The organism is Thermoactinomyces daqus (genome assembly GCF_000763315.1).
GTDB classification, from domain to species: domain Bacteria; phylum Bacillota; class Bacilli; order Thermoactinomycetales; family Thermoactinomycetaceae; genus Thermoactinomyces_A; species Thermoactinomyces_A daqus.
Map to the genome: position 1 here is coordinate 1 of NZ_JPST01000014.1, position 115,343 is coordinate 115,343.

119 protein-coding genes, 2 pseudogenes and 1 riboswitch (1 of these 122 running past the window's edge) are annotated in these 115,343 nt (G+C 50.2%); of the genes and pseudogenes, 19 read left to right on the forward strand and 102 right to left on the reverse strand.

Annotation, left to right across the window (positions count from 1 at the left end; translation table 11 throughout):
* Window positions 1-231 precede the first annotated feature (231 nt).
* The 5 genes from JG50_RS0106555 to JG50_RS0106575 form a co-directional block, all read right to left on the reverse strand.
* Window positions 232-852 (reverse strand): hypothetical protein, encoded by a 621-nt coding sequence (locus JG50_RS0106555; RefSeq protein WP_033100325.1) that lies wholly within the window; start codon window positions 850-852, stop codon window positions 232-234.
* Window positions 849-1,508, reverse strand: coding sequence for a hypothetical protein (locus tag JG50_RS0106560; RefSeq protein ID WP_033100326.1), 660 nt, complete (start codon window positions 1,506-1,508; stop codon window positions 849-851). Before JG50_RS0106560 ends, JG50_RS0106555 begins: the two co-directional genes overlap by 4 nt.
* A complete protein-coding gene (pilM, locus tag JG50_RS0106565; protein ID WP_033100327.1) occupies window positions 1,505-2,503 on the reverse strand; it encodes a type IV pilus biogenesis protein PilM in 999 nt (332 codons plus the stop codon). Before pilM ends, JG50_RS0106560 begins: the two co-directional genes overlap by 4 nt.
* A 630-nt stretch (window positions 2,504-3,133) precedes the next feature.
* Window positions 3,134-3,709, reverse strand: coding sequence for a GerAB/ArcD/ProY family transporter (locus tag JG50_RS0106570; protein ID WP_052154076.1), 576 nt, complete (start codon window positions 3,707-3,709; stop codon window positions 3,134-3,136).
* A gap of 350 nt (window positions 3,710-4,059) precedes the next feature.
* Window positions 4,060-5,403 (reverse strand): cytochrome P450, encoded by a 1,344-nt coding sequence (locus tag JG50_RS0106575; protein WP_033100328.1) that lies wholly within the window; start codon window positions 5,401-5,403, stop codon window positions 4,060-4,062.
* A 334-nt stretch (window positions 5,404-5,737) separates the two neighbouring features.
* Here JG50_RS0106575 and JG50_RS0106580 point away from each other — a divergent pair, with 334 nt between their 5' ends.
* Window positions 5,738-6,202: a GNAT family N-acetyltransferase gene (locus JG50_RS0106580; protein WP_033100329.1), complete on the forward strand. Its 465-nt coding sequence runs from the start codon at window positions 5,738-5,740 to the stop codon at window positions 6,200-6,202.
* Between the two features lie 1,216 nt (window positions 6,203-7,418).
* Window positions 7,419-7,748 (forward strand): hypothetical protein, encoded by a 330-nt coding sequence (locus JG50_RS19685; RefSeq protein WP_152568504.1) that lies wholly within the window; start codon window positions 7,419-7,421, stop codon window positions 7,746-7,748.
* A gap of 1,012 nt (window positions 7,749-8,760) precedes the next feature.
* Here the strand turns inward: JG50_RS19685 and JG50_RS0106605 are convergent.
* From JG50_RS0106605 to JG50_RS18730, 5 genes are all read right to left on the reverse strand, one after another.
* Window positions 8,761-9,126, reverse strand: a complete 366-nt coding sequence (locus JG50_RS0106605; RefSeq protein WP_033100333.1) for a hypothetical protein — start codon at window positions 9,124-9,126, stop codon at window positions 8,761-8,763.
* The gene (locus tag JG50_RS0106610) at window positions 9,098-9,982 is read right to left on the reverse strand and encodes an ATP-dependent DNA ligase (protein ID WP_033100334.1); all 885 of its coding nucleotides are present in this window, start codon (window positions 9,980-9,982) and stop codon (window positions 9,098-9,100) included. Before JG50_RS0106610 ends, JG50_RS0106605 begins: the two co-directional genes overlap by 29 nt.
* Before the next feature lie 65 nt (window positions 9,983-10,047).
* Window positions 10,048-10,197 carry a hypothetical protein gene (locus JG50_RS20005; RefSeq protein WP_160173822.1) on the reverse strand — a complete coding sequence of 50 codons (150 nt, stop codon included), beginning with the start codon at window positions 10,195-10,197 and terminating at the stop codon, window positions 10,048-10,050.
* Window positions 10,198-10,526: 329 nt separating this feature from the next.
* Window positions 10,527-10,745 carry a hypothetical protein gene (locus tag JG50_RS19690; protein WP_152568505.1) on the reverse strand — a complete coding sequence of 73 codons (219 nt, stop codon included), beginning with the start codon at window positions 10,743-10,745 and terminating at the stop codon, window positions 10,527-10,529.
* The gene (locus JG50_RS18730) at window positions 10,702-11,199 is read right to left on the reverse strand and encodes an ArpU family phage packaging/lysis transcriptional regulator (protein WP_052154078.1); all 498 of its coding nucleotides are present in this window, start codon (window positions 11,197-11,199) and stop codon (window positions 10,702-10,704) included. Before JG50_RS18730 ends, JG50_RS19690 begins: the two co-directional genes overlap by 44 nt.
* A gap of 202 nt (window positions 11,200-11,401) precedes the next feature.
* Between JG50_RS18730 and JG50_RS19255 the strand changes: the two genes are divergently transcribed.
* The 10 genes and pseudogenes from JG50_RS19255 to JG50_RS0106655 all read left to right on the forward strand — a co-directional run bounded on the left by JG50_RS19255 (window position 11,402) and on the right by JG50_RS0106655 (window position 18,970).
* Window positions 11,402-11,770, forward strand: coding sequence for a helix-turn-helix transcriptional regulator (locus tag JG50_RS19255; protein WP_033100335.1), 369 nt, complete (start codon window positions 11,402-11,404; stop codon window positions 11,768-11,770).
* Window positions 11,767-11,949 carry a hypothetical protein gene (locus JG50_RS0106625; protein WP_033100336.1) on the forward strand — a complete coding sequence of 61 codons (183 nt, stop codon included), beginning with the start codon at window positions 11,767-11,769 and terminating at the stop codon, window positions 11,947-11,949. The genes JG50_RS19255 and JG50_RS0106625 overlap by 4 nt, the downstream gene beginning before the upstream one ends.
* 273 nt (window positions 11,950-12,222) lie before the next feature.
* Complete coding sequence (locus tag JG50_RS0106630; protein WP_033100337.1) at window positions 12,223-12,720, forward strand: sodium:solute symporter family transporter; 498 nt, start codon at window positions 12,223-12,225, stop codon at window positions 12,718-12,720.
* A gap of 214 nt (window positions 12,721-12,934) precedes the next feature.
* Window positions 12,935-13,234 carry a hypothetical protein gene (locus tag JG50_RS0106635; RefSeq protein WP_033100338.1) on the forward strand — a complete coding sequence of 100 codons (300 nt, stop codon included), beginning with the start codon at window positions 12,935-12,937 and terminating at the stop codon, window positions 13,232-13,234.
* Window positions 13,235-13,348: 114 nt separating this feature from the next.
* Window positions 13,349-13,531: pseudogene (locus JG50_RS20640) on the forward strand (single-stranded DNA-binding protein); the annotation flags it as partial.
* A 192-nt stretch (window positions 13,532-13,723) separates the two neighbouring features.
* Window positions 13,724-13,897: an AbrB/MazE/SpoVT family DNA-binding domain-containing protein gene (locus tag JG50_RS19265; RefSeq protein ID WP_160173823.1), complete on the forward strand. Its 174-nt coding sequence runs from the start codon at window positions 13,724-13,726 to the stop codon at window positions 13,895-13,897.
* A 427-nt stretch (window positions 13,898-14,324) separates the two neighbouring features.
* Window positions 14,325-14,795, forward strand: a complete 471-nt coding sequence (locus JG50_RS0106640) for a hypothetical protein (protein ID WP_152568506.1) — start codon at window positions 14,325-14,327, stop codon at window positions 14,793-14,795.
* Window positions 14,770-16,086 carry an HNH endonuclease gene (locus JG50_RS18740; RefSeq protein ID WP_052154079.1) on the forward strand — a complete coding sequence of 439 codons (1,317 nt, stop codon included), beginning with the start codon at window positions 14,770-14,772 and terminating at the stop codon, window positions 16,084-16,086. Before JG50_RS0106640 ends, JG50_RS18740 begins: the two co-directional genes overlap by 26 nt.
* A 10-nt stretch (window positions 16,087-16,096) precedes the next feature.
* Window positions 16,097-16,555, forward strand: a complete 459-nt coding sequence (locus JG50_RS0106650; RefSeq protein WP_033100340.1) for a hypothetical protein — start codon at window positions 16,097-16,099, stop codon at window positions 16,553-16,555.
* Between the two features lie 213 nt (window positions 16,556-16,768).
* The gene (locus tag JG50_RS0106655) at window positions 16,769-18,970 is read left to right on the forward strand and encodes a cell wall-binding repeat-containing protein (RefSeq protein WP_033100341.1); all 2,202 of its coding nucleotides are present in this window, start codon (window positions 16,769-16,771) and stop codon (window positions 18,968-18,970) included.
* A gap of 52 nt (window positions 18,971-19,022) precedes the next feature.
* On the opposite strand, the gene argF is transcribed toward JG50_RS0106655, so the two are convergent.
* From argF to JG50_RS18745, 24 genes are all read right to left on the reverse strand, one after another.
* Window positions 19,023-19,988, reverse strand: coding sequence for an ornithine carbamoyltransferase (argF, locus tag JG50_RS0106660; protein ID WP_033100342.1), 966 nt, complete (start codon window positions 19,986-19,988; stop codon window positions 19,023-19,025).
* A 55-nt stretch (window positions 19,989-20,043) separates the two neighbouring features.
* The gene (locus JG50_RS0106665; protein ID WP_033100343.1) at window positions 20,044-21,225 is read right to left on the reverse strand and encodes an acetylornithine transaminase; all 1,182 of its coding nucleotides are present in this window, start codon (window positions 21,223-21,225) and stop codon (window positions 20,044-20,046) included.
* On the reverse strand, window positions 21,194-21,994 hold the full coding sequence (gene argB / locus JG50_RS0106670) for an acetylglutamate kinase (RefSeq protein ID WP_033100344.1): 801 nt from the start codon (window positions 21,992-21,994) through the stop codon (window positions 21,194-21,196). The genes JG50_RS0106665 and argB overlap by 32 nt, the downstream gene beginning before the upstream one ends.
* A gap of 27 nt (window positions 21,995-22,021) precedes the next feature.
* Entirely contained in the window at window positions 22,022-23,227 is a 1,206-nt protein-coding gene (argJ, locus tag JG50_RS0106675; protein WP_033100537.1) for a bifunctional ornithine acetyltransferase/N-acetylglutamate synthase, read from the reverse strand.
* A 67-nt stretch (window positions 23,228-23,294) separates the two neighbouring features.
* Window positions 23,295-24,326, reverse strand: coding sequence for an N-acetyl-gamma-glutamyl-phosphate reductase (gene argC / locus JG50_RS0106680; protein WP_033100345.1), 1,032 nt, complete (start codon window positions 24,324-24,326; stop codon window positions 23,295-23,297).
* 333 nt (window positions 24,327-24,659) lie between these two features.
* Window positions 24,660-24,983 (reverse strand): c-type cytochrome, encoded by a 324-nt coding sequence (locus JG50_RS0106685; protein WP_033100346.1) that lies wholly within the window; start codon window positions 24,981-24,983, stop codon window positions 24,660-24,662.
* Between the two features lie 12 nt (window positions 24,984-24,995).
* A complete protein-coding gene (locus tag JG50_RS0106690) occupies window positions 24,996-25,796 on the reverse strand; it encodes a hypothetical protein (RefSeq protein ID WP_033100347.1) in 801 nt (266 codons plus the stop codon).
* Window positions 25,797-25,861: 65 nt separating this feature from the next.
* On the reverse strand, window positions 25,862-26,650 hold the full coding sequence (locus tag JG50_RS0106695) for an enoyl-CoA hydratase-related protein (RefSeq protein ID WP_033100348.1): 789 nt from the start codon (window positions 26,648-26,650) through the stop codon (window positions 25,862-25,864).
* Window positions 26,651-26,686: 36 nt separating this feature from the next.
* Window positions 26,687-27,797, reverse strand: a protein-coding gene (gene prfB, locus JG50_RS0106700; RefSeq protein WP_181735394.1) for a peptide chain release factor 2 whose coding sequence is annotated in 2 segments (ribosomal slippage) — window positions 26,687-27,724 and window positions 27,726-27,797 — 1,110 coding nt in all. Because the reading frame shifts where the segments join, the coding sequence is not laid out codon by codon here.
* Between the two features lie 100 nt (window positions 27,798-27,897).
* Window positions 27,898-30,441: a preprotein translocase subunit SecA gene (gene secA / locus JG50_RS0106705; RefSeq protein ID WP_033100349.1), complete on the reverse strand. Its 2,544-nt coding sequence runs from the start codon at window positions 30,439-30,441 to the stop codon at window positions 27,898-27,900.
* 135 nt (window positions 30,442-30,576) lie between these two features.
* The gene (locus JG50_RS0106710) at window positions 30,577-31,797 is read right to left on the reverse strand and encodes a glycosyltransferase family 4 protein (RefSeq protein WP_033100350.1); all 1,221 of its coding nucleotides are present in this window, start codon (window positions 31,795-31,797) and stop codon (window positions 30,577-30,579) included.
* Window positions 31,798-32,043: 246 nt separating this feature from the next.
* A complete protein-coding gene (wecB, locus tag JG50_RS0106715; protein ID WP_033100351.1) occupies window positions 32,044-33,111 on the reverse strand; it encodes a non-hydrolyzing UDP-N-acetylglucosamine 2-epimerase in 1,068 nt (355 codons plus the stop codon).
* 190 nt (window positions 33,112-33,301) lie between these two features.
* On the reverse strand, window positions 33,302-33,865 hold the full coding sequence (gene hpf, locus JG50_RS0106720) for a ribosome hibernation-promoting factor, HPF/YfiA family (RefSeq protein WP_033100352.1): 564 nt from the start codon (window positions 33,863-33,865) through the stop codon (window positions 33,302-33,304).
* A 250-nt stretch (window positions 33,866-34,115) separates the two neighbouring features.
* Complete coding sequence (locus JG50_RS0106725; RefSeq protein WP_033100539.1) at window positions 34,116-34,313, reverse strand: cold shock domain-containing protein; 198 nt, start codon at window positions 34,311-34,313, stop codon at window positions 34,116-34,118.
* Between the two features lie 215 nt (window positions 34,314-34,528).
* The gene (locus JG50_RS0106730; protein ID WP_033100353.1) at window positions 34,529-35,251 is read right to left on the reverse strand and encodes an amino acid ABC transporter ATP-binding protein; all 723 of its coding nucleotides are present in this window, start codon (window positions 35,249-35,251) and stop codon (window positions 34,529-34,531) included.
* Between the two features lie 7 nt (window positions 35,252-35,258).
* Window positions 35,259-35,960 (reverse strand): amino acid ABC transporter permease, encoded by a 702-nt coding sequence (locus tag JG50_RS0106735; protein WP_033100354.1) that lies wholly within the window; start codon window positions 35,958-35,960, stop codon window positions 35,259-35,261.
* Window positions 35,961-36,270: 310 nt separating this feature from the next.
* On the reverse strand, window positions 36,271-37,044 hold the full coding sequence (locus tag JG50_RS0106740) for a basic amino acid ABC transporter substrate-binding protein (protein WP_033100355.1): 774 nt from the start codon (window positions 37,042-37,044) through the stop codon (window positions 36,271-36,273).
* Between the two features lie 486 nt (window positions 37,045-37,530).
* Window positions 37,531-37,806 carry an HU family DNA-binding protein gene (locus tag JG50_RS0106745; RefSeq protein ID WP_033100356.1) on the reverse strand — a complete coding sequence of 92 codons (276 nt, stop codon included), beginning with the start codon at window positions 37,804-37,806 and terminating at the stop codon, window positions 37,531-37,533.
* A gap of 82 nt (window positions 37,807-37,888) precedes the next feature.
* Complete coding sequence (locus tag JG50_RS0106750; protein ID WP_052154081.1) at window positions 37,889-38,632, reverse strand: ComF family protein; 744 nt, start codon at window positions 38,630-38,632, stop codon at window positions 37,889-37,891.
* Complete coding sequence (locus JG50_RS0106755; protein WP_052154082.1) at window positions 38,613-40,175, reverse strand: DEAD/DEAH box helicase; 1,563 nt, start codon at window positions 40,173-40,175, stop codon at window positions 38,613-38,615. The genes JG50_RS0106750 and JG50_RS0106755 overlap by 20 nt, the downstream gene beginning before the upstream one ends.
* Window positions 40,176-40,360: 185 nt before the next feature.
* Window positions 40,361-40,789, reverse strand: coding sequence for a hypothetical protein (locus JG50_RS0106760; RefSeq protein WP_033100357.1), 429 nt, complete (start codon window positions 40,787-40,789; stop codon window positions 40,361-40,363).
* A gap of 80 nt (window positions 40,790-40,869) precedes the next feature.
* A complete protein-coding gene (locus JG50_RS0106765; RefSeq protein WP_052154083.1) occupies window positions 40,870-41,610 on the reverse strand; it encodes a response regulator transcription factor in 741 nt (246 codons plus the stop codon).
* A gap of 183 nt (window positions 41,611-41,793) precedes the next feature.
* Window positions 41,794-42,993: a methionine adenosyltransferase gene (gene metK, locus JG50_RS0106775; RefSeq protein WP_033100359.1), complete on the reverse strand. Its 1,200-nt coding sequence runs from the start codon at window positions 42,991-42,993 to the stop codon at window positions 41,794-41,796.
* 206 nt (window positions 42,994-43,199) lie between these two features.
* Complete coding sequence (locus tag JG50_RS18745) at window positions 43,200-45,323, reverse strand: S8 family peptidase (RefSeq protein ID WP_160173824.1); 2,124 nt, start codon at window positions 45,321-45,323, stop codon at window positions 43,200-43,202.
* Window positions 45,324-45,715: 392 nt separating this feature from the next.
* Here JG50_RS18745 and JG50_RS0106785 point away from each other — a divergent pair, with 392 nt between their 5' ends.
* From JG50_RS0106785 to JG50_RS0106795, 3 genes are all read left to right on the forward strand, one after another.
* A complete protein-coding gene (locus tag JG50_RS0106785; protein ID WP_052154085.1) occupies window positions 45,716-46,786 on the forward strand; it encodes an LCP family protein in 1,071 nt (356 codons plus the stop codon).
* Between the two features lie 269 nt (window positions 46,787-47,055).
* Window positions 47,056-48,105 carry an LCP family protein gene (locus tag JG50_RS0106790; RefSeq protein WP_033100360.1) on the forward strand — a complete coding sequence of 350 codons (1,050 nt, stop codon included), beginning with the start codon at window positions 47,056-47,058 and terminating at the stop codon, window positions 48,103-48,105.
* A 65-nt stretch (window positions 48,106-48,170) separates the two neighbouring features.
* A complete protein-coding gene (locus tag JG50_RS0106795; protein WP_033100361.1) occupies window positions 48,171-48,815 on the forward strand; it encodes a YigZ family protein in 645 nt (214 codons plus the stop codon).
* Window positions 48,816-48,842: 27 nt separating this feature from the next.
* Here the strand turns inward: JG50_RS0106795 and JG50_RS0106800 are convergent, their stop codons facing one another.
* The 7 genes and pseudogenes from JG50_RS0106800 to JG50_RS0106835 form a co-directional block, all read right to left on the reverse strand.
* Window positions 48,843-49,640: a MetQ/NlpA family ABC transporter substrate-binding protein gene (locus JG50_RS0106800; RefSeq protein ID WP_152568508.1), complete on the reverse strand. Its 798-nt coding sequence runs from the start codon at window positions 49,638-49,640 to the stop codon at window positions 48,843-48,845.
* A 15-nt stretch (window positions 49,641-49,655) separates the two neighbouring features.
* Entirely contained in the window at window positions 49,656-50,309 is a 654-nt protein-coding gene (locus tag JG50_RS0106805) for a methionine ABC transporter permease (protein ID WP_033100363.1), read from the reverse strand.
* A gap of 6 nt (window positions 50,310-50,315) precedes the next feature.
* A complete protein-coding gene (locus JG50_RS0106810; RefSeq protein ID WP_033100364.1) occupies window positions 50,316-51,266 on the reverse strand; it encodes a methionine ABC transporter ATP-binding protein in 951 nt (316 codons plus the stop codon).
* Window positions 51,267-51,344: 78 nt separating this feature from the next.
* Window positions 51,345-51,454: riboswitch (SAM riboswitch) on the reverse strand.
* Window positions 51,455-51,988: 534 nt separating this feature from the next.
* Entirely contained in the window at window positions 51,989-52,633 is a 645-nt protein-coding gene (locus JG50_RS0106815; protein WP_033100365.1) for a sugar transferase, read from the reverse strand.
* A gap of 221 nt (window positions 52,634-52,854) precedes the next feature.
* Window positions 52,855-53,793, reverse strand: a complete 939-nt coding sequence (locus tag JG50_RS0106820; RefSeq protein ID WP_033100366.1) for an SDR family oxidoreductase — start codon at window positions 53,791-53,793, stop codon at window positions 52,855-52,857.
* Between the two features lie 295 nt (window positions 53,794-54,088).
* Window positions 54,089-54,414, reverse strand: a pseudogene (locus tag JG50_RS20970) (aldehyde dehydrogenase family protein); the annotation flags it as partial.
* Entirely contained in the window at window positions 54,411-56,051 is a 1,641-nt protein-coding gene (locus JG50_RS0106835) for an acetolactate synthase large subunit (RefSeq protein ID WP_033100369.1), read from the reverse strand. The pseudogene JG50_RS20970 and the gene JG50_RS0106835, both read right to left, overlap by 4 nt.
* A 295-nt stretch (window positions 56,052-56,346) precedes the next feature.
* Here JG50_RS0106835 and JG50_RS0106840 point away from each other — a divergent pair, with 295 nt between their 5' ends.
* Window positions 56,347-57,246 carry an LCP family protein gene (locus JG50_RS0106840; protein ID WP_033100370.1) on the forward strand — a complete coding sequence of 300 codons (900 nt, stop codon included), beginning with the start codon at window positions 56,347-56,349 and terminating at the stop codon, window positions 57,244-57,246.
* A gap of 404 nt (window positions 57,247-57,650) precedes the next feature.
* Here JG50_RS0106840 and JG50_RS0106850 read toward each other — a convergent pair whose 3' ends face one another.
* The 50 genes from JG50_RS0106850 to prfA all read right to left on the reverse strand — a co-directional run bounded on the left by JG50_RS0106850 (window position 57,651) and on the right by prfA (window position 104,639).
* On the reverse strand, window positions 57,651-58,757 hold the full coding sequence (locus tag JG50_RS0106850) for a glycosyltransferase family 4 protein (RefSeq protein WP_160173825.1): 1,107 nt from the start codon (window positions 58,755-58,757) through the stop codon (window positions 57,651-57,653).
* 151 nt (window positions 58,758-58,908) lie between these two features.
* Complete coding sequence (locus JG50_RS0106855) at window positions 58,909-60,294, reverse strand: O-antigen ligase family protein (RefSeq protein ID WP_152568510.1); 1,386 nt, start codon at window positions 60,292-60,294, stop codon at window positions 58,909-58,911.
* Window positions 60,295-60,300: 6 nt separating this feature from the next.
* A complete protein-coding gene (locus tag JG50_RS0106860) occupies window positions 60,301-61,767 on the reverse strand; it encodes a lipopolysaccharide biosynthesis protein (RefSeq protein ID WP_033100373.1) in 1,467 nt (488 codons plus the stop codon).
* A 34-nt stretch (window positions 61,768-61,801) separates the two neighbouring features.
* Entirely contained in the window at window positions 61,802-62,548 is a 747-nt protein-coding gene (locus JG50_RS0106865; protein ID WP_033100374.1) for an acyltransferase, read from the reverse strand.
* Window positions 62,549-62,562: 14 nt separating this feature from the next.
* A complete protein-coding gene (locus JG50_RS0106870) occupies window positions 62,563-63,876 on the reverse strand; it encodes a nucleotide sugar dehydrogenase (RefSeq protein ID WP_033100375.1) in 1,314 nt (437 codons plus the stop codon).
* A 21-nt stretch (window positions 63,877-63,897) separates the two neighbouring features.
* Window positions 63,898-65,004 carry a DegT/DnrJ/EryC1/StrS family aminotransferase gene (locus tag JG50_RS0106875; RefSeq protein WP_033100376.1) on the reverse strand — a complete coding sequence of 369 codons (1,107 nt, stop codon included), beginning with the start codon at window positions 65,002-65,004 and terminating at the stop codon, window positions 63,898-63,900.
* A gap of 16 nt (window positions 65,005-65,020) precedes the next feature.
* Window positions 65,021-66,046 carry a Gfo/Idh/MocA family protein gene (locus JG50_RS0106880; RefSeq protein ID WP_033100377.1) on the reverse strand — a complete coding sequence of 342 codons (1,026 nt, stop codon included), beginning with the start codon at window positions 66,044-66,046 and terminating at the stop codon, window positions 65,021-65,023.
* Between the two features lie 341 nt (window positions 66,047-66,387).
* Window positions 66,388-67,587, reverse strand: a complete 1,200-nt coding sequence (locus tag JG50_RS0106885; RefSeq protein ID WP_033100378.1) for a glycosyltransferase family 4 protein — start codon at window positions 67,585-67,587, stop codon at window positions 66,388-66,390.
* Between the two features lie 321 nt (window positions 67,588-67,908).
* Window positions 67,909-68,334 (reverse strand): 3-hydroxyacyl-ACP dehydratase FabZ, encoded by a 426-nt coding sequence (gene fabZ, locus JG50_RS0106890; protein WP_033100379.1) that lies wholly within the window; start codon window positions 68,332-68,334, stop codon window positions 67,909-67,911.
* Between the two features lie 200 nt (window positions 68,335-68,534).
* On the reverse strand, window positions 68,535-69,851 hold the full coding sequence (locus JG50_RS0106895; protein ID WP_033100380.1) for an NAD-dependent malic enzyme: 1,317 nt from the start codon (window positions 69,849-69,851) through the stop codon (window positions 68,535-68,537).
* 76 nt (window positions 69,852-69,927) lie between these two features.
* Window positions 69,928-70,452 carry a CDP-alcohol phosphatidyltransferase family protein gene (locus JG50_RS0106900; protein WP_033100381.1) on the reverse strand — a complete coding sequence of 175 codons (525 nt, stop codon included), beginning with the start codon at window positions 70,450-70,452 and terminating at the stop codon, window positions 69,928-69,930.
* Window positions 70,453-70,536: 84 nt separating this feature from the next.
* Window positions 70,537-71,400, reverse strand: coding sequence for a DNA-directed RNA polymerase subunit beta (locus tag JG50_RS0106905; RefSeq protein WP_033100382.1), 864 nt, complete (start codon window positions 71,398-71,400; stop codon window positions 70,537-70,539).
* Window positions 71,401-71,676: 276 nt separating this feature from the next.
* A complete protein-coding gene (gene spoIIID, locus JG50_RS0106910) occupies window positions 71,677-71,961 on the reverse strand; it encodes a sporulation transcriptional regulator SpoIIID (protein ID WP_033100383.1) in 285 nt (94 codons plus the stop codon).
* A 212-nt stretch (window positions 71,962-72,173) separates the two neighbouring features.
* The gene (locus JG50_RS0106915) at window positions 72,174-72,863 is read right to left on the reverse strand and encodes a M23 family metallopeptidase (RefSeq protein ID WP_033100384.1); all 690 of its coding nucleotides are present in this window, start codon (window positions 72,861-72,863) and stop codon (window positions 72,174-72,176) included.
* Window positions 72,864-72,952: 89 nt separating this feature from the next.
* Entirely contained in the window at window positions 72,953-73,978 is a 1,026-nt protein-coding gene (gene spoIID / locus JG50_RS0106920) for a stage II sporulation protein D (protein ID WP_033100385.1), read from the reverse strand.
* A 265-nt stretch (window positions 73,979-74,243) separates the two neighbouring features.
* Window positions 74,244-75,539 carry a UDP-N-acetylglucosamine 1-carboxyvinyltransferase gene (gene murA / locus JG50_RS0106925; RefSeq protein ID WP_033100386.1) on the reverse strand — a complete coding sequence of 432 codons (1,296 nt, stop codon included), beginning with the start codon at window positions 75,537-75,539 and terminating at the stop codon, window positions 74,244-74,246.
* 21 nt (window positions 75,540-75,560) lie between these two features.
* Complete coding sequence (locus tag JG50_RS0106930; protein WP_033100387.1) at window positions 75,561-76,289, reverse strand: YwmB family TATA-box binding protein; 729 nt, start codon at window positions 76,287-76,289, stop codon at window positions 75,561-75,563.
* 72 nt (window positions 76,290-76,361) lie between these two features.
* On the reverse strand, window positions 76,362-76,601 hold the full coding sequence (locus tag JG50_RS0106935; RefSeq protein ID WP_081943767.1) for a DUF1146 family protein: 240 nt from the start codon (window positions 76,599-76,601) through the stop codon (window positions 76,362-76,364).
* Between the two features lie 228 nt (window positions 76,602-76,829).
* Window positions 76,830-78,350 carry an NADH-quinone oxidoreductase subunit N gene (locus JG50_RS0106940; protein ID WP_052154086.1) on the reverse strand — a complete coding sequence of 507 codons (1,521 nt, stop codon included), beginning with the start codon at window positions 78,348-78,350 and terminating at the stop codon, window positions 76,830-76,832.
* A 4-nt stretch (window positions 78,351-78,354) separates the two neighbouring features.
* Window positions 78,355-79,878, reverse strand: coding sequence for a complex I subunit 4 family protein (locus JG50_RS0106945; protein ID WP_033100389.1), 1,524 nt, complete (start codon window positions 79,876-79,878; stop codon window positions 78,355-78,357).
* Entirely contained in the window at window positions 79,875-81,740 is a 1,866-nt protein-coding gene (gene nuoL, locus JG50_RS0106950) for an NADH-quinone oxidoreductase subunit L (RefSeq protein WP_033100390.1), read from the reverse strand. The genes JG50_RS0106945 and nuoL overlap by 4 nt, the downstream gene beginning before the upstream one ends.
* Window positions 81,741-81,773: 33 nt before the next feature.
* On the reverse strand, window positions 81,774-82,079 hold the full coding sequence (gene nuoK / locus JG50_RS0106955; RefSeq protein WP_033100391.1) for an NADH-quinone oxidoreductase subunit NuoK: 306 nt from the start codon (window positions 82,077-82,079) through the stop codon (window positions 81,774-81,776).
* Window positions 82,070-82,576, reverse strand: coding sequence for an NADH-quinone oxidoreductase subunit J (locus tag JG50_RS0106960; protein ID WP_033100547.1), 507 nt, complete (start codon window positions 82,574-82,576; stop codon window positions 82,070-82,072). Before JG50_RS0106960 ends, nuoK begins: the two co-directional genes overlap by 10 nt.
* 2 nt (window positions 82,577-82,578) lie before the next feature.
* A complete protein-coding gene (gene nuoI / locus JG50_RS0106965) occupies window positions 82,579-83,031 on the reverse strand; it encodes an NADH-quinone oxidoreductase subunit NuoI (protein WP_033100392.1) in 453 nt (150 codons plus the stop codon).
* 24 nt (window positions 83,032-83,055) lie between these two features.
* Entirely contained in the window at window positions 83,056-84,030 is a 975-nt protein-coding gene (gene nuoH / locus JG50_RS0106970) for an NADH-quinone oxidoreductase subunit NuoH (protein ID WP_052154088.1), read from the reverse strand.
* A complete protein-coding gene (locus JG50_RS0106975; protein ID WP_033100393.1) occupies window positions 84,030-85,130 on the reverse strand; it encodes an NADH-quinone oxidoreductase subunit D in 1,101 nt (366 codons plus the stop codon). Before JG50_RS0106975 ends, nuoH begins: the two co-directional genes overlap by 1 nt.
* Before the next feature lie 3 nt (window positions 85,131-85,133).
* Window positions 85,134-85,901 carry an NADH-quinone oxidoreductase subunit C gene (locus tag JG50_RS0106980; protein WP_052154089.1) on the reverse strand — a complete coding sequence of 256 codons (768 nt, stop codon included), beginning with the start codon at window positions 85,899-85,901 and terminating at the stop codon, window positions 85,134-85,136.
* The gene (locus JG50_RS0106985; RefSeq protein WP_033100394.1) at window positions 85,898-86,416 is read right to left on the reverse strand and encodes a NuoB/complex I 20 kDa subunit family protein; all 519 of its coding nucleotides are present in this window, start codon (window positions 86,414-86,416) and stop codon (window positions 85,898-85,900) included. Before JG50_RS0106985 ends, JG50_RS0106980 begins: the two co-directional genes overlap by 4 nt.
* Complete coding sequence (locus JG50_RS0106990) at window positions 86,407-86,757, reverse strand: NADH-quinone oxidoreductase subunit A (protein ID WP_033100550.1); 351 nt, start codon at window positions 86,755-86,757, stop codon at window positions 86,407-86,409. The genes JG50_RS0106985 and JG50_RS0106990 overlap by 10 nt, the downstream gene beginning before the upstream one ends.
* An 838-nt stretch (window positions 86,758-87,595) precedes the next feature.
* Window positions 87,596-87,868, reverse strand: coding sequence for an ATP synthase F1 subunit epsilon (atpC, locus tag JG50_RS0107000; RefSeq protein WP_081943768.1), 273 nt, complete (start codon window positions 87,866-87,868; stop codon window positions 87,596-87,598).
* A gap of 198 nt (window positions 87,869-88,066) precedes the next feature.
* Window positions 88,067-89,473, reverse strand: coding sequence for a F0F1 ATP synthase subunit beta (gene atpD / locus JG50_RS0107005; RefSeq protein WP_033100396.1), 1,407 nt, complete (start codon window positions 89,471-89,473; stop codon window positions 88,067-88,069).
* 85 nt (window positions 89,474-89,558) lie between these two features.
* Window positions 89,559-90,440, reverse strand: a complete 882-nt coding sequence (atpG, locus tag JG50_RS0107010) for an ATP synthase F1 subunit gamma (protein ID WP_033100397.1) — start codon at window positions 90,438-90,440, stop codon at window positions 89,559-89,561.
* Between the two features lie 81 nt (window positions 90,441-90,521).
* Entirely contained in the window at window positions 90,522-92,039 is a 1,518-nt protein-coding gene (atpA, locus tag JG50_RS0107015; protein ID WP_033100398.1) for a F0F1 ATP synthase subunit alpha, read from the reverse strand.
* Window positions 92,040-92,070: 31 nt separating this feature from the next.
* Entirely contained in the window at window positions 92,071-92,613 is a 543-nt protein-coding gene (locus JG50_RS0107020; RefSeq protein ID WP_033100399.1) for a F0F1 ATP synthase subunit delta, read from the reverse strand.
* Window positions 92,610-93,113 carry a F0F1 ATP synthase subunit B gene (gene atpF / locus JG50_RS0107025; protein ID WP_033100400.1) on the reverse strand — a complete coding sequence of 168 codons (504 nt, stop codon included), beginning with the start codon at window positions 93,111-93,113 and terminating at the stop codon, window positions 92,610-92,612. Before atpF ends, JG50_RS0107020 begins: the two co-directional genes overlap by 4 nt.
* A gap of 125 nt (window positions 93,114-93,238) precedes the next feature.
* Window positions 93,239-93,463, reverse strand: a complete 225-nt coding sequence (gene atpE, locus JG50_RS0107030; protein ID WP_033100401.1) for a F0F1 ATP synthase subunit C — start codon at window positions 93,461-93,463, stop codon at window positions 93,239-93,241.
* 47 nt (window positions 93,464-93,510) lie between these two features.
* Window positions 93,511-94,218, reverse strand: a complete 708-nt coding sequence (gene atpB / locus JG50_RS0107035; RefSeq protein WP_033100402.1) for a F0F1 ATP synthase subunit A — start codon at window positions 94,216-94,218, stop codon at window positions 93,511-93,513.
* 11 nt (window positions 94,219-94,229) lie between these two features.
* A complete protein-coding gene (locus tag JG50_RS0107040; RefSeq protein ID WP_081943769.1) occupies window positions 94,230-94,625 on the reverse strand; it encodes an ATP synthase subunit I in 396 nt (131 codons plus the stop codon).
* Between the two features lie 6 nt (window positions 94,626-94,631).
* Window positions 94,632-94,922 carry an AtpZ/AtpI family protein gene (locus JG50_RS0107045; protein WP_033100404.1) on the reverse strand — a complete coding sequence of 97 codons (291 nt, stop codon included), beginning with the start codon at window positions 94,920-94,922 and terminating at the stop codon, window positions 94,632-94,634.
* Window positions 94,923-95,161: 239 nt separating this feature from the next.
* Window positions 95,162-95,791: a uracil phosphoribosyltransferase gene (gene upp, locus JG50_RS0107050; protein WP_033100405.1), complete on the reverse strand. Its 630-nt coding sequence runs from the start codon at window positions 95,789-95,791 to the stop codon at window positions 95,162-95,164.
* A gap of 346 nt (window positions 95,792-96,137) precedes the next feature.
* On the reverse strand, window positions 96,138-97,385 hold the full coding sequence (locus JG50_RS0107060; protein WP_033100407.1) for a serine hydroxymethyltransferase: 1,248 nt from the start codon (window positions 97,383-97,385) through the stop codon (window positions 96,138-96,140).
* Between the two features lie 49 nt (window positions 97,386-97,434).
* Window positions 97,435-98,007, reverse strand: coding sequence for a TIGR01440 family protein (locus JG50_RS0107065; RefSeq protein ID WP_033100408.1), 573 nt, complete (start codon window positions 98,005-98,007; stop codon window positions 97,435-97,437).
* The gene (gene rpiB / locus JG50_RS0107070) at window positions 98,007-98,453 is read right to left on the reverse strand and encodes a ribose 5-phosphate isomerase B (RefSeq protein ID WP_033100409.1); all 447 of its coding nucleotides are present in this window, start codon (window positions 98,451-98,453) and stop codon (window positions 98,007-98,009) included. Before rpiB ends, JG50_RS0107065 begins: the two co-directional genes overlap by 1 nt.
* 135 nt (window positions 98,454-98,588) lie before the next feature.
* On the reverse strand, window positions 98,589-99,251 hold the full coding sequence (locus JG50_RS0107075) for a low molecular weight protein arginine phosphatase (protein WP_033100410.1): 663 nt from the start codon (window positions 99,249-99,251) through the stop codon (window positions 98,589-98,591).
* A gap of 212 nt (window positions 99,252-99,463) precedes the next feature.
* Complete coding sequence (locus JG50_RS0107080) at window positions 99,464-100,024, reverse strand: manganese efflux pump MntP (RefSeq protein ID WP_033100411.1); 561 nt, start codon at window positions 100,022-100,024, stop codon at window positions 99,464-99,466.
* 154 nt (window positions 100,025-100,178) lie between these two features.
* Entirely contained in the window at window positions 100,179-101,279 is a 1,101-nt protein-coding gene (locus JG50_RS0107085) for an L-threonylcarbamoyladenylate synthase (protein ID WP_370589382.1), read from the reverse strand.
* A 79-nt stretch (window positions 101,280-101,358) separates the two neighbouring features.
* The gene (locus JG50_RS0107090) at window positions 101,359-101,823 is read right to left on the reverse strand and encodes a GNAT family N-acetyltransferase (RefSeq protein WP_033100413.1); all 465 of its coding nucleotides are present in this window, start codon (window positions 101,821-101,823) and stop codon (window positions 101,359-101,361) included.
* Window positions 101,824-101,908: 85 nt separating this feature from the next.
* Window positions 101,909-102,580, reverse strand: a complete 672-nt coding sequence (spoIIR, locus tag JG50_RS19270) for a stage II sporulation protein R (RefSeq protein ID WP_081943770.1) — start codon at window positions 102,578-102,580, stop codon at window positions 101,909-101,911.
* Between the two features lie 78 nt (window positions 102,581-102,658).
* A complete protein-coding gene (gene prmC, locus JG50_RS0107100; protein ID WP_033100414.1) occupies window positions 102,659-103,528 on the reverse strand; it encodes a peptide chain release factor N(5)-glutamine methyltransferase in 870 nt (289 codons plus the stop codon).
* 37 nt (window positions 103,529-103,565) lie between these two features.
* On the reverse strand, window positions 103,566-104,639 hold the full coding sequence (gene prfA, locus JG50_RS0107105; protein WP_033100415.1) for a peptide chain release factor 1: 1,074 nt from the start codon (window positions 104,637-104,639) through the stop codon (window positions 103,566-103,568).
* A gap of 214 nt (window positions 104,640-104,853) precedes the next feature.
* Here prfA and JG50_RS0107110 point away from each other — a divergent pair, with 214 nt between their 5' ends.
* On the forward strand, window positions 104,854-105,882 hold the full coding sequence (locus JG50_RS0107110) for a CPBP family intramembrane glutamic endopeptidase (RefSeq protein ID WP_033100416.1): 1,029 nt from the start codon (window positions 104,854-104,856) through the stop codon (window positions 105,880-105,882).
* A 163-nt stretch (window positions 105,883-106,045) separates the two neighbouring features.
* Here JG50_RS0107110 and JG50_RS0107115 read toward each other — a convergent pair whose 3' ends face one another.
* Both JG50_RS0107115 and rpmE read right to left on the reverse strand, forming a co-directional pair.
* Window positions 106,046-106,639 carry a thymidine kinase gene (locus JG50_RS0107115; RefSeq protein WP_033100417.1) on the reverse strand — a complete coding sequence of 198 codons (594 nt, stop codon included), beginning with the start codon at window positions 106,637-106,639 and terminating at the stop codon, window positions 106,046-106,048.
* A 221-nt stretch (window positions 106,640-106,860) separates the two neighbouring features.
* Complete coding sequence (gene rpmE / locus JG50_RS0107120) at window positions 106,861-107,061, reverse strand: 50S ribosomal protein L31 (RefSeq protein WP_033100418.1); 201 nt, start codon at window positions 107,059-107,061, stop codon at window positions 106,861-106,863.
* A gap of 69 nt (window positions 107,062-107,130) precedes the next feature.
* Between rpmE and JG50_RS20010 the strand changes: the two genes are divergently transcribed.
* Window positions 107,131-107,295, forward strand: coding sequence for a hypothetical protein (locus JG50_RS20010; protein ID WP_160173826.1), 165 nt, complete (start codon window positions 107,131-107,133; stop codon window positions 107,293-107,295).
* 38 nt (window positions 107,296-107,333) lie between these two features.
* Here JG50_RS20010 and JG50_RS18750 read toward each other — a convergent pair whose 3' ends face one another.
* The 8 genes from JG50_RS18750 to JG50_RS0107160 all read right to left on the reverse strand — a co-directional run bounded on the left by JG50_RS18750 (window position 107,334) and on the right by JG50_RS0107160 (window position 114,358).
* Window positions 107,334-108,320, reverse strand: coding sequence for a M23 family metallopeptidase (locus JG50_RS18750; RefSeq protein WP_052154091.1), 987 nt, complete (start codon window positions 108,318-108,320; stop codon window positions 107,334-107,336).
* A gap of 79 nt (window positions 108,321-108,399) precedes the next feature.
* Window positions 108,400-109,674, reverse strand: a complete 1,275-nt coding sequence (rho, locus tag JG50_RS0107130; protein WP_033100554.1) for a transcription termination factor Rho — start codon at window positions 109,672-109,674, stop codon at window positions 108,400-108,402.
* A 62-nt stretch (window positions 109,675-109,736) separates the two neighbouring features.
* Complete coding sequence (gene glpX / locus JG50_RS0107135; protein ID WP_033100419.1) at window positions 109,737-110,699, reverse strand: class II fructose-bisphosphatase; 963 nt, start codon at window positions 110,697-110,699, stop codon at window positions 109,737-109,739.
* Between the two features lie 365 nt (window positions 110,700-111,064).
* Complete coding sequence (gene fsa, locus JG50_RS0107140; protein ID WP_033100420.1) at window positions 111,065-111,712, reverse strand: fructose-6-phosphate aldolase; 648 nt, start codon at window positions 111,710-111,712, stop codon at window positions 111,065-111,067.
* Between the two features lie 79 nt (window positions 111,713-111,791).
* Window positions 111,792-112,646 carry a class II fructose-1,6-bisphosphate aldolase gene (fba, locus tag JG50_RS0107145; protein ID WP_033100421.1) on the reverse strand — a complete coding sequence of 285 codons (855 nt, stop codon included), beginning with the start codon at window positions 112,644-112,646 and terminating at the stop codon, window positions 111,792-111,794.
* Window positions 112,647-112,732: 86 nt separating this feature from the next.
* Entirely contained in the window at window positions 112,733-113,557 is an 825-nt protein-coding gene (gene kce / locus JG50_RS0107150) for a 3-keto-5-aminohexanoate cleavage enzyme (RefSeq protein ID WP_033100422.1), read from the reverse strand.
* Between the two features lie 31 nt (window positions 113,558-113,588).
* Entirely contained in the window at window positions 113,589-113,927 is a 339-nt protein-coding gene (locus tag JG50_RS18155) for a hotdog domain-containing protein (RefSeq protein ID WP_235281637.1), read from the reverse strand.
* Window positions 113,928-113,989: 62 nt separating this feature from the next.
* Window positions 113,990-114,358: a response regulator gene (locus tag JG50_RS0107160; protein ID WP_033100423.1), complete on the reverse strand. Its 369-nt coding sequence runs from the start codon at window positions 114,356-114,358 to the stop codon at window positions 113,990-113,992.
* A gap of 167 nt (window positions 114,359-114,525) precedes the next feature.
* On the opposite strand from JG50_RS0107160, the gene JG50_RS0107165 reads away from it, so the two are divergent.
* Window positions 114,526-115,050 (forward strand): GrpB family protein, encoded by a 525-nt coding sequence (locus JG50_RS0107165; protein ID WP_033100424.1) that lies wholly within the window; start codon window positions 114,526-114,528, stop codon window positions 115,048-115,050.
* Between the two features lie 21 nt (window positions 115,051-115,071).
* Here JG50_RS0107165 and kapD read toward each other — a convergent pair whose 3' ends face one another.
* Window positions 115,072-115,343, reverse strand: the final stretch of a protein-coding gene (gene kapD, locus JG50_RS0107170; protein ID WP_033100425.1) for a 3'-5' exonuclease KapD. The gene runs 331 nt beyond the window's last position; 272 of the gene's 603 nt are visible here — the last part of the coding sequence; the start codon falls outside the window, past its right edge; the stop codon is at window positions 115,072-115,074.

A 115,343-nucleotide genomic window follows, 5' to 3' on the forward strand; every position in this document is an offset into this window, starting at 1 on the left:
TTCTTTGTCAACAACCTCAAAGACCCCAAAGGGTCTTGAGTTTTTTGGAAAATTTTTTACACATAGAGGTGGAAGTTTTTCTGCAGCGGCCTTTGTGACGTAGAAACCGGGAGCAAAGAAAAGCATCCATCCCCGTCGTCCACCGTGAAGTCTGAAGCACCGCAATCGGATCTTTTCTGATGCCGTCCAAGGCAATTTCTTTGCTCTTGATGCAGGCCGTTTTCTTCTTGTTTATTCCGGTTGATCCTGTGCCTGCACCTTGCCGGTATAGTAATAGACACCGGCATAAATCGTTCCCGTTTCCGGCTTGGTCTCATCTGTATAGCGATAATCCCAGCTGACGACAGTGACGAGGCGTTCATTGTTGTAAAGGTTCTGCAATAGATCGGTAAACTGGCTTCTCGTTGCCTTTACCTCCAGTTTCACCCAAATCGGCTTGAGATCGGGAGACTGAACCAGGTTCAGTTCCTTCGCCAGCTGCTCCGTACTGTACGAATCGTCTGTTATGGTGTCAGCCCCGCTCTTCTGTACCCGGAGCGCTTCACTTATGTCGCCGACCAGCTCCAGATGCAGGGGGACGGCCCCGGCCTTGGTGATGTCCTGCCCCAATTGCACCATGAATTCGGGGTGGTTCTCACCTGCCGGCACTTGTTTGCCCAGTTGCTCCCGTTCAAAATCGGAAAGTCCGAGCGGCAGAGACCAGGTGATGCTCATATATTTTTCATAGCGCTTCAGATTGGCATTCAGCGCCGTTTCTTCCTGCCGCAGCATCTCAAACTTCAGATAAACCGGCCTGATCTCAAAATAATAGAGGATAAGCCACAGAATAAGTCCGATCGCGACCGCACTCAAAAGAGTTGTCCCTGACTTCCATCTCCTTGGGGAAACAGGCTTTCGAATGGCAGTTCCCCCCTTTGTTTCGCATTTTGCTCGTCTTCAGCTTCATCGGGATCTGTCTCTTTCAGATCAAAATGAAAGCGGACGATCACCCCATTTTTATTGTCATTGGTCTTCACCGACAGATCCGTACAGGAATCGCCGATGCAATCAATCCATCCCTGTTGAACCTTGTCACGGTTCCCGTTTACCGTTTTATTGACAAAATCGGATGCAACGGCTGCATCGGAAAACAAGCCCCAGCCATACAGCCGGTTGCCCACGCCGCTCAGTTCAAACAGTTTCGTCTGTGGCGGCAACGAGCCCATCAGCGCCTCGACTCCCTGCTGCCACTCAATGCGCTGCTGATCCGCTTTCCTTACCGTATCCCGGTAGGCAAACTCAGCGCCGTGTTCCTTGAAAAACTTCTTTTCGGCCCGTTCCTTTTCCATCGCATCGTTTACCGTTTTCCGCTTGGACTCCACCCGCTGCTCCATTTGTTCCACTCTTTCCTTCAACTTGTCATTCACCAGTTCGATGCCCGCCACTCCTGACACGAAAATGACAAGAATCAAAGAGAGCCATAGATAAAACCAGCGTTTAACCAGCGGTTGCCTTGGCAGAAAATTCATGGTTGCAGCACCTCCCCCTCGCGCAAAACCAAGCCCAGCGGAACGGAAAGGGAGGTGCCGACCCAACGGGAGGCCTTTTCTCTCAAGCGTTCGGTCATGACCAATTCCGCGGGCGGGGCAACACTGACGGCTGCTTCAGTCTGTTGGTTCAGCCAATGTTCCAGCAGATACAGATCCAATCCTTCTCCTGTGAGAATCCACTGTGCTCCCGGCTTAAGAAAACGTCTTTTCCCTGTTTGATCCATCCACTCTGTCAACCGCGAAAAAAGCGCCCTCCCATAGCGCGCCACCTCCGATTCCTCCTGCAGAACCGGCTTTAACGGATCCGGATACGGACGGTCTGCCCCGTCGAGAAAGAAGGTAAGCGGCAAGTGAAACGGACGGATATCGGTGAATTTTCCATCGACAAAAAAACTGACTTCCACTTCCGTCTTGGAAATTTGCACAATCACCGTATGAGCCGAAGCGATCTCTCTGCTGGCATTGATCCAACGAAATAGCGAAAAAGGAGACAGATCGATATGAGTCGGATCCAGACCGCAATAGCGAAGCACCCTGGTCAAGGTGTCGATATACGACTTGGAAATCAGGGCCAGCAAGATTTTCTGCTCGTCCCCATCGGCCCAGACATGATCGACCAGCTGGTAGTCAAACGCCGGATCGGGAAAAGGCAAATCCAACACAGAAAGCAGGTGCTCCTCAATCCACCTGCGGTATTTCCGCTTGGGCATCTCCGGGACGGTCACGTGTTTGAACACCACTTCATGACAACTGATCCCGACATGAACCCGCTCCGTATGCAATTCACGCCCCAGCAGCGCCTCCTGAATCGTCTGAACCAGCTCTTCCCGCTCCAAAAATGCCGCATCCTTGGACCAGATCCCCGGAAAGGGATGGACGACATACTGCTGAAGCGTGATTCCCCGACGATTCCTTTTCACTTCCGCCAGCTTGAAATAAGAGGGCGATAACTCTATGCCAATATGATAGGCCATACAAAAATCTCCTTTATTCCCTTTCGATCTTTTCCCGGATCGGAGAAAGCAACGCAAATCCTCTCTATTTATTTCACAACTTTATTCGTTCATCCCTCTATTTTTATATCATTATCACAGAAGTTTCCCATTTGTCCATGAGTTCACTGCATTTGAATAGTTGCTTCCGAAACTAACCGAATTCATTCCCGTTTTCGCAAACAATGGAATACATCCATGTCTTTTTGGCGCAACTGACCGGCCAGGAACGGGAATCAAAGGGGGCGCCCCCCCACCGAGCGGGCCTGTGAGTTTTTGCAAGAGCATGGGTTTAAAGTGAAAAACATGGTTGGTGGGATGCTCGCGCTGCCCTTCTTAAATGCCTGGGTAAGATCGGTGTTAATAAAGAAATTTCAATTTATTGTCTTTAACAAATCTTAACATTCATTGTATAACATGTGATCGGGTGTTGCTCTACAAGGAATCTTCCTTTTCACACGAATCTTTGGAATTTGGAGGCCACCTGATATAATCAATGTTAATTCAGATATTCAAAGAGAGGCTAGCATGTCTGAACGTCGTTTTGATCCAGCCAAGATAGATAAATTGGACAATCCCGAACGCAGAAAGGCACTCCCCCTACAAGTACCTCTACAAATCCTGAGCTGCATAAATCATCCCTTTCAGCAATGGTTCCAAGCCATTTTGTAAAATGGGAAATAAGAAGGCGTAATCTTTTCGCGGCATATTCCCCAACATCACTAAATGACCCAAAAGAACCACCACCGGAAGTAAAATGCCGTTTGTAATGGCAATGGCTTCTATTCCGGCATAGGCTCCAAAAAAACAAAGAGCGATGATCGACAGTGCAATGACAAAATTGGGGGTGCTGATTAAATAGGATGCATTTGTCCAATTAGACGTATCCTTCAGCGTGACGAAAACGCCAATAAACAAATCCGCACAAATGAGTAGGATCACAACCACGGCAGGGAGTTTACCAACGTGTTTCGATATCCAAAATACAAGATTGGCCTGCTTGGTTCGTTTCATAATGACCAACCAAATGAGAACAACTGCACCTGCCAGTAGGACAGCAACCCAGGAATCACGCCCCGCGGATTCCAATAAAGCAGGGGTAATGATCACATGGGTCTGGATTCCCACGGCTGTTATGATTAACATGGTTAGTTGCAAAACATTGATCGAGGCAGATGTTGTTTTCATCATAAACCTCCTTTCTATTTAAGATGCTAAAAAGTATATTTGTATATGCATGTAGCGAAGCAGCGAAGGTGAAACAGATCCATGTAAAAAGCCATGAGTTACCATCCCACGGCCCCAAGGATTTTTCCTGCGGTTATGAAAAATGTTGGTTTACTTCGGATGGTTTTCAAAAAAGCCCCACATGATCGAACTGGCTTTAAAGTCCTTTGGGATCGGTGTAAGAACCTGCTGTGCTGCCAGCCGACCACACCTCATTCCGTCTACCATTACTGCCATGACAGCATTTCCACTTTAATCCTTAAAGGGGTCTCGACATTGGCGTTTTTTTGTATTGGAGCAGCATTTTCTCCTTATCGCTGTTTGACCACCATGCGAATGCCTTTTTTCGGACGGAGCGTGACCAGAGGCTCCGGCTCGACGGACGGATGGTTCGGAGCGAGCTCCAACTTGTAGCGCTGCCCGATCGTCGCCAAAAGTAGCACCGCTTCCATCAGCGCGAAGTTGTTGCCGATGCAGATACGGGGCCCGCCGCCGAAAGGAAAGTAGGCGAACTGCGGTATGCGTTTTAAGATGTCGCCTTCAAAACGCTCGGGGAAAAATCGGTCCGGATTCTCAAAGTACTCTTCCTTGCGGTGCATGACGTACTGGCTCATCATCAGCGTCTCACCTGGTTCGAAGCAGTATTCTCCAATCTGCACTGGCTCCACCGCCTCGCGGCTAATTGACCAGGCGGGCGGATAGAGACGCATCGCCTCCCAGAGAATGTTGTTTGTGTAGGTCAGACTCGGGATGTCATCAACGGTCGGAAGTCGACCCTCGAGCACGTTGTCCAGTTCGTCCCAAAAGCGCCGCTCCACTTCCGGATGCTGCGACAGCAGATACCAAGTCCACGACAGAGTGTTAGCCGTCGTCTCGTGTCCAGCGATAAAGATTGTCATCACCTGGTCCCGCACCTCCTGATCAGTCATGCCGGTTCCGTTCATCTCGTCGCGAGCGGCAAGGAGCATTGATAGCAGATCGCCCCGTTCCGGTTCGCTCTGACTGCGACGTTCTTCGATGATGTGGTAAATTGTCTTGTCAAGCACCTCGATCGCATGTTGAAATTCCCGGTTGCTCTTGGTCGGTACAGCCAGTGGAATGTCGATGAATGAACTGGCCCTGCGGCTGACGTAATGCATACCGACGTCGATAGCGTGACCGATGTCGTGAACGTCTTGTCGAACATCGATGCCAAACATTGTATCCGTGATGATCGCCAGCGTCAGTTCCATCATGTCCTGGGTGATCAGTCTCTCCTCGCGGTCCTGCCACCCATCGATCAGGTTTTTGGCGAACTCCACCATCCTGTCGCCGTAGGCGGCAATGCGCTGCTTGTGAAACACTGGCTGGATAAGCCGGCGTTGGCGCAAGTGCTTCTTGCCTTCGCTGGTCAGCAGCCCTTCTCCAATCACGGCTTTGGCTGTTCTTAAGCCCTTTGCTTTGTGGAAGCTGGATTGTTTCGTCACCAGCACTTCCTTTATATATTCGGGATTGCTGATCAGATAGATGTGACGCTGCGGTCCGAAGCGGATGTGAACCACGTCTCCATGTTCTTTCGCCGCCTTTTGCAAAAATCCGAGCGGATCCTTACGGAAAGCGAATAGATTGCCTGAGATCGGCAACCCTCTCGGACCTGTAGTGATATTGTTTGTCATCGTTTCACCTCGTCGCGTAGTGTTTTGTTTGTAGTATTACCGTTTTTCGCAGTTTCATACAATAAGAAAGGCTTCTTGAGGCCCGATCTTGCTGATAAACCTAGTGCTGAACATCGATTTAGCACTAGAAGTCGGGAATTCTTGAAAAAGTCGAATGCTGATGAACAGGATGAAAATCATGAATACACCCTGGGGGTAGAGATACAGAGCGGCGATTTTGGTTTGGCTGTAGTAGCATGTGGACTTGGATAAACGGTTAGCGATATAGGAGTAAGAGTTCTTTTAATTATAGGCTGGGAGTACTCAAAAAATTAAGTCAAGGATGGGAAATGTAATGAAAATTCGTCCTTTGCACAACTATGAAAATCCTCCTTTGGATTTGCTCTTACTTGCTGATCCTTCTTTAGAAGTTGTAAATAGCTATATTAGTCGAGGGCATTGTTTCGTCGCAGAAAGAGACAGACAAATCATCGGAGTATATGTGTTAATAGACACTCGACCTCAAACTGTGGAGCTTGTTAATATTGCTGTTTTAGCGCAGGAGCAAGGAAAGGGTATTGGAAAAAAGTTAGTTTTACATGCTATTGAAACAGCTCAATCAATGGGATATAAAACGATAGAAATCGGGACTGGTAATTCTAGTATTTCTCAATTAGCCCTATATCAGAAATGTGGCTTTCGTATTATTGGTATAGATAGAGACTTTTTCATCAATCATTACCAAGATGCGATTTATGAAAATGGAATTCAGTGTCGAGATATGATCCGTCTCTCAAAGAATCTGTCTGAAGAAGGATAAACATTAAAAGGGTGGGAGGGAATATGATAATACAACGGACACCACCTAAAAAGAAGGCCCGGGAGCTGGCTAAGTACCTTCGCGAAGAGCGGCCAGATTACAATTACCTAAAGAGTGTATTCCGTCACTTACGTGCCGAGTTGGAAGTTGAAATGCCAAAAACAAATAAGAAATTGCCATATGTGCCTACAGAGGATGAAATTAAGCGCTTTTATGAAGCCGTTTGGAAGGCAAAGAATTTCCAAGACATGATGATCATAAAGACTCTACTTTATACGGGTGTTCGCGAGTTAAGTCCGTATAATTGTCACATAATTTTGGACTTGATCTGTTCGCGTGAGCGAACTTACTAATATCAAGTTAAGCGATGTTGATTTCCACCGTTGCCAGATCCGAGTGAATCAGGGTAAAGGCAAGAAGGACCGAATTCCAGCGAAATCGATGCAGCCATGATCAATTCATTGGTGTCCATCTGCGTAACTGTGCCGATTACGCTGTTAACGGGAGCCGGCACGATCTTGGTTACGGTTTATTTCAATTTGCAGACGCAGAAGATTGCGGTGCAATCTCAGCGATCAGCGCTAAGGGATAAGATATTGGAGAAAAGGTTGGAATATATCCTGAAATTCAAAGAAAGTTATGGGAAATTATAGAATGCAGGAGGAATTACGGTTTAATATCTGATGAAGCTATCGCTCTTCGGGCTAAAGAATTAGTTATTAAAGTTGACGATTATAGAGAAAAACACGAGGTATTTCTTTCGTCAGAGCTAAATAAGCAAATATTCGGTCTTAATTTACATATTTCGTTTATTTCATTAGGAAACTATGAGATTATGGATCTATTTAATCATTGCCTCCGAATCATCAATTTAATCAAACAAGAGTTAAACTTAGAAGCAGTTGATGAGGAGGCCTTTGCGGTCTTTTTTTATTCAATTCCCAATTTGGTCAAATGGCTTAGTTCGAAATCAGTTGGACGGTCATACGATATCATCGTGCAACCGTACTTAAAAAAGGAGTGAATTGTATGGAACACGTAAGGCCTCCGATGTATCCGATGCCAATGTACCCAATGCCTCCCATGTATCCGATGCCTCACTATCCCAGACATCATCATCACCATCACTATCATAAATTGTACAAAGCGTACTGTCACAGCAAAAAAGCCACGAAGATACTAAAACATATTCTTTGTCATAGATGGCATCACTGGCATGATTCCTCCAGCAGTTCTCATTGGCACGATAGCAGTTCCTCCTCCAGTTCTCATTGGCGGGACAGTAGTTCCTCTAGTAGTTCCTGATCGAAAGCATCGAATGGAAAATGGCAAAAAGGAAGTGAGAAAAATGGATTTTGGTTATCCCTATGATTATCCGTACACGATTTCAGTTCGTCGGGAAGAACAAAGACATCCTGGAGCTATGCAGGAGATCATAACCAAACATATGAGCATAGCAGAAGACATCCAACGAAGGATATCCAGTATTGACGACAGGTTTGAACGAATCGAAAAAATGATCCAAGAAAGAATGAGACGAGGTTAGCTTTGATTCGTCAAGGTATCCGCGTCCGCCGGTGCTACGAGAATGGCGGATGCGGACTTTAACGGTGCTTACATGCATGTTAAAACAAGTTTGCCAATGAGGCTCCAGTAAAGTTGGTTGTTTCTAATTCTTCACGGTAAGGTGACTCATTCCTCCATTTCCATTTAGAACCCAAATCCTCCGCCGACAAAGACGAAGATGGTAGCAATCACAAGAAGGAAAATCAAAAGTCTTCTCCACCCGAAGCCAAAACCGAAACAGCTACCTCCGAAACCGCCGAAACCACCAAAACAACTAAATCCCATTTATCTGCCTCCCTGTTTCAAATTCGGTATATCGTATTCGCGGATGAAGAAAGGGAAAGTGCTTTTATCCTATATCCATTGATTTTTGGACCAATATCTTCTTAGACCGCCTTTCCATCCCACGAATAACGTCTGCTCTCCGGGTGATTCTTTTGTTTATTGACAACAAAAAAGCCATCCTTTTGGACGGCTGATGGGCTGGCTATCATGGGGTTCCATTAAAGATACGTCGTATCACCGTATACGGTCTCTTTCCCCTGTATACTGATAATCTAGTTCATCATATGATGATTTCCCTTTGGGTGTGACAGAATGCTGACACCCAGTACCAATCGTTAACCAAAAACATATAATATTAGAAAGAGTTTTACTTTCATCTACTTCCCCGCTTTTACTCCATCCTTTTTCATTTCTTCCCCTACCCTATGAGCTTCCTTTTGTTTTCCATTGAAAGGAGGCGATTGGTATGAGTTTTAGAAGAGATCACGATCATTGCCGCCATCACCGCCGTCGCCATCATCGCCGTCGTTGTCACCGTCGCCGTTGTCATCGCCGTCGTTGCCATTGCCGGAATTAATCACTAAGATAAAGAGTGTTACTAACCCTTTAAAGCAAACACTGTCTTTTCATTTTGTTTCGTTTTGTTCTTACCATATGGTTAGTAACCCTCTTTTACATAATAGATTTGGTTCTTGTTTCGGGGTAACCTAAGCAGTCAGATACTCCTTCAAGATTTCGCCGCATTCGACCTTGATCCACTCATTCAGGAACTTCATTTCCTGCCGGTATCCTTTGTACTTGTAGGCTACATGGCGATACTCCGGTTCCTGTTTGATCTCGATGATCTCTCCCGGTGATCTTCTGAAATATCCCCGCAGCTCCGTCATGTCCTTTAAGATGCGGTCCATCACTTGATCAATCATCCATCCGTAAACATCGGCCATTTTCAAATGGGAAAGTTGCTTTCGATCGCGAGACAAGGCTGATAGCAGTACTTCCAGATGAACATATCGCTTCAGTTTCAGCATGAATTCTTGATGGCCATCATCCAGCAGCATGATGATCACCTTCAAACAAGAACTCCTGAAACACCGGCAGCCGTATCATTCCCCGTTTCGTCCAGCCACGGGACTTCACTTTCATCCGGATCTGTGGGTCAAGGTAGATAAAATCTTTATCCTCGCGGATCTTCCCTTGCTCGGCAATGGACCACACTGCCTTCCGAACATCTGGCGGCGGTGGAAACTCGATCAACCCTGCCGATCGTATTCTCCCGCTTTCCTCGATGCCGATCAGCCAGCCGAATTCACCTTTCCTCAGCCCGGTCAACCGGACATCATGATAATGATAGTTGATGACTTTGAGCCAATCATGCGATCGCTTACCAATTTGATATATGGATTCTTTGCGCTTCATGACGATTCCCTCGAGGCCCTGCTCACTGATCAGGTTAAAGAAAATCCTTCCCTGTTCCCCAGGTATCCACCTCACCAGGGCAAGGTGGTCTTGATCTTGGATATGTTCCTCTAACAAGACTTTCCTTTCCATAAGTGGCAGCCGCGTCAAGTCCTCTCCCTTTAACCACAGAAGATCGAACACACAGTATTCCACCGGGTACGAATCGACCAACGATTCCATTTTTCGTGGGTTCGTCGTCTGAAACCGTTTCATAATTGCTTCAAAGTCCGGATGGCCTTTTTCATCGGTAACAATCAACTCACCGTCGAGTATGGTATCTGGCGGAAGATGAAGCCTGGACAATTCGGGAAATCGATCCAGACAAGGGGTTCCATGTCGGGTCCAGCACTGAAGCTTGCCATCGACGTTGGACAAAATCAAGCGAATCCCATCCAGCTTTAACTCACAAATATAGGAATCATCGCTCATGGCGTTGTCTGCTTTGTGCAAGAGCATGGGAGATAGAAACATGGGATATCACCAATTTCTATCATATCATTTCCACTTTTTCTGAATGGTTGGTAATGAATGGGGATCTATTCAAAGACCGCTTTCACTTTGTTTACCTGCCGTTTGATTTTGGTTGGCCATCCATACCAATCATGATGGAACGTCTGACTCATCTGATAAAAATACGGGTCACCCGTCATCTGGTACAAGGTCTCCAACTGTTCAATATGAACCATGTGGATTTGTCAGAAATGGGGGCAACACAGAAGAGACAAAGAAAATCAGAGATTTAACTTTCATCCTTAATATCATTGATCAGATCATATTTCATATGATTCATAATGTGATCGATCATATAAAAAAGAGCTACCTATCGCAGGTAGCTTGTTTGTTTCCGGGAAACAGATTTGGTTCTGGCGTCATCATTCATTTATTCGTAAGGAGTAGCGAATTTGTGTCCTTTTGAGTGTTATAGTAGATGGATAAAAAGGTGTCTCAAAATGGTGTCCAAATAAGCAGTTTTTCATCTTCGCATGAAGGCAGGAGCCTCTAATCGCTTGAAATCTTACGGACTCCGTAAGGGTTCCACCTTTGGTTTGGGTGTGCCTTGAAGATGCGAACGTCCCAGTAGCCACCAAACGCTTCTCCTCGCTTCTTGGATTCGGATGATAGCCTTGTCCATGACATAATCAAAAACGGGCATCTCTTCACGCAACGCGAGAAGTTCTCCAATCGCTTCTTCATACAGTTCGCAAATCCGATGGATTCTCTCTTGTTTGGTCATGGTGTCCTCCTTGTATCGCCCATTTCTTCATCATGATCTCCGTCAGGCATTCCTCGGCTTTCGGGATATTCAGGGCGGTGGCTACTTTCAAAATCGCCGGCGTTTTCAGACGAGTGATCGTTCTTCTGGAAATCCCCAACTCTTCGCATACTTCATAATCCGATGGATGCCGGGGATTAAAGTATTTTTCCTCGATATATTGTCGTTCCCATTCCGTTAAAATCTCCAGTGATTTTTCGATCTGTTGAATCTTGATTTCCTTGGTCACTTTCTCGATGGCCATCCGTTCGGTTGTGGATGGGTATCCGGTATAAGCGGGACTTGTTCTTTCCTTGTATAGGGGAATATTGGCTGCGATTTTCTGATTCTCAATGGAGATCTTCCATACCGGGTATTGATACAAGGTCAATTCCGTTTCTCTCATGACATCTTTGACGGTTTCCTTCCAAACCATGGATGCCTCCTGATTCTGAAGAGATCCCTATTTATGATCAAGTTGATTATCATTATACCATATCTTTGCCATTCTGTTGAAATTAAGGTAACGATTTAAACGATTTGTTCATTGAAAAAGGAATTGTTTCACCTTTTGTTTTACATCGGATATTCCCGTGATATAATGGGGGGAGTAGAAGCGTTGGATAGGAGTGAAAGGGATGTTAAAGCCAAATCTGGAGTTGATTTTAAGTCAAAAGAAACAGGAAGGGTTGATGCTGAACCTGAACGACCAAAAAGTGAAGCTGACCAAAACGAATCTGGCCATTGCCTTAGGCGTTGTCAAACAACAAATCACCATGTGGTGTACCGGAGCCGCTTATCCCCGACCGGAAACGATGTTCAAACTGGCGAAGATTTTGGGTGTCAAAGTGGATGATCTCTATACCTTGGAAGAAACCGAGGAAGAATTGCAGCAAGAACGGGAAGAAATCGAGAAACGATTGAAAGAGAAAGAAGAGGAAGCCAAACGCCGGAAACAAGCCTATCGACTGGCGAAACAAATCCAAGAGGGAGAAGAAAATGAATGAAGCCCAAAGTCTACTTCTGCCAAGTTTGTGGAGAACGCTTTAGTTACCCGGATATCGTTTGCGCCAAGCATCAACTGGAACGGGATCGGATTCAGAAAAAATGGAGAGAAGACCCGGGGTATCAAAAGATTCAGGAAGAGGCACGGAAACGAATCGAGAAGTACTTCCCAAAGAAATAAAAAATCTCCCGTTTCAGGGAGAGCATTTGATTCAAGGAGTTCAGGTTCATGATCAACTTCTTATAGTATAGCGTTATTGGACGCAAGTTGTGAAGTTTTCTCACAGAAAAAAGATGGCGCAAAGTTGACGCAAAATCTGGCGCGCACCGGAATCCATCCTTTCTTATAATGAAGACAATGGCATAGGAACGCATTTCCGCTCTCCCCTTTCGCACCTTCGGGTGCGTTTTTTTCTTGGCCCAATTCGACGCAAAAGAGAAAGAGGAGAAACGCATGGACTCATTGATCGTACTGGCGGTTTACCTGGGATTCATTGCAGGCATTCCCTTCTTCCTGAGAAGAGAAAACACGAAAGAAGATTATCTGGCAGGGAATCGGAAGTTCGGCACATGGAGCATGGCGCTGTCCGTTGCTTCGACATGGATTTGGGCGCCGGCTCTTTTTGTTTCTGCCGAAAAGGCGTATTCCAACGGAATTCCGGGACTGTTCTGGTTCCTGGTGCCGAATGTCCTTTGCCTGCTGATCTTCATCCCGATTGCCAAGCGGATTCGGGAGCAAATGTCAAATGGCTTTACGCTGTCGGAATATATGGAGCATCGCTATTCCCCTCAACGGTGTATCTGTTTCAGTTGTCGGCATTGTCCCTGTTCTCCACCGTGGTTCACCGCGGGCATCCTACTGCACGCCGCCAACGGGGTTTCCTTCAACGTCAGCCGCGGCACAGGATGGCTTCTTGATCGGATCGGGCCAAACATGCTTTTTTATGCATAGATCTATCACCTCTAATGTCCGATAAGGCTTATTATTTATAAATAGCCCAAATTGAAATAAAGCCGATTCCTAGTATAGGAACGGCTTTTTTCTGGTTTTTTCTATCCGAAACTGTATATTTTACACGTATCTCGGACTTACCCCAACCAACGGCGCAGCCAATGGCTCCAAACTTCCAAATGAACGGCATCTGCCAAGGGAAGAAGTGAGGCGGATGCTGGATGAACAAATGGCCAGCAAGGAAGAGCGTCGGATGCTGTATGAACTGGAGCAGATCGAGAATTACCCGGTTCAGTACGTGAAGGATTTGCAGTATCTCCGGAAGCTGATGGTGGAGTATCCATCAGTAGACATGTTGGAGGAGATCAAGAAATTCGCCGCACACAAGCTGGACAAGCCCTTGAAGAAGAAATCAAATCCCCGGCTGGCCCTTCGACGAAAAGGGGTACATCGGAACGTATCAAGTCCGGTGGAAAAACGTGAAGACGACTCGACTCGATGCCAAAGCCTTTGAAATGGAGCATCCGGACTTGGCCCAAAAATACAAAAGAGAATCGACTTATCGCCGATTCTCCTTATCCCGAGGTTGAGATTGATTGGACAGAGAGGAATGGCGGTTCCCCTCTGTGTGGATGGCCGTTTACAGACCGGGAAATACGAGAATCAGTAAGGGCGTACGGTCTATACGACGGATGTCGTGGCCGAGAGTGTTCAGTTCCTGGAGCCGAAGGGTTCTCGTGAGGGAACAGGTTCCAAAGATCCTTTTGCGGAAAACCCCATTGATATCTCTGATGCAGATTTGCCTTTTTGACAGACTGACGGGTCCCTCAGTACCCGGGGGACTCTTTTTAACCATAAAGGAGAGAACAACATGAACGCACAGAAAGCCATTCAAGCCGGAGCGTTGACTTTTTATCACCAGATGGCCAAGCAAGTGGCAGAGGAAGTGATGGAATGGGCTATTTTTTGAAGAAGAGATCAAAGGATGACAGGAGGAATTACAATGACCATGAAAATCAGAAAAGTGACGGGAATCGGAAATGTCATGATTCCAAAAGAGTATCGGGATCAGATGGGGTTACAAGCGGGGGATCAGGTGCTGATCACCTGCCAAGACAACAAACTCATCATCACCAAAGTGGATGAAAGGAAATTGGCCAAGCTGATCAATGAATGAGGTGAAGGGCAGCCGAAAAAAGGGGCTGCCTTTTCGTTTTCCTTCCTATCCCTTATCCTCACATTTTCATGTGTCTCAAAATGGTGTCCAATTAGTTTAGACGATTAGCGAAAAAAGTTCACGGATTGCGTCCAAAAACTTCAGATTTCCTAACATACTGGGTTGATATTATAATCTTAAAAATTACTTCTTTAGACAAAAATAAAATGAATCATATTACAAATAAACTGGTATATTTATTATTTTAAATGAATCAATTTTCGCGATAATTGGTTTCAAATGCTTAAAAGCCAAGTCACTGTTTCAACATTTTTATTGGACAGAGTTGACCCAAGGTCGAGTCTGTCTTTTTTGCTCCTATATCCAATCCTTTTTGGTAGAGAGGGGTGAATCCATTACGGATCATGAATATTCCGTAATGGGAGAGATGAATCAATATTTTTATCGATTCGTAATCGTCTTTCTTTTGACCTTGGTTGGCTTTGGTATGTTGGGAGGTGGTCAAGTTTTTGCCAGTGGGGGCAGCTTTGATGTTCCTCATGTGAATGATCATTTTGAAAAAGTTCAACAAGGGCCGGAGCCACAGAAAGTAGATGGCTCATGGGACTGGGTTCCCGAGCCGATCGCGAAAGCAGTGAATTGGACAAAGGAAAAGGTCTCCAGCGGCTGGAATTGGCTGAAACAAACAGCCGACCGTGAATGGGAAAAAGCCAAGCAGGGGGATTGGCTGGACGGGATCTTGGCATTAATCCTCACGACTTTGATTGTAAGAATAAGTTTTAAAGTCGGGATATTGAGAGGCCTGTGGGATACAGTCAAGGGGATTGGCTACATGATCGTTCATCCCATCGAAACGATAAAAGGGATTGTCAGTGCGATCTATCTTGCACCCTGTTGAAACTGGAAAGGCCATCTGGCGAACTATTTCTGAGTCGTTTAAACGAGATGTCATCCATGGAGACGCCAGCAGCAGGGCGGAATGGCAAGGTTATGTGGTGGGTTCCCTTGTCGGAGCAAAAGGGGTAGATAAACTAGGCAAACTGAGCAAAGCAGCCATGCTGAGCAAAGTTTCCAAGGCGAGCAAAGCATCCAAAATAGGGCAAATGGGTCGTGTCGGTCAAGGGATCAGCCGACTCCAAGAAGGATTGCAAAAACTCCGCTTCCCGCAGGCTGTTTCCAAAGTGAAAGGCACTTTTTCCTCAGTGTGGAAAGGGATTCTCAGCCACAAAGTCGCTGCTTCGGTTATCACCGTAGCAAGCATCACTACTGGTTTTCTTGCCCTTGATCCGGAAGCTGTAGTCCAAGCGTTTAACAAAATCACGGTATCCGCTGAGAAATTTGAAGTCAAATCGGCTTTTAAAAGTGCGGAAAAATGTTTTTCTTACAAGCAGCCAACTCGCGGTTATTTTGCTGCTATACAGTTTCCCAACTGTTTTCATTCTCCAGATACAGGTGTAGGCAGTGCGAAAAAGTCAAGAAAGAGAATGCCACCCGATACCATTAGCCCCAACTTTAAAGAGATAGTTGAAGAAAATGGACAAAAGTATATTTATGAAATTGAAGGAAATAAAAAAGAATTTGTTTCTGTTGATCCGAAATATTATGGAAAAGAATTTCCTGATAAGCCTGTCATGATTAACGGAAAACCTGTTCAAATCCCGATATCAAAAGATGGTTTTCCGGATTTTAGAAAGTGGACTGTGTATGATGGTAAATTAGAAAAAGCTGATTGGTATAAGGGAGATAGAGTTCAATTTAGGAAGTTGAATAAAGAAGTGTATAACAAGATTCAGGTGGATCCCAAACTTAAACAAAATATCAATGACGGAATGATCAATGCAATAAAATATGGGAACGGGAATGGACCTGGTAAACAAAAGTTGAACGCTTTTTTTAATCACTTTCCTGCATTAAAAAAGGAGCTTACTGAAAACGACATTGAAGAACTAAAAGATGCAAAAGGGTTGCCAGACCTTACGAAAAAAATTGAAAGTGATCCTGCCTTGAAGCAAAAGTTCCTTGATGCTAATATTCAAGATATTAAAGAAGGAGTAACCCCAATTGGCTTTGTTTGGCATCATACAGAGACTCCTGGTGAAATACAACTAGTTGATCAAAAGGTTCATCAGTTAGGACAACCCCATACGGGTGGAAGATCATTATGGGGTGGTGGAAAGGACAATCGTTAGGAGGGAAGAAATGAGTCAAGAATGGAAACAAGCAATTGAAAAGAGTTATAACGAAGAAAAAGATGGAACAATTGAACGTTTGCATGAAGTACTTCAATTCCCTTATCATCCTGATACACAATGGATCTTATTTCTTGTAGAAGGATATGAGGGATTCTATGGAATACGTCCAATACCCATGAAAGGGTCCCACTCGATTTCCATCGATTCATCGAATCATCCAATTTATGAGACCAAGTTACAAGATCTAGAGTTTAGCTTCTCTTCCGTTCGTTACTTCGATCCAAATGAACTTGATGATGATGAAATCGAAGAATTTGACGAATACGCTGAAAAATATTTGTACGAGTGGTTTTCGGATCGGTTTTTAGAAGCAGGGGGAGATTCATTTCCTGTTCCCTGCTACCTGCAATTCCATGATGGTGGGAAGCGTTTTAACATGAAAACGAAACAATGGGTAGAAGAATAAGAAGGATTTTAGACACTTAATGAACCCCAAAAGTCCGAAGCGTATGGGGTCATTATACGCTGATTCTCTTTTAAGTTTTTCGAATAATATTTTGCAATGGAAAATTTCCATTTCTGCAGATAGAGGACAGTTCGGGTTTGCAACTGGTGTTATTCCAGCTCGGCTATTCCATCTATTTGTACAACATCCTTTTTTTCTCTGAGGAGGAACGCTATGGCCGGATTGAAAAACAGACGGGGCATCCTTTTGGCTTCAGGTGTAGCCGCAGCAATTGCCTTTTCCCTTCCAGTCTGTCCTTCCACTTGGGCTAATCCGCCGGTGGTCAAAGTGATGGCGAGCGATGTACGGGATCAATTGCAGAGCGATTTCAACGGGAAAAAGCAAAACATCAAGATGGAAACGGAAGGAAAGCAGGCGGTACTTACAGTTGGACAAGCTGATGACACAGCCGTCTATACTTCGCCCGTGATCAAGTCGAAGATTGTGTTTACCGATGTAGGCATCCACTGGAAAAACCGGTCGAAAAACAAGGATCTTGGCGCCCGGAATACAAAGGTGGAGGTTCGCTTCTCTGCGGACGGGCAAAAATGGTCCGACTGGCAAGTGGCCGAAGTATCGGATGATGTAGGTCCTCATCCAAATCAGGAGGAAACATTCAGCGACTTGATTTATGCCGGAAACGGACGTTACCTGCAATACCGAGTCCATCTTACCGGAAACAAAAAAGTTTTGCCACGGATCAAGGATATCAAAGTAACCTTTATTAACTCGCGCGACGGCAAAAAAATCGTATCCAAAAAGCCGTTCTGGGAAATCCTCTTCGATAAAGTCGATGCCGCAGTGAACAAGCCTGATGTCGTCTCCCGGGCAGAGTGGGGGGCTGACGAATCGCTGCGCTTTAAAGACGGAGTTGAGACCTGGCCGCGTGAATATCATCCGGTGACGCACCTGTTCGTTCACCATACGGATACGCCAAACGATGATCCTGATCCGGCGGCACGTATTCGCTCCATTTACTATTACCACACTGTCACGCGCGGTTGGGGCGATATCGGTTATAACGCCATCATCGGCAGTGATGGACGGATCTATGAAGGGCGTAAAGGAAAAGACGATGAAGTGCTGAGCAACGGCGTTGTCGGAGCAGGAACCTATGCCTTTAACTACGGAGGTTTCTCCGTTTCTTTGATGGGTAACTACCAGGACGCACCGCTTCCGAAAAACATTCGCGACTCGCTGGTGAAACTGCTTGCCTATGAAGCATCAATCAACAACATCAATCCGGTGGGCAAATCGGATTTTGTGCGGGATTATCCCTACAACGACCCCAGTGTGCCAAAAGTGGACTACAATATGCCAAACATCGCCGGCCACCGCGATTCCAAATACACACCTGGCACTGAATGTCCAGGGGACTATGTTTATAACGATCTTCCCAACATTCGCAAGGATGTGAAAGCAGCGATCGATGCCGCCAGTGTCAACCCGAACTTAAAACGGCTGTCCGGGGCAAACCGTTATGAAGTGTCGTCCAATGTCAGCCAAGAATTGTCAGCTCTCAACATTTCATCGGATACGGTGCTTTTGGCCCGCGGCGATCTTTATACCGATGCGCTTTCCGGAGGTCCGTTGGCTGCCAAAAACAAATCGCCGATCTTGCTGACCACAACCGATTCTCTGCCAACCCAGGTTCAATTGGAATTACAAAGGCGCAAACCGGGCAAGGTGATCATCCTGGGTGGAACGGGCTCCGTTTCGGCCAATGTGGAAACACAGCTCCACAATCTTGGAATCACTGATGTTGAACGGATTGCCGGTCCAAACCGCTTCGCAGTTTCCGCTTCCGTGGCTGATCAGGTGGTCGACGGCGGAACGCAAACAAAAGCGTTTATCGCCAGCGGTCTCACTTTCCCTGATGCGCTGTCGGCATCGGGAATCGCCGGGCAAAACGGCATGCCGATTTTGCAAGTATTGACCGATTCGATCCCCGACGAGACAAAAGCGTTTATTTCCGAACATCCGGAGATCAATGAATATATAATCGTCGGCGGTCCTGGAACGGTTTCGGATAATGTAAAAGCGCAATTGGAGCAAATGGGCAAACAGGTTGTGCGCATCGGCGGAGCCAACCGCTTTGAGGTGGGAGTCAACCTGGCCGACTATTTCAATGTCAAACCGTCCTCGATCGTCTTTGCCCGCGGCGATTCATTCCCTGACGCCCTGTCCGGAGGGCCACTTGCAGGACTGACCCAGTCACCGATCTTGTTGACCATGCCAAATTCATTGCCGACCCCGGTAGACAACTATCTGTCTGCTCATCAAACGGTGTTCCAAAAAGGATATATTCTCGGCGGAACGGCATCCGTTTCCACCGCCGTTGAGCAAAAAATCTCCAGCTATATGGTCAACCAGTAAACGTTCATGAAAAAAGCCGGTCTCTATCTTCGAGAGCGGCTTTTTTCTTGTCCTATGCGTTTCCCAACAAGGCGATGAGCAAAGCCTTTTGGGCGTGCAAACGGTTTTCCGCCTGCCGGAAGACTACGGATGCCGGACCGTCGATCACCGCTTCCGTCACTTCCAGACCACGATAGGCGGGGAGGCAGTGCATAAAGACTGCATCGTTTTTCGCCTGGGCCATCAGCTGTTCATTCACTTGATAGCCGGCAAATACTTCCGCGCGCAACTCTTTTTCTTCCTCCTGCCCCATGCTGGCCCAGACGTCGGTATAAACGGCATCGGCCTCTTTGACGGCGGACGCCGGATCGGAATGGAATGAAAGGGTTCCTCCTGTGGATCGGGCGATCTCCTCTGCTTTTTGCCAAATGGCAGTGTCAGGCTCATATCCGGCCGGTGTGGAGACGGACAGGTGCATGCCTGTTAACGCGGACACCATCATGAGGGAATGAAGAACGTTGTTTCCGTCTCCAATATAGGCCAGTTTCACCCCAGAACACTTCCCTTTTTGTTCAAACAGCGTAAAGGCATCGGCCACTGCCTGGCAGGGATGGAACCGATCCGTCAATGCATTGATCACCGGGATGGATGCGGCTTCGGCCAATTGCTCCACCATCTCGTGGGAAAACGTGCGAATGACGACGGCATCCACATATCCGGATAAAATGCGGGCGGTATCCTCGACGGATTCCCCACGGCCGAGCTGCAATTCATCCTGGCGCAGTTGCAATGTGAATCCGCCCAAGCCGTGAACGGCCGCTTCAAAGGAGACGCGGGTGCGGGTCGACGGTTTGTCAAAGATCATCGCGATTCCTTTCCCCTTCAGCGGCGCCTGTTCCAGCCATGCTTCCTTGTTTTTCTTCACATTCTGCGTAAGCTTCAGCAGTTCGGAAACCTCGTCCGGAGACCAGTCCAGCAGACTGAGAAAATCCTGCCCCTTCAGCCGTGCCAATGGGTCTTTTTTCAAAGCAAATGACATGATCTGTTTCCTCCTCGTTCCGTTGGCTTCTCACACTCTCTTCCGGTGATCTTGCTTATCGACCGCTGCCTGCGGGCTCAAACCTCTCCAGGCAGGTTTGTTTTATAAGATGAACCGCTCTTCTGATCTGATCCTCCGTAACGATCAGCGGGGGCAACAGGCGCAGCACCTTTTCTCCGGCGGGAAGTGTGACCAGCCCCTTTCCAAGAAGCGCTGTGATGATCGGGGCCACCGGCTGGTCAAACTCCACCCCGGCCATCAATCCTTTCACCCGCACGGAAACCATCCCCGGCAACCCCGACAGTTCATCGGTCAAAAGCCGGGCAAAGAGTTCACCCTTGGCTTTTGTCTCTTCCAGGATCGGGGTCTCCTCCAGCTCAGCCAGCACGGCAGCGGCCACCGCAGTCGCCAGAGGGTTGCCTCCAAATGTGGTACCGTGTGTTCCCGGGCCCAGCACCGGTTTCAATTCTTCCCTAGCGATCATCGCTCCGATCGGGAAGCCGTTGCCCAATCCCTTGGCAGCCGTGATCACGTCAGGTTTCAGACCGTACGTCTGAAAAGCAAATGCCGCTCCCGTTCTGCCGATTCCGGTCTGTACCTCATCCACCATCAGCAAGATCTCTTTCTCCTTGCACCACGCGGACAGCCCCTCGATAAAATCGGGATTAGCCGGGCGCACTCCACCTTCTCCCTGAACCAGTTCCAGCAGAACGGCAGCGGTCGTCGCTCCTGTCGCCTGCTTCACCGCCTCCAGATCGCCGAAGGGAACAGTGCGAAATCCGCGCGGGAGCGGGGAAAACCCATGTTTCACCTTGTCCTGGCCGGTCGCCGTCAAGGTGGCAAGGGTACGGCCATGAAAAGACCCCTGGAAAGTGATAATCTCCGGTTCACTGATCACTTTGGCTTCTTGCGCCCATTTCCGGGCTAGTTTGATTGCCGCTTCGTTTGCTTCCGCTCCGCTGTTGCAGAAAAAAACCGCTCCCAGACCGGTCAGGCGGGTCAGACGCTGCGCTGCTTTTTCCTGTGCCGGCACTTGAAACAGATTGGAAGTGTGCCAAACTGCTTCGGCCTGGTCGAGCAAGGCCTGCTTGATCCGCGGATGATTATGACCGAGATTGGTAACCCCGATTCCGGAAGCGAAATCGAGATACGTTTTTCCCTGATCATCTTCCAAAACCGCCCCGTTTCCTTTTACAAAACGGACATTATGGCGTACGTATGTGGGAAAGAGCGACACGTTCGTCCACCCCCTCTTTCAAAATTCGCGTTCCCGAAACGGGGTCAAATATGCCGGCTTTTTTGCCGCTGACAATCCTCACTTCCCTGACACTCCCCTCCAGAGAGCGAACGGCCGAGCGCACTTTGGGGATCATGCCCCCCGTAATCGCACCTTGGGCAATATAAGTTTCGATCATCGCCGGATTCATATGGGAAAGCAAAGTGTCTTCGATGTAGACGCCATCCACATCGCTGACCATGACCAGTTGTTCCGCCCCAAGCGCCCGGGCGATTGCCCCTGCCGCCTCATCCGCATTCACATTCAAAACCTTTCCTTGCCCGTCGATTCCGAGAGAGGCGATGACCGGCAACCATCCTTGCTGCAAAATCGTTTGCAGCCGTTCCGCATGGACAGCGGTCACCTTACCAACATACCCCAGCTTCGGATCTTCCGGTTCAACCTGTAACAGGTTTAAATCGACTCCGCTCAATCCCAGCACCGCCACTCCCTCACGGGCAAATCGCGAAACCAGTTCCTTGTTCACCTGTCCGGCCAGGGCCATTTCAGCAATGTTCAGCGTTTCCCCATCCGTAACGCGGCGTCCGTCAACAAAGGCGGGTTTTTTGCCGATTCGCTCCATCCATCGGGAAATAAACGGGCCCCCTCCATGAACGATCACGAGCGAGAGCCCCTCTGTTTTCTGCATTCGGGCACAGCCGGCAAAAAATCCGGGATCGAGATTTTCCAGAACACTTCCGCCAACCTTGACGACGATCACTTTTCCCATTGATACTCTCCTTCCGTTCCCTGCGGACTACGTGCGATAACTGGCGTTGATCCGGACATATTCATAGGTCAAATCGCATCCCCAGGCGGTCGCGCACCCATTTCCCTGATGCAGATCGAGGGTGATCCTCACCGTCTCTTTTTTGAGCTCCTTCTCCGCTTCCAACTCATCGAAGGGAAGAGGAAGTCCCTCACGCACAACCGGAATCTCTCCCAGACGCACTTCCACCGCGTCTGCATTCAGATCGGGCGCACCGTAACCGGCTGCACAAACGATCCGTCCCCAGTTGGCATCCGCGCCGTAGATGGCCGCTTTTACCAGATTGGAACCGACGACCGCCTTGGCCACTTTCCGCGCAGTCTCATCGGACCCGGCTCCCGCCACCTTCACTTCGATCAGCCGGGTCGCCCCTTCTCCGTCGCGCGCGATCATTTTGGCCAGCTCTTCACACACATAGGCAAATGCGGCACGAAACTGGTTCCACTCCGGATGATTGCGGCCGAGGGGCTGATTGCCGGCCAAATTGCTGGCCATCGTAATCACCATGTCATTGGTGCTGGTGTCACCGTCGACGGTGATCATATTAAAAGAGAGATCGGTCTCTTTCCACAAAAGGGATTGCAACACATCGGAGTCGATGACGGCATCGGTGGTGATAAAAGCGAGCATCGTGGCCATGTTCGGCTTGATCATCCCGGACCCTTTGGCCACACCGGCAATCCTGACGCACTTTCCGTCGATCTGAAGTTCTACCGCCACTTGTTTGGTGCACGTATCGGTTGTCAAGATCGCCTGGGCAAATTTGTCGTCCCCTTTTTGCAACCGGGGAACCAATTGATCCAGTCCCTGTTCCACCCGCTCCATCGGCAGGTATTCACCAATCACTCCGGTCGAGGCGACAGCAACGAAATGCTCGGGAATCCCCAGCAAATCGGCCGTCTTTTTCCTCATTTGATAAGCATCTTCCAACCCTTTTCGTCCCGTGCAGGCATTGGCGATCCCGCTGTTGACCACAATTGCCTGAATGCGCCGCCCGGCCCCGAGACTCTCCTGTGTCACTTTCAGCGGAGCTGCCTGAAAAGCGTTGGTCGTATAAACAGCGGCCACGGAGGCGGGCACTTCGCAAACAAGCAATCCCAAATCCGGGCGTTTCCGCTTGATGCCGGCATGCATTCCCGCAGCGACAAACCCGTTTGGAAATGTGATTTTTGCATCGGAAGCCACGGAAAACATCTGCTTCTGCACGCGCTCTTTGATTGTCTCCACTTCTCTTCTCCTCCTTTTCTCCTGGTCTTCTCTCTTACGGATACAGCGGAATCCCGGTCAGCCCGCTCTCCTCCGGCCAGCCGCAACGAAGATTGGCGTTTTGCACTGCCTGGCCGGCCGCCCCCTTCATCAGATTGTCAATGGCCGCCATCACAACAATGCTTCCCGTTCGCTCATCCACATGGAAGCCGATGTCACAGAAGTTGCTCCCCTGCACCGCCTTGGTCTCCGGCCAACCTTCTTTCAACACACGGACAAAAGGCCGGTTTTGGTAGGTCTCACAATACAAATCAAACAGATCCCGGTTTGTATAATTATTCAAGTTGGTTGCATAAAGGGTGATCAGAATTCCGCGATTCATCGGCACCAAATGGGGAACAAACCGGATGCGCACCGGTGAATCGGCACAGATTTCCGCGAAACGCTCCATTTCCGGCGTATGCTGATGACGGTCCGCTTTATACGGCCGAACATTTTCATTCACTTCGCAAAACAATGTCGCCAGCCCCGGCTTTCTCCCTGCCCCGGATACGCCGGATTTGCCGTCGATGATGACCATGGCCGGATCAATCACTTTTTCCTTCAGCAAAGGCAGAAGCGCCAACAGCGAAGCCGTGGGGTAACAACCCGGATTGGCGATCAACTGTGCTTCCGGCAGCCGGTCGCCAAACCACTCGCTCAGACCGTACACCGTTTTCTCCATCCAGGTACGGGGCGGGGCTTCTTTCCCATACCACGCTTCGTAAACCTCCGGCTCGCCCAGACGAAAATCCCCGGACAGGTCGACCACGATCACGTTCCGTTCCGCAAGGGCGGGAGCGTATTTGCCGCTGACGCCGGCGGGAGTGGCAAAAAAGACAAGATCGACTTGTTCCGCCAATTCATCCACATTCAATCCGGAAAAGGCATATCCCAAATGCCGCAAATGCGGAAACGCCTGATCCAGCGCTTCGCCCGTTTTTGAAGTTGAAATCAGCTTCGTCAGTTCAAAATGGGGGTGTGCCGCCAGCAGGCGGATCAACTCAACTCCTCCGTAGCCGGTGGAGCCAATCACTGCTGTTTTCAATTGATTGCACCTCTTTTTTTGGAACGACCTTTGCAAGTTATGTATCATTATACAATCATATTAATATTTATTCAACCATTCCATAAAAAAAGACCACCGTTTTTAGGTGGTACAACATGTATAAAGTCCGGTTGGTATTCTCTTTGCTCCCGGCTCCTTGATCGCAAAGGTCGGTGCAGAATATCACCGATCCCCTTCGACTGAAAAGCCGGCGTTCGGCCCCTGCCAGCCATCCCCGATCTCTTTCTTCTGTTTGCCGTCAGATTCGAAATTCAAAATACGATTGTGTATTTCAGGCAGATGGCCGACCCGGGTCCCTCTTATGTGAAATCCTCATTTTTTCTGCGACAGCCATTCGGCCAGCTTTTCCCGTGCTTCCTTGGGCACTTGCGTTTGCGGCGGCATCTGCCCTTGCCCGTTTTCGATCACGTGCATAATCTGCTCTTTGCTTAATTTGCTGCCGATTTTCTGGAGGCTCGGGCCATATCCCCCTTGCAGGTTGCCGCCATGGCAGGCAGAACAGTTATTGGCGAACACTTCCTGCGGTGTATCCGCCGCACTGCTGCTTTGCTGTTGCTGTTCCTGTCCGGCGGTGCTGCATCCTGCCAGCAAGAGGGCTGCAGCTGCCCCTGTCGCCAAAAGGAATTTATATTTCACCCGACTCACCCTTTACTTGGAGAACCATTTTTTACCTGATTCCTGTTTGGAACGTGAGGAGCTTTTTTCTTTTTCATCCATCGCCGCAGCGATTTCGTCTGTCGTAAACATCTGTGTATCAATCAAGGTCGCTTTGCCGAGATCTTTGCTTTCCCGCCCGCGATCGGGTTTTAACAGGCTCCGCTTGTATAAACGGCGGTTTTCCAAAGAATCGCCCTTCTGTTCGGAATCGGCTTTCTGCGGCGCCATTGTTTTTTTCTTCTTGGGCGATTCCAGTTTTTCCGTTTCTTCTTCATGGTTCGCCTTGCGTGTTTTCGTCCGGATGGCAAAAGACTTTTCTTTGTCTTCAACCTGTTCGTAGAGCTTGTCCAGCTTCGGCTGTTCTTCGCTTTTTTCTTTTGACGCTGATTTTGACACAGAAGACAGACGGGAAGACCGGCTTCGTTCCACTTTCTCTTTCTCCGCTCTGTCTTCCCGTTTCCGATCCGGTTTGCTCTGCTTGCTCAGGACTTGGCTGTCACGCACAATGATTTCTTTATCTTCATCCGGCAGCGGCTCGGTTGGCCGTTCGCGCGGAATATACTGCTGCTTCTTCATCATCTTCTCCCGTCTCAACGTGGAACGGCGCACTTGTTCAACGGAGATTTTCATATCTTCACTGCCCAAACTTCCTTCCGGAAACATCTGTTCCAGTTCTGCCACTTCCCGCTTTCGCTTTTTGCTGACAATCAAGCTGATCACGACAATCAGAATCAGGACGATTACCAGGGCGGCTACACCCGCAATCTGCGGATTTTCCATAATAAAATCCATCGACTTTTACCTCCTTTTCCCATTCTCCCCGACCAATGACGAGCAGGGAAACCAACTGCCGAACTCTATTTGCCCGTAAAGCGGGGAGGTCTTTTTTCCAAAAAAGCATCCATTCCTTCTGCCCGGTCATCGGTGTTGAAGGTCAACCCGAAATAAGAAGCCTCCAAATGAAGTCCGGCAGAAAGATCGGTTTCTGTTCCGATATCAATGGCTTTCTTTATATACCGAAGAGCAATCGGCGCTTTTTGCGCCAACTGTTTTGCCAATCGCTTCGCCTCGTCCAGAAGCTGATCGGCCGCAACCACTTTTTGCACCAAACCGAGGCGCGCGGCCTCCTGCGCATCGATCATCTCACCCGTCATGCACAGGTATTTCGCCGTTCCTGTGCCAACACGGCGGGCGAGACGCTGTGTCCCTCCATATCCGGGAATAACGCCCAAGTTGATTTCCGGCTGGCCAAAGCGAGCACGATCAGAAGCGAGGATGATATCACCGGCCATCGCCAATTCACATCCTCCACCCAAAGCATAGCCATTCACTGCCATAATCACCGGAATCGGCAAGCTTTCAATCCGGCTGAACAACCGTTGCCCGAATGCGGCCAGGCGCTCCGCTTCCGTAGCGGACGGGATCCGGCGCAGCTCCGTGATATCTGCTCCGGCGACAAATGCTTTCTCACCGCTGCCTGTCATAATTAAAACACGAATCTCCTCGTCCTGCTCAATCCAAGAAATGACAGCGTCCAGTTCCTCCAGCAATTCCCGGTTGAGCGCATTTAACACTTTCGGACGGTTAAATGTGACAAGTGCCCAGGCATCCCCTTTTTCCACTTGGACGTTTTTCCAATCGGACATGAACCGGTCACCCCTCTATTCTTTTTCAGGCTCTTTTTATCCTTTGTTCATCAACTTACGCAGATAAGCCTCAATAAACGGATCAAGTTCTCCATCCATCACCGCTTGCACATTTCCCGTTTCCGTCTGGGTGCGGTGATCCTTCACCATGCTGTACGGATGGAAAACATAGGAGCGAATCTGGTTGCCCCAGCCGATTTCGGTCTGCTCCCCTTTCAGGGCTTGCAGTTCCTTCTGCTGTTCTTCCATCTGGCGTTCATAAAGACGTGCCTTAAGGATTTTCATCGCACGCTCACGGTTCTTGATCTGCGAGCGTTCTGACTGGCAGGTCACGACGATCCCGGTTGGAATGTGGGTAATCCTTACCGCCGAATCGGTCGTGTTGACGTGCTGGCCGCCTGCCCCGCTCGAGCGATAGGTATCGATTTTCAGCTCATCGGGACGGATTTCGATTTCCACATCATTGTCAATCTCCGGCATCACATTGACAGAAACAAAGGAAGTATGCCGGCGGCCGGACGCATCGAACGGCGAGATGCGGACAAGCCGGTGCACCCCTTTTTCTGCCTTCAGATAGCCGTAAGCATTGATTCCCTTGATGAGCAGCGTGACACTTTTGATTCCCGCCTCTTCACCGGGCAGATAGTCCAGTGTTTCCACTTTGTACCCGCTTTTTTCCGCCCAGCGGACGTACATCCGGTGCAACATCTCCGCCCAATCCTGCGATTCCGTTCCCCCGGCCCCCGGATGCAGTTCCAGGATGGCCGAATTGCGATCATAAGGCCCGCTCAGCATCAGGGTGAGCTCAAAGGCGTCGATCTCCTTTTTCAGCTCACGCAATTCCCGCTCCAACTCTTCGCCCATCGCCTCATCTTCCCCTTCTTCGGCCAAGAGTTCGAGCATCAACTGCGCCTCTTCCTGCTTTTCCTCCAGTTTCTGCATCGTTTCTGTCAGCTCTTTGAGCTGTTTCATTTCATCAATCACTTTTTGGGCTTCTTCCTGATCATCCCAAAACGAAGGGGAAGCCATTTTCTCTTCCAGTGCAGTCAATCGTTCCTTTTTCTGATCGAGGTCAAAGAGACCCCCTGATATCCGCCAATTGCTTGGCTGTATTGGACAAATGCTGTTTCACTTCGCTCATTTCCACATCAATCACCTCATGCTCAAGTCTGTTCCTGAAACATTTTTATTATATATGAAAAAGAAAAAAACACTATCACCGAAAGAGGCAGGGTAAAGCCCCTGCCTCACCGGTTTGCTGGAACTGCTTTTTCGTTTTTTAAACAGCAGTTTTTATATTTCTTTCCACTTCCGCACGGACAGGGTTCATTGCGGCCCACTTTATCATTTCGGCGAATCGGCTGCTTTTTGGGCGCCACTCCCTCTTCCGATCCCCCGGAATGCGCGACGGCATTGATGGCCACTTCTTCCCGCTCCAGCTCTTCTTCTTCACGGATCACGGACTTCATGACATACTTGATAACCTCTTCCTGAATCTCCTTCACCATTTCCTCAAACATGGCAAAGCCTTCGAATTGATAAGCCCGAAGCGGATTATCCTGGCCATAGGCCCGCAGGTGAATCCCCTGACGCAACTGCTCCATCGCATCGATGTGATCCATCCATTTGCGGTCGACAGTACGCAGGATAACAACTTTGGAGAATTCCTGCAACCGCTCGTTGCCCATTTCCTCTTTCTTCTCTTCATAATGGCGGACAACCTCGTCATAGATGAGTTCGATGATTTCCTTGGGCTCTTTGTTTTCCAGGTCTTCCTCATCAATGCGTCCTTCCGGAAGCAGATTTGATTCAACGTAATCGACGATCGCTTCCAGATCCCAATCTTCTTCCAGCTCTTCCGCGGTATGAATGCCCACGACATTTTCAATCGTCGATTTTGCCATGCCGAGAACGACATCTTTCAAATCATCGCTGGTCAGCACTTCCCGCCGTTGTTTATAAATAATTTCCCGCTGCTGATTCAAGACGTCGTCATATTGCAATACCCAGCGTCGGGCATCAAAGTTGTTGGCTTCCACCTTGCGCTGTGCGTTGGCCACCGCCTTGCTGAACATTTTTCCTTCAATCGGCTGATCATCCGGCAGTCCCAGACGCTCCAGCATGTTTTCCAAGTTCTCCGCCCCAAACCGGCGCATCAAATCATCGGACAAAGAGAGGAAGAACTGGGATGAACCGGGGTCTCCCTGCCGGCCGGAACGCCCGCGCAACTGGTTATCGATGCGGCGGCTTTCATGGCGTTCCGTTCCCAACACGTGCAACCCGCCAAGCTCGGCCACTCCTTCGCCGAGAACAATGTCCGTTCCCCGACCGGCCATGTTGGTGGCGATCGTCACCGCTCCCCGCTGTCCGGCCCGGGCAATGATTTCGGCTTCACGCGCATGGTTTTTCGCATTTAACACTTCGTGCGGAATTCCCCGTTTTTTGAGCGCTCGGGAAAGCCGTTCCGATTTTTCAATCGATACCGTCCCGACCAAAACGGGTTGCCCTTTTTCATGGCGTCGGGCGATTTCCTCGACGACTGCATTAAATTTGGCCTCTTCCGTCTTATACAGAACATCGGACAAATCCTTGCGGGCCATCGGGCGATTGGTGGGAATCGGATAAACGTCCATATTGTAGATTTTGCGGAATTCTTCTTCCTCTGTCTTGGCTGTCCCGGTCATCCCGGACAGTTTTTTGTACAGGCGGAAATAGTTTTGCAGCGTAATGGTGGCCAGAGTCATGCTCTCCCGCTGCACCTGCAAACCTTCCTTTGCCTCAATCGCCTGGTGCAAGCCGTCGCTGTACCGGCGTCCGTACATCAGGCGGCCGGTGAACTCGTCCACGATGACAACCCCGTCCTCATTGACCACATAATCTTCATCCCTTTTCATGAGGACATGGGCTTTCAGCGCCTGCTGCACATGATGGTTCAGCGTGATGTTGCGCATATCGTAGAGGTTATCCACACCGAGGAAACCCTCCACCTTTTTCACGCCGTCTTCGGTAAGCGCAACCTGTTTTGTCTTGATATCCACCGTATAATCTTCGTCTCTTTTCAAACGGCGAACCACTTTGTCGGCCGTATAATACAGATCTGTCGCTTTGTTGGCCTGACCGCTGATAATCAGTGGCGTCCGCGCTTCATCGATCAGGATGCTGTCCACTTCATCGATGATCGCATAGTTCAGTTCGCGCTGTGTCAATTGTTCGGGATAGAGCACCATGTTGTCACGCAGATAGTCAAAGCCGAACTCATTGTTCGTTCCAAACGTAATATCCGCTTGGTACGCGGCCCGTTTCTCATCCGGGCTCATCTGCGGCAGATTGAGTCCGACCGTAAGACCCAGGAATTCAAAAACCTGTCCCATCCATTCACGGTCCCGTTTGGCCAGGTAATCGTTGACGGTCACAATGTGCACGCCTTTGCCGGTGAGCGCATTGAGGTATGCCGGCAGGGTCGATACCAGCGTTTTCCCTTCCCCGGTTTTCATCTCGGCGATATCGCCTTGGTGCAGCACCATTCCCCCAACCAGTTGCACGCGGAAATGGCGCATGCCAAGCACCCGTTTCGCCGCCTCACGCACAACGGCAAACGCCTCCGGCAACAAATCGTCCAAGCTCTCTCCATTTTCCAGCCTATTCTTAAATTCATCCGTCTTTGCCCGGAGTTCTTCGTCGGAAAGAACCTGCATCGACGGCTCCAACGAATCGATCGTATCAGCAAGGGCAAAAAACTTCTTCAATTGCCTCTCTTGCGGATCAAGCAATTTTCGAAGGGCTTGCAACACCTTCATCATCTCCTACCTAAGCTGGATTTATATGAAACAAGAGATTCTTGTATGATCTCGATGAATATAAAAGCCCACATTAATTAGTTTATCAAATTTCGTCCGTTTTTTCACTTTTTACGCCTGGAAAAGCGTTTAGCGGCGCACCAGCTTTTGCAGGATCGTATAAAAACGGTGTGCTAATTTCTTGCGATCCCCTTCGCGATCGATATAATCGCGTCCGTTCTTTTTAATCTCTTCGCGCTCCTCCTGTGAATACGAACGCACGGTTTTAATGGCTTCAGCCAATCCTTCCGGATTCTCCGCCCCGGCGAAGAGCCCGACCCGGTTTTTCTCGACGATTTCACGCACTTCTCCGTCAACCGTGGTCACAATCGGCAATCCGATAAAGGTGTAATCAAACAGTTTGTTGGGCCGGGCACCGCGGAACACTTCATTGTCAGCCAGGGAGATAATCCCCACGTCGGCGGCTTGCGTATAATCGAAAATCTCTGCTTTTGGAACAGGATCGAGCAGATAAACATTATCCAGCCCTTTTTCGCGCTTCAGCCTGATCAGCTTCTCCTTTTCCGGGCCGTCACCGATCAGTACGATGGAAATGCCCGGATCGAGATAGCGGCCCGCTTCCACCACGTATTGCAAGGCATTTGCCGGCCCGTGCGCCCCCGTATAAATGGCCACAAAATCGTCTTCAGGCACTCCCATTTTCCGGCGGAACTCTGCCCGCTTGGACGGGTCCGGCTTCCAGGAGCTGACGACGATCCCATTGGGAATCAGCTCGATTTTATCCGGATCAATGCCCTTATCAGCAATAAATTTGCGCTGATGTTCGGTCAGCACGATGATTTTATCCGCTTTCCGGTAGAGAAACAATTCCATCCAAGTGAGCAGTTTGATGACGTGTTTGTTGTTCAGGCCGCCCATTTTAATGAGCGAATCAGGCCACAGATCCCGAACCTCGAGAACGAACGGACACCGCTTTAACGCTGCCAGCATCCATCCGGAAAATGCGGTAAACAGATGAGGCGAAGAAGCGATTAACACATCGGGTCTCCGTTTGAACAATCCGGCCAGAAAAAAGATGGCGGCAAAGCTCCCCATATTGATGATCCGTTTGAAATCGTTGGTTTTATGGGGATAGGACCAAAGCCAGTTCAGATTCAGTCCCGGAACCTTGTCGAGGGCGTTTTTTTCCTCTGCGGTGACGAAGGTGCGGCGAGGATGGACAAATTTGGAGAGAAACAGCGTGACATCCGCTTTTTCTTCCGTCGCCCACTCCCGCGCCAATTCATAGTGGCGGGTAATCCCGGCGATATTGGGAGGAACCGCATAATGATTCGCTAACCAAATTCTCAACTTCTTCACTTCCTTACTTCTGGACAATCCATTTAGATTCATTTTATGAGATCGCTATAAACTTCAGCCGTGTTGACTTCTTCTATTCCTGCAAATACAGCACTTGCTTGTAACATTCCGGTTACTATATTACATTAACATGAAACAAAAAAACGGTCAATGTAATATTAGTGAAATCTTTCGGATATTCTTTTTCCAAAAAAAGGCCGGCGGCCCGGTCAAAAATGGGGCCCCGGCCTGCTCCGGTCAGCCAAGGTCTTTCAGAAGTTGATCTGTGATTTTCTCCGATGCCCGCCCGTCGCCGAACACGTCTTTCATCCTGGTAAAATCAACGGTGAAATTGTCCACTGCATCAAGAATCTTCGACTGATCCGCCCCGACAAGGAGGTTGGCACCCAGCTCAACCGTTTCTGTCCACTCCGTTTCGTCACGCATGGTAATGCACGGAACTTTGGCAAAAAACGCTTCCTTCTGCACTCCGCCGGAATCGGTCAGTATTTTTTTGGCATTGACCTCCAGCTGCAGCATATCCAGATAGCCGACAGGTTCGATCAATTTGACGTTCGGATTGGTAATGGCAAGGCCCATTTGTGCCATTTTGCCCTTCGTCCTGGGATGAAGTGGAAGGACTGCCGGCAGCGGAAGTTCGTTGAGCGCTGAAATGATTTGCGACAAACGGGCCGGATCGTCGGTATTTTCCGCTCGGTGAAGGGTGATCAGGATATATTCCCCGGTCTTTATGTTCAGTTCTTTCAATATGCCGGACTTTTCATTCGCCAATCTGCTGTTGTACTGCACCGCATCCATCATCACATCGCCAACCAGGTGAACTCCCCGGCGGATGCCTTCGGTGGCAAGATGGTTGACTGCCGTTTGCGTCGGGCAGAAGAGCCACTCAGATACATGGTCGGTGAGAATCCGGTTGATCTCTTCCGGCATCCGTTTGTTGAAACTGCGCAGACCCGCTTCGACGTGTGCGACGGGAACATGAAGCTTGCTGGCCGCGAGCGCTCCCGCCAAAGTCGAGTTGGTATCCCCGTAGACGAGCAAACAATCCGGTTTTTCTTTCAGAATCACTTCCTCGATCCGGGACAGCATCTCCCCTGTCTGCGCGCCATGGGATTTTGAACCGACATGCAGATGATAATCGGGAACCGGAATATGGAGTTCGGAAAAAAAGACATCCGACATTGATTTATCGTAATGTTGACCCGTATGTACCAATATCTCATCCGCTTGTTTGCGAATCGCGCGGGAAACCGGAGCCGCTTTGATAAATTGCGGTCTTGCTCCAACCACTGTCAATATTTTCATCTTGTTAAACCCCCTGCACCTTTCCTGTTCACCAGGAGACCTGATCTATATACGAAGTTATCATACCACAGGCAAGCCTCCCTGCAATAAAAATCACCGATTCTTCACGGGAACTCCATCAAAAAAGAGTTGGGGGCTTTTCCCCAACTCCCTTCTTAGACCCTGACAGGGTGAATTTTCCGTATTTGAATCACTCCGGTTCAATCAAACCATATTTGCCGTCCTCGCGGCGATAGATCACGTTGATCAGGTTTGTGTCAGCATTGGTAAATACGAAGAAGTTATGACCCAGCATGTCCATTTGCAAAATCGCTTCTTCCGTCCCCATCGGTTTCAGGTTAAACCGTTTGGTCCGGACCACTTTCAGGTCATTTTCTTCCTCGGTCACTGCCGTGACAGCCGTTTCATTGTATGCGCTTTCTTTCCAGTTGTTGCGGAAGCTTGCATCCTGGCGAGATTTACGATTCACTCGGGTTTTATACTTGCGAATCTGTCTCTCCAATTTTTCAACTACCAAGTCGACCGATGCGTACATGTCCTCGCTCGATTCCTCCGCGCGGCAAAGCAAGCCCGGATACGGAATCGTCACTTCGACTTTGTGCTGATCCTTGATTACACTCATGGCAACGTGAGCTTCTGCTTCCTGATTCGGAGAGGAATCGAAATACTTTTCGAGCCGCCCGAGTTTTCGTGCAGCAAAGTCTTTGAGCGCATCAGTCACTTGGAAATTGTTCCCACGGATGACATATCTCATAGAGAATCCTCCTTCCGCTTTGTACTCTATCTATTCCCTCATTTAAAAAAAATTCCTCCTCTTTTTTTTACAAACTTCGATAAAAAATTACACCAAAAATTACCATAATTTTTACCAGGATAATCCGGATTAAAAACCCGGCAATCTGAGAGGGTGACACGATCCGGACCGCATGCATTTTCACACTTTCAGCAAAAATGAAAGCTCCCCAGGTCCAAGATCCGGGGAGCGTTTTTTTCGGTTTGGAATGTTACTTTTTCACAACGTTCGCAGCCTGTGGTCCACGCGAACCTTCCACGATTTCAAATTCAACCTCTTGTCCTTCTTCCAATGTTTTGAAACCTTCCATTTGAATCGCAGAGTAGTGAACGAAAACGTCTTCTCCGCCTTCGCGCTCAATAAACCCGTAACCTTTTTCCGCGTTGAACCACTTGACTTTGCCTTGCATGCAAACACAGTCCCTTCTTAAATTCAGATAATGGTCGGCATAAGAAACGCTCATGCCGGGAAAAATAGAACAGCATTGCCGCTGAAACAGCAACAAGCTTCCTGAAAGGAAATACCGTCCAAACCTTCTGTTTAACGAGTTTTCACTCGTATCACAGTTTTAAGTGTTTTCACACTCTGTGAGAATTATACCAAAAACCCGGCCAAAAGTCATCCCTACAACACCTTGCTTAAAAATGATTTGAGCCGTTCATGGCGAGGCTGTTCAAAAATTTGCTCCGGTGTTCCCTCTTCCAGAATTTTTCCGTCATCCATAAACAGAACGCGATCACCCGCCTCCCGAGCAAATCCCATCTCATGCGTGACGACGACCATGGTCATCCCTTCCCCCGCCAACTGTTTCATGACATCCAGCACTTCCTTGACCATCTCCGGATCAAGGGCGGAAGTCGGCTCGTCAAACAGCATCAGTTTCGGATCCATCGCCAATGCCCGCGCGATGGCCACTCTCTGCTTCTGGCCGCCGGAAAGCTCTCCGGGATAAGCGTCCGCCTTCTCCTCTAACCCCACTTTCTCCAGCAGAGCCAGGGCCTTTTTCTCCGCCTCGGCTTTCTCCATCTTGCGAACGTGAATCGGCGCCAATGTGATATTATCCAGTACCTTTTTGTGAGGAAACAGTTCAAACTGCTGAAAAACCATTCCCACATCCGTGCGAACCCGATTGATATCCGTCTTTGGATCGGTCAAATCGAACCCGTTGACCACGATCCGCCCCGAACTGACCCGTTCCAGCAGATTCAGGCATCGCAAAAACGTGCTTTTCCCCGAACCGCTGGGCCCGATCACACAGACCACTTCTCTCTCCTGAATTTGTACATTGATCTCTTTTAACACATGATGGTCGCCAAAATATTTATTCAGATTTTCTACTGTGATCACTGGACAATCATCCCTTCTTGCTGCTCGTATTAAACCGTTTTTCCAAGTGGAAGACAATGCGGGAGAGAATCAGGGTCAGGACGAGATACATCACACCGGCCGCGATATACGGCGACCAGCGCACAAATGTGTTTTTCGCTGTGACAAATGCTGCATAGGTAATATCATTGACCGCGATGACCGTAACCAGGGACGTATCCTTTAACAGTGCAATAAACTCGTTTCCGAGCGGTGGCAGCATCCGTTTGACCGCCTGAGGCAGGATCACCAGGCGCATCGCCTGGGCATAGGTCATCCCCAGTGAACGCGCTGCTTCCATTTGCCCTTTTTCGATGGAAAGAATTCCGCCGCGAAAAATTTCCGAGATGTAAGCCCCGGCATTCATCGACAAGGCAACGAAAGCGGAAACCATGGCATCCGGCGTCTCCAAGCCGAGAATATCTTCAAACAACGTCGGCAACACGGCAAAATGAATGGTAAGAATCTGCAGGAAAAGAGGTGTTCCCCGAAACAAATCGACATAAAGCTTCGCTGGTATGACCAGCCACTTTTTTCCCGAAATCTGCATAAAACCCAAAATGAGTCCGATCAAAAGCCCGATGCATATGGCAACCACAGTCAATTCGATTGTGGTCACAACACCTCGGATAAACAAATCTTTGTACTGGACAATGACTGACCAATCGAGTTCGTTCAAAAGTTGATCCATTGTTATCCACAAACCCCTTTATCTGCAAATCATTGTTTTTCGAGTTATTCACAAAGTTATCCACATTATCCACAACATCCACAACCCAGGGATATACACAATTTGTCCACTATTTATCCACAAGTTATCCACAGAAAATGGATAAGGGGTGTGTTAATGCATTCATATTTAATGAATTCTTTATTTTGCACTTGTTTCCATTTTTATATAAAAATTTGTTGCCAGGTAAGATCGCTGGTTCCCCTGACCTTCCCGAGCCCTGACGGTCGGCCAGGAGTTCCCAACCGACAAAAGATGCGAGCGTTTCGAATCATTGTTGCGGTTCCGTCCCGAAATATTTTTGATAAATCTTGTCATACGTTCCGTTCGCTTTTACTTTTTTCAATCCGTCGTTCAGCTTTTGCAGCAGGGCCTGGTTGCCTTTGTGCACGGCAATCCCGTACTGTTCCGTCTTGATTGAAGGATCTTCAACAATCTTGTATTTGCCTTGGCCCAGCTTTTTGATATATTCCATGATCACGGCGTTATCGACGACCACCGCATCCAGTCGCCCGAGCTCCAGATCATGAACGGCAGACGGAATATCATCATATCCCTTGAGCCCGGAATAGGTTTTGCCGAACATCTCCTGCACAACCTGTTCTCCGGTTGTGGCCGTTTGCACTCCGATCCGTTTTCCGTTCAACTGTTTCAGCGATGATACATGGGAAGAGGTCGGTACCAGAATCAATTGTTTGGCATCGAAATAAGGAATGCTGAAATCATATTTTTTCTTGCGGTCAGGCGTAATGGTGATCGCCGCCATCCCGGCATCGAGCTTCCCGCGGGAAACGCCGTCAAGCATCTGGTCCCAGCCGTAATGTTTAAAATTGATCTTCAGGTTTTCTTCCTTGGCGATGGCCTGAATCAGATCGGCATCAAACCCGGTAATCTTCCCGTCCCCCTCCAATTTTTCAAATGGCGGAAACTCCGCATTCGTCCCGATCTGAATCACACTGTTATCCGTATTTTTATTCGTGCACCCGGTCAGGACAAAGGAAACGGCGACCACGGACGCGAGCAACATGCCAAGCCACTTCTTCATGTTTTTTCTCTCCTTTCAACTTTTCACCATTACCGGAATAAAAATCATCATTTCTCATTATGATGTAATTATTATAAGTATAAATGTATATTTATTCAATTCGTTTTTATTTACCAGATTTCAGGAGATCCCATCCTCATCCGTCAGATCCAGGCAAAATTACTTTGCCAAAGGAGAATAACCGGAATATTTTTAGAAAATTTTGTCATTAGTGCCGTTAAATTTGATCTCTTTCGGCAATTGTATGCTCCCTTTTTTACAATCCCGTAATATCGCATCTTAAAGGAAGGGAATGATCCCGATTTGTACACATAACCTCTCTCTTATTACCTTAAATTTCAAAAAATATGAGTACAAACTATTATTAAGTTTTAGATTTATTATAAAACAATGTCAGTATTAAATGCAATTCATCAAACAGTCACAAATAAAAACCGCCGTCTCCGGTTTTCTTCCGAAAACGGCGGCCTCAGCAAATGATGAATCTTACTGGTTCACCAAGTCTTTCAACTGTTTACCGGCTTTAAAAGCGGGCACTTTGCTGGCTTTGATCTCAATCTCCTCGCCGGTCTGCGGGTTGCGGCCGGTTCTTGCAGCACGTTCGCGCACTTCAAAGTTTCCAAAGCCAATCAGGGTTACTTTTTCCCCTTTGCTAAGCGCTTCCGAGATCGTCTGCAATACCGAATCGACGATAATTCCCGCTTCCTTTTTCGTTTTGCCCGTGCTCTCGGCAACGCGTTCTATCAATTCCGTTTTATTCATTTTCAACTCTCCTTCAAACCGATAGTCTTAAAAGGGATGCTATCTATTGGTGTTGACGAGTTTTTCCTTTTCTATACTCTTTTTATCTAGCAAACGTGACCGAGTAAACTCGGCTTGCTCCTGATACCAGCAGCGGTTTGGCACACTCCCTCAGCGTTGTGCCTGTCGTATACACATCATCAACAATAAGAACTGTTCGGTCCCGTATGCATTTCTCACAACCTTCACCTTCAATTTGAAATGCTCCTTTCAGAGCGAGCAGGCGTTCCTGCCGATTGCGCCTGCTTTGTGAAGCAAGATCTTTCTCTCTTCCCAGCAGAGGCAAAACCGGCAACCCAAGCCTTGCACCGATCACGCGGGCCAGAAGTTCCGACTGGTTGAATCCGCGTTCCGCTTTCTTCTCCTTATGTAATGGAACAAAGGTGATCACCGATATTCCCGTATGAGCAAAATGGGTTTGAACCACCTCTGCCATCCACCGGCCCATCGGTGTCGCCAAACTTTCTTTACCCCGATATTTGAACAACGACACCCATTCTTTTGCCTTTCCGCTGTAAACCACAGGACTGCGGTTTACAATCCGCTCTTCTTCGGCAAGACACAGGCAATCGGGACAAAGATGATCAGCACCAGCCTCCTGCTTCCGCCCGCAAACGGGGCAAAACGGCCCGGAAATCAGTTCAACTCCCGCCAGACAGGTGGAACAGATTCTCTCCCGCACCGGAGCAAACGGAGACGGGCGGCGAACGAATGCCGTACAAAACTCGCAAGTGGGAGGCTGGGAAAAGAGAGACGACCATACTCCTTCAAAGATTATACGCCCCATCTTTGAGAAATCCTTCTTTCTTCGCACAATCATTTAACCATTTAATCTCCCTTTTTGCCCGCAATTGGGCATCCGTCTTTTCATCGGTCAAAAACCATACTTCTCCCTCCTGGTAGGAAGATGATCTTCCTGCTCTGCCCGCCATCTGAACGAGCGCCGCCGCCGTAAACACCGGATGATCTGCACCGATGACGGCAACATGGATCGCGGGAACCGTCACTCCCCTCTCCAAAATCGTCGTCGTCACCAGAAACCGCCATTTGCCCTCCCGAAAATGGCGCACCGTCTGTTCCCGCTGCAAATCGCCGGCGAAAACACCCCGGGCCTCTCGGTAAAAGTCCGGCTCACAGCATTTCATCCAGCGCAACACCCGGCTGACGTCTTCCACCCGCGGCACGAAGAGAAAGGCTTGTCCTTTCCGCTCCACCACCTGACGCAAAAAGGCGGAAAGCGGACGGATCGGTTTCCTCTTGCTTATCTTCTGCCAAAGCCGCCACTCCCGCTTCAAGGCCGGTTCAGGCATAGGATAACCGTGGTAGCGAACCGGCAGCAAAACTGTCGGTAAAATCTCTCTGCGCCCGAGCGCCTTCCATTCCGGCGGGGGAGTGGCAGTCAGCAAAATTTTCTTTGCCCCGGGTGAAAGCGCCCGTCCGATTCCCTCCTCCAACGCCCTGTTGCCATAGAGGGGGAATGCGTCAACTTCATCGACCACCGCAAGCTCAAACGACCGATAAAAGCGCAGGGCTTGGTGTGCCGTGGCAATCACCAACTCACCCGTTTCCAGCGTTTGGGCTGATCCGCCGTAGAGAGCGATCACCCTTCTGCCGGCAAATCCCTTTTCCAGACGGGGCTTTAATTCCAACACCACATCTTTGCGCGGAGTAACCCATAACACTTTTTTTCCCCGATTCAGCCAGTCCGCCACGATCGTCATCATCATCTCCGTCTTGCCGCTGCCGGTGGCCGCCCAGACCAGAACCTGCCTGTGTTGGCTAAGGTTCGCCCTGATTCTCTCCACTGTTTTGGCCTGGGCTTCTGTCAGCGGAGCAGTCCGGCAAGCGATTTCAGAACCGGCAAACGTGCGATTGTCCGGAGGAGAAAAGATAAACAGCGGAAAGCAGGTTCTCGCCCGACCGAGCAACAGGCAATGCTCGCAAACGACGCATCTTTCCCCACAGATCGCACAAGGAGTTTGCCTGAGAAGCGGCCCCCGGTATCCGCACCGTTCACACTTCCAGGTGACCGGCGGGCCCGCAGAGCGAACAGCCGGTCTGATGTCCGCCATTCCCGACAGGCTGAGCCATTGCAAGGCCCGGCGCATAAGGAAGGAGCCAGGCCACTTTTCGTATTTGCGAAGAAGGCGCTCCACTTCTTCCCACAGCAGCACTCTTCCGGCCAGCAGCGGGTGAATCTCTGCCGCCAGTTCGCGCACCGCGGTCATTTCTTCTCCCATCATGGGCGCTTCCCGCAGTGCCGGACCGAAAGCGTTCTTTCTTCCCCGGTTCCCGGCAAATGCTTGTCCAATCGATGACGATTCAATCATTTCCGCGATTTGCTTTCCTTGCTCTTGCCAATGGAAAAAGTCGACTTACGGCGCGATACTCATCCTTCCATCGGCTTCTCCTTCCAATCGGTAAAAACAGAACCTCATCAAAAATCCCTCTTTTTTCCAGTGGACATCAAGAAAAAAACCCAAGGGACGGCTGATCACATCCCCGGGGCTTTTTTTCAGGCAAGACTCCGTTCCGTATCCTGTGAGGAATCCGAATCCCGCAGGTCGAGCACAAGCCATTTTTCCGTACTGTTCCTCTTCGACTCAAGCCATTCCTTGATTCGCTCTTCCGCTCCTTCACCAGGGGTGATGCGAACGATCTCCAGATTGGGATAGCGCTGTTTTAACCGCTCGAGGATCAACAGCGTATCATCGGTCGAGCCCACGTCGATGCAGGTAATTTTGCCTGCTTTTTTCCTTTTTGACTTGTTGGAAACATGGTAAGAGCGAATCATCCACTCGACGGAATGCTGGCTGTTTTTGGTGATCATGACCAAGTGCACGGCTTTGTTGTGATAATAATTACCGAAATAATGGGACAACTTTTTTGCCAGATAAAACATGACAATATAAAGGGCTACACTCCACAGAACCCAAAGTTCCATCGTATTGCCCCTCCTTCTTTATATCTTATGCCAAAAAGGTAGGGACTGTGACACAGACCTCGACTGATAACAGGCTCTTTTCAAATCAATTGAACCCATCCACACTTCATCGCGAGCAAAACCGCCTGCGTCCGATCTTGAACATTCAGTTTATAAAGAATATTACTGACATGGTTCTTAACAGTTTTTTCGCTGATAAATAAATGTTCACTGATACTTCGATTATTTTTACCCTGTGACATTAATCGTAAAACTTCCATTTCCCGATAGGTGAGAACCTCTTGCCACGGGATGGAAGGAGTCAAAGCGTAATGATAACAAATACTCCCTTCCATTCGGCTCAATCTTCGAAATTCGTTCACCAGTCTTCCCATCATGATCGGGTGAATATACACGCCCCCGTGTGCAATCACGCGAATCGCTTCAATGATGGGCTCTACTTTCATATCTTTTAACATATACCCGGCAGCGCCGGAACGAATCGTTTCAATAACATAAGGGTCAGCATGCTCAGAAAGGATTAACACCTTGGTTTGAGGAGCCATTTGACAAAGACGGTTCGTTACTTCCACTCCGTCGATCCGCGGAAGGTACAGATTGATGACGGCAACATGCGGTTTGGTCGATCCGCAAAGAAGCGGGACATCAATTCCGTCCGTACACTCCCCCACCATCACCATATTCTTTGTCCTCTTGATGGCTGTTTTAATTTGCTCCCGGTATTCGGTGTCGGGGTCTGCCAGTAAAACCCGGATCAGCGGTTGGATGTCCGTACCTGAAAATTCACTTCCTTCGAGGTGGCCTGTCTCCGGCTTCCTCATGGGCAAAGGGGTCACTCCTTTCTCGCAATATTCACCCTTATTCAAATTTTACCACGAACAAAACAGTTATGAAACAAAAAAGAAGGCGAGAAGAAAGGAAAAAGAGAGAATGAACGGGGAATTTGGCAGAAAAAGTCATCAAAAAAGAAAAAGGGCTGAGATTTCGTTTCTCAGCCCTAAAATTTAAAGCCCCGCTTCTTTTTTCAAGGTGTCGGCAAGATCCGTGCGTTCCCACGGCAAATCGACATCCGTGCGGCCAAAGTGACCATAGGCAGCCGTTTGACGGTAGATCGGGCGGCGCAAATCCAATTGGCGGATAATGCCGGCCGGGCGCAGATCAAAGAATTTCTCTGTCAATTCGACCAATTTGTCTTCACTTACTTTCCCGGTGCCAAACGTATCAATGCGGATGGAAACGGGACGGGCTACCCCGATGGCGTAAGCAAGCTGCACTTCGCACTTGTCAGCGAGTCCGGCAGCAACGATGTTTTTCGCTACATAGCGGGCGGCATAGGCTCCTGAGCGGTCAACCTTGGTCGGGTCTTTGCCGGAGAAGGCACCGCCTCCATGACGGGCATAACCTCCGTAAGTATCAACGATGATCTTACGTCCGGTCAAACCGGCATCTCCCTGCGGACCGCCAATGACGAATCGTCCGGTCGGATTGATGAAGTACTTGGTATTATCATCGAGCATCTCTTTGGGAACAATCGGCAAAATCACATGTTCCATGAGATCTTTCTTGATTTGCTCCAAAGCGACATGTTCGGAGTGTTGGGTGGAAACAACCACCGTATCGATGCGTACAGGTTGATCTCCTTCATATTCAACGGTTACCTGCGTTTTTCCGTCCGGACGCAGGTATTCCAGCGTACCGTCGACACGCACTTCATGGAGACGGCGTGCCAGTTTATGGGCCAATGAGATCGGGAGCGGCATCAATTCCGGTGTCTCATTGCAAGCAAACCCGAACATGAGTCCCTGGTCCCCGGCGCCGATCGCTTCAATCTCATCTTCCGTCATCGAACCTTCGCGTTTTTCCAATGCAACATCTACACCCATTGCAATATCGGGCGATTGTTCGTCAATAGAGGTCAAAACGGCGCAGGTTTCGGAGTCGAAACCGTATTTTGCCCGGGTATAGCCAATATCCTTAATCGTTTGGCGCACAATCTTCGGAATATCAACATAGCATTGGGTGGAAATTTCCCCCGACACAAGCACCAAACCGGTAGTGACCGAAGTTTCGCAAGCGACGCGAGCATTCGGATCTTTTTCCAAAATGGCGTCGAGAATGGCATCGGAAATCTGGTCGCAGATTTTATCCGGATGACCAACCGTAACCGATTCTGAAGTGAACAGGCTGCGTTTTTGTTCTCCCATTCATTCTCCTCCTTGCTAGCAAAATGACGCAATAAAAAACCCTTCCCATCGAGGAAAGGTTTTTGATTATCAGTTCATCCTCGAAACTCCCCGCCAGACCGTCAACCAGCCTGGAATAAAGCTTTATCCAAGTGAAGGGAACCTGTCTCTACATCATCAATAGAATAACCTAAAGAATAGGGAATTACAACTGTTGCTTTGGGGATTCACCTTCTGTTTTTCTTCCACTTTTTGTTTTTGAGTTGGATCTGGTAGAGAACCGGGCCACCCTCTTCCGTTCGCACCCGGATATAATGCCGCCCGGAGGGGAGGGACAGCGTTTGGCTGAATCGCTCTCCTTTCGCCAGCGTCACGGTCCCGCCGGACAGAGCGTAGAAATGGTGATCATAAACAGCCCATTCCAATCTTTTTACCGGCTGATCCGCCTGATAGAGAAAGGTGACTGTCTCTTCTCTGGTGCTGCTTATAACATACCAGTCCGGGATTCCGCCACCTGCCAATGCCCCTTTCACCCACTTGGCCGAAGATAGTAAAGCCGCTTTGTCCGGAGTGGAGTGATCTTTTCCATCCCCGATTGCCGGCCGGACCGTTATCACCAGATGATAAGGTTCACTGATGATATTCCCCCCGTAGTCGGAAACGGAAAACAGCAGATCTCCTTTCCCTCCGGGAACCCGCAGGCTCTCCGCTTCACCGGCTCCATGTTGATCTATTTTCCAATTGTGCCAATCGTCTTGCGGCATTTGCAGCAATACGGGGTCAAACCTCGGAGTCAACGGTTCCACTTTCACTTCCGCTTCACCGGAACGGGGCAGGGGTAGCCGGTACCAATCCTGATCCCCCTGCTTGTGAAGAGTTGCCTCGATGACTTCCTGCTTCCCCGGAAGCGCCAACTGTGCCGCCTGGGCCAATCGGTCATTTGGTTCATAACGATCCGCCCGCGGAATGAAATTTACCTGAAAGCTGTACGAGACAGGGACATCGCCGGCCGGGGAGGAAAATCCCAGAAAGACGTCATTTCTCTCAACCGGTACCCGCAACTGGTTCATCCCTTGCAACTGATAGGAGCGGACATCCTTTTCTTGCGGATTTTCAACAAACAACCTTGTTTTTTGAAAATGCCCGCGATTCTGCCTGAGATGAATCACCAGCGTTCCGGGACAGGGCAACTCCAGGCGGAACCAGTCCCGGTCACCCGGACGCAGAACGGCATCCATCTCCTGATCCAGGGACAGGGACATCGCCTGATGACGCTCATCATTCGGTTCATAGGGATCCCGTTTCAGCTTGCCGGAAAGAGCCCGGGCAGCATCCAAAATCCCGAACCCTTTTTGCCGGTCCCATCGCGGTTCCCCCGGTTTCTTTTGTGCCGTTTGCTTAAGGAGTTGCCGGATCTGCCCGGGAGTGTAATCCCGATGCCGCTGCCAGAGAAGAGCGGCCACTCCCGCTGCTTGCGGAGCCGCAAATGACGTGCCGGAATCCGTGGTAAAGCCCCCGCCCAACCGGGTAGTGGCAATCCGGTTTCCGGGAGCAGTCAAATCGAGACCATCCCCCTGGTTGGAGGTCGGTTCATGCAACCCGTTATTTTTGACCGAACCGACTGCCAGAACAGTGGGAAATGCCGCCGGATAATAAAGAGGCGAATCGTAGACGGTGTTGCCATTAAGATCGGATTCTGCATTTCCGGCAGCAGCAACGACCAACACTCCTTTTTTCTCCGCATCCTGCACCGCCTCTTCCATCAGCTTGGAATAGGTCCAGCTGCCCTGTGCCAGAACGATGATATCCGCCTTCCGCTTAATGGCCGCTTCCATCCCCTCAACTGTATAATATACTTCTCCGTCGCTCCCGTTCTCCATCACCTTGATCGGCATGATTTTCCCCGCTCCGACCGCTCCCTCCCGGCGCAGTCCGCCCCACGTCGCCGCTACCACCCCGGCCACTTCTGTCCCGTGCCCAAAGTGATCCTGAGGCGCTTCCTGCCGGTTGAGAATATTGACTCCCGGCACGAGCAAAGGAGAAAGGTCGGGGTGATGCAAATCGACGCCGGTATCGATGACCGCCACGATCACCGGACGGTCTGAAGGGGAGGAGGGTGGAACTTTGCTCCAGGCTTCTGACGCCCGAATTTGCTCCAGGTAACTGAAAGACAAGGACGATTCCCGTTCTCTTCCTTCCAATCCTCCTTCATTCAGCTGATAAGATCGGTCGCGCTGCATGTACCGTACGTCGGCGGCAGCGCTCCAACTATTGTGCCAGCTGTTCACATCCACGCCTTTTTTGGGACGAACCAAGTCGATTTCACTGCCTGCCAACACAAATTTCCGCAATAAAACCGCCTGATGCCAAAATGCGGGATCTGCCTTCTGCTGCCAGGCAACAATCCAGTTTTCCTGCCAAACTTTTTCAGTTTGGCTTCTCCCAAAATCCGGGTAACGGGTGACAGGGAGGAAAAAGCACCCTGCCATCAGAAGGATGCTTAGGAGAGCACGTATAAAAGGCATATCATCTCACCAATTGTTCTATTATTTTCGAAAACAATACGCAGAAATGTATAGATACTTACGAATTTATTATATAAAATAAAAAAACGTAGACCTCTGTTTTACTACAAGCCTTACAAGCATTTCTTCCAATCTTTTTCCCTCTGTGAACTTTGTCTTTATCATTTCCATTGTGAAATGTGTTCGTATGAAAAAATTTCGGCAAGTGAGGAATTAAAATGGAAAGAGTAGAAAGAAGCCGCATTCATCGCGTGCGGAAAAAGCGAAAAAAGAAGTGGACTTTTCGTATTCTTACAGTCTTTATTCTTCTTATTTTAGGTGTCGGTGCATACTTCGGCACGCAGATTTGGGGCGCGTTTGCCAACAGCGGCAAAAAATTGAGCAAATCGGACTTGCGGAAGTCCCAAGTTGAGTTTCAAAAAGCCCCGTTTACCGTGTTGCTGATCGGGACAGACCAGAGAGGACACACAGCAAACTGGCGCTCCGATGTCCTGATTCTCGCCGCGGTCAATCCCAAAACGAAGTCGATCAAACTGGTCAGCATCCCCCGGGATGTCTATACTGAGATTCCCAATTCCGGCGGAGTCAAAACCAAAATCAATGCTGCTCCTTACTATGGTTACAAATCGGGCGTCGGTCAGGTGCAAAATATCCGCCTGGCGATCGAGCACGTTCTCCACATTCCCGTCGACTACTATGCCAGAATCAATTTCCAGGGATTTGAGGATATCGTCGATGCTCTCAACGGGGTTGACGTCAATGTGAAGTTTCCGTTTCACCAGGCAGCCATTGGCGGGAAAATGGTTTACTTTGAACCTGGAGAACACCATTTAAACGGCTCCGAAGCGCTCGCGTACGTCCGGATGCGCCATCAGGACCCCAAAGGCGATCTGGGACGAAATGAACGGCAGCGGGAAGTTATTTCCGCACTGATCAACAAGATGGCCAGTGCAGAAGGCGTGTTCAATTTCGGCGATGTGATGAAGGCAGTCGGCAATAACTTTGAAATGAGTTTCCAGGCCACCGATATCCCTGCCCTGATCGAACTGTACCGTAGCATTCCCCAACAAAACATTGAAACGCTGCAGGCAAATGTAACGTTTGAAAAAATCCCCGGTGTCGGTGATGTGGATATCCTGAACCAGGCCGAACGGGATCGCATCAATAAAATAATGTCTGAGCAACTGGGAATCAAACCGCAACCCGGCGGTACCACCGGAGCCGGAGTTGGCACCGATGATTCCAATCAGTCAAACGGTCAATCAACCGGTGAAAGCGATAGCTATTGAGCTGTCGCTTTTTGCTTGTAAATTTGTGTTTTCGTGAACGTATGTTGTAGGCCGGATTCCTGATGACCGGTCAGCGAAGCCCCCTCCCATCCTGATTTCGCTCCCCCCCACGCAGACGGATCATTTCCGGATTACAAGCTTTTATCGAACTGAAACATTTTATTTTGAAAAAAGTTATATAAAATCCGGCCACCTTTCGAATAAATAATATAGAATGATCTATATTATGCGGATTCATACTTCGCTTCTCAGACAGGGTGGGAAAAGAAATGGCTGACCAGATAAAGTCTCCTGTCAAAAAAAAGAAAGGGAAACGTATTTTTCTTACACTTCTCTCTATTGTCATACTTGTCTGCGTCGCTTTGGGATTCAGTGTTGCCTGGCAGATGTGGGGGGCACTGGCGGCCAACAGCGGAAAAAAGTTGCCCAAATCCGATATGCGGACAAAACAGGTGGAGATGAAAAAAGATCCGTTCACCGTTCTGCTGATCGGCACCGACCAGCGGGGGCACTCCAAGGACTGGCGCACCGATGTGCTCATCCTGGCCGCCGTCAATCCCGAGAATAAGTCCGTAAAGGTGGTAAGCATCCCACGGGATTTGTACGTTACCATCCCCAACACCAATGGCATGAAAGGCAAAATCAACTGGTCTGCAGCCTACGGCACAAAAGTGGGGCCGGTCGAAAACACGAGAGAAGCAATCGAAAACCTGTTGCAGGTTCCGGTCGATTCCTATGCCAAGATCAATTTTCAAGGGTTTGAAAACATTGTTGATGCCCTCGGCGGGGTGGACGTGAATGTGAAATTTCCTTTTCACCAGCGGGCCATCGGCGGAAAGATGGTTTACTTTGAACCAGGGAAACATCATTTAAACGGCGCGGAGGCTCTTGCCTACGTCCGTATGCGGCATCAGGACCCGCGGGGCGATTTGGGGCGTAATGAACGGCAGCGGGAAGTGATCGCAACCTTGATCGATCAAATTGCCAGCACCAATGGTTTATTAAATTTTGGTGATGTGATGAAGGCGGTCGGGAACAATTTTGAAATGAGTTTCAATCTGTCGGACATCCCGGGCCTGATCAACCTGTATCGGACAATCCCCAAGGAGAACATCGAAACGGTTGAAATGAAAGTCACTTTTGACCGGATTCCCGGTGTGGGGGATGTCGACATTTTGCATTCATCCGAACGGCAACGCGTGATCACGATCTTGCAAGACCAATTGAATTTTCATCCCGAACCGGACGGAAATGCGGCAATTGACTCTGAAGGCTCCCATACAGGGGTGAACGGTACGGAAGAAAGTGGCGGCAAATAAAACCCGCCACTCTTTTTTATGGCCATTTTTCTCTTTATAATAAATTATGGAAGGTAGTGAACAAAATGAACCAAAAATATCGCACCATTGGATCTTTTGGCGAAACGGAAATCATCATTCAAAAATCACGCTTTATCTGCCGGGCGAAAAGGGTGGAATCGGAAGAAGAAGCAGTTCAATTCATTCATGACATATCCAAACAGCACTGGGATGCCACCCATAATTGCTACGCTTATCTGGTCACTGAGCTTCAACAAAAATCGTCCGATGACGGAGAACCGGCGGGAACGGCAGGACGGCCCATATTGGAAGTGATCCATGCCAAAGACCTCCTCTACACGGCCATTGTCGTCACCCGATATTTTGGCGGCATCAAGCTGGGGGCCGGCGGACTGATTCGCGCCTACAGCCAGGGAGCGGCCGCGGCGATCGAGGCGGCAGGAATCATCGAACGCATCATGCACCAGGAAGTTCTGCTCACCTTTGATTACTCCTTTATGGGAAAGATGGAACACGAACTGCACAAAACGGGATATCTGCTGGAAACGCCGCAATTTACCGACGTGGTCACCTGGCCCGTCTGGACACCTGCAGGCGAAGAACAGCAGTTGATTGCAAAAGTGACCGATTGGACACACGGCCAGGCAAAGATCGTCCTGGGAAAACAAGAATTTAAAGAACGCGAAGAAAGACGCCCCCACGAGAAGTGAGAGCGTCTTTCTTCTGTTACTCAGACTTTAAAATGCCGGGATGATGGCACCTTTATATTTTTGCTCAATAAACTTTTTGGTGTCAGGCGAAGTGAGGGCTTTCGCCAGCTTTTGAATGCGCGGGTCGTTTTCTTTCCCTTTCTTCACAGCCAGCACATTCACATACGGGGAATCCTTGCCTTCAATGATCAAGGCGTCTTTCGTCGGATTCAGATGGGCTTGCAAGGCATAGTTCGTATTGATTACATCCAAGTCGACATCATCGATCACGCGGGGCAGCATTGCCGGTTCCAACGGTTTGAATTGCAGCTTTTTGGGGTTGGAAACAATATTGTTTACTGTTTTTACCCCTTTGTCATTGTCCAATTTGATCAGGCCGTTTTTCTCCAACAGGAGCAGTGCGCGGGTAACTTCGCTGGTTCCGTTCGGAATGGCGACGGTGGCTCCGTCTTTCAGCTCTTTAATATTTTTAATCTTATGGGAATATGCCCCCATCGGCTCAATGTGAACCCCGACGACTTTGACCAGATGATAACCCTTCTCTTGGTTGGTCGTGTCCATCCAGACGATGTGCTGGAAATAGTTGGCGTCCAAATCGCCTTCTTCCACTGCTTTATTTGGCAGGACATAATCCTGGAACACTTTGATGTTCAAATTTACGCCTTCCTTGGCCAAAATCGGTTTTACGTGCTCCAGAATCTCCGCATGGGGAACGGCGCTGGCACCAACGGTTAACGTATTGGACGATTCTTGCTGCTGCGAGCAGGCTGTCAGCCCGACCAGAGAAAGGACAGCCGCAAGAAACACCGAAAACAATCTTTTCATCAACTAGCACACCCCTTATCTTTTATCCAGATAACGCGCAATCGCATCGCCAATCACTTGAATGATTTGCACCATGACAACAAGAATGAGACCGCAAGAATACAACATGCCGTTATTGAATCCCTGAAAACCGTAACGGTAAGCGGCATCTCCCAGTCCGCCGCCGCCAACGATCCCGGCCATTGCCGAAAAACTGACCAAAGAGACACAGGTAACGGTCAAGCCGGAAACAATGGCTGGCAGACTTTCAGGAAGCAACACTTTGCAAATGATCGTCAAACGGCTGGCTCCCATCGCTTGCGCCGCTTCGATCACGCCTTTGTCAATTTCGCGAATCGCAGTTTCGACCATGCGTGCATAAAAAGGAGCAGCTCCTGCAATCAGCGGGATGGTGGCCGCGGTAGGTCCCAAAGTGGTTCCGATCAAAAATTGTGCAACCGGGAATAAGAAAAGAACGAGGACGATAAAGGGAACCGCGCGAAAAATGTTTACCACGAGCCCCAGCACTCGTTGCACAAAGCGATTCTCACAAAAATAACCGCGATCGGTCACCACCAGAAGCACACCCAGCGGAATTCCCAGCAAAAAAGTGAACAAGGTAGAGATCCCGACCATGTACAACGTCTCATTTGTAGCTTGCCAAACTTGATCCCAGGCTATTTGTTCCATAAATTGTCACCTCCGGTTAAGCAAATTTACCGCTTCTTCCACCTCTTTGTTCTCCCCGGACAGTGTGACCTGAATGCTCTCTTCCGCTTCGCTGACTTCACCGGTCACCTGGCAGGTAAGACCGCGGTCTTTGGCGATTTGCGCCAGTTGCGGCAACTTGTCCAAGGAAACGAACAGGGTTCTGCCGCCTTCTTTGACTGCCTGCTCTTCGCTTGTGCCCACACCGTAAATAAATTGCCGGGTCAATGGATGGGACGGCGACTGAAAAATTTGCTCCACCGCTCCGGTCTCCACCACTCTGCCACTTTCCATGACGGCCATTTTGTTGCAGATTGCACGGACCACACTCATCTCATGGGTAATCAGAACAAGGGTAATCCCGGTATCCTTGTGAATCTCCTTGAGCAACTGCAAAATCGAAGCCGTGGTCTCAGGGTCAAGAGCCGATGTTGCCTCATCACATAACAGGACATCCGGATCATTGGCCAGCGCACGCGCGATCCCCACCCGTTGCTTCTGTCCCCCGCTCAATTGGGACGGATAGGCATTCGCCCGGTCAGCCAAACCCACCCGTTCAAGCAGGTGATTTACCTTCTCATCGATCTTCTGCTTGGGCACTCCGGCGATTTCAAGCGGAAAGGCGACATTATCCCTTACCGTACGCGACCAGAGCAAATGGAAGTGCTGAAAAATCATGCCGATCTTTTGGCGCGCCTGACGCAGCTCTTTTGTTTTCAACGCGGAAATATTCTTGCCATCGACGATGACTTCTCCGCTCGTCGGGGTTTCCAGACCGTTGATCAGGCGCAGCAATGTACTCTTCCCGGCTCCGCTGTAACCGACAATCCCAAAAATATCGCCCCGTTCGATTTTGAGGGAAACTCCCTGAAGAGCGGTTACGGCCGCCCCTTTGCCACGTGCCGGATATTCTTTTATCACATTATTGATCTCGATCATTTTTTCACCACCTTTAATCACACTAAAAAACCCCTTTCCACGCAGATGCAGAAAGGGGATAAACGCCGTTATCGCCTTCTCTCATCTGCCAGGGCAATTGCCCTGCAGGAATTGGCACCTTTCTGTCCGGGGACAGATGGTTGCCGAGGGGTCATCGGGCCTGTTCCCTAACCCTCTCTCGATAAGAGAAATTCGCGTTGATTTCATTGTATCATCAAACTGAAATATAAATTATCACACAGAACATTATTAGTCAATAAATAAAATTATTTTATCTTTACCTAAAATCAGGAAAACAACGGACAAGCGGGTGCAATGGACCTGATCCATAAAACAGAATAATGAATTTGATCCGCGCATGGTAATCGAATCAACATAACTGTTTTCATTCATATCTCAACTGTTACTCTGACATTACATTTCGTTAACAAAACGCCATTTTCTCACTAGCCCTCATGTTCGTGGCGTATAATATAGATACATCCTTCCGTTAAATGGAGGTGCCCGACATGGAAACAACTCTGGTTGTCGGCAAAGCCTTTTGGATCGGAATATTGAATGCTTCCTGTTTGAGCATCCCGTTATGGCTGTTGATTTATTACTGCTTGCGGCTCTGTTTTTAAACGCCGCTGGTGCACCTGATGCTTAAAATAGAGACAATTATCATTCATGTTCAATATAAACGCAAAACGGGTTGCCCCTGACTGGCACCCGTTTTTGGCCTAACGCGCTCCGTTACCGGAAAGTACAACCCAGACGGTACGCAACAGGATTTGCATATCGATTTTGAAAGACTGATGTTGAATGTAATACATATCCATCTCAAACTTTTCAGCAGGGGTAGCCTCATATCCACCGTTTACCTGCGCCCATCCCGTCAAACCGGGCTTCACCAGCAAACGCTTTTTAAATCCGGGAATTTCCTCGGCAAACTGCTCGGTAAAGACAGGGCGCTCCGGACGCGGACCAATCAAGCTCATATCGCCGCGCAAAATATTGATCAACTGAGGAATCTCGTCGATCCGCGTCTTGCGGATAAATTTGCCTACCCGGGTTACGCGCGGGTCATTTTTGGCTGCCCATTGCGGCCCGTTTTTCTCCGCATCCGTCCGCATCGAACGCAGCTTGATAATGTAAAACGTCTTTCCATTAAGCCCTACACGCTCTTGTTTATAAAAAACCGGGCCCGGCGATTCCAGCTTGATCGCGATCATGGTCAAAAGCAATACGGGTAACGTGAAAATCAACAGGGCAATCGAAAAGAAAACCTCAAAACCGCGCTTAAAAGCGGGGTACAGTGAAGAAGAGGTGGAAACTTTGCCCGAAAACGCGCGCGAATTGCTCTCATAGGCCATTTTTGAACGCATCCGCTATCCACTCCTGCTGTGTATAGTGATCAAAGGTCAGTTCCCTTATGTCCGTAAGTTAAGTTTACAAAAATGACAGTAACATTACAGTAATGTTTCAACGATTACTGTAACCAAGTATACTGTAGATGGCCCTGAAAAACAATAGCCGATTTGTTAAAAAAGAATGGATTTCGGGCCGCTTGTTGCGAAATTGTGTCCTCCGGATTCCTCTTTAGTTTCTACATTTCTTTGTCCATTTTACGGTAGATATCCTGGTAATATTCGTAGGTTTTACGCAATCCTTCCTCAAGTGTCACTTCCGGCTGCCAGCCGAGTACCCGGCGAATTTTTCCATTGTTGAAATAGCTGTGCTTGATATCCCCCTCCCGTTCGGGGCCGTATTCCACCTTGTTTTCATACCCAGCGATCTCATTAAAGCGCTTTACCACTTCATTAAGCGATGTGCTGACACCCGTGCCCACATTGAACACTTCACCATCTCCTTGTGACAGGGCCATAATATTGGCTCGAGCCACATCTCCCACGTAAATGTAATCGCGGGTCTGCTCCCCGTCACCAAAAACAGTGAACGATTCACGGCGCAGATATTTATCCACCAGGATGGAGATAACGCCGCCTTCCCCGCGCGGGTCCTGTCGCAAGCCGTACACGTTGGCGTAGCGCAAAATCGTGTAATTCAATCCGTAAAGTTGACGGTAAATCGCGAAGTAGTGCTCGGGTGTATATTTCGACACGCCGTAGCCGGACAACGGAGCGACCGGGTGCTTTTCATCGATGGGCAGGTATTCGGGATTTCCGTAAATCGCTGCCGAGGAAGCATAAACCACTTTTTTGACACCGGTTTTGCGGCAGGCTTCAAGCAGATTAATGGTTCCCAAAATGTTCACGGTTGCATCAAACATCGGCTCTTTCACCGAGGTATGAACATGGATTTGCGCCGCCTGATGGATGACCGCTTCGGGCCGTTCGCGCTCAAACACATTCAACAGATCGGAATCGGTGATATCTATTTGGTAAAAGCGGGCTTTTTCATTTATATTTTCTTTTCTTCCGGAGGAGATGTTGTCAACAATAACCACTTGATCCCCTTTTTCCACTAACTGATCAACAATATGCGAACCGATAAAACCGGCACCGCCGGTCACTAACACCTTCATCGACAATAAACCCCTCTCCAATTAGGTTGGTTTTTCTCCCTCGACAAAGCGGAAAACACTCCCTTTGTCTGTAAATAATCTTACCAACTGGACAAATAATAAGCAAAGGGAGCTTATAAATAGAAGCTTTACAATTCTGTCAACAGCCATTCGCCCGGACGCAAAAAAGACCAACCGCCGGCAAACGGTCAGTCTTTTGCTCCCCTTTTCCGATATTCAAGTTCATAATCTCAAATTCCCCCGACGGAGATGTATTTCGTTCCCAAATGCTCCTCAAGGCCCTGCCGGCCTCCTTCAGCGCCGGGCCAAGCTTGCAAGTGATCATCGCCGCCGGGAAATTCCACGGGGTGATTGCCACGACAACTCCGACCGGGTGCTTGATCACAAACAGGCGCTTGCGGGGATGGGAGGCCAAAATGGTTTCTCCATAAATGCGTTTTGCTTCTTCGCTATACCACAGAAGAAAATTAGCCGCGTCATTGTCGCTTTTTTCACATCCTCGGGAGCGGCATCCACCACCCGGCCCGCCACCTCCCCCGTCGCCGGACCGGTCAGATCAAACAAAGCGTTGGACTTCGCGGACACCCATTTGCCTTCGATAAATAATCCGAATTCCCTCATCTTGTCTCATCTCCGCAACCGAATCTGATTTTCTCTTCCAACTTAAGATTCTCCCTGTAATCGACCGGACAATCAATCAGAACGGGCCCTTCCGCATGAAGAGCTTTCTCCAGCAGGGGACGCAACTCTTCCCCTTTCTCCACCCGACAGCCCTCTATTCCGAAGGAACGCGCCAAATGGACAAAATCGGGATTGCCAAACGTCACATGGTGAGAATGGCGGAACTTTTCCAACTGCTTCCACTCGATCAAGCCGTAACCTCCGTCTCTCCACAGCAGAATCACCAGCGGCAGTTTTAGCCGGGCGGCGGTCTCCAGCTCTTGCACATTCATCAGGAATCCGCCGTCGCCGCAAACGGCCACCACCCGGCGCTCCGGCTTCACCAATTTGGCTGCGATCGCCCCGGGAAGCGCAACCCCCATCGTTGCCAGTCCGTTGGATATGAAACACGTATCAGGGGCAAACACGGGAAACATCCGCCCGAGCCAGACCTTGTGCGCCCCGACGTCGCATACAACGAGATCATCGTCATTCATCGCGGCGCGCAGGTCATATAATATTTTGGACGGTTTTAGCGGAAAAGCCGTGTCCTGTCCGGCCTCTTCCCACTCTTGGCGAATTTTCCTCCGCAACTCGGCAAACGGAGCCGGTAAGGCCGTTCGCTCCCTTACCAGCTCCGTCAAGCGTGCCAAATTGCATGACAGATCTCCGATCAGGCTGGCAACAACCGGATAATGGGCATCCACTTCCGCTTCTTGCCAGTTGATATGAACCACCTGTTTGCGTTCCTTATTCCAGCGAACAGGCGAATATTCGATATAATCATAGCCGATGGCCAGCACGAGATCAGCTTTGTCAATCGCTTCATCGGCCCAATCGCGCCCCCATGTCCCGGCGGCGGCCAGATGCGTGTCCAGCCTCCATGACACCGCTCCTTTTCCCATAAACGTTTCCAGGACAGAAGCACACAGCTTCTCCGATAAAGCCGCTACTTCCCGGCTCGCCTTTCCGCGAAGAGTGCCCGCTCCGGCTAAAATGAGCGGCATCTCAGCCGCATTGATTTGCTCTGCCGCCCGTTTCATGTCAATTTCCGCGGCTTCCACCCTGCCCAGGGCACTTGCAATCCCGGTAACGCTGTCACCTTCTTTTACGGCCAGATCTTCCGGCAGTTCAATAAACACGGCACCCGGCCTCTCGCTCATGGCCAGGTTGAATGCTTTCTCAATGGTTTCCCGCGGCGCGGACGAGTGGCGAATCGTCGTGCTCCACTTCGTAATCGGGCGGAAAAACTCAGGCAAATCCACCATTTGGTGGGAAGGATGATGCAGTCGGTTCGTCTCCGCCTGCCCGGCAATCGCGATCAAAGGGAGACCGTCAGCATTGGCAGTCGCCACCCCTGTCGCCAGGTTGGCCGCCCCCGGCCCCAATGTGGACAGGCAAACACCGGGAATCCCCGTTAACCGGCCAACCATCGCTGCCATCATCGCTGCGGTTTGTTCATGTCTGGTCAAGATAAATTGAATGGAGGAGTTCCGTACCGCTTCCAGAAAATCAATATTTTCTTCCCCGGGAACGCCAAACAGATAGCGAACCCCTTTTTCCTCCAGAGACTGAACCATTTCCTCCGCAATATTCATTGCCAACACCTCTTTGGGATGTCTTTCTTACTAGTTGTTTCCGAAGCCGCTTTCCGGAAAACACAGGATCGGATTCAATGCAGGTTCCAAAAATCATCCTCGATCATTGGCTGAATATTTGTTATAATGCAAAAAGCCATCTGTAAATAAATTCAATTTATTGAAAATAACGATAAGAGAGGCGCCATAAAACGCCATCGGCACAGAACCAATCAGCCGGTGGGATCGTGGGGTTATGGAAAATGAGCGCGGTCTTCGTTGCCGCCACAATCTGGACAAGTGAGGGGAAAACACATTGAAAAGACGATTTTTGCGCATTCTTTCCGTCCTGATTTTCGCCATGGTCATCGCTTTTGCCTATTATGCCTATCAGATCTGGCTGGCGATGGGACGAGCCTATGATCCTTCGACGCGCATCAAATCGAATAAAAGGCAAGAAGCCGTCTCCTTGACAAATGATCCGGTTTCGATCTTGCTTCTGGGCGTCGATGAACGGAAAGGAGACATCGGAAGATCGGACACGATTATGATCGCTGCCATTAATCCCCAAACGAAAACAGCGATTCTGACCAATATCCCGCGCGATACTTTGGTAAAAATCCCGGGAAGGGAAGAAAAAACGAAAATCAACCACAGTTATGCCTACGGAGGTGCCCGGCTGACCCGGCTCACCGTGGAAAATTTTCTCGATTTACCGATTGACGCGTATGTCAAAATCAATATGCAGGGATTAAAGGAAATTGTCGATGAACTGGGCGGGGTGGATGTAGAAGTGCCCTTTGACTTTACATATGAAGGAGTTCATTTCACCAAAGGGCCGATGCACCTGAACGGCAATCAGGCGCTGACCTTTGTGCGCATGCGAAAAGCGGACCCGAACGGGGATTTTGGACGTATCAAAAGGCAGCAGGAATTGATCCGGGCCATCCTTCAAAAAGGAACCAATTGGGGTTCACTGACCAAGCTGGATAACGTCATGGAAAAATTGGGCGACAATATCAAAACGGACATCCCTCCCATCGAGTGGATCAAGCTGCAAAACCTGTATGCGGGAATCTCCGGAAACCGGATCAAGACCGTCACTTTCCGGGGAGAAGACGCAATGATCAACGGGGTATATTACTTTAAGATCAGCCAGCAGGAAGTGCGGCGCGTTCACGATATTTTGGCCAAACAATTGGAATACACCGAGTGACACAAAATGCAAAAAGGATGCTTTGGTCCGAAAGCATCCTTTTTGAAAACTCCGGATAATTCTCTCATAAAAGAAAGGCTCGCCAAACGGATTGGTTTCATCCGTTATGTAAGCGAAATATTTACACACGGAGTGGCACAACTTATGTCCGCAATCAAACAGGTAAAGGCCGCCTTGCGGTTCATCTTGGAGATTTGCGCGCTGGCCGATTCTGTTACTGGGGCTTCAAAACAGGTAAAGGCCCCGTCATGAAAGCAGTGCTCGGCATCGGCGCACCGCTGGTCACCACCATTGTCCGGAGGGACTTTCGTCGCTCCGGCCGCACAAACCTGGCAATCAGTTTTTTTATCTGCAGCGCACAACAAAAAAGCCCCAGCCATCGACCGATGATGACCGGGGTTTCTTCAGCTCAATAATTGTTTGTACAGCGCAAGGAGTTTCTTTTCTTCCACATGCCAGTTATAAATCTCTTCGTGCGCCCGTCTTCCGTCAGCCCCCATCTGTTGGCGCAACGAATCATCCGTCAGGAGCTTGGTGACTTTCTCAGCAATATCCTTGGGATCGAGAGCGTCAGCGATAAAGCCGCAGTGACTGGTTTCGACAATTTCGCGCCACAGGGGAAAATCGGTTGCGACGAGGGGCAAGCCGGCCGCCATATACTCAAACATCTTGATCGGCAAGGATTCACGGTAATTTTCAACCGGGTGGAGGCAAACCAGCCCCACTTTCCCCCTGGCCAGCCACTCCTGAACTTCAGCAAATGAAATCCGTCCATGCAAATAGATTCGCTTTTGCGCCAATTCCTCCTGATTCTGGTCTTCCGGAGCAATATGCTGCAGAGGGCCGATCAGATGGAGTTCTGCCTGCAGCTCTTCAGGCAGATGATCCATCATCTGAATCATCTCCTTATAGCCGCGTAAATAGGAGATTCCCCCCACATACAAAATCCGGTTGACCTCATCTTCCCGCTTGTCGAGCTTCGGCATGGGCAAAGGATAGTTTTTAATGACTGTCACGTTTTTTGCCGTTTTGAATTGATCGCGAATCGAATCGGTTGCCGTGACGACAGCGGCCAGTTTTTTGGCCAGGCCTTTTTCGACCTTATGCACCAGACGGGATAAAGGACCGCGGATTTTTTGCGGAATCCATGGTTTGGTGTGAATCTGTTTGGGCAGGTCCTCATGCGAATCGTAGATCACGGGGCAACCGGTGATCCAGGTGAGCAGCACTCCCCACGGAAGCAATTCGGGATCATGAAAGTGAAACAGATCCGCTCCGCTTTTGAGTGCCCTTCGAAACAGAGTAAAACCGCACGTCAGCCGTTTCCATTTTTTATTCACCCGTTTGACGCCGAAGATCCGTACACCATCGATCACCTTTTCCGCAAAATCAGCGACGGCATGAAGTTCTACCTGATATCCTTCTTTCGCCAATGATTTCGCCTGTTTGTGAAAAATGCGCGAATCATCGTAGGGATGAACCGAACTGAAAATCATGACTTTTGCCGCCACAAACGCTTCTCCTTTCACTGTGACAAAACGACCTAAAAGTATCTGTCTCCATATTACAAAATAATAATCCCGCCCAACATAGCAATCTTGATATTTTCTTAAGTTTGTCAATAAAAAACGGCTATTCTTGATAGCCGTATCCATTAAACATTTATTGGGTTTTCGCGGCCTTTTGATTCTCCCCGACAACAATCACCGCCAAACTTAATCCATAAATCACCCACATCGGAGTGAAACCGATACATGTGCTCGGCGCCATTGCCCCGAAGAAAAAACCGGTCAACGAAGCCAGACAGGAGTACGCGCCCCAGCGCATTACCGGGCTTAATGACGGTGAGTGTTTCAGGCTGGCCAATTTCCACAAACGCCACAACATCCAGACATAGAGCGCCATATAGAGAACAAACACGATTACGCCGAAATTGACGAGGATTTCCGCCCACCAGTTGTGAATGTTGACTTTGTTTACTTTTACGCCGTATTTATCCATCCAAGCCTCGACGTTACCGGCACCGACACCCATATAATGGGACTCTTGCAGGAATCTCAACCCGTTCAGGATAAGATATTTGCGGACAGTGGCACTTTCACCCGTTTCCCCTTTGACCACATCATCGCTCCCGTCGTCCAGGCTCCAGTCCGAATGCTGGACGTCCATGATGAAGCCAAACGTGCTGGACAGTTTCGTCTTCGCCTGCTCCCGTGCCTCTGGGCTTAAAAACAACTGGCTCAGCACATTGACCGTAATCACCGCGGCGATGATGGCAATCAATGCCGTGGCCAGGTTCTTTTTGGTGATACGCTTGCGTTCCATGACAAAGGTGAGGCCCACCACCAGGACAAGGGATGCGAGCGGCAGGGCAAAGGAAGTGTTGCTGCGCGATCCCGTAGCCATCAAATCGTACAAGGCCAGGATCCCGGTGATATAGATAAACCATTTGTGCTTTCGTTTCAAGTTCAGCATATAGAGTGCCGAGATCAAAAACGGAAGGGCAATCGTAATGCAGCTGGCAAAATCATTTTGATTCCTGAACACCGTAGTCACACTTGCCGAGGCTTTGCCAAACACAGCCGAGGTCGGAAGATGGAGCAGCGTGATCGATTCAAATACCCCGAAGAAAACGATCGAAGCAAAGACCCAAAACAGGATGCGGCTCGTCTTCCAGAATTTCTGCTCCGTATCGATAAAATAAGGAAAGGCAAGGGACAGCGGCATCATAAACACCAAATAACTGAGATAACGGACAGCATAGCCATAATTCATCACCCATGCCAGGCTGACAACACCGTAAAGAAACCAAAACGCGAAAAATGTCACATACCAGCGAACCGGCATCATATGTGAAGCCGCCAGTTGTTTTTGTCCCACCAGGCGCAAAACGAAGCCAGCCGCCAGCAGAACAAAGGCAACGCGGAAAAATGTCAAACGAAAGTCCGCCACCGGGACGCCAAAGGAGGGTCCCAGCAGCGCAAAAACAATCATGAGATAAAACAATGTTTCTAAACGCTTCTGTCTAGGAAACAACAGCTCACTCACCAACTCTCACCCTTTTCCACCTAGTTTAGGCAATGCCCGACCGATTCGATTCAGTGAACGAATGGAAAACAGCCCGGTTGCAAACACAGTGCCCATCGTCACTCCCAGTGCCAGCAAATAATAGAGCCATGCGTTTTCCAGATGGTTGGCTTGCACATAAGTAATGCCGATCATGGAGATAAAGAAGACTGCGAGATAGATGGCAATCGAGCGAAACCGGAAGTTGATAGGATATACCTTTTGGTTTTGATAGTACACCCAAACGATGACGATCAAGTAAGCCAATACGGTCATGGAAACCGAACCCCAGATATTGAAGATCGGCACCAGGATCAGATTACCCACCAAATAAACAACAGCTGCAATCATAAAACCATAGGAAATCACTTTGGTTTTCTTTTTGATCATCAAACCGACACCGAACACGTTTTGCAAGACGTTGAAAAAAGTGCCGAGTGAAACAGCCCAAACATAAATATATCCCATACCATAACCGTGTTTTCCGACGGTGTAAAGGCCGTAGATCCATTGGATAAAAAAGGTTAAGATCATGACCGCGAGCGTTCCGACCACAAGCAGAGCCCGGCCGACCAGGGCGAACAGCTCCGGAGCATCTTCACGATCTTTGATCGACATGGAAAAAGGCCGCCATGCCAGCTGAAACGGAGAGGTGATCAACACAATAATGCTGGCGAGCCGCATCACCGCTTCATAAATGGCGGCGTGTTCCGGCGAAGCCAAATGGTAGATGATCGGTCTGGAAACGGAACTCATCGCCCAAAACGCCAGCAAGGTCGGAAGGAGCGGGGCTCCGTAACGAATCAGATCCGATAAGTGCCGGCGTGAGATTTTCAGGTGAAATTCCCCTCGGAACAGATAGAGCAAAATGAGAGCCACACCTACTTGACCGATCAACTGTCCGTAAAAGATCCCCATGACCCCGTCGTGAAAATAGGCCAAAAATAAAATGCTCAGGAGATTAGAACCGATCACATAGGCCATACTAAAGATGTTAAAGGTCCAGACCCGGCGGCTGTACCGGGCATACCCCAAAATATGCTGAATCACAATAGCGCCAACTGTCGCAAGGAAAGCAACCGGCAGCAAATAGGTATAATTTTCACTATTCGCATAAAGTGCGTCTGTCAAAGGCCCGCCAAACAAGTAAACGAGCAGGGTGAAAACGATACAGGTTCCGGCACTGAAAAGAAGTGCATTGGTAAAATAGATTCGGCGGTCTTCTACCGTCTTGGCATCATAAAAATAAAAAGCCATCGCGGCATCTGTACCCAGAATGCAGACGTACTGGAGCACCATGGTCACGACATTGGTCTGTCCCCAGTCAGCGTATTTCCCCATGCTCAGGTAGGCGATAAAGACGGGGCCAAGCATGGCCGAAACCAGCTTGTTCCCCATGGTTGCGATGGCAAAAGCGGCAGAATCGGAGAATAATCTCTTTATATATTGTTTCATACGCTACACCTTTTCCGTATATGAGGTGTGGTGGTTAATCCTGATTTTCCAATTTTTCGCGATCCGGCACTTCACGCAAAACACGTGCAGGCACCCCGACATAAACTTTGGCCGTTTCCGTATCGCGGTGAACCAAAGCACCGGCAGCAATAAAACTTTCCTCCGCCACGGTTACACCCGGCAACAGAATGGAACCGCCTCCCACGCGGGCTCCCCGTTTCACCAGCGGGCCCTTAACGAATTTAAACCGCTCTTTGGTCCGTCCCATAAAGTTATCGTTGGTTGTGGTCACGGTTGGCGCGATGAAGACGCGCTCTTCCAGGGTCGTATAGGCAGTGATGTAAGCATTCGTCTGAATTTTGGTGAAAGAACCGATTTCCACTTGATTTTCCACGGCCACTCCACGCCCGATAACCACACGGTCACCGATTGTGCATTTTTCACGGACAGAGGCCTGATCGCCGATCATAACCTCTTTGCCAAACGTGCTCCCCCGGTAAAGGACGGTATTGGCCCCGATCGTCGTTCCGTCGCCGATGGTGAGCGGCGGCAGATCGGCATCCACTTTTACCGTGGAACTCTTGGCCGGACGAGGCCAGCGCCCCAACACGCAGTTATCTGAAATATATACGTTTGATCCGATCACAGTTCCTGCATGAATGGTTACATTATTGCCAATGGTCACGTTATCGCCCAACACGACTCCTTCTTCTACGACGGAAAAGAAGCCGATGGAGACACCTGTCCCCATCTTGACTGACTCATGCACAAAGTTTTTCATGGAAAAACCCGCCTTTATAGTTTTTCGTAATCCGCTTCGATTTTTTGTACATCTTTCAGCGCATTCCGCGTATCAAAGATGACTTTCGCTTTTTTGGCAATCAATTCGTAATCAAATGCGCTGTGATCGGTCGTGATCAGGACAAGATCGGCAGACTCGAGCAATTCTTCGGTCAACGGCACGGTTTCATACTCTTTGTCTCCAGCACGGAAGGTGGAGATATGCGGGTCAACCGTCACAAAATCAGCGCGATATTTTTCAAGGAGTTGCACGATCTCCATCACCGGCGATTCGCGATAGTCGTCAATATCTTTTTTGTAGGCGACGCCGAGCACGGCCACTTTCGCTCCGTTCAACGCTTTGCCGTAGCGATTGAGCACTTTCATGATGCGGTCGACCACGAATTCCGGCATTTCATTGTTGATTTCCCCGGCCACTTCGATCAGGCGGGTGTGGTAGTTGTATTCACGCGCTTTCCAGGTGAGGTAGAACGGATCGATCGGAATGCAGTGACCGCCCAGCCCCGGTCCCGGATAAAACGCCATATAGCCATAAGGTTTTGTTTTTGCCGCATCGATCACCTCCCAGATATCGATGCCCATTTTATTGCACAAAATCGCCATTTCATTGACCAGGGCGATATTGATATTGCGGAAGGTGTTTTCCAAAATCTTCTCCATCTCCGCCACTCTGGGGCTGGAGACGACGTGAACTTCCCCTTCGAGCACCGAGCGGTAAAGCGCAGCGGCAATCTCCGTACATTCCGGCGTTACCCCGCCAACCACTTTGGGCGTGTTTTTGGTGTTAAATACTTTGTTGCCCGGGTCTACCCGTTCCGGCGAATAAGCGAGGAAGAACTCTTCTCCCACTTTCAGGCCGGTTTCCTCCAGAATCGGTTTGACCACTTCTTCCGTCGTTCCCGGATACGTCGTGCTTTCCAGAACAACCAGCATGCCGGGATGAAGGTATTTGGCGATGCTTTTCGCCGAATTCTCCACATAGGAGACATTGGGTTGCTGATATTGATCAAGGGGGGTGGGAACGCAAATAGCCACCGCATCTACATCGGAGATGAGGGAATAATCAGTGGTTGCACGAAGCAAACCTTCCGAAACCAGTTCTTTCAGCTCTTCATCCACAACGTCCCCGATATAGTTGATTCCTTTGTTCACCATGTCGACGCGGTTTGGCAGGATATCAAAGCCGATCACTTTAAAGCCCGCTTTTGCTTTTTCGACGGCGAGCGGCAAACCGACATATCCCAATCCGACAACGCCGATCACGGCTGATTTATCGTTAATTTTTTGCAGCAATGTTTTTCCGCTCATGGATCATTCCATCCTTTGCCCTTATTTGTTGTAATACGTTTTAATCGTATCGACAATCGCGTGAATGGTTTCATCGGAGAGCTCTGCATAAAGAGGCAGCGCAAACGTGCGTTTGGCCATGTACTCCGCATTGGGAATGCTTCCTTCTCCGTAACCGAGCGATTCATACACTTTCTGGCGATGCAATGGCACCGGATAGTAAACGCCGGTGGAAATTCCTTTTTCCTTCAGGTATGCCATCAGATCGTCGCGGTCTTCCGCCTGCACGATGTAAAGATGATAAATGTGCTTGCGATCTTCTGCGGCATATGGCGTAACCAGCGGAGTATCCTTGAGCAATTCATTATAAAGTGCCGCTTTTTGCCGGCGGGCATTGTTCCAGTCATCCAAATGGCGCAATTTGATGCGCAGGATGGCGGCTTGAATCGCATCGAGGCGGCTGTTGTACCCGAGCACGCTGTGATAATATTTCGGATTGCTTCCGTGGACGCGCAGGATGCGAATCTTGCTCGCCAATTCATCATCATTGGTAACGACCATCCCGCCGTCTCCATATCCGCCCAGGTTTTTGGTCGGGAAAAAGGAATAGGTTGCTGCATGTCCGAGTGAACCGATCTTGCGTCCTTTATATTCCGAACCCATCGCTTGTGCGGCGTCTTCCAGCACAAACAGGTTATGCTTTTCAGCCAGTTCCATAATTTCATCCATGTTGGCCGGCTGCCCGAAAATGTGAACCGGAATGATCGCTTTCGTTTTTTCATTGATTTTTGCCTTGATCTGATCAACATCGATATTGTAGGTTTTGGGATCAATATCGACGAAAACGGGGGTTGCTCCCAGTCTGGACACGACCTCGGAAGTGGCGAAAAACGTAAACGGCGTGGTGATCACTTCATCTCCGGCGCCAATGCCCGCAGCATCCAGAGCCAGAAGAAGCGCATCCGTTCCATTTCCAACTCCGACCGCATGTTTCACGCCGACGTAATTGGCCACTTCTTCTTCAAATGCCTTTACTTCCGGACCCATGATGTACTGCCCGCTGTCAAGCACCTTTTCAACAGCGGTTAATACTTCGCCGCGAATTGTTGCCAATTGTGCTTGTAAATCTAACAAAGGGATGTTTTTCATGGTTATCCTGACTCCTTTATTTGCGGTTTAATTCAGCCATGCGTACCGGTTTTCCGGTTTCGGCAGACTCGATGCAAGCAATCACGAAGCTGAGCGCTTTCCGTCCTTCTTCCCCGGAGACAACCGGCGTGCGGTCTTCGCGGATCGCATCCGTCATATCCTGAATGATGCACTGGTGACCGGGAATGCCGTAAGGGTCCTTTTCCACCTGCTCGATGACCGCTTGTGCTTCGTCCTCTTCCAGTCCCTCAAACTTCCATTGCTTGATCCAGTTTGCGGTTGGCCCGCCGATGATGGCCGTCCCTTTTTCCCCGAAAATACTGAGGGATTCCTCCAGATTGCGCGGATAAATGGTGACAGCCGCTTCAAGCACGCCGAGAGCGCCGTTTTTAAAACGGATGATCGAAACCGACGTATCTTCCGCTTCAATGTCACGAACACGGGTCGCATGATATGAGGAAACTTCCTCGATATCGCCCATCATCCACAGCAAAAGATCCATATTGTGAATGGCCTGGTTCATCAACACGCCGCCATCCATCGCTTTGGTTCCGCGCCAGGGTGCCTGGTCGTAATAAGCTTGATTCCGGTTCCAGCGCACGGTCGCATTGGCGTGACCCAGTTTTCCAAAAGCCCCGTTCTCCAATTGTTTGCGCAATTGGACGACAGCCGGGCGAAAACGGTTTGGATGAACGACAGCCATTTTCACTCCATTTCGCTCACAGGCATCGATCATTCGATCGGCATCTTCCAGGGTGAGCGCCATCGGTTTTTCCACGATCACATGTTTTTTCGCTTCAGCCGCCTGTACGGTCAAATCTGCATGCAGTCCGCTGGGGGTGCAGATATTCACCACATCGATATCCGATTTCAGCATTTCCGATAAATCGGTGTAACCGCGAACGTCGCCCACAGCAAACTCCTTCAGCCGCTCTTCGTTGGTATCGCAAACGGCTGCCAGCTCGGCTCCTTCCACTGCCGCTATGGCAGCCACGTGCTTTTTGGCAATATGTCCACAGCCTACAATTCCATAGCGTATCACAGAATCGCCCTCTTTTCTTATCCACAAAATCGGTCAACACGATTTACATTTTTAAGTATCGCTCATGAGAATAAAATGGTATTGAAAAACGAACAACAAAGTGGATTGTTGCGTCAGGCTCTTACACCTTGATGCAGGGGAGTGAGCAAGATCGCTCTGGCAATTATCCCCCGAACGCGGATCAAACCTCTTTCGTTCCGTGACGTCAACGGAGGTCATCCGCTCTCAAAAATCCCTCTTTTCATCCTGATTATTCACAAGCATATATTACAGTAACGTTACAAACCTACCATACACTGTAACATAGTTGAAATGTTTTGGGTATCCCCACATCAAAAAAGTCATAAACTTTTCCGTTCTATCACTTCTTTGTAACACTCTTTGGTTCTGGCCGCATTCTGTTCCCAGGTCAGGGATTTGGACGCCTCCAATGCCTGCTCTCCCATTCTCCGGCAAAGCTCTTCATCCTCCAGAATTTCCCTCAAGGAAGCAGCAATGCGTTCCACATTCTCACTCGGGACGAGCCAACCCGTCTCGCCGTTTCTCAACACCTCTGAAATTCCTCCGACATCCGTTGCCACCATCGGCCGGCCGCACCCCATCGTTTCCAGCAAAATCGACGGCAATCCCTCGCTCAGGCTGGTCAATGCGACCACATCCGCACTGCTGATCCACAAAGGGATCTCGTCATAGGGTTTTCTACCCAAAAAAGTTACATGTGCCGCAATGCCCAATTCCTCCGCCTGCCGGGCCAATTCTGCGCGAAGCGGTCCATCTCCGACCAAATAAAGGCGGATTCCGTTTCCATCCGGAACGATTTGCTTAAACGCTTGCAAAAGAAAATGAACCCCTTTGACCGGGAGCAGGTTTCCCACAAACAACACGCTTTTTTCCCGTTCCGGCAATCCCAGTCGCCGCCGTGCTTCTTCTTTCGCCACCGGGAAGAACTGCTTGGGGTCAAAGCCGTTATAGATGGTGGAAACGGAAAGGTCCGGCCACATGGCCAGTGCTTCTCTTTTCAGCCGGTCACTCACTGCGATCACATGATCATTTCCCTGAAGTGCACGAAGCGTGCGGGCATGGACTCCCTTGTTCCGCTTTGGATAAAGCAAAATATCAGATCCGTGGATCGTGCTGACAACCGGGACTCCAAACTCCTCTTTCAATTTTGCTCCTGCATAACCATCCGGATAAATCGTATGGCAATGGATCAGGTCGAAGGAAAATTCCTCGCGGATGGAGGAAATCACTTTTCGCAGTGAATCGATATAGTAATTCCCATACTGCGAAAAGAAAAATCCACCCGGAAACATCCGTGTCGGCACATAATGGACGGGAATTCCCTCTCTTACCATCCGCCCGGGCAAACGGCGGTACCCCCGCCATTTCGGATAAAGCGGAAATGAAGGCATCGGGGCGACGACGCGAACATCTAGCCCGGCCTCTTGCAGTGCTTTTGTTTGGTTTTGCACAAAAATTCCCGCCATCGGGTTTACACCATTTGGATACATATGGGAAATAACGAGTATGCGTTTTTTCATCGTCCAACACATCCTTCAGAAATAAAAGACCAAGCGGATTTCATTTCCACTGATTCTCCGGGGGTAGATCGGGCCAAATCGGTGATAATAAGCATAACACCCCTTTTGGAGGAGAAAGGATCATGAGAAGACAAAAAATGGCGAGTGATTCGTATGACTCCACGCTCGGAATCATAAACGGGATAATGATTAGTCTTCCATTATGGGGTATTCTCTATTTCAGTCTTCGCCTTTTTCATCTCTGGGATTAACCGAAACGGACATGAGAAGGAAGGTCCTCCTTTCACGGACCTTCCGCTTTTATGTATCAAGCTCTTCCGTTCAGGAAATGGCAAACATCAATTCTCCCTCGGCCACCACTTTATCACCGATGCGGGCTGTCCCTTTCCCTTTGCCTACCCGTCCTTTGACGCGGGTCATTTCCACCTCCAGCGTCAGCACATCACCCGGCTTGACCTGATCGCGGAAACGCACATTGTCGATCCCGGCAAAGAACGCGATTTTGCCGCGATTTTCCTCCAAGCTGAGAACCGCAACCGCTCCCACCTGCGCCAATGCTTCAATGATGAGAACTCCCGGCATCACCGGATATTCCGGAAAATGGCCGAGGAAAAAAGGCTCGTTGATTGTCACATTTTTCACACCGATTGCTTTCTTTGCCGGCTCAAGGTGCGTGATCTTATCGACCAGCAAAAAGGGGTAGCGGTGCGGAATAATTTCCTGAATCTGCTTTGCATCAAGTTCCATGGTCAAACTCCTTTCCATTCTCAGGGCTTTCCGGCTTCAGGCACTTGTCATCATTATAACGAATGGGCCCTGGAAATACCAAGGGAGCGGCGCCCGCAAAATGGGCGGATTTCTTACAAATGAAGGTGCATTTTCCCAAACAAAAAAGACTCCGGCATCTGAGCAGGAGCCTCTTTTCTTAATGCTTTCATCAATCATCTTCAATTTTTTTGCGAAGCCACCTGTTCCACGGCGCGGGCCACTCTTCGATGCACTTCCGGATCAAGCGGGTGAGGAGCCAGTTCTCCTTCGCTGGTGCAATCGGCGATAGCCTGTGCCGCCGCTACCAGCATCTCATGGGTGATATCACGTGCGCCGGCATTGAGCACCCCGCGGAAAATTCCGGGGAATCCGAGAACATTGTTGACCGAACGCCCGTCCGCGGCAAATGCTGCTCCCGCTTTCAGGGCACATACCGGATCGATCTCCGGCTTCGGATTGGAAAGCGCCAGAATCACCTGCCCCTGACGAATCATCTCCGGCTTGATCAGGCCCGGAACGCCAGTGGTTGCCACGACGATGTCACATTTTTCCATCAACTCTTCCAGTGAACCGAGCGGTGTGCCACCGTATTGCCGCAAACGGTCGAGCGCGGCTGCCTGACGATCCACCCCGCTCATCTCTTTAACTCCATAAGCCATAAACATGCGGCAAATGGCCAGTCCCGCCGCCCCCAGACCAATCTGTCCGACGACTGCGTCCCTCAGTTCAATTCCGGTCGCACGACAAGCCGAAATCGCTGCGGCAAGAGTGACAACGGCCGTTCCGTGCTGGTCATCATGCATGACGGGAATCGGGAGTTCCCGTTTCAGGCGTTCTTCGATTTCAAAGCAATGCGGGGAACCGATATCCTCCAACAAAATGCCACCAAAACTGTGACTGATGTTCTTAATCGTGCGAACCACCTCATCGGGATCGCTGGTGTCAAGCAAAATCGGGATACCGCTGATTCCGGCAAAGCGGTCAAATAATGCCGCTTTCCCTTCCATCACCGGCATCCCGGCCAGCGGTCCGATATTTCCCAATCCCAAGATGGCCGTACCATCCGTCACAATAGCCACAGTATTGCCGATGCTTGTATAATATCGGGCTTTCTCCGGCTCTTCCTGGATTACGCGGCAAACGTCAGCCACACCAGGGGTATACACCCGGCGCAAGTCAGCCAGTGAGCGTATATCCAACTTGCTGACCATCCGGATTTTCCCACCTTCGTGCGCTCTCAGCACCTCATCTGAAACTCCGTGCACATAAATGCCGCCTCCAAGTGCTTCGATCGCCCGCACAACCACTTCCAATTGTTCATCGCTTTCAAATTGAACCGTGATATCACGAACGGTGGAGAGCGGTCCGATTTTGATAGTGGTAATATCCCCGATATCTCCGCCGGCCTGTCCGATCGCAGTGGTCACTTTGCCCAAATTGCCCGGTCTGGAGGGGGTTTCTACGATAATAGTACGTGTAATATTTCGTGCCGTCATTGGTGCACCTCCCCATTCCCTTATCATACAAAATCTCTTTATATAAAAAAAGAATCGGTTTTATTTTCGCCGATTCTTATTGCATCATCCGTCCATTGACCGTTTTCAATTGCAGCATATAGATGAGCGAAGTGATATAAGAGAGCACAATCACCGACCACAAGAACGTTTCGGCATTCGGCAAGTCGAAAAGAAGAAGGAATAATGTCAAATAGAAAAGAACGGTTGTCAGCTTGCCGAAAATGTTGGCCGGAACCGTTTTTTTACCGCGAAAATGAAAAATCGCCGAGCAGACGATCATGGTAAAATCGCGGAAAAAGATCGCAAAAGCCGCCCAAAAACTGATTTTCCCCGAAATCAGAAGCGACAGGAAAATGGCGATCATCATCAGCTTGTCCGCCAACGGGTCTAACATAATTCCGAGCTGGGTAATCTGTTTGGTCTTGCGCGCTAAGTATCCATCCAACACATCAGTCAAACCTGCGAGAAGGATAATCCCAACCGCCCAGTACATGTGGCCCGGCAAATCCGAAAAGAAAACGAACAGATACAAGGGAATAAAAACAAAGCGAACCAACGTAATCAGATTGGGCAAATTCACCAAGATCCCTCCTCACAGTTACTGATTTTCACACGATCCCCTCTTCCGAAAAGAAAAGCTCCCGTCTGTACAACCTCGACGGGCCTATTTCGTAAAGAGCAAATCATAGATATGGTTCCACATGCTCATATTAAAAAGATCGCCTGCCGGTTGATCCCCGATCACCGTATGACCGATGATGAATCCTACAATCAAGACCACAACGATCGTAACGGGGAACCACAGGATTTTGGCTATCCGCGCCAGGTTTTGGCTCGAAGATTTTTTATCTTCTTTTGCATCTTCCCCAAAACGTTTATCCTGTACACTTGGTTTCTCTTTTGCTTTGGTTTTTTCTTTTACCTTGGGCTTTTCTTTCTGTTCCTTCGACTTTGGTTCTTCTTTTTCTGCTTTTGCGTTCGATTCTTCTTTTTTCGGAAGCGGTTCTGCTTGAAAGACAGGTTTTTTAACTTCCGTTTTAAACTGCGCCTGTTCTTCGCTTTTGGTTTGCTTGGGATCGATCAGGTACTCCTTAAAGTCAATCGGAGTTAATGTGTCTTCGATCGTAAGCTCCCGCTTGGCCGTCTGCGTTGACTCGGCAGAAGAAGCAACTTCCTTTTGCGGGGTTTCCCCTTCTTTGGCCAGGCCCGCTTTCCCTTGCGGCTTGGAGAGAGGATCTGCATCCTCTTTCGGAGAAGATTTCGGCGAATTCCCGGCAACGCCCGCCGTACTGGATTCGTTTCCATCTTCTTTTTTGGGAGAAACCGCCTCATTTTTTTTGCTTTTGGCCAAGATCAGTTCTATATCCTGCTCTTCCTCTTCGTCTTTGCTCCATTTCAGCTTTCCGACGGGCAAACGCGTCATTTCTTTGGTTTCCGAAGGCGAGCTTTTTTCTTTGGTTTCCTGTCCGGGACTTTCAACCGTTTCCGACTTTTTGTCAACTGGGGTTTCTTTATTTGGATAACTCATCTGCATTCCTCTCCAAAGGCTTACTTCTCCACATTATGATTCAACCATCTATAAAAAGCTCGTCCAAAGCAAAACAACAAGCAATTGATAAAATCCAGCTATGTTCATAATAGAATATATCGTAACTATTAACATAAGTCTACACTTAGAGCTGGAGGAGTTTGAACGTTTCTTATACAGAAAAGAGCACCGGAGACTGTCAGGCCACCTCGCAAAATGAGATTTTCTCTCTCTTTTTTTAATCTTATGTAATGCGTCCGGTGCCACAGGAAAATATTAAACTTTCAGTGAAACTTCCCCTGATTTATTTTCCTTATTCCGCTTATATTTGATCTTTGTCGCTTCTCCTCCTCGAATATGGCGAATGGACTTATGATATTCCAAAATTTCCTTCACCTGATTCGCTAAATCGGGATTGATTTCGGGAAGCCTCTCCGTCAAATCCTTATGCACGGTACTTTTGGAAACGCCAAATTCCTTGGCGATCATTCTCACGGTATTGCGCGTCTCCACAAAGTAATGCCCGATCTTTATGGTCCTTTCTTTTATATAATCATGCACCCGCCGTGCCCCCTTTCATTCATTTGGTACATTATATTGACAGGGGGTAGGGGTTATTCTTTCGAAACGCGCTGAGACAGGCATAAACAAGCTATTTTTTATGGGTCGCGGCAGCCTCCGCTCCTCCCGAGTTGCTGCCCCGTTTTCCCCCCTCCGGCTTCACCATTTTATGGATACAAAAAAACGCCCTCGTTTTTGAGAGCGTTTCGCCTTCAGGAATTTGGCAGATATTCAGCCGGATTCATTGCTTGATGATCCTTGTTTCTGACTTCAAAATGCAAGTGGATGCCCGCTTCTCTTTCAAAGCTGTTCCGGCCTGCTGTGGCAATCACCTGTCCTTTTTTCACCATTTGCCCTTTTTTCACCTTGACTTCTTTCAGACTTTGGTAGACGGTCGTAATCCCGCTGTCGTGTTGGATTTCGATTTGGTATCCCACAACCGGATTCGCTTCAACACGAATAACCTTTCCTTCCAATGCCGCGACAACATCAAATGACTTCCCGTCTTTGCGGGCAAAGTCAATCCCGGAATGCGGCCAAAAGGAATTGGCATATTTGACCAGCGAAGCTTCCCGCTCCTTTTCGGAAGCCGCTTCATCATAAAAACCCATCGTCTTCACCGCATGCGCATCCGGGGCAATCGGCAACACGAAATCATCATCTGTCGGATTGGATGGAATCGGCTCCATCGGCAGAGATTGTTGAACGGTGCGTTTTGTTGTCTCGGTCACTTGATGAACCCGATAATCCTGATACCACCAAGCAATAGCTAGAATCAGTGCTGCCGCGGTCAGGTAAACGGCCGGGAAAAACCATTTCTGGGCAAATAATTTTTTCCACTTCAAACGGCGCTTCGCTTTTTCAAAGTCAGAAACTTGATTTTTTGGTTCCTCAGGTTTCATGAACAATCACCTCAGGAACCATTGTCGACCTCGAAATCTCTTTTTATACCCAAGCCTGCAAATTTTTGGTATATTCCCCGAACCCCTCTTTATCCGACACTTGAAGAATCGGGGATCGGGCTGATATCCACGCCGTGATAGTAATATTTGATAATTTGCTCCACCTTTTTCCCCTGTTTTGCCATCATGTTGGCTCCCCATTGGCTCATGCCGACCCCATGCCCGTAGCCTTTGGTGGTGATCTGCACGCGATCCCCCGTGATTTTCCAGGAAAAATCAGAGGATGGGAGATTCAGCGCTTCCCTTACTTTGCGGCCGCTCAATAACTTGTCCCCCACCCTGACCTGGGCCACACGATTGCTCTGAGTCCGGTTGATCACTTTTAACAGAGGCTCCCCGGTCGAGGCAGACAGGCTGATTTTAATGCCGAGCGACTTTTCCAGCTTTCCGATCAATTGCGTCAATGACATGCTTTGCTGCTGCAAAAACTTGGGAGAGGTTTCATCCCAGGGCGACGAAACGCTGCGCAGATAAGGGTACTTCTCGTTGAAATAATCCTCGGAGTTTTCCGTCTGCCCATTGCTTGTCGAGAAAAAAGCGGCATAAATCGGTTTTCCCTGGTAGGTGATAATCTCTCCTTTGGTAGCCGCAACCGCTTCGGAAATCCTCTTCCAATTTTGCTGATACTTGTTTCCCCATTCGCGATGCAGCTTTTCGTTTGTCGTATACACCTGGTGCTGCACCGTATCGGTGACATAGGCGCTTTTCGCTTTTTCTCCCCACTCAGCCATATCCTTGAAATTTCCTTTTTCCATCCGGTCGACGATATACGTTCTGGCCGCCAGCGCCTGCGCCTTTAATGCTTCCATGGCAAAGTCGGCCGGCATCTCTGAAGCAACCACTCCGCAGACGTATTGCTCCAGGGGGATCTCGACGACGCGTTGTTCCTCCGTCAAAAAAACCCGCACCTTCCACTTTTGCTCATCTACGCTCTTTGTTGCACCGGAATCCGCCAATGTGGGAGAGGAATCCGATCCGATCCACACCAACACAGCCGGAATGACGGTAATCACCAGCAACAACCCCAGAAAGACAAACAGGTATCCCTTATGCAAGCCGCTTTCGCCTCCGTTTTTTGTATAGTGCCGGTATTGGGTTACTCCATCTCCTGAGTACCGATTAAATCACTATTAAACTATGAAAAGCGGAAAGCGGTTTAGAACAAAAAACAGAATGTAACCGATGGGTGAGGACATTGGCGAGACAAACCGGAACGCAGGAAAGTCAAGATGAGTCACATCCCGCCATGCAATCGCGCTTTGATAGAAAAAAAGAAAAGCGACCACCTTTCACACGGTGATCGCTTTCCTGTTACTCATTTCAGGCAAAGGATTTTTGTTTGAGATGACTTGCTTCTTCCACGGGTACGCGGGCGATCTTGGCCCCGAGTCCCCGCAGCTTGCCCACGATGTCCACATATCCGCGGTCGACGTGATGCAGTTCGGTCAGCTCGGTGATCCCCTCGGCTGCCAGTCCCGCCAGGATCAGAGCGGCCCCCGCACGCAGATCGGTCGCTTTCACCTGCGCTCCGGACAGCGGTTTCCCGCCGTCGATAATCGCAGTCCGACCGTCGATTTTGATTTGCGCTCCCATCCGTTTAAACTCTTCCACATGCATAAAGCGATTTTCAAACACGGTTTCCGTCAGCAGGCTGGTCCCTTTTGCCGTCAGCAGCAGCGCCATCATCTGCGACTGCATATCGGTGGGGAATCCCGGATAAGGAAGCGTTTTGACATCGGCCGGTTTCAAATCTCCGTCAGCCCGGACATGAATGCCGTTTTCCCCGTCCAGTACATGGACTCCCATCTCGCGCAATTTGGCGATCAACGGAACGAGGTGATCGGAAATGGCTCCCTCAACGAACACCTCACCGCGGGTAATCGCAGCTGCAACCATGTATGTTCCCGCTTCGATGCGGTCGGGAATGACGGTATACTCCGTTCCGCGCAAGAAATCCACACCGTCGATGCGGATTTCATCGGTACCGGCCCCCCGCACTTTCGCTCCCATCGCATTGAGGAAATTGGCCAAATCGACGATTTCCGGTTCACAGGCGGCATTTTCGATAATGGTGCGCCCTTCCGCCAGCGTCGCGGCCATCATGATGTTTTGGGTCGCCCCCACACTCGGGAAATCGAGATAGATCGTCGCACCTTTCAGCCGGTCGGGGACATACCCTTCAATAAAGCCCTGTCCCGTCTCAAACTGAACCCCCATCGCTTCAAATCCCTTGATGTGAAGATCGATGGGACGGCTACCGATTGCACACCCTCCGGGGAGCGGAACACGTGCGCGTTTTTTGCGAGCGAGGAGAGGCCCCATGACCAACACGGACGCTCTCATTTTGCGCACCAAATCATAAGGTGCTTCGGTGGAGATCATTTTTTCCGCATTGATCACGACATTGTCTTCATTCAGCGTTACGGCAACTCCGAGGCGCTTCAGCATCTGCGTGATTGTTTTGACATCCTCCAGCATCGGTACATCCAGAATCGAAATTTCCCCTCTGGAAGCCAGGATCGATGCCGCAATCAACGGAAGGACGGCATTTTTTGCCCCGTGAACTTTTACTCTGCCTCTTAATCTCGTCCCACCCTGAACAATAATTTTTTCCATAGCTCTTCCCCCCCATAAGACCTAATATTCTATGGTGATAATCGGAGTTCCTAATGTCAATATCAAGCGATGAGTGTCATGATTCATCCGTGCCGCAACCTGTACATTCATCACTCCACCGCCTGTCCGAATGCCGCTGGAGAGTAGGGGAGAAAACAAGGATAGGCTAATGGTGCGGTCTGTCCGCATCTCTTCCACTTCTCTTGCTTTAAGCATCCGGGTTACCCGGGTCAACAAGTTTTCAGCATCAGTATGCCCAACCGACGCGGTACCTTGTACGGAAAAATGATAAGAAGGGATGATTCCGTTTTCTCGCAAAACCTTCGTACAACGGTCACGCGCTTTTGCAAAATCAGCCCCGGGCTCCCCCTTCCCGATCAGTTGAAGGGAAAGATACGGCCGAACCTTATCGCTGGACGGCTCATCGTTGATCATAACCCATTGCACCAGGAGATCCGGTGCAATCCATCCCGTTGCCGTATATCGGATTCCGTCTGTTTCTGCATTTTTTTTCAACGAAGCTGTGCCTAAAGAGACTTGGAGCTTCCCAGCCAATTGGTCCATTCTCTCTTTCGTCATTGCATCCGGTGTACGGCTTCCAAAATGGAGCACATAAAGCTCCGGACGTCCACCGACAGAATGAAAAACCTGCAGCAATTTTTGTTCCGGTCCCAATTTCATCTGGGAACCCATCAGCAAGAAGGAAAACAACAGCCAAACGGTTGCTTCAATCAACCGAAATTTCCTCATCATCCTTCTCTCCCATAAATTAATATTATTCCCATTTTTCGCATTTACGGGAGAGAATATACCCATGATCCCCTAAAAGAGCTGCCCCAGCAGTTTGGACCAACCCAGATAATCGATGAAGAAGGTGGCGAGCTGATGACCCAGGACCAAGGCCAAAATCACATGAAGAGCCTTCACTGCAGTTTTTCGCCCTTTCTTGAAAATGACTTCGAGGCGAACTCCCGTCAGCACCCACCAACAGACCAAAATGCAGGCGAGCGAAATGAGTATGTCCACCAGAGAAGAAAGCGCCAATTGCGTCGCTCCATCCATCATATGCACTCCTTCAGGCACATGTTCTCACATGGTATCATGGTACAAAAAAATGAACGGTCGCGCAAAGTTTTTTTCTGATTGGCAAACAAATTTCGATTTTCGCCTGCCTGTTTTCCCGACGCTTCACCCGGAATTGCCGGTAAAGTCGGCTGTTCTCAAGGCATTCCGCAAAAATACCCCGCTTCGTCCGACCAGGAAACGGGGTATTTTTTGTCCCGATCACCCTTATTGTCGAATCGCATTTTGCGCCTGGGCAAATGCGGAATGCCAATCGATTTTGCCCAATTCGTGCAGGAGAAGGTCGGGAAACAACCCGAGCGCCAGCGTTCCGGTAACCCCGATCGCCAGAACGGCCCAGGCTGCCCAGGAAACGCTTACCCTGGGGGCGGCAAGATCCGGCGCCCGAAAATACATCTGGCGTATAAACTCAAAGTAGTAATAATAGGAAACAATCGTTGTCAAAATCATGGCGGCTGCGAGCCAGGCCTGATTGCTGCCGACGGCGCTGGTAAGCAGGTAAAACTTACCGAAAAAGCCGGCTGTCACCGGAAAACCGGCCAACGAGATTAAAAAGATGGTCATGACACCTGCCAGCCAGGGAGAGCGGCGGGAAAGTCCGGCAAAGGCGCTGATCTGGTCGTTTTTACAGCTTTTTGCGATGCAATCAGCCACAGCGAATGCCCCTGCCGTCATGAACAGATAAGCACACAGGTAATAGAACAGGCTGGGAAACAGATCAAAGCCTACAAATCCCAGCGTCGAGAGCGGAACCAAAACATACCCCGCCTGGGCGATACTCGAATAGGCGAGCAGACGTTTGGCATTGGTTTGCCGCAGCGCCGCCGTATTGCCGATAATCATGGAGCAGGCCGCCAAAATCATTAACAGCCATGAGACAATTTCATTCCAGGCTCCCGTGCTGACCAACGGGAGATAAGCGATCAGGAGAACCCGGGCCACAAGGGCAAACGCAGCTGCTTTGGAGACCACGGCCAGAAAGATGGTAACGGGTGTCGGGGACCCCTGGTACACATCGGGTGTCCAGGTGTGAAACGGAGCGGTGGCAATTTTGAAGCCAAAGCCGACCATCATCAAAAAGAGCGACACATAGATATATGCCTGATCTTGCGTTGCCACCATTTCCACCATTTTTCCCTGAATCGCAAACAGGTTCGTGGCTCCCGTCAATCCGTACAAAAACGACATCCCGTAGAGGAGAAAGGCCGAAGACACCCCGCCCAACACGACATATTTCCATGCCGCTTCATTGGAATGCCGGTCGCGTTTGTTTATGCCCACCAATATGTACGAGGACAGACTCAGCAATTCCAACCCCACATACAGCGCGAGCAGATCAGCCGACGAAACCATCATCATTCCGCCCAAAAGAGCTGCGAGCAAAAGTATATAGTATTCGCCTTTCGGTTTGGGCTGTTCATTCTTCCCCCCGGCAAGGGAAAAGAGGATCGTCAGTCCTCCCCCGCCCAGCAGCAGGGCTTTGAAAGCCAAACTGAAAGAATCGACCCGATACGAGTCATTGAGGATCTGATAGGGCGGATGTCCAAACTCCATTCCGACGCTGACGCCCGCAGCAATCACGGCAAGCAGGCCGAGCCAGCCGATCCAATTGCGCGATGTCGATTCTTTGAGCAATAGCTCAAGTATCACAAGAAGGGCGGCGGCAGAGACAATGATCAGCTCCGGAGCCATGACCCTCAGATTAAAATCAAGCAATGTATGTTCCATGTCCCTACCCTCCGATCTTCGCTACCAGATATTGTAAGGTATGGTGCATCGGTTCGCCGAGCGCCGCCGGGTAAATTCCGATCAGCACGATCAAACCGACCAGCACGAACATGGGGACGCTTTCCTTCGCTTGGATGTCGAGACTGTTGAGATAGCGTTCCTTCAGCGGGCCAAATGTCGTTTGCAACAGAAATCTCAATACATAAACGGCGGCCAAAATGAGGCCGAGCGCTCCCACCGAAGCCACAATGGGACGCACTTTAAACAAACCGAGGAAGGCGAAAAATTCGCTGATAAATCCCGACAATCCCGGCAACCCCAACAAAGCCAGCGCACCGACCATCAAAATCCCAGAGAGGACGGGCATCGTTTTGGCCAATCCGCCCAAATCGTCCAACAGCGTCGTTTTGGTGCGATGGTACAAACTCCCAACCAGGAAGAAGAGCAGGGCGGAAATTAACCCGTGGGAAACCGCCTGGAAAATCGCCCCTTGCAATCCGATTTCATTTAAAGATGCGAGCCCGAACAACACGATCCCCATATGACTGATGCTCGAGAAGGCCAGCACGCGTTTCAGTTCCCTTTCCACAAAGGCCAGGATCGCGCCGTACAAAATATTGACCAGCCCGAGAATGGACAAGACAGCAGCCGCTTCCTTCATAAACCCCGGGAACAGGCCCACCCCGAACCGGATTAAACCATAGGCCCCCATTTTGAGAAGAATCCCGGAGTGGATCATCACCACAGGCGTCGGCGCTTCCACATGCACCCGCAGCATCCAGCTGTGAAAGGGAAAGATTGGCAGTTTTATGCCAAACGCGATGAGCAGGCTTATGAAAATGAGCCAGAGCATCGTTTGCGCCTGCGGTGGCAACAATGCCATCTGAGTGGCCAGCTGGGCCATGCGTTCCTGTAAAACCGAATAATCGAGTGAGCCGAAAAAGAGGAGCAGCCCGACCATGGCAAAAAGCAGGAACCCGGAACCCAAACCGGTATAAAGCAAAAAGTGGTTAGCCGCCTTCTCCTTGCCAAGGTAGCCCCAGCCGCCAATGAGAAAGAAGGTGGCGATTAACGTCACCTCAAAAAAGATGAAAAACAGGAACAGGTTTGCCGCCAGAAACACCCCTGCCATCCCCGTCTGCAAAATCAGCAGGAGCGCATAATAGGCTTTTGTCCTCTGTTTGATATAAAGGGAGGCAACCGCCGCTAATGTGCTAACGATACAGGTGAGAACGACCAGTGGCAGCGACAACCCATCAACGCCCATGCTGTAATGAAACTCCCAGGGCATTCCACCGAAAATCGGAATCCGGAACCAGGTAACGGACTTAAACCACTGCATTCCGTTCAACGCCGGATCGAATCGCTGATACATCACAATTGCCAAAATCAGCGACGGAATCGTGCTCAAAATCCCGACGAAGCGGTGCCCTTTTACCAGATCACGGGGAAAAAACAGCAAAATCACCGCACCGAGCAGTGGAAAAAAGGTGACGAGCGTTGGCAACCAATCAACCCAACTTGTCATGGAAACAACCTCCCCGCTGTCAAACCGACAATCAAGATCACAAATCCGATCAAGCTAATTAAAACGTAGGTCTGCGCTTGCCCGTTTTGCAGGCGGGATCCGATTCTTCCCACCAGCTGGGCAATCCAGGCGCTCAGGTAAACGAGCCCACCAATGAGAAAGCGGTCAAAACCGGTCAGTATCCAGCCCAGTCCCTTCAGCGGCCAGACAAGCACGGCCCGGTAAAGCTCATCGAGGTAATACTTCCGATAAACGACCTGATATGCCCAAGGGACAGACTTTGCCACCCGTTCGGGGCTGATCCGCTCTGAGGCGTACATGGCATAAGCGAGAAAAATGCCGGCGGCCGCCACAACAATCGCCACTGCCGAGATCCACACCGGCGCATGCTCAAGCGAAATGGTGGCAGTACCGGTACGGGTCAGCCAATGTGCCAGCCGGTCTCCGGGAGTGTTGAAAAACCCGCTGATGATCGACATAAAGGCCAAAATCAGAATCGGGACCATCATGACCCGCGGCACCGGCTCCCTGTTTTTCTCTCCCCGCGCCTGTCCCGCAAATACCATAAAGAAGAGGCGGAACATATAAAAAGCGGTGAAGAAGGCGGCAAGCACCCCGACGATGAACAAACCGGTTCGCCCGTCGGCATACGCCGATTCCAAAATCTCATCCTTCGAGAAGAAACCGGAAAAAGGCGGAATTCCCGAGATCGCCAAACATCCGATCAAAAAGGAATACCCCAGCCATCGATGTGTTTTCCACAATCCGCCCATTTTTCTCAGATCCTGTTCGTGGTGCAGGCTGACGATCACTGCACCTGCGCAGAGGAAGAGAAGGGCTTTAAAAAAGGCATGTGTCATCAGATGAAACATCCCTGCCACATAACCCGTTGATCCCAATGCCAGCATCATATAGCCGAGCTGGCTCACTGTCGAGTAAGCGAGCACCCGCTTGATATCATTTTGCGCCACACCGATCGTCGCAGCGAAAATCGCCGTAAATCCGCCGACATAGGCAACGACGTTCATCGCCTGATGCGAAGCGGTGAAGAGGAAAAAGAGATCTGCCACCAGATAGACACCGGCGGCCACCATCGTCGCAGCATGGATCAGCGCACTGACCGGAGTCGGGCCTTCCATCGCATCCGGCAACCATGTGTGAAGCGGAAATTGCCCCGATTTTCCGACAGCGCCGACAAAAATCAAAATGGCGGTCAGGGTGATGATCCCCGGGGTCAGTTTACCGTTCAGAACCGCCGCTTTTACATCCATCACCTCAAAACTGCCCACATGCCAGTAGAGCAAAGCGATGGCGATGAACAAACCGACATCCCCGATCCGGGTGACCACAAACGCTTTGCGGGCTGCCTCCTTTGCTTCCGGCTTGAAATACCAGAAGCCCACCAATAAAAACGAGCAAACGCCCACTAATTCCCAGAAAAAATAGATTTGCAGCAAATTGGCCGACATCACCAGACCCAGCATGGAGAAGGTGAACAGGGTTAGATAAGCATAAAACACGGTAAAGCGCTCATCTTTCCGCATATACCCGTACGAATAGAGATGAACGAGAAAACTCACACCGGACACGATCACCAGCATCAGGACATTGACCGGTTCCAAACGCATGCTGAGAAAAACGGCCTTTTCCCCGAGATGAAACCACGGTATGCTCCATGTGATCGTCTGCCCTTTGCCCAAACTCCCCCACAGGACCGGCAGTGTGACGGCAAATGAGGCGAAAGTGGCGATAATGCCGATTCCCGCCGCCGCCTTTTCCCCCCAGAACCTCCTGCCAAAAATCAACAAAAGGAAAGCGAGGAAAGGAAAGAGGGGAATGAGGAGTGCAACTTGTGCGCTCATATGAAATCCTTCCTTCTCTTGAGATTTTTGCGCTTAACCTTTCATCGAATCATAACGGTCTGCTTCCGCCGATTGCACATTGCGGTACAGCGCGATCAAAATGGCGATCCCCACGGCAGCTTCCGCCGCGGCTATCGTTATGGTGAACAGGGTAAAAACCTGTCCGGTCAAACCGGGGAACAGACCGAATTTGGAAAAGGCGACAAAGTTGAGATTCGCTGCATTTAACATCAACTCAATGCAAAACAGAACGATAACCGCATTCCGCTTGGTTAACACCCCGTACAGGCCAATGCTGAACAAAATGGCCGATAATGCGAGATATGATGTCAGCTGCATTCGTTTTCCTCCCTCTTAGCCAAGATCACGGCCCCTACCAGCGCCACAAGGAGCAGGATGGATGCCACTTCAAAAGGAATGGCGTATTCCTTGAACACCGCCGCTCCCAACTGGTGGATGCCAAAATCCTTCGGATTGCCCTGGCCACTGAGGAGCGGCGTGCGATAAATCGTCCACATCAACACTCCCAAAAAGCAGGCAACACCGATAAAGCCGATTACCCCCTGCCAGCGGGCGACGGCGCTTTTTTCTTCATACCGGTGCTTGGTCAACATGATGCCAAACAGCATGAGGATCGAAATGGCTCCCGTGTAGATCAGCACCTGGATCACCGCCAAAAACGGTGCATTGAGCAGGAGATAAATGCCGGCGATGCTGAAAAAGGTAAAGGCCAAAGCCAAGGCCATATGCATCACGCGCTGCATGTTGATCATAAAAACGGCTCCGCCAATCGCCATCACGGATAAAACAAAAAAGGCGATAAATTCGCCAGACAGGTTCATGTTGTTTTACCTCCCGGCTTCTTGATCAGATTGGTGCTGTTTTCGCTGCGGATATTTTGGTTGTTTTCATGGAGCCACCGGATGTCCTTGAATAATTCATCGCGGCTGTACACGGCAAGTTCATAGTTGTTGGTCATGACAATCGCTTCCGTCGGGCAAACTTCCGTACATAAATCGCACAGGATGCAGATTTCAAAATTGATGTCAAAGGTATCGAGGACTTTCCCTTTTTTCTCAGGGTCCGGATTTTTTTTGCCGGTCAGTTGAATGCAATCGGTCGGACAGATGCGGGCACATTGATTGCATACGATGCACTTTTCCGGGTCCAGGTACTGAATGCCCCGAAAGCGGTCCGGCATCTTGAGCGGCTCGTCCGGGTAACGGTAGGTAACTCTCGGTTTGGTCATATTCTTCAGGGTAATTCCCAACCCCTTCACCAATCCCAACACCACTGATCCCTCCTGTCGTATCGATTAATAAAAGTGCCCGATTCCCGGTACTTCTTTCAGCACCGCTGTCAGGAAGATATTGAAAATCGCCAGCGGCAACAGCACTTTCCAAGCAAACTGCATCAGTTGGTCGACGCGAATGCGCGGCATGGTCGCCCTGAGCCAGAAGAGGAAAAAGACGACGAGCAAAAATTTGAGAATAAACCAGATGATCGGCGGGATTATGGTAAGTCCGAACGGGGCATTCCATCCGCCGAGATAAAGAACCGTGGTCAGGCTGGCCATCGCAAACACATACACGTATTCCGCCAGCATGAAAAAGGCGAAGCGGAATCCGGTGTACTCCACGTGATACCCGGCAACCAACTCCGATTCAGCCTCCGGCAAGTCAAACGGAGTCCGGTTGAGTTCGGATACGGCAGCAATCAAAAATACGAGAAATCCGATGATTTGCGGAAAAATAAACCAGACGTGCTTCTGGCTGTGAACGATATCGTTCAGGTTGAGGGAACCGGTCGTCATGATGATCCCGACCACCGACATGACCAGCGGGATCTCATAACTGATCATCTGCGCCGCCGAACGCATTCCGCCAAGGAGCGCATATTTGTTATTGGATGCCCATCCACCGACCATAATACCGATAATCGTGATGCTGGAAACAGCCATGTAGTAAAGCAAACCGACGGCAAAATCAGTGAATTTCCATGTCTCGGTAAAAGGAATGACCGCAAGAACGGCAAAAGCCGGCACAAACGCTATGGCAGGTGCCAGTTTGAAGAGAGCGCGATCAGCCTTTTCCGGTATCACATCCTCTTTGATCAGCAGCTTAAACACATCCGCCACCGTTTGCAGCATTCCCCAGGGTCCCACACGGTTGGGCCCGATGCGGTTCTGCATCCAGCCGATCACCTTGCGTTCAAACAGGATCGCATATGTAACAAAGGCAAGGACGATCACCAAGAGCAGGACCGGGGCCAAAATCGCCAGCAGGCTCATCAGCAGTCCACCTCCCCGAGCACAATGTCGATTCCGCCCAATATCGCCACCAGATTGGAGATATTTTCCCCTTTTAGAAGAACGGGAAGAATCTGCAAATTGTAGAAGGAAGGCCGCCTGAATTTCAACCGCCACGGTTTGTCTTTCCCTTTGCTCACAATGTGGCAGCCCAATTCTCCGCGCGGGGATTCGATTCCGACGTAAATCTCACCTTCGGGGACGCGCAGAACACGCGGTACTTTGCCCATGATGGAACCGCCTTCCGGAAACTGGTTGACTGCCTGCTCGATAATTTTGAGCGACTCCACCACTTCATTCATCCGGCAGAGATATTTATCATACAGGTCTCCCGTTTTCCCTGTCGGCACATCAAACTCAAACCGACTGTAAATGGAATAGGGCTGCTTTTTGCGCAGGTCCCAGTCGATCCCGGTCACGCGGAGGTTCGCTCCGGACAAGCCGTACTGGATGGCCAGTTCCTTGCTGTATACGCCCACACCCTTGGTCCGCGAGATAAAAATTTCATTACCCGTAATCAGAGCGTGATAATCCCGCATCTGTTTTTTCATATATTCCACAAAGGTTCCCACTTTTTCAATCCATCCCGGCGGTGCGTCCCATTTTACACCTCCGACGCGCATGTAATTATACGTGATCCTCGCGCCGCAGAGTTCATTGAACAGATTCAGGATCTCTTCCCGATCCCGGAAGGCATAAAGAAAAGGGCTCATCGCACCGACATCCAGCAAGTAGGTTCCCATCCACACCAAGTGGCTAGCGATCCGGTTCAATTCCATCACGATCACACGCAAATATTCGGCCCGTTCGGGGATTTCCAGCCCCATCAATTGCTCAGTGGCATGAACGATGGCATAGTTATTTGTCATCGCGGACAAGTAGTCCATCCGGTCGGTATAGGGAATGATTTGCGTATAATTCAGGTCTTCTGCCAGTTTTTCCGTCCCCCGGTGCAAGTAGCCGATCACCGGCTCCGCATCGACGATCATCTCCCCGTCGATTTTCACGATCAAGCGCAGGACACCATGTGTACTCGGATGTTGGGGACCGACATTCAACAGCATCTCTTCCGTCCGGAGCAAGGATTATACCTCCTTATCAAGCGGTTCGTAATCTTTTCTGAGCGGATGCCCCACCCAATCATCCGGCATCAGAATTCGCCGCAAATTCGGGTGATTTTCAAAGTGAATCCCAAGCAGATCATACGCTTCCCGCTCATTCCAGTCAGCCGCTTTCCACAAATGGGAAACGCTCGGCACTTTCGCTTCGTCCCGCCCGGTCTTGACCCTTACCGCGATTTGATGACCATGCGCAAAGGAATAAAATTGGTAAACCACTTCCATATGCGTCTCATAATCCACTCCCGATAACAGACGCAGATAATCAAACTGGAAGCTCTCTTCCTCCTTCAGCAATTGCGCAAGAGACAGCCAGTGCTCTTTATCCACAACCAACGTCGGAATATGGCTGCCGGCGCGATTGATATACGCCTCCTTGACCGCCCCTTCTCCCAACCGGTCTTTCAGCAGCCGGAGAAAACGGTCCAATTGCGGCTGTAACGGTGACGGTTCCTCCGGTTTCTTCTCCGCTTTCTTTGCCGCTGGCCTCGGTCTCGCACCTGCTGCCGGCCGCGCTTTGCCTGCCCCGGCTGCTCTCGGTGCGCGCGGAACGGAACTCTTCGGCGGCAAACCCGGCTTAGCCGTCACCGGTGCATCGCTTTCTCCTGGTTCTGCCTTTACCGGGTTGTTTTCCTCTCCCTCTTTTTTCTCTGTTTTTGCATCGGCGGAAGGCTCAGGCTGCAATTCCTTTTCCTCTTTTAGCAACTCCTTTTCGTTTTGCTCTTCATGGCTCATCCGTTGGTCACCTTCTTCCCGTGCTTGGCCTCATAGCGGATTTTTTCCTGCAATTTGTGAATGCCGTAGATCAGTGCTGCCGGGTTGGGCGGACAACCGGGAATATAAACATCGACCGGGACAATTTGATCTACTCCTTTGACTACTGAATAGGACTTCACATAAGGCCCGCCCGCCGTCGCACAGGAACCCATGGCAATCACCCATTTCGGTTCCGGCATCTGATCATACAGCCGTCGCAGCAGCGGCCCCATCTTTTTCGTAACAGTCCCGGCGACGATCATCACATCCGATTGACGGGGAGAGGCACGAAAAATCACACCAAACCGATCCAAATCATAATGCGATCCGCCGGTTCCCATCATTTCAATCGCACAACACGCCAGGCCGAACGTCAGCGGCCACAGCGAACTGCTGCGCGCCCATGCCTTGATCTGCTCCAGGTTGGTGGTAAATACATTCCGCTTCAGCTCTTGTTCTTCAAACGGGGTGAAGTTTTCAAAGTTCACTTCCATTCCAACACCTTCTTTTTCCAGGCGTAGAGTAATCCGATGACCAAAAAGAAGACAAAGATGACCATTTCCAGGAGCATCATCAGCCCCATGTCCGACCTCAATGCGTTGTAGCTGACGGCCCAGGGATATAGGAATACCGCCTCCACGTCAAAAATGACAAAAAGAAGGGCAAACAAATAATAGCGGACATTGAACTGAACCCAACTGTCCCCGGTCGGATCAACCCCGCTCTCATAGGTGACGGATTTATCCGCTGAAGGATCGTGCGGCCGCAGCAATCTTCCCACGGATAACGCCACCACCGGCAAGGCGATGCCGACCACAAAAAAAACGGCAATCATGATGATGCTTGTGTCATTGTGCAAACCGATCCACCCTCCTCCGGGTAAAACTTCGGCAAAAAAAACCAAGGAGCGCCTTGGTCAACATCAATCATATGGAGCCCTCATTTCCAGCCACTTTAGCGAATTAATGGGGAAAATTCTGCAATTTTAATCTCTACTTATAACTGAACTGGAACATTAAGCGAAATCGCCTCATCCCGACAAAAACTCCTAAAAATAGACAGATCCGAAAAAAAGCGATGAGGGTTGCTCCTATTGTTTGATTATACAACACTTTCCCAATTGTGAGAAGGTTGACGGTTTGGACAAAAAATTGATCCTGAAAATTCATTGACTCAAAATGCGGGCAAAGTGTTGTTTGTTCTCCGTCCCCGTTCCGTTTTCGATTGTCGAAGGTTCCTGTTCATGATAACCATAAAAAAGCCGGCCGCATGGACCGACTCTGAGAAAAGGCAACCGCAACGCCTGTACTGCTTTTTCGCACCGTTTTCCTTGATCCGAATCCCCGTTATCGGCCACCCCCCATGCATGGGGTAATCCCTTCCCAGGAAGGGAAATTTGCCATGAGATCCTGTTGGCTCCACGGTTCATTCCAAGTTTGAGCTGCTGCGCCAAAAGCCGGACTGCTGGTTTGTTTGCGATGGGCATCCCGGCCGATTGCACACTCGGATTTTACTTGAACAACCCAGCAAGCGCTCCACATGCCCCCCTCACTGACAATGCTCAAGCGAGCCTCACGATGGCTGAATTTTTTCGTCCGAAAGATATAAAAAAAACTCGCTTCCTCTCCCGGAGCCGGGATGCGGATGCGAGATAACGGGCTAATCTGTATCGTTTATTCTTCATTCTGGCCTGGCAGTTCCGCCTTTTCCGCCAAAATTGTAACGCGATCCGAGCGAACTTCAATAAAACCGCCACTCACGTGAAATGTTTCAAAAACGCCGTCCTTTTTGACACGAACCGTTTTTCCTTTAATCGGGCTGACCAAGGGAATGTGTCTGGGCAAAATCCCGATTTCCCCCTCAGCAGCTTTCGTTATCACCATTTCCACTTCTTCGGAATACACCTTTTTCTCAGGTGTCACGATATCCAAAACCATTGTGCTCATGGCCACCCTGCTGCTCCGCTCCCATCCGCTTGCCAGTCCATGTCGGCTATCCGGGACAGGATTCGGCTTCCCAGCAGAAATTCACCTCCTTGCTTCCGGGCGATCACGGGAACCAATCGATTCAACCACAGGAAAACTGCCTGGCACTTTGACGCCAATTCCGTCTTATGGCCGCCAGGCAGTCCTGCGATTCCTCCATCAGATCATGCGGGTATAACCCAGCTTTTTCGCTTTTTCCAGAGCTTCGTCGATGCCGCCGACCATGTAGAAGGCATCTTCCGGAAGGTCATCGTGTTTGCCTTCAAGCACTTCTTTGAAGCTGCGTACCGTTTCTTTGACCGGCACATATACCCCTGGCTGACCGGTAAACTGTTCGGCAACGTGGAAGTTTTGCGAGAGGAATTTTTCCACTTTGCGCGCACGGGCCACCAATTGTTTGTCTTCCTCGGACAACTCGTCCATACCGAGGATGGCGATGATATCTTGCAACTCCTGGTAACGTTGCAGTAGCTGCTGTACACCGCGCGCCACGCGATAATGCTCTTCTCCGACTACATCCGGGGAAAGAATGCGGGAAGTCGAAGCGAGCGGATCCACAGCCGGATAAATCCCTTTTTGCGTCAAACGGCGCTCCAGGTTGGTGGTCGCATCCAAGTGAGCAAAGGTGGTTGCCGGCGCCGGGTCGGTATAGTCGTCGGCCGGTACGTAGATCGCTTGGATCGAGGTAACCGAACCGGTTTTCGTCGAAGTGATCCGTTCCTGCAATTGGCCCATTTCCGTGGCCAGGGTCGGTTGGTAACCCACCGCTGAAGGCATGCGTCCCAACAGGGCCGATACCTCGGAACCTGCCTGGGTGAAGCGGAAGATATTGTCAATGAAGAGAAGAACGTCCTGTCCTTCGCTGTCACGGAAATGCTCAGCCATCGTCAGTCCCGAAAGGGCGACGCGCATCCGTGCCCCTGGCGGTTCGTTCATCTGTCCGAACACCATGACCGTTTTCTCGATAACACCCGAATCCTTCATTTCATGGTACAGGTCGTTCCCTTCGCGGGTACGTTCCCCTACACCGGCAAAAACGGACAAACCGCCGTGCTCTTGTGCGATGTTATGAATAAGCTCCTGAATGAGTACGGTTTTCCCTACTCCCGCACCGCCAAAGAGACCGATCTTTCCTCCCTTGGCATAAGGGCAGAGCAGGTCAACGACTTTAATCCCCGTTTCCAGCATTTGCTGTTCGGTCGATTGCTCTTCAAAGCTGGGGGCCGGGCGGTGGATCGGAAGCTTCAGATCACTGTTAACCGGACCGGCTTCATCGATCGGTTCTCCCAATACGTTAAATACCCGTCCCAATCCCGGGCGTCCAACCGGAACGGAGATCGGCGCACCTGTATCCACTGCTTCCATCCCGCGCACCAATCCATCCGTCGAAGCCATGGCCACCGTACGCACCGTGTTATCCCCGAGATGCAGCGCCGTTTCCAATACCAATTCGCTTCCATCCGCGCGTTTTACCTTAATGGCGTTGTAAATCTCCGGCATGTGCCCCTGGTCAAACTGCACGTCCACAACAGGGCCCATTACCTGTAAGACACGTCCAGTGCTCATCACATTCCCTCCTTAAGCTGCAATTGCATCTATTAAAACGGATTAGCCGTAATCCATCAAAAGGAAAATAAGTCCGTTCTGTTTATCATCCCTGTGCCGAAGCGCCGCCGACAATTTCTGCAATCTCTTGGGTAATGGCCGCTTGACGGGCACGGTTGAACTCAAGCGTCAGTTTTTCAATCAATTCGGTTGCGTTATCCGTTGCATTGCTCATCGCATTCATCTTGGCGGCAAATTCGCTCGCTTTGCCCTCCAACAGCGCGCTGTAGATCAGAGCTTCTGCATAACGCGGCAACAGGACATCCAATACCGCTTCCGGCGAAGGTTCATATTCGTAAACGGCCGTCGCTCCGGCAGCGGTTCCTTCCGAATCCCTCAGTTCTTCACCAGTCAGCGGCAACAGGCGTTTTTCCACTGGACGCTGAATGATCGGATTGATAAATTCGTTGTAAAGGATAAACAGCTCATCAAATTTTTCGTCCGCGTAAAACTGCACCGCTTGTTTGGCGATCTCGTGAACATCGGCAAACTTCGGTGAATCAGATAACCCGGTCACTTCACCGATTACCGGGAGCCCGCGTCGCTTGAGAAAGTCTCTGCCTTTGCGGCCGATGACAAAAATGACGTATTCATCCTGGCTCTGGTGGCGCTCATGTAAAGTCGCCTGCAACTTTCTGAGCAAATTGCTGTTATAACCGCCGCAAAGACCGCGGTCAGAGGTGATGACCAGATAACCGGTCTTTCTCACCGGGCGGGAAACGAGCATGGGATGGTTATATCCTTTTGTTCCCCTGGCGACATTGACGATCACATCATGCATCTTCTCCGCATAAGGCCGTGACGATTCCGCCTGTTCCTGAGCCTTGCGCAATTTGGATGCCGCCACCATTTTCATCGCCTTGGTAATCTGTCTGGTTTTCTCGAACGAGCGAATCCGCCGTTTAATGTCACGCATCGATTGCCCCATCAGTTCACCGCCTTTCCGTTACCCGGCAATGGCCCGGGCCGGTTCATTCCAACCCGGACGCACCTGCCGTCTCAATGATCGTCATTTGTCCGATTTGATAAAGCCTTTTTTAAAGGTTTCAATCGCCTGGATCAGCTTCTCTTCCGTCTCTTTGGTCATCTCTTTCTTTTCACGGATATCCTTGAGGATTTCTTCGTGGTGACTGTCTAAGTGGGCATGGAATTCACTTTCAAAGCGGCGTACATCTTCAACCGCGATATCGTCGAGGTGGCCCTTGGTAACCAAGTAGAGGGAAATAACCTGTTTCTCCACAGGCATCGGCTGATGCTCATCCTGTTTCAAAATCTCAATGGTCCGCTTACCGCGCTCCAGTTTGGCAGCGGTCACTTTGTCGAGGTCGGAGCCGAATTGGGCAAATGCCGCCAAATCGAAGTACTGGGACAAATCAAGACGCAAGGTACCGGATACTTTTTTCATCGCCTTGATCTGTGCCGAACCCCCGACCCGGGAGACCGAAGTACCGGTACTTACCGCAGGACGAACCCCGGCATAGAACAAATCCGATTCCAGGAAGATCTGACCGTCGGTAATCGAAATGACGTTGGTCGGAATATAGGCGGAGATATCCCCGGCTTGCGTTTCGATAAATGGCAATGCCGTTAACGAACCGCCCCCACGGGCATCGGACAATTTGGCCGCACGTTCCAACAGGCGGGAATGCAGGTAGAATACATCCCCCGGGTAAGCTTCACGGCCCGGCGGACGGCGAAGCAGGAGCGAGAGCTCACGGTAAGCCGTCGCCTGCTTGGACAAGTCGTCATAAACGCACAGAACGTGTCCGCCTTTATACATGAAGTACTCACCCATCGCACAACCCGCATACGGTGCCAGGAACAGAAGCGGTGCAGGATCGGATGCGCTGGCCACGACCACGATCGTGTAATCAAGCGCCCCGAAACGACGCAGCTTTTCAACGACATTGGCTACCGTGGATTGCTTTTGTCCGATGGCTACATAGACACAGACCATGTTTTGGTCTTTTTGGTTGATGATCGTATCGATGGCAATCGTCGTCTTCCCGGTCTGCCGGTCCCCGATGATCAGCTCCCGCTGACCGCGGCCGATCGGCACCATCGAGTCAATCGACTTAATCCCGGTTTGCAACGGCTCATGCACTGATTTCCGGTCAATAACGCCAGGTGCAGGAGATTCAACCGGACGGAATTCGGTCGTTTCAATCGGTCCTTTTCCGTCGAGCGGCTGCCCGAGCGGATTGACGACGCGGCCCAGTAACGCCTCACCTACCGGCACTTCCATCAGACGGCCGGTCCGCTTCACCTGATCTCCTTCACGAATATCGGCAAACGGCCCCAAAATAACGATCCCGGCATGGTTCTCTTCAAGGTTGAGCACCATCCCCATCACGCCGTTGCTGAACTCGACAAGCTCACCTGCCATGGCATTCAACAGGCCATGAACCCGGGCGATCCCGTCCCCCACACTGATGACGGTGCCCACATCGGTTACTTCCACTTCAGCCCGGTAATTTTCGATCTGCTCCTTAATGAGAGAGCTGATCTCTTCCGGCTTAATGCTCATATTCGTTCACCCCAATCTTCCCATCTCTGATCTATCCGACTCTGTTTCCGCTCAATCGTTCTCTGAACCGGTTCAACTTGGTACGCAGGCTGCCGTCGTACAAACGGTCTCCCACTTGCACAATCACTCCGCCCAGGATGTCAGAATCCACCTTTTCGGTAATATCCAGCTTTTTGCCGACGATCGGCTCAAAAGCGGCAACCAGTTTTTTGCGGTCTGTGGCGGTAAGCGGAAACGCAGTCGTGACAACTGCTTCGACTATTCCTTTGTGTTCGTTCACCAGGCGCTTGTATTCAGCGAAGGCGTCCTGCACAATGCTTTCGCGCCGGCGATCGGCCAACAGATCGAGAAAGTTTTTCGTGTATTCGTTCAGATTTGCAAAAATGCGTGCAAACACTTCTTTTTTCTGTTCCGCGGCAGTTGTGGGATGCTGTACCCACGTTTTCAGCTCGGGTACGGAGGCAAATGTTTGGGCAATCTGCTCCAGGTCGGTTCCCACCTGGTCAAGGCAATTCTTCTCCAGGGCCACTTCAAACAACGCTTTGGCATACCGTTTCGCTACAACTGAACTCATTGTAATCTTCCTACCTCTTCAAGATAGGTTGCGACCAGTTTGGCCTGCCCTTTTTTATCCAATTCTTTCTCCAACAGCTTGGATGCCAATTGGATGGAGAGCGTCCCAACCTCTTCGCGCAGGCTGGCCAAGGCCTTTTCCTTCTCACGCTTGATTTCGGCCGTCGCCTCCTGAATCATCCGTTCTGCCCGTTCATGCGCTCCTTTGATGATTTCTTCGGCCTCACGCTCGCTTTGCGCTTTGGCGCGCTCAATGATCTCTTTCGCCTCCTGGCGGGTGCGGCTGAGCTCTGCCTTCTGCTCTTCCAGCAGCTTTTCCGCTTCTTTGCGGCTCTCTTCCGCCGATTTGATCTGGCCTTCAATATGATCCTGGCGCTGTTTCATCGTCTGCAGCATCGGGCGAAGAGCGAAGCGGCCTACAAGAAGCATTAAAATAATAAATGCGGCTAATTGAAACAAAATGGTGCCGATCTCGATATGAATCCCACTTTCATAGTGCATCCCATTCACTCCCTTCCGATCATGCCAAATCTATCTCAAAAGCAAAAACCTTCAAATGCCTGGTTTGAATCGCAACCGGACGGGGAAAAAAATGATGGATCCCCGTCCGCCAGAGAAAAAGCCGATTAAAGGATGCCGAGCAACTTCATGATCCCGAACGCAACGGCGATAATCGGCAACGCTTCGACCAGCGCGATTCCGATAAAGGTTTGCCCGAACAGCAATCCGCGGAGTTCCGGTTGACGGGCAATCCCTTCCAGATAGCGAACAAATACCAGACCGTTACCAATCCCACCACCGATGGCAGCGCAAGCCATCAAAATTGCACCAGCTATTACACCCAAATCCATTTCAGTTTCCTCCTCTGATTCTTATTGACAGTTTTTCGATCTTTTTATCAATGATCGGTAGACAATTTCTGCGACATATAAACCATCGCCAGAATTGTGAATACATACGCTTGGATGATGCCGACAAAGACGGAATACCCAATCCAGATGACGTTGAGCGGGATACCGACCCATGCCGCTTTCAGCAGGACAAAGACCAGTACTTCCCCGGCAAAGATATTGGCCCAAAGACGCATTCCGTGCGTAAGCGGTTTGGCGATCTCATCGATGAGATGCAGCGGAAACATCCACCAAAACGGCTGGAAATAGTGGGCTCCGTATTTCTTCGGCGATTTTCTGATTCCTAAGAAATGAGCGACAATGGTAATCACAAATGCCATGGCCAAAGGACCGTTGATATCGGCTGTCGGCGACTTCCACCATGCTGCCGAGACGTGATCGGATTCCGTCACGATGTTAAACATAAGTCCAAGCTGGTTCGCAATGAGAAGATAGAAAAAGAGGGTAAAGGCAAAACTATAAAATTTTTCGCTCGTTTTCGCATCCAGATTGGAACGCACAAGGCCGCGGGTAAACTCCACGAGCATTTCCACCACATTCTGGATGCCGGAAGGCACGAGGGCACGGCGCCGCGTTGCAAGCCAAGCGATGAGGAAAACGGCAACGCAGGTGACGGTCGTTCCGATCATCACGGTAACGTCAAAAGTGATGGGCAGTCCTGCCAAGTGAAATGTAAGCTTGGGAGTATTCTCCATTCTCCGTAGATTCACCCCTTTCTGATTTGGTGGTTGAGACGCCTTGCTTCCCAAAACTCAAGTAGAATGATGAGTATATAGCAAATTGGCAGCCCGAACGGAACGGCCCGAACATCAAACCATCCCGGATATTCAATGGCGATGATGATCGCGAGGGCAACCATGAGATAGCGATTGACCATGCCGGTTCCCCGGTTTCTGGTGCTTCCGGTGAGGATGGCTCGCTCACCGGCGATGCGCACTTTGCGCGACATGTACAGAATATTGTACAAACTTACACAAAGACCGAGAAAAAAACCGGCGACTAATCTCTTCTGCGGGGTAAAAAACCAGATGATCATTAAAATAGCAAGGAATACAATAGTGAGGAACACCACTCGACGACGAATGGTTGTTATGGGATCCATGAGGAGTCATTCCTTTGTCATTGCTTTAATGGTGAAAAATGAACTGATAAAACCAAACACCAATCCGAGCAGTACTCCCGCGAGCAGCATGAATGGTTTGGTTCCCCAAACGGCATCCAGCTTGTTTCCCAACCAAGCCCCACCGATTGTGAGGAAGATGATTTCCATTCCTGCAGAACCAATCATTCCAACAATCCGCCAAGGATTTCCAGTGTTATTCATGAGATCCCCCGTTGGACCTTTAACATTTAGGGAAAGAAGACCGCCTCGGAATAAAATTTTAATCATGATTGGCATCAGGAACTGTCCTTCCCCCTGCCTATAGTAACGAAGGGTCAACGGTGTTGTCAACGCTTTCCCGAAAAGAGTTTTGAACAAATTGTCACATTTGCGGCAAATCGTTTGGTCTCCCCTTGAAAATCCTTGTTGTTTCAAGGAAGTGCCCGTTTTAATTTTACAAATCCAGTTCGTTTTCTAACCAGTCCCCGCTGTCCGCCTCCTCGCGATCCATCATGCCGGCAGCCTTTTATATAAATTTACTTCGTACCAAAAAGCCGATCTCCTGCATCACCGAGCCCGGGTACGATATAACTTTTTTCATTGAGACCCTCATCCACCGCCGCGACATAAATGTCGACATCATGATGATCTGCCTGCACGCGCTCAATCCCTTCCGGTGCGGCGATCAGGCACATCAGCTTGATATTTTTCGCCCCCATTTCCTTCAGGGCACGGATCGCTTCCGAAGCGGAACCTCCTGTTGCCAGCATCGGATCGATCACAATCAGATCCCGTTCGCCGATATCGGACGGCATCTTGGAATAATAGAGCACCGGTTTTAGTGTTTCAGGGTCGCGGTAGAGCCCGATATGGCCCACTTTGGCTGCGGGAATCAATTTCAAAATCCCGTCTACCATCCCGAGCCCGGCCCGCAAAATCGGCACAAGGCCCAGCTTTTTCCCGGCCAGAACCTTGCACTTCGCCGTGGTGACCGGTGTTTCGACCTCCACCTCTCTGAGCGGCATATCGCGGGTAATTTCATAGGCCATCAAGGCGGCCACTTCATCAACCAGCTCACGGAATTCTTTCGTTCCCGTATGTTTGTCACGGATAAAGGTCAGTTTGTGCTGGATCAACGGATGGTCGAATACATAGACATTGCTCACGTTCGGTTCCCCACTTTCTTTGTCATCAGATGACAATTATTTTTGTCCCTATGATATCTAACCATATTCCCTGTCGTCCCTCAAGCATTTCCCTTATTTATCATTGCCAAAGGTTGGTATATTTTTTCTGCCGGGTGTAAAAACAGGAAAAACGCATTTCACCGGCCCAAAAGACATTCATATCATTTCGGCGCAATCCTGGGATGAACCCGGGAAAAATTGAACGATCAGGGGGGACACGAAGCACCGCAAATGCACCGCACAAAAAAACAGGAAACAGAAGGCATCTGCTGTTCTCGCTGACGCCTTCCATTTCCTGCGGTGATCCCTCAGGCCGGATGAAAAGTTAAATTCGCAAGTCCGGATAAAGCGGATATTTTTCCGTCAAGCGGGCCACACGCTGGCGCGCTTCCTCATGCGCAGCCCCGTCTTCCGGATTTTTCAAGGTAAGAGCCATGATGCCGGCGATTTCCTCCATGGCCGGCAAATCCATGCCACGTGAGGTAACTGCAGCGGTACCGATGCGGATTCCGCTGGTGACAAACGGGCTTTCCGGATCGTTGGGAATCGTATTTTTGTTGGTGGTGATGCCGACTTCATCCAACAGATGTTCCGCCGTTTTCCCGGTCAGGCCCAAGTTGCGGACATCAATGAGGATCAAATGGTTGTCCGTTCCCCCCGAAACCAGGTTGAATCCTTGTTGTTTCAAGGAATCCGCCAACCGCCGCGCATTATTGATGATATTTTTGGAATACGTTTTAAACTCATCTGTAAGCGCTTCTCCCAATGCAACCGCCTTTGCGGCAATCACGTGCATCAACGGTCCGCCCTGCACGCCGGGGAAAATCGTTTTATCGATCAACTTTGCGTATTTTTCCTGACACAAAATCATTCCGCCGCGGGGGCCTCTCAGTGTTTTGTGTGTCGTGGTCGTAACAAAGTCGGAGTAGGGCACCGGATTCGGATGGTCTCCCGTGGCCACCAATCCGGCGATGTGAGCCATGTCCACCATCAGGTAAGCGCCCACTTCGTCGGCAATTTCCCTGAACCGGGCAAAATCGATTACACGGGGATAAGCACTGGCACCGGCAACGATCAGTTTCGGCTTATGCTCAAGTGCCAGCTGGCGAACTTTATCATAGTCGATCAGGTGAGTTTGATCATCGACTCCATACGCGACAAAACGATACATTTTGCCCGAAAAGTTGACAGGGCTTCCATGCGTCAGATGACCGCCGTGCGCCAGGTTCATCCCCAAAACGGTATCTCCCGGTTCAAGCACGGAAAAATAAACTGCCATATTGGCTTGAGCGCCGGAATGCGGCTGCACATTGGCATGCTCGGCACCAAAAAGTTCCTTAGCCCGCTGGCGTGCCAGCTCTTCCACCACATCCACATACTCGCATCCGCCGTAATAGCGTTTACCCGGATAACCTTCCGCATACTTGTTGGTCATCACGGTTCCCATCGCTTCCATGACCGCTTCGGACACGAAATTTTCTGAAGCGATCAATTCGATTTTATTCCGTTGACGCCCCAGCTCCTGTCTGATTGCCTCAGCCACTTGCGGATCTCTTTTACGTAAATGTTCCATCGACTGCTCCCCCCATTGAGACCATTTCCTCTATTCTAACAAACCCGGGTTACTTTGCGGAACCTTCCTCTTCAGCTTCCAACAAATAGACAGCCCTGGCCCCGCCGATCAGTTTGGGCCTGGTTTTCGCCATGGTGACGTGTGCCTGCCCCACCTTTTTCAAGCGGGGACGAACGGGAACCGCAACCGGTTTCAGGTGCATTCCGATCAGCGTATCCCCGATATCGACACCGGCATCCGCCTGAATTTTTTCCACCAAAACAGGATGCTCCAAATGGCGAAAGGCGTAGGATGCCATCGCTCCCCCGGCATGGGGAACAGGGATGACCGTCACTTCGGGCAGCGAAAATCGCTCTGCGGTCTCCTGCTCCACCACCAGGGCACGATTCAGATGCTCACAGCATTGGAAGGCGAGCTGAAAACCGGATTCCGCCTGAACTTCGCGAATGCCGGCAAAGATCCGGGCAGCGATTTCCGTGCTTCCTTCCGTACCGATCCGCTTGCCTGCCACTTCACTCGTGCTCACACCGAACACCACCAGATGCCGTTCAGTCAGGGGCATGGCTTCCAGCAAGTCGTGCAAAATCTCCTTTACCTCGTTTTTCAGTGAAGCGAATTCCATCAAGAAAGACTTCCTTCCAGTTGGCTGATTTTTTCCAGGCGCCGGGCATGGCGGTTTCCCTGGAACTCTGCACCAAGCCAGGCGCGCACGATCGATTTGGCCAGATCAGGGCCAACCACGCGTTCTCCGAGTGCCAGGATATTGGCATTATTGTGTTCCCGCGCCATTCTTGCCGAAAATTCATCGGTAACAACAGCACAGCGGATTCCCTTAACCTTGTTTGCGGCAATTGACATCCCGATTCCCGTGCCACAGATCAAAATGCCGAGATCAAATTCCCCTTCAGCCACTTTTTTGGCAACCGGGTAGGCATAATCGGGGTAATCGACGGATTCTTCACAATCACATCCCACATCTTCATAGGCGATGTCCAGTTCGGTCAACAGCTCTTTGACCTCTTTTTTCAGGCGCAGCCCGCCATGATCGGAACCGAGTATAATGCGCATCTGTTTCTCTCCTCCCTTTTTCTGTGACTGAGTCGCAGTGCGGGCGTCAGGCCCTGCCGCGTTCCTGTTGCCGGCCGGGGTGCCCGACTCCCCTTCCAAATCTCCTCAGGCTTCCCTCTATTAGTTAACCACACATCAGCGGGCATCGGAAGAGCGATTCCACTTGGCAACGATTTTACGAATTTCTCGTTCCAATTCGTCGGCACACTGACGATAAACATCGACGGAACCGCCAAACGGGTCGCTCACATCGACGTTGTCCCTCTTTTGCTCCAGGAGAATCAGCAGCTCCTGTTCCCGCTTTCGCAGCGGTACAATCTCTTTTCGCCAGGCCTCTTCCGCTTCTTTGGGCCAAGGCTTGTCCGGTGTCAGGGAATAGCGGGCACGGATCTCAACTCGTTTGTTTTCCATTTCCACATAGATACGATCCAATTGCTGATACAATTCCATGACCTTCGTATTTTGATTCGCATATTCTTTCAAGGTATAAATCTTATCGACACTCTCCGGATAATTATATTGAATATCAAATTTGTGCCGGGCGGTCATCGTCAGGATGAGATCTGCCCAGCGCACCAATTCCGGGCTCAGCATCTGCGACCGATGGGAATGTTCAATTCCCCGCTCCATCAGAACCTGAGATGCCTGTTCGGCTGCCAGCGAACCTTCCATCGCCGAAACGCCGGCCGATTTGACCTCCACTTCGATCCCGGCCTCTTGCGCAATTTTTTTCAAAAGCGCTTCGGCCATCGGGCTCCGGCAGGTGTTCCCCGTGCAAACGAAAAGGATCTTCTTCATTCCGTTCACCCCATTTCATCTGTTCTTCAGTATCAGTTGAACAGATGGATGCTATACGTATCTTTGTCCAATTCAAGAATAATCCGCTTGAGAAAAGGCCGAATTTGCCGGTCCTTTTTTTGCGATGACTGGAATTTGTCTCCTATTTTCTACTTTACTGAAAGGGAGGATCAGGGGCAACAAAAACCATGCCTGCGACGATGCACGAAAATTTAAAATATAAATTTACTGCCCAGGATAATTAAAATGATTCCTCCAAATAATTCACCGTATCCTCCCACCCAGTTCCCGATAAACCGTCCGAGCATCAGCCCGCCGCCGGACATCGCAAACCCGGCAGAGCCAAACATCAAACAGGTCAGCAGCAGATCGGAATGAAACAAGCCGAGACTGAGTCCGGCCGACAGCGAATCAACACTGACACTGAGCGACAACAAAAATATGTTGATCAAGGACTGAATATAAATCCGGGTTTCTTTTTCCCGGCGAATCACATTCATCAGCATGTTCAGTCCCAAAAAACAAAGCATTCCGCCTCCTACAACCACGGCGATGCCCTTCATCACGGTTCCCAGAAATTGTCCCATCATCATGCCCAACAGGGGCATTATTACATGGAAAAGACCAATGGACAGGCTTAGTGACGTCATCTGCCAGAATGATAAACGCCTCATGCCGAGACCGACCCCGAGTGAAAAAGCGTCCATCCCCAGAGCAACCGCAATCATGGTTAATGTCAAGATCTGCCCCCATTGCGCCATCGAAAGATCCATTCCTTTTCCTCCCCTGTCCCGAGGTCCTGCTTGTCACATCGTATGCCGGGCAGACACAAAAAAGAACCAAATGCCCCAAAGAGCACTTGGTTCGTGATCCCGCACACAAAGATATGAACACCGGACCGAAAGCAACCGCAAGATCCCTCACTGGTCAAATCCGTCCGGAATCCGGTTTAACCGCGCTTCCCACATCGAGCACATTTCCGCCGGCTGCTTTCAGAAGGCGGTTCATGACGGAATGATAAAGCCCATGCTCCGGGAAAGCCTCGGCCAAAATCACTTCGACTCCGCGATCATCAAATTCCCGCAAGGCATGATACAGATTCCGCGCGACACTGGCCGGGTTTTCCCGCCGGCCGCAGGCAATCACAACATCGGCAGAAAAATCGCGGCGATATTCCTCCGTCGTCAAAATCCCGACCCTTTTGCCTTGTGATTGATATTCCTGCGCCAACTTCCTCATTTTTCCGTGCATCGGCAAAAGCTCCCCGCGGATCAGCCACATTTGCCCCCTTGGTGCATAATGGCGGTACTTCATCCCCGGAGCGCGCGGCACTTCGTCTTTGGAACGGAGTCCGGGATCCACCTCGACCCGGCCAACCGCCTCTGTCAGCTGTTCCAGGGTAATCCCGCCAGGTCGCAACAAGACCGGGACTTCCGTGCTAACGTCGACGACGGTCGATTCCACTCCGACCCCGGTCGGGCCGCCGTCCAGAATCAGATCGATTCTCCCTGCCAGATCTTCAAACACATGCCGGGCTTCAGTCGGGCTCGGACGTCCCGAACGGTTGGCGCTGGGAGCCGCGACCGGCAGCCCTGTCTCCTGCAACAGGGCGAGCGCCGTCGGATGATCAGGCATGCGAATGCCGACGGTACTTAAGCCCGCCGTCACATTTTCAGCCAGATTTCCCCGGTGAGGCACGACGATGGTCAGCGGCCCCGGCCAAAAACGGTCAATCAGGGACTGAGCCAACGGCGATACCTCTTTGGCCACAAGGCTGACCTGGTTCTTCTCCCCGACATGAACGATCAAGGGGTTGTCAGAAGGGCGCCCTTTGGCCGAAAAAATGCCGTTTACGGCCGATTTGAGCGTGGCTGCTGCTCCCAATCCATACACCGTCTCCGTCGGAAACGCGACAAGCCCTCCCTCGCGAAGGATCCTTGCTCCTTCCCGGATTTCCCTTGTTTGCCTTAGCGCTTCAACTGTTAATGATCCATCCACACGGGCCCATTCTGTTTCTTTGTGATTCACTTTTGATTCCCCTTTACCCTTTGCCCCGTTCTGTTGTTCAACTATCATACCACAATCCGGTCGCCGAGCCGGAGCCGGTTTACGACTGATCCCCGGAAAACCGGGTATAAACCATCGGCGTCCCTTTATAAAGCGAGCGCTCAAAATGTTCGGATTCCTTCAGCACCTCGGGCAGGTCGGCAAACGCGACTTCGACAAAGCCGAGTTCGGAGAAAAAAGAAGTGGAAGCCCCGGCCAGCAGATAAACGTGCGTCAATCCCAGCTTTTTCGCGTAAGCGAGCAAAATCTCCATCATCTTGATCCCCACTTTGCCAATCCAGGAAGCCCTCTCCAGCACAAACGACCGAAGCAACCCGATCGAACCATGCACTTCCATGCCGACAACGCCCACCATCTGCGGGGACTCTCCCTGATCACTTGCCGTTTCCACGACAAAAAAATGGAGCAGATTACTTTCAATCCCCTTATCATTCAACCCCGCATCTTTAATCAACCGGCGAATGCGAAAAAGATCGTGTTCTCCCGCCCGGCGAATCACAAACATATCCGTTTCCTCCTGTTCCGCTTGTCCTACTATAGCGGTATGACAGGAAGCGGATTTCTAGAACCGCCGGCTGTTCATCCCCCGCTCACCAATGCCACCATTTGGCCAGCTGATCCAGCAGCAAAAAACGAACCTGCAATTTTCCTTCAGCCGATGACTTTTCCCGCGCCTGCCCGTTCATTTCCACATAAACATCCTGTGCGGCAGAGGCAGACAGCGTTTGTGTGGTTTCCTTGCCGTCGATCGCATCCCCGTTGGACATGTCGATAAAACAGAGCGGCGGAAACAGGACGCACCACCAGTTGCTCCCCAGCCCTTTTCCGATGGTAATCCGCAATGCTTCATAATTTCCGGCCGGATAAATTTTGTTTCCGTACAATTTCGTCGGGAAGGGAACCTGGCCAAAGTCGACTTTTACCGGATAGGAATAACCGTAATGATGCACCGTCTGTTCGGCAATCCGGCGCAAGAGCGGCAAACGCTCACGAATCGCCCGGCGCGCTTCTTCGATGTTTTTCGGTTTCAGCGCCCACGTCCCGATCTCCCGCACAATCGCATCGCGCACCCGGCGTTTTAACCATTGGTCACCGACGCTGTCGCTGTTGGCCAAAATCCGCAGGCGAATCGCTTGTTTTGGGATTTCCGGAGCCGAAGGCGAAACGGCTCCCGCTTCCGGGCCGGACCCTTCAGCCACATAGGCAAAAACCCAGGCAAAAACCGCTGAAAATAACATGAAAATATGAGTCCATTTTCGCATCGTTCATGCCCTCCTTGTTCCTATCCAAAGTATGGACAAGGAGGGCACAATTTAATCTCATTTTTTCAAAAAATTCACTTAGCCGCTGATGAATCCGATTACCACCCGATCCCGGCCGGCCAAGTCTTGTCTTATTTCCACCCGCTCGGCTCCGGAAATCTTTTTCACCAATCCGGCCACTTCGCCGCCCTGATCCGCGCCGATCTCAAAACAAACCAACCGCTTGCCGCTCCACTTTCCAAATTGCTCCGTAAGAACGCGGTAAGGCTCCAATCCATCCTCACCGCCATCCAGGGCAAGGCGCGGCTCAAACGCCTGCACCTGTTTTTCCAAAGCGGGGATCACGGCGGAAGGAATGTACGGCGGATTGGAAACGAGAACGTCAATCGTCGGCAGATCAGGAAGCAGGGGAGTCAAGTAACTGCCGTGAATCCACGTGATTTTCTCCTTAACCCCATGGCGGTGCGCATTGTCTTTGGCAGTGGCCAACGCCTCCGATGAAAGATCAATGGCTGTCACCTGCCATTCCGGCTTTTCCAAGGCCAGGGTGATGGCGATCGCCCCGCTCCCCGTTCCCACATCGACGACATGCAGAGCCCGCTTCCCCAAGAAACGCTCCGCCTCTTCCAGTACGGTTTCCACCAATCCTTCCGTCTCGGGCCTGGGGATTAAAACCGAGGGATTTACCTGAAACAGCCGCCCGTAAAACTCTTGATCCCCGATGATATATTGCAGCGGCTCTCCGGCAGCCCGCCGGTTCAGCCAATTTTGGAACGGAGCGGTCCACTCCTCTTGCCACGGGTCGCGGAAAAGCAGAAAGAAACGGGCACGATCCACCCCAAGAAAACGCCGCAAAAGGAGTTCCGCTTCAAACTCCGGGGACTCAACCCCCGCTCCCCGCAAAAAAGAGGAAGCCCGCTGGAAGGCTTCCCGAACATTCATGCCCATCAGTTTTTTGCCCCTTTCCCTTCACAAGGCCGGATGTTTAATCGACTCCCGCCTTTTCCAGGAGTGCTGTCTGTTCGTGAAGAATCAATGCATCGATAATTTCTTGCAGATCCCCATCCAGAACCAGATCCAGCTTATGAAGCGTCAGACCGATGCGGTGATCGGTCACCCGGCTTTGCGGGAAGTTATACGTACGAATCCGCTCACTGCGGTCACCGGTACCCACCGCAGATTTGCGTGCGCTCGCCAGCTTTTCCATCTCCTCTTTTTGCTTGAGGTCAAACAAGCGTGCACGCAACACCCGCAACGCTTTCTCTTTGTTGCTGTTTTGCGATTTTTCATCTTGACAGGATACCACGATTCCGGTCGGAATATGCGTAACCCGAACGGCGGATTTTGTCGTGTTCACACTCTGTCCGCCCGGTCCGCTGGAGCAAAAAGTGTCGATGCGGAGATCTTTTTCATTGATCTCCACTTCCACTTCCTCCGCTTCCGGCAGGACAGCTACGGTCGCCGTCGAGGTATGAATCCTTCCACCCGACTCGGTTTCCGGCACCCTCTGCACGCGATGGGCCCCGCTTTCATACTTCAGCCGGCTGTATGCACCGCGCCCCTGAATGGAGAAAACCACTTCCTTGAACCCGCCAAGGCCGGTTGAACTGGCTTCCAGCACTTCCACTTTCCAGCCCTGCCGCTCGGCATAACGCGTATACATGCGGTACAAATCGGCCGCGAACAAAGCCGCCTCATCCCCTCCGGCCGCGCCGCGAATCTCCACAATGACGTTCTTTTCATCATTGGGGTCTTTGGGCAAAAGAAGGATGCAAATGCGCTCTTCCAATGCTTCCTTGCGCTCGGAAAGCTCCTCAATCTCCATTTTTACCAGGTCGCGCATTTCATCGTCCAGTTTTTCTTCCAGCATCGTTTTGGCGTCTTCCAGTTGTTCCACCACTTGCTTATACTCCAGATAAGCCTGATTTTGCTCTTCCAATCCGGCCTGCTCCTTGGAATATTCCCGCAGCTTTTTGGCATCGCCGATCACTTCGGGATCGCAGAGCAACTGACTCAGCTCTTCATACCGTTTGTGAATCGCCTCCAAACGATCTAACACTTTTGCTCACTCCCATTTTTCGCTGCCGGAGTTCTTCTTCCGGCTTCGGCTGACAATTTATTTGAAGGGAAAGTCCTTTCCTCCGAACGTTTTGCTCACGTCATTTGATTTTACCACAAGATTGAAGTTCTTTGGAAGAAAGGGAGGTATTCTCCTTATAATAATGTTATGATGGAAGAAAAACTCGACATTTCCCAGCATAAGGAGCCATCATATGACTGAGGTAATCAATAATGTGCTGAACAACCTTTATACTTTCGGCCCCATTATCGCTCTGTTTTATGTGATCAATCTCTCAGAGAAGAAACGAACCCCGCTCCAGCCGAAATCAGGCCGGGAAATCGCGCTGATCGGCTATCTCCTCATCGGATTTGGCTATGCTGCCAGCTTTTTGATCGGTTTGATGATCCATTTGCGCGGGGACTCCTATTTAGAACTGCTGGGCCAAGTCCCTTCTGGCGACCTGATCCGGAAAATGCAACTGATCGGACTGGGCCTTTGGCTGCCGTCCCTCCTCGGCTTATTGATTTTTATCCCTGTAATGCGCCGCTGGGTCTCCCGGCTCCTTCCAATCGATGCCGATAATCGCATCCATTCCTTTTCCCTGTCCATGAGCATGCTCGTATTCATGCAAATGATCGTCACATTGGGAGTCGGGCTGGACACACTCAGCAAGACCAGCCAGCCGCAGTCGTCTTCCGGTGTTCTCGCCATGCTCTGGTCTCAGGATATCCTGCTCGCCTTTCTGGGATTGATCGGGGTGGGCTGGCTCAGCCGGCGCACGCTCAGCCAAACGCTGGACCGGCTTGGCCTGAAAAAGATCACGACCCGGGAATTGTTGATTGGACTGGCGATCGGGCTGGTGATGATGGTAATCTCCAATCTGGTGGAAAACCTCGCTTATACACAGGGATGGATGGGTGATCCCCACGTGGAGGATTTGACCAATAAGTTGCTCGGACCGCTGTTTACGTCCATTCCCGGGATTCTGACACTCGGACTGGCAGCCGCCTTGGGGGAAGAGATCATCTTCCGCGGCGCCCTCTTGCCGCGGTTCGGCCTCGTTTATACCAGCATCCTATTCGCACTGGTTCATGCCAATTACGGCATCAGCGCGGCAACTCTGGTTGTTTTCCTATTGGCTCTCGTCCTGAGCCTGGTGCGTTACCGCTACAATACAACCGTCTGCATGATCATTCATGCCACGTACAATATCAGCCTGGGCATCCTCAGCTTAAAGTGAATTCAGAAGAAAAAGCTTCCCCCCTCAGTGACGATTGGAAACGCAGGGGGCAAGGATGCGCCCGGCTGCCCGGGCCTGCTGCACTTCCACAGAAAAAAATCTCAACCGCACTGGCTTTATTCAGGCCCGGTTGAGATTTTTTATGTAAGGCGGTCCACTCCGTTTATTGATGGGAAATCAACTCATGGCAATGGCGGCATCGCGCCTCATATTGCTCCAGCGCCCCCACCTGGATGACCGGCTCGTCATCTGCAGCCGGAAGGCCGTCGATCAAACGTTGTGTACGGCTGGCAGGAGCTCCGCATTTTACGCAAATCGCCTGCAATTTGGTCACATATTCGGCAACGGCAAGCAACACAGGCGTCGGTCCAAACGGCTTTCCGCGAAAATCCTGGTCCAGTCCGGCCAGAATCACCCTGATTCCGCGATCAGCCAATTGTTGGCAGATTTCCACAATGGCATCATCAAAGAACTGCACTTCGTCAATCGCGACGACATCGGTATTCTCCGCAAGGCATGAGAGAATCTCTTCCGCTTTGGACACCGGCCGCGCATCGGCGATCAGACCATTGTGAGAAGCAATCGCGTCGCTATGGTAACGGTCATCAATGGCCGGCTTAAACGCCTGTACGTTTAACCGGGCGATTTTGGCACGGCGGATGCGGCGAATCAGCTCTTCGCTCTTCCCGGAAAACATTCCCCCGCAAATCACTTCAATCCAGCCTTCCCGCTCCCTGCCAATAATTCTGTCTGTCATTGATGTTCCTCCCTATGCAGTTTTACCCGTAAAAAAAGCACCCAGCGTTTCAGAAACTGGATGCGATCCCGACAATCCAAACCGTAACTATTTTATCACAGAGCAAAGAAGAAAGTATGAGTACTTTTTACATTTAGCGCCAAAAGATAACAATTCACGATAAAAATAAAAGGCAAGGCCAATACGGTCGCTTGCCTGGAGACTCTTCAGTGTCAAACTGCTTATTTGAGGTTGTATTTCTTTTTGAAACGATCGACACGACCGCCCGCATTCACTGTTTTTTGTTTGCCGGTGTAGAACGGATGGCATTCGGAACAGATGTCCACGCGCAAGTTTTCCACGGTCGATCCGGTTTCAAATGTATTTCCACACGCACAGGTGACAGTAACCAATTTGTATGCCGGATGAATTCCTGCTTTCATGATTCTCACCTCTTTTCCTGGCCTGTAAAAAACAAAATCGATCTATTCGAATCACTGGAGTATTATAGCATGTTTAACAGAGCATCGCAAGGTGGCCGCCCATGGCAAAAGCCGCCACCTTGTCCGGCTAAACAGGAAAATACGCCTGATCCACGGCAAAAGCGGACATCCCAGCCATCCCAGCCGGGAGGCGACGGGCGTCTGCCTGCCGGGATCCGGATCAGAATCGGTTAATAATTTTTCGGGATAATCAATATGGAATAATCAATCGATTATTTCAAAACAAGGAGTGGATTGATAGCCTTGCCATTTTTGCGAACTTCAAAATGAAGATGATAACCCGTCGCTCTTCCGGTCTGCCCCATGTATCCGAGTTGTTGCCCGGTGGAGACCTTTTCCCCCTTGCTCACCATAATACGGCTTAAATGCGCATAGTAGGTGACCCAACCACCTCCGTGATCGATGACAACCAGATTTCCGTAAGTACCGGCGTAACCTGCGCGAACGACGGTTCCTCCGAGCGCTGCATGGATTTCCGTCTGTGACTTGGCCGCATTCCAAATATCTATCCCTTTGTGCATCCGGCCATGGCGCCAGCCAAAATTGCTGGTGATTTGCCCGGTGATCGGCCACCGGAACACATAAGACCCCTGAAAGGGAACAACCGAGCCTTTCACCAGTTTCATTTGGTTTTTACGGTTCTCTTTCTCCACAGGGACCGGAGACGATTGTTTGGGAATCTCCACCTTTTGCGGCACAGCCACCAATTGACCTGCATACGTCGCTTTATCCAAATCGGGATTGAGATGGAGAAGCAGCTCTTTCGTCGTTTTGTACTCCCGGGCCAACCGCTCTGCCGTATCGCCAAACTTCAGACGCACCCATTTGCGAACCAGCGGAATATTCAGCTGTTGCCCCTCTTCCAGAAAGTCGGGATTTTCCAAGCGGTTAAATCGGGCCAGATCCTCATAGGGCATTCCGAAAAAACGGCCGATCGAGGACAAGGTATCCCCATTTTTCACTTGGTATGTGAGTGGTTTTGTCTCCACTGTGGCGGCCAGGTTCCCCTCCGCTACTTGCGAAATCGGGTTTAAATACTGAATGACTGCTTCTTGCGCAATATGTTCCTGGTCGGGGTCCGCATCCATTCCAGCCAAGTGATCCTCAGCAAAAGCCGGATGCTGATCGTTTCCCACCACCCAGGAAGCGGTTGTGGAGATGGCGAGGGAAGAAGCCAACAAGGCACGTTTGGAAGACATGTCAGCACCTCATAAAGATGAAATTTGGGTAATCAACCCGGTATCATCCTTATGCGGGAAAATTGAGTGATATGACAGTTCAGGAAACAGATGTGGTCGGTCGGAGAGATTTCGGTTCCAGCGAAGCGAGAAACTCTTCATTCGTTTTTGTTTTTTTGAGTTTTTTGATCAGCGCTTCCGCATATTCAGGAGAATCGTTGATCGATTTGCGCAGTTGCCAAAGCTTTTCCAATTCGCCTTTGCTAAGCAGAAGCTCTTCGCGGCGGGTACCGGAACGGCGAATGTCGATCGCCGGAAAAACTCTGCGTTCGGCCAGTTTCCGGTCAAGATGCAATTCCAGATTTCCCGTTCCTTTAAACTCCTCGTAGATCACATCGTCCATGCGCGATCCCGTATCCACCAAAGCCGTGGCCAAAATGGTCAAGCTTCCGCCTTCTTCCACATTGCGGGCAGCACCGAAAAAGCGTTTTGGACGGTGAAGAGCCGCCGGATCAATCCCGCCGGATAAGGTGCGTCCGCTCGGAGGGATGACCAGGTTGTAAGCACGAGCCAAACGGGTGATACTGTCGAGCAGGATCACGACATCTTTTTTGTGCTCCACCAGCCTTTGCGCCCGTTCCAGCACCAGTTCCGCCACCTTAATGTGATTTTCCGGCAATTCATCAAAAGTGGAACTGACCACTTCCGCATCGACTGACCGCTGCATGTCGGTCACTTCTTCGGGACGTTCATCGATCAGAAGCACAAACAGTTCGATTTGGGGATAATTCTCCGTGATGCTGTTGGCAATTTCCTTTAAAAGCATCGTTTTCCCCGCTTTTGGCTGGGCTACAATCAAGCCGCGCTGTCCCAATCCGACCGGGGCGATCAAATCCATCATCCGGGTGGAAATCCGTTCCGGAGTCGTTTCCAAGATGAGGCGCTCTTGCGGATAAAGCGGTGTGAGTGCTGCAAAATGAAGCCGTTCCGCCGCTACGTTGGGATCTTCCCCATTTACAGCTTCCACGTGGAGCAATCCGAAGTAGCGCTCATTTTCTTTGGGCGGCCTTACTTTACCGGAGACCAGGTCACCGGTCCGCAAATCGAAACGGCGAATCTGCGAGGCAGAGATGTAGATATCCTCTGAGGAAGGGAGAAAGTTAATCGGGCGCAAAAAACCGTAGCCTTCCGGCAGAACATCGAGAACGCCTTCCATAAACATCAGGCCGTCGCGTTCGGCTTTTGCTTTTAAAATGGCAAAAATCAGTTCTTTCTTTTTCATCTGCGAGTAATAAGGAATCTGATATTCTTTCGCCAGTTTGTACAAATCAACCAACCGGCGGTTTTCCAGCTCGCTCAGCGTGAGCTCCTCCATGGATTGCATCACCACTCGATTCTTGTAAAATAGTCCCCTCCCAAAACAGGGGGAGGGCTCAATTATAGAATAAGATTCGGTTTTTTCTCAAGACGGTGTGTTCCTTCCATAAACCGAACCGTTCCCGTTTTGGCCCGCATGACGACAGAATGGGTTTTTGCCAGATTCCCCTGATAGCGAACCCCTTTCAAGAGTTCCCCGTCGGTCACTCCTGTGGCCGCAAAAATCGCGTCATCTCCCTTGACAAGATCCTCCATGCGCAATACTTTATTCGGATCTTTCAATCCCATGCTGACGCACCGGTTGAACTGCTCCTCATCTTCCGGAAGCAGGCGTCCCTGGATTTCTCCTCCCAGGCATTTCAGCGCCACCGCGGCCAAAACTCCTTCCGGTGCACCGCCGGAACCAAACAAAATATCAACGCCCGTGTCGGGGAAAGCCGTATGGATCGCTGCAGCCACATCCCCGTCAGGAATCAGTTTTATCCTTGCCCCTGCTTTGCGAATCTCCTCAATCAATTTTGCATGGCGGGGACGATCCAGCACAACCGCGACCAGATCCTCGATATCTTTTCCTGACGCTTTAGCAACCGCCTTCAAATTATCCTCCACCGGGGCGTCAATGTCCACCTTGCCCACCGCTTTGGGTCCAACCGCGATTTTATCCATGTACATATCGGGAGCATGAAGCAGACAGCCGCGATTGGCTACGGCAACCACAGAAATCGCGTTCCACAAACCTTTGGCCACGATATTGGTTCCTTCAAGCGGATCAACGGCCACGTCCACCTCCGGCAAATAACCCAGCCCCAACCGTTCCCCGATATAAAGCATCGGCGCCTCATCCATTTCGCCTTCTCCGATCACCACGGTTCCACGCATCGGAATTGTGTCAAAAACGGTACGCATCGCTTCCGTTGCGGCACTGTCCGCCTCGTCTTTTTTGCCAAATCCCATCCAGCGAGCCGAAGCAATCGCCGCCGCTTCTGTCACGCGAACGATTTCCATCGTCAAGCTTCTTTCCACTTTAACCTACCTCCCGTAGCCTTTTATACTTTCGCTTCATGGTATCACATTACCAAAAATAGAGTAACATATTTATGATTATGTTACATCCTATTTAACCGGTGCGGGAACGGCACAGGGAAAAGTGGCATGATGAAAGCGGATCGGCCGGGACAATTTGGCAAGTGGCGGCAGTAATTACGGGTGTGGGGAAAAGCGAGAGGATTCGGTCGGGCGAAAACATCCCCCGTCAAGGTTATTTCGCCTCTGACGCCGGAAATCCTTTTCATCAGAAGGATCCCGTATAAAAATAAAAGGCCATGTTGGAAAAAAAGGAAGGGGAAAACTGGCGACAGGATTGATCGCCTGCCGCCAGTTAAAAAAAGTTACGCTTTCGTCGCTTTTTTCCAATCGGCTTCAAATTTTTCAATTCCTTGGTCGGTCAACGGATGATGCACGATTTGCTCGATCACTTTAAACGGGACGGTTGCAATGTGTGCTCCGCTCAGGGCGGCTTGTGTCACATGCATCGGGTGGCGGATGCTGGCGGCAATGATCTCCGTGTCAATGCCATGGATTCCAAAGATCTCTGCAACGTCCTGAATCAGTTCCAACCCGTCCTGTCCGATATCATCCAGGCGTCCGACAAACGGGCTGACAAAAGTAGCCCCGGCCCTGGCAGCCATTAGCGCCTGGTTCGCGGAAAAGATCAAGGTTACATTGGTTTTGATTCCTTTTTTGGCAAAGTGGTGAACCGCTTTTAACCCTTCGGTCGTCATCGGAATTTTAATCGTCACATTTTCCGACAACTGAGCCAAGCGTTCTCCCTCTTCAATCATGCCTCGCGCGTCGCGGCTGATCACCTCGGCGCTTACCGGGCCGTCAACAATGCCGAGAATTTCCTTGAGGACTTCTTCAAAGACGCGCCCTGATTTGGCAACCAAACTTGGGTTCGTGGTCACGCCCGCCAAAAGGCCCCATTCATTCACTTCGCGGATCTCGTCAACAATCGCGGTATCCAGGAAAAATTTCATCATCCATTCCTCCAAACTCTGATAAGTCGATCACAGGCCCGGATGGTCCAGTAAATCGTTCCGCGACCAAATTAAAAGCTTATGCCCTGCCCGAGCTGCCAAACAGGCGCATTTTGCCTTTGACAACTTCTTTCATCGCTTCACGGGCAGGACCCAGATATTTGCGCGGATCAATCATATTCGGATTTTGATCCAACAGTTCACGGACGACTTTCACCATCGCCACTTGGTTCTCGGTGTTTACATTGATCTTGCCTACGCCGGCGGCAATCGCCTTTTTAATCGATTCGTCCGGAACGCCGGAACCGCCGTGAAGCACGATCGGCGCCTCGATGCTGCTCGCCACTTTTTCAATGATGTCATAGCGGATTTTCGGTTCCCCTTTGTACATCCCGTGCGCCGTTCCAACCGCTATCGCCAGGGCATCGACGCGTGTTTCTTCCCAGAAGCGGATGGCCTCTTCCGGATTAGCCAGATGAGCATCTTCTTCGGCTACTTCGAGATCATCTTCCACCCCGCCGATCGTTCCGAGTTCGGCTTCGACAGAGACGCCGACAGCATGGGCTGCTTCAACGACTTTTTTGGTCAGGCGAATATTTTCTTCAAAAGGATAATGGGAACCATCAAACATAACAGAGGAGAAACCTGCGCGGATACACTTCATCACGACATCAAAGCTGCTTCCGTGGTCAAGGTGAAGGGCGACGGGAACACCGGATTCTTTGGCGGCTACTTTGGCAAGGGCGACGACATTGTCCAAACCCATATAGCGGATTGCACCTTCACTTGCACCAAAGATAAAGGGTGAGCGCTCTTCTGCGGCTGCAGCGGCGATCGCTTGAACGAACTCAAGGTTATTCATATTGAATTGCCCTACGGCAAAACCCTCTTTTTTCGCTTGGGGCAAAAAAGCATTCATTGATACGAGTGGCATATGTAAGCCTCCTTTTTAAACCTGTATTTTATCATTTTGTCATTATAGCACTAGATATTGGAATTGGGTAGAAATCATCTCGATCATTAATAAAATTTACTTTTCGTTAAATGCAAAATTTGCCTTGCTTCATCCGGTGATGCGATCTCACGCCCCAGTTCCTTGGCAATACGTGCCACCCGCTTCACCAATTGCGCATTGGTTGCCAATTCCCCTTTTTTATAATAAATGTTGTCTTCCAAGCCAACGCGAACATGACCGCCCAAGACAATACCGAGGGTCGCCATCGGCAACTGATGCCGGCCGATCCCTGCCACCGTCCATGTTGCCCCCTCCGGCAGCTGGTGCACCAGATGCAGCAAATTCTCCGCCGTAGCGGGAATCGCTCCCGGCACACCCATGACGAAATCAAAATGAAGATGCCCAGTGAAAAAACCCTTGTTGACCAAATGCATCGCGTTAGCTATCATTCCCACATCGAAGATTTCAAATTCAGCACGGACCCCGTAACGTTCAAACTCTTCGGCAAAAGCGAGCAACTGTTCCGGCGTATTCATAAACACATCCTGCCCAAAATTAACCGTTCCCGTGGTCAATGTGGCCATCTCCGGACGCAAAGTCAGCGGTTGCATTCTCTCTTCGGCTGTCATTCCCACGGCGCCGCCGGTTGAAACCTGGATAATAATGTCAGTCCGCTTTTCGATCTCTTCGATCGCCCGGCGATAGAGCTCCTTGGATTGCGATGGCGCCCCGTTTTCATCCCGCACATGAATATGGGCGATTGCCGCCCCCGCTTCCCGCGCCTCCAATGCGGCCTGGCCGATCTCTTCCGGGGTGATGGGCAGGTATGGAGTATCGTCGCGCGTCACTTCCGCTCCGACCAACGCTGCCGTGATCATCAATTTTGACATCTCTTTCCCCTCCGAACACAAAAAAGTCAGCCTATCTGCCTTTTGGTACTACACAGGTGCCCGAAGCACGAGCGACCAAAAGGGGCTGCTCCAACACCTGAGCCCGGTAGGGGCGATCAGGGTCAACCCCGGCCTCAATCACTTTATATGCCTCAAAAGCAATCTTGCGGCTGGTATTTCCCACCCTTTCCAAACGGCCAATCGCCTCAATGAAATCGCCGGCATGAACAGGCGCGAGAAACTCCACCAGGTCGTAAGCGACAAACAAACCTTCATCCCCGTCGTGCCGAATCAGGATCTCGGTTGCGACATCGCCGAACAAGGACATGACCCGCGCCCCGTCAACCAAATTCCCCCCCGTAGTGCGCATCGGTCTGGCTCATGCGCAGTCGAATTTTCGCTTCAATCATCTCGCCACTCCTTTGCCGATTCTTAAGATGCCAGTTGCCGAATCACTTCCATTCGCAGTTCTTCAATGTCAAAAGGCTTTGTAAAATGGGTAACCGCCCCCAGCCGGCTGGCCTCGGCCACCATGTCCAGTTCACCGTAAGCGGTCATCATGATCACTTTCGCTTTATTTCCAAACTGCCGGATCCGTCGCAGCAGTTCCAGACCATCCATCCCTGGCATCTTCATATCCAATAATATGAGATCGGGCTTTTCCGATTGTATGATTTCAAGTGCCTGCTTGCCGTTGGCCGCCTGAAAAAACTCAAGATCATCCTTGGAGAAAACTTCCTTCAACAGCAAACGGATGCCATATTGATCATCCACGACCAGTACCTTTTTGTTTTGAGCCAACCGCGAAACCTCCCCCGCACCGTCAATTTTCTTTTCACCTGAATAAAGGCAAATGAAAACGATAATATTGACTATTATTTTTTTATCGATCTGCCCATTTCCTGCAAATCAAGAGGAAAATTTGACTTATAATGAACTTGGGTAATTAAGGTAAATGGGGGAAAGCCATGCGGAAAGTGATCGTCACGCCCTACAATCCTCGCTGGCCGGAGCAATTTGCCGCCGAAGCGAAAAAAATCAAAGAAGCGCTGGGTCCGGAAGCAGTCTGCATCCATCACATCGGCAGCACCGCGGTCCCCGGTCTGGCCGCCAAACCGATTATCGACCTGATCCCCGTTGTCAACGACATTGAAAAAATCGATAAACTGACCGGAAACATGAAGGCAATCGGATATGTGCCGATGGGGGAATACGGAATTCCGGGCAGACGCTACTTTTTTAAGGGAAGCGAGCAGGTACACACCCATCGCGTTCACATCTTTGCCCGGGGCAATCCCGAGATCACGCGGCATCTCGCCTTCCGTGACTACTTGCGCGCCCATCCCGATGAAGCAAGGCGCTATGCCGAGTTGAAAATCAATCTGGCAAAGCAATATCCTGCTTCCATCGAGCATTACATTTCCGGGAAAAACGACTTGATCAAGGAATTGGAGCAAAAAGCGATGCGGTGGTGGGAGACAGGCAAGCGCTGATCAGCGACAGGCTCCCGCCGCTTAAGCCCTGACGCGGGTTAAATCGACAAAATCCCCGATGCGATTTTTCGCTTTATTGTACAAGTACTGTTTATCCCGCTGCAGATACTGAAAGATCTCAAACGTCATGAGCGCGTCCTCCAAAGCGCGATGGTGTTTTCGTTTCTCCTTTTTGCCGTATTGCTCAAGCGCCTTGGTCAATCCGGTCTGATTCCGCTCGCCGTAAAAGCGCATGTATTCAATCGACAAATCTCTTTCCCGCCCTTCAAATGGAAAAGGAATATTCCAATACC

Excerpts from the sequence above, each read along its gene's own strand:
- JG50_RS0106630 (WP_033100337.1), top strand. The coding sequence starts at position 12,223 with ATGGACTCATTGATCGTACTGGCGGTTTACCTGGGATTCATTGCAGGC.
- nuoK (WP_033100391.1), bottom strand. The coding sequence starts at position 82,079 with ATGCAGCTGACATCATATCTCGCATTATCGGCCATTTTGTTCAGCATT.
- atpA (WP_033100398.1), bottom strand. The coding sequence starts at position 92,039 with ATGAGCATTAAGCCGGAAGAGATCAGCTCTCTCATTAAGGAGCAGATC.
- fabZ (WP_033100379.1), bottom strand. The coding sequence starts at position 68,334 with ATGGAACTTGATGCAAAGCAGATTCAGGAAATTATTCCGCACCGCTAC.
- JG50_RS20005 (WP_160173822.1), bottom strand. The coding sequence starts at position 10,197 with ATGGTTCATATTGAACAGTTGGAGACCTTGTACCAGATGACGGGTGAC.
- JG50_RS0106735 (WP_033100354.1), bottom strand. The coding sequence starts at position 35,960 with ATGGATCAACTTTTGAACGAACTCGATTGGTCAGTCATTGTCCAGTAC.
- JG50_RS0106765 (WP_052154083.1), bottom strand. The coding sequence starts at position 41,610 with ATGAGGAAGCCGGAGACAGGCCACCTCGAAGGAAGTGAATTTTCAGGT.
- JG50_RS0107060 (WP_033100407.1), bottom strand. The coding sequence starts at position 97,385 with ATGGAACATTTACGTAAAAGAGATCCGCAAGTGGCTGAGGCAATCAGA.
- JG50_RS0106740 (WP_033100355.1), bottom strand. The coding sequence starts at position 37,044 with ATGAAGAAGTGGCTTGGCATGTTGCTCGCGTCCGTGGTCGCCGTTTCC.
- spoIIR (WP_081943770.1), bottom strand. The coding sequence starts at position 102,580 with ATGCGAAAATGGACTCATATTTTCATGTTATTTTCAGCGGTTTTTGCC.
- JG50_RS0106895 (WP_033100380.1), bottom strand. The coding sequence starts at position 69,851 with ATGACGGCACGAAATATTACACGTACTATTATCGTAGAAACCCCCTCC.
- JG50_RS0106690 (WP_033100347.1), bottom strand. The coding sequence starts at position 25,796 with ATGGATTTTATTATGGAAAATCCGCAGATTGCGGGTGTAGCCGCCCTG.
- JG50_RS0106980 (WP_052154089.1), bottom strand. The coding sequence starts at position 85,901 with ATGAGCCATGAAGAGCAAAACGAAAAGGAGTTGCTAAAAGAGGAAAAG.
- JG50_RS20010 (WP_160173826.1), top strand. The coding sequence starts at position 107,131 with ATGTTTAACAGAGCATCGCAAGGTGGCCGCCCATGGCAAAAGCCGCCA.
- JG50_RS0106655 (WP_033100341.1), top strand. The coding sequence starts at position 16,769 with ATGGCCGGATTGAAAAACAGACGGGGCATCCTTTTGGCTTCAGGTGTA.
- metK (WP_033100359.1), bottom strand. The coding sequence starts at position 42,993 with ATGGGAGAACAAAAACGCAGCCTGTTCACTTCAGAATCGGTTACGGTT.
- JG50_RS0107045 (WP_033100404.1), bottom strand. The coding sequence starts at position 94,922 with ATGCCAATCATGATTAAAATTTTATTCCGAGGCGGTCTTCTTTCCCTA.
- JG50_RS0106860 (WP_033100373.1), bottom strand. The coding sequence starts at position 61,767 with ATGAAACAATATATAAAGAGATTATTCTCCGATTCTGCCGCTTTTGCC.
- JG50_RS0107020 (WP_033100399.1), bottom strand. The coding sequence starts at position 92,613 with ATGAGTTCAGTTGTAGCGAAACGGTATGCCAAAGCGTTGTTTGAAGTG.
- JG50_RS0106810 (WP_033100364.1), bottom strand. The coding sequence starts at position 51,266 with ATGATCGAGATCAATAATGTGATAAAAGAATATCCGGCACGTGGCAAA.
- wecB (WP_033100351.1), bottom strand. The coding sequence starts at position 33,111 with ATGAAAATATTGACAGTGGTTGGAGCAAGACCGCAATTTATCAAAGCG.
- atpF (WP_033100400.1), bottom strand. The coding sequence starts at position 93,113 with ATGCACTATGAAAGTGGGATTCATATCGAGATCGGCACCATTTTGTTT.
- atpE (WP_033100401.1), bottom strand. The coding sequence starts at position 93,463 with ATGGATTTGGGTGTAATAGCTGGTGCAATTTTGATGGCTTGCGCTGCC.
- argJ (WP_033100537.1), bottom strand. The coding sequence starts at position 23,227 with ATGTTTTCCGTGGCTTCCGATGCAAAAATCACATTTCCAAACGGGTTT.
- JG50_RS0106885 (WP_033100378.1), bottom strand. The coding sequence starts at position 67,587 with ATGAAAAAACGCATACTCGTTATTTCCCATATGTATCCAAATGGTGTA.
- JG50_RS0107075 (WP_033100410.1), bottom strand. The coding sequence starts at position 99,251 with ATGAAGAAGATCCTTTTCGTTTGCACGGGGAACACCTGCCGGAGCCCG.
- JG50_RS0107090 (WP_033100413.1), bottom strand. The coding sequence starts at position 101,823 with ATGTTTGTGATTCGCCGGGCGGGAGAACACGATCTTTTTCGCATTCGC.
- JG50_RS0106800 (WP_152568508.1), bottom strand. The coding sequence starts at position 49,640 with ATGAAAAGATTGTTTTCGGTGTTTCTTGCGGCTGTCCTTTCTCTGGTC.
- JG50_RS0107040 (WP_081943769.1), bottom strand. The coding sequence starts at position 94,625 with ATGGATCCCATAACAACCATTCGTCGTCGAGTGGTGTTCCTCACTATT.
- JG50_RS0106580 (WP_033100329.1), top strand. The coding sequence starts at position 5,738 with ATGAAAATTCGTCCTTTGCACAACTATGAAAATCCTCCTTTGGATTTG.
- JG50_RS0106640 (WP_152568506.1), top strand. The coding sequence starts at position 14,325 with ATGAATCAATATTTTTATCGATTCGTAATCGTCTTTCTTTTGACCTTG.
- JG50_RS19265 (WP_160173823.1), top strand. The coding sequence starts at position 13,724 with ATGACCATGAAAATCAGAAAAGTGACGGGAATCGGAAATGTCATGATT.
- JG50_RS0106610 (WP_033100334.1), bottom strand. The coding sequence starts at position 9,982 with ATGTTTCTATCTCCCATGCTCTTGCACAAAGCAGACAACGCCATGAGC.
- JG50_RS0106695 (WP_033100348.1), bottom strand. The coding sequence starts at position 26,650 with ATGTCCGATTGGAAAAACGTCCAAGTGGAAAAAGGGGATGCCTGGGCA.
- JG50_RS0107110 (WP_033100416.1), top strand. The coding sequence starts at position 104,854 with ATGACTGAGGTAATCAATAATGTGCTGAACAACCTTTATACTTTCGGC.
- JG50_RS0106635 (WP_033100338.1), top strand. The coding sequence starts at position 12,935 with ATGCTGGATGAACAAATGGCCAGCAAGGAAGAGCGTCGGATGCTGTAT.
- JG50_RS0107165 (WP_033100424.1), top strand. The coding sequence starts at position 114,526 with ATGCGGAAAGTGATCGTCACGCCCTACAATCCTCGCTGGCCGGAGCAA.
- murA (WP_033100386.1), bottom strand. The coding sequence starts at position 75,539 with ATGGAAAAAATTATTGTTCAGGGTGGGACGAGATTAAGAGGCAGAGTA.
- JG50_RS18730 (WP_052154078.1), bottom strand. The coding sequence starts at position 11,199 with ATGGTTTGGAAGGAAACCGTCAAAGATGTCATGAGAGAAACGGAATTG.
- JG50_RS0106935 (WP_081943767.1), bottom strand. The coding sequence starts at position 76,601 with ATGGATGGAGCGACGCAATTGGCGCTTTCTTCTCTGGTGGACATACTC.
- JG50_RS0107080 (WP_033100411.1), bottom strand. The coding sequence starts at position 100,024 with ATGGATCTTTCGATGGCGCAATGGGGGCAGATCTTGACATTAACCATG.
- JG50_RS0106905 (WP_033100382.1), bottom strand. The coding sequence starts at position 71,400 with ATGAGTTATCCAAATAAAGAAACCCCAGTTGACAAAAAGTCGGAAACG.
- JG50_RS0106755 (WP_052154082.1), bottom strand. The coding sequence starts at position 40,175 with ATGATTGAATCGTCATCGATTGGACAAGCATTTGCCGGGAACCGGGGA.
- JG50_RS18155 (WP_235281637.1), bottom strand. The coding sequence starts at position 113,927 with ATGCGCACTACGGGGGGGAATTTGGTTGACGGGGCGCGGGTCATGTCC.
- JG50_RS0106785 (WP_052154085.1), top strand. The coding sequence starts at position 45,716 with ATGGAAAGAGTAGAAAGAAGCCGCATTCATCGCGTGCGGAAAAAGCGA.
- JG50_RS0106990 (WP_033100550.1), bottom strand. The coding sequence starts at position 86,757 with ATGATTGCCGTTTTTTTTGTGGTCGGCATCGCCTTGCCGGTGGTGGCG.
- nuoL (WP_033100390.1), bottom strand. The coding sequence starts at position 81,740 with ATGAGCGCACAAGTTGCACTCCTCATTCCCCTCTTTCCTTTCCTCGCT.
- prmC (WP_033100414.1), bottom strand. The coding sequence starts at position 103,528 with ATGGGCATGAATGTTCGGGAAGCCTTCCAGCGGGCTTCCTCTTTTTTG.
- JG50_RS0106625 (WP_033100336.1), top strand. The coding sequence starts at position 11,767 with ATGAAGCCCAAAGTCTACTTCTGCCAAGTTTGTGGAGAACGCTTTAGT.
- JG50_RS0107065 (WP_033100408.1), bottom strand. The coding sequence starts at position 98,007 with ATGGAATTCGCTTCACTGAAAAACGAGGTAAAGGAGATTTTGCACGAC.
- JG50_RS0106915 (WP_033100384.1), bottom strand. The coding sequence starts at position 72,863 with ATGAAACCTGAGGAACCAAAAAATCAAGTTTCTGACTTTGAAAAAGCG.
- fsa (WP_033100420.1), bottom strand. The coding sequence starts at position 111,712 with ATGAAATTTTTCCTGGATACCGCGATTGTTGACGAGATCCGCGAAGTG.
- fba (WP_033100421.1), bottom strand. The coding sequence starts at position 112,646 with ATGCCACTCGTATCAATGAATGCTTTTTTGCCCCAAGCGAAAAAAGAG.
- JG50_RS0106835 (WP_033100369.1), bottom strand. The coding sequence starts at position 56,051 with ATGAATATTGCGGAGGAAATGGTTCAGTCTCTGGAGGAAAAAGGGGTT.
- JG50_RS0106930 (WP_033100387.1), bottom strand. The coding sequence starts at position 76,289 with ATGAGGAAATTTCGGTTGATTGAAGCAACCGTTTGGCTGTTGTTTTCC.
- JG50_RS0106815 (WP_033100365.1), bottom strand. The coding sequence starts at position 52,633 with ATGCGTTCAAAAATGGCCTATGAGAGCAATTCGCGCGCGTTTTCGGGC.
- JG50_RS0106575 (WP_033100328.1), bottom strand. The coding sequence starts at position 5,403 with ATGACAAACAATATCACTACAGGTCCGAGAGGGTTGCCGATCTCAGGC.
- atpD (WP_033100396.1), bottom strand. The coding sequence starts at position 89,473 with ATGAGCACTGGACGTGTCTTACAGGTAATGGGCCCTGTTGTGGACGTG.
- argB (WP_033100344.1), bottom strand. The coding sequence starts at position 21,994 with ATGGGAAAAGTGATCGTCGTCAAGGTTGGCGGAAGTGTTCTGGAAAAT.
- JG50_RS0106945 (WP_033100389.1), bottom strand. The coding sequence starts at position 79,878 with ATGACAAGTTGGGTTGATTGGTTGCCAACGCTCGTCACCTTTTTTCCA.
- JG50_RS0106820 (WP_033100366.1), bottom strand. The coding sequence starts at position 53,793 with ATGAAGGTGTTAGTGACCGGCGGTGCCGGTTTTATCGGTTCGCATATT.
- JG50_RS0106725 (WP_033100539.1), bottom strand. The coding sequence starts at position 34,313 with ATGCAAGGCAAAGTCAAGTGGTTCAACGCGGAAAAAGGTTACGGGTTT.
- JG50_RS0106985 (WP_033100394.1), bottom strand. The coding sequence starts at position 86,416 with ATGGAAGTGAACTTTGAAAACTTCACCCCGTTTGAAGAACAAGAGCTG.
- JG50_RS0106795 (WP_033100361.1), top strand. The coding sequence starts at position 48,171 with ATGAACCAAAAATATCGCACCATTGGATCTTTTGGCGAAACGGAAATC.
- kce (WP_033100422.1), bottom strand. The coding sequence starts at position 113,557 with ATGTCAAAATTGATGATCACGGCAGCGTTGGTCGGAGCGGAAGTGACG.
- hpf (WP_033100352.1), bottom strand. The coding sequence starts at position 33,865 with ATGAGATATGTCATCCGTGGGAACAATTTCCAAGTGACTGATGCGCTC.
- JG50_RS0106570 (WP_052154076.1), bottom strand. The coding sequence starts at position 3,709 with ATGAAAACAACATCTGCCTCGATCAATGTTTTGCAACTAACCATGTTA.
- rpiB (WP_033100409.1), bottom strand. The coding sequence starts at position 98,453 with ATGCGCATTATACTCGGTTCCGATCATGGCGGGCTGCGCCTGAAAAAA.
- JG50_RS0106760 (WP_033100357.1), bottom strand. The coding sequence starts at position 40,789 with ATGGAACTTTGGGTTCTGTGGAGTGTAGCCCTTTATATTGTCATGTTT.
- JG50_RS0106805 (WP_033100363.1), bottom strand. The coding sequence starts at position 50,309 with ATGGAACAAATAGCCTGGGATCAAGTTTGGCAAGCTACAAATGAGACG.
- JG50_RS19690 (WP_152568505.1), bottom strand. The coding sequence starts at position 10,745 with ATGACCAAACAAGAGAGAATCCATCGGATTTGCGAACTGTATGAAGAA.
- nuoH (WP_052154088.1), bottom strand. The coding sequence starts at position 84,030 with ATGAGCCTGCTGGCGATTTTGGCCCCGGTCCTGCTCTTGGTGATCGTC.
- JG50_RS19685 (WP_152568504.1), top strand. The coding sequence starts at position 7,419 with ATGATTCCTCCAGCAGTTCTCATTGGCACGATAGCAGTTCCTCCTCCA.
- pilM (WP_033100327.1), bottom strand. The coding sequence starts at position 2,503 with ATGGCCTATCATATTGGCATAGAGTTATCGCCCTCTTATTTCAAGCTG.
- atpC (WP_081943768.1), bottom strand. The coding sequence starts at position 87,868 with ATGAGCACAATGGTTTTGGATATCGTGACACCTGAGAAAAAGGTGTAT.
- JG50_RS18750 (WP_052154091.1), bottom strand. The coding sequence starts at position 108,320 with ATGTCTTCCAAACGTGCCTTGTTGGCTTCTTCCCTCGCCATCTCCACA.
- JG50_RS0107115 (WP_033100417.1), bottom strand. The coding sequence starts at position 106,639 with ATGACAGACAGAATTATTGGCAGGGAGCGGGAAGGCTGGATTGAAGTG.
- atpB (WP_033100402.1), bottom strand. The coding sequence starts at position 94,218 with ATGGAGAATACTCCCAAGCTTACATTTCACTTGGCAGGACTGCCCATC.
- JG50_RS19255 (WP_033100335.1), top strand. The coding sequence starts at position 11,402 with ATGTTAAAGCCAAATCTGGAGTTGATTTTAAGTCAAAAGAAACAGGAA.
- JG50_RS0106750 (WP_052154081.1), bottom strand. The coding sequence starts at position 38,632 with ATGGGGCGTATAATCTTTGAAGGAGTATGGTCGTCTCTCTTTTCCCAG.
- JG50_RS0106745 (WP_033100356.1), bottom strand. The coding sequence starts at position 37,806 with ATGAATAAAACGGAATTGATAGAACGCGTTGCCGAGAGCACGGGCAAA.
- JG50_RS0106560 (WP_033100326.1), bottom strand. The coding sequence starts at position 1,508 with ATGAATTTTCTGCCAAGGCAACCGCTGGTTAAACGCTGGTTTTATCTA.
- rpmE (WP_033100418.1), bottom strand. The coding sequence starts at position 107,061 with ATGAAAGCAGGAATTCATCCGGCATACAAATTGGTTACTGTCACCTGT.
- JG50_RS0106790 (WP_033100360.1), top strand. The coding sequence starts at position 47,056 with ATGGCTGACCAGATAAAGTCTCCTGTCAAAAAAAAGAAAGGGAAACGT.
- atpG (WP_033100397.1), bottom strand. The coding sequence starts at position 90,440 with ATGGGGCAATCGATGCGTGACATTAAACGGCGGATTCGCTCGTTCGAG.
- JG50_RS0106865 (WP_033100374.1), bottom strand. The coding sequence starts at position 62,548 with ATGAAAAACTTTGTGCATGAGTCAGTCAAGATGGGGACAGGTGTCTCC.
- argF (WP_033100342.1), bottom strand. The coding sequence starts at position 19,988 with ATGTCATTTGCTTTGAAAAAAGACCCATTGGCACGGCTGAAGGGGCAG.
- rho (WP_033100554.1), bottom strand. The coding sequence starts at position 109,674 with ATGGAGGAGCTCACGCTGAGCGAGCTGGAAAACCGCCGGTTGGTTGAT.
- JG50_RS0106940 (WP_052154086.1), bottom strand. The coding sequence starts at position 78,350 with ATGGAACATACATTGCTTGATTTTAATCTGAGGGTCATGGCTCCGGAG.
- JG50_RS0106870 (WP_033100375.1), bottom strand. The coding sequence starts at position 63,876 with ATGAGCGGAAAAACATTGCTGCAAAAAATTAACGATAAATCAGCCGTG.
- JG50_RS0106875 (WP_033100376.1), bottom strand. The coding sequence starts at position 65,004 with ATGAAAAACATCCCTTTGTTAGATTTACAAGCACAATTGGCAACAATT.
- JG50_RS0106650 (WP_033100340.1), top strand. The coding sequence starts at position 16,097 with ATGAGTCAAGAATGGAAACAAGCAATTGAAAAGAGTTATAACGAAGAA.